97 protein-coding genes, 1 tRNA gene and 1 pseudogene (1 of these 99 only partly in view) are annotated in these 115,343 nt (G+C 62.1%); 79 read left to right on the top strand and 20 right to left on the bottom strand.

Annotated elements, in window-relative coordinates:
- The first annotated feature begins 68 nt into the window (after positions 1-68).
- Together metE and B0G62_RS15780 are read left to right on the top strand one after the other, a co-directional pair.
- A complete protein-coding gene (gene metE, locus B0G62_RS15785; protein ID WP_103705136.1) occupies positions 69-2,372 on the top strand; it encodes a 5-methyltetrahydropteroyltriglutamate--homocysteine S-methyltransferase in 2,304 nt (767 codons plus the stop codon).
- A gap of 99 nt (positions 2,373-2,471) precedes the next feature.
- On the top strand, positions 2,472-3,059 hold the full coding sequence (locus B0G62_RS15780; RefSeq protein ID WP_103705135.1) for a LysE family translocator: 588 nt from the start codon (positions 2,472-2,474) through the stop codon (positions 3,057-3,059).
- 43 nt (positions 3,060-3,102) lie between these two features.
- Here B0G62_RS15780 and B0G62_RS15775 read toward each other — a convergent pair whose 3' ends face one another.
- The gene (locus tag B0G62_RS15775; protein ID WP_103705134.1) at positions 3,103-3,930 is read right to left on the bottom strand and encodes an AraC family transcriptional regulator; all 828 of its coding nucleotides are present in this window, start codon (positions 3,928-3,930) and stop codon (positions 3,103-3,105) included.
- A gap of 141 nt (positions 3,931-4,071) precedes the next feature.
- Here B0G62_RS15775 and B0G62_RS15770 point away from each other — a divergent pair, with 141 nt between their 5' ends.
- The 10 genes from B0G62_RS15770 (at position 4,072) to B0G62_RS15720 (ending at position 13,819) form a co-directional block, all read left to right on the top strand.
- Entirely contained in the window at positions 4,072-4,587 is a 516-nt protein-coding gene (locus B0G62_RS15770; protein ID WP_103705133.1) for a GNAT family N-acetyltransferase, read from the top strand.
- Between the two features lie 169 nt (positions 4,588-4,756).
- The gene (locus B0G62_RS15765; RefSeq protein ID WP_103705132.1) at positions 4,757-7,108 is read left to right on the top strand and encodes an ATP-binding protein; all 2,352 of its coding nucleotides are present in this window, start codon (positions 4,757-4,759) and stop codon (positions 7,106-7,108) included.
- Positions 7,109-7,126: 18 nt separating this feature from the next.
- On the top strand, positions 7,127-7,873 hold the full coding sequence (locus B0G62_RS15760; RefSeq protein WP_103705131.1) for a methyl-accepting chemotaxis protein: 747 nt from the start codon (positions 7,127-7,129) through the stop codon (positions 7,871-7,873).
- A complete protein-coding gene (locus B0G62_RS15755; protein WP_103705130.1) occupies positions 7,870-8,400 on the top strand; it encodes a hypothetical protein in 531 nt (176 codons plus the stop codon). Before B0G62_RS15760 ends, B0G62_RS15755 begins: the two co-directional genes overlap by 4 nt.
- Before the next feature lie 52 nt (positions 8,401-8,452).
- The gene (locus B0G62_RS15750; protein ID WP_103705129.1) at positions 8,453-9,442 is read left to right on the top strand and encodes a chemotaxis protein CheX; all 990 of its coding nucleotides are present in this window, start codon (positions 8,453-8,455) and stop codon (positions 9,440-9,442) included.
- A gap of 51 nt (positions 9,443-9,493) precedes the next feature.
- On the top strand, positions 9,494-9,859 hold the full coding sequence (locus tag B0G62_RS15745) for a response regulator (RefSeq protein ID WP_103705128.1): 366 nt from the start codon (positions 9,494-9,496) through the stop codon (positions 9,857-9,859).
- Between the two features lie 327 nt (positions 9,860-10,186).
- Positions 10,187-10,711: a PAAR domain-containing protein gene (locus B0G62_RS15735; protein ID WP_103705126.1), complete on the top strand. Its 525-nt coding sequence runs from the start codon at positions 10,187-10,189 to the stop codon at positions 10,709-10,711.
- 65 nt (positions 10,712-10,776) lie between these two features.
- On the top strand, positions 10,777-11,451 hold the full coding sequence (locus B0G62_RS15730) for a M35 family metalloendopeptidase (protein WP_103705125.1): 675 nt from the start codon (positions 10,777-10,779) through the stop codon (positions 11,449-11,451).
- Between the two features lie 5 nt (positions 11,452-11,456).
- The gene (locus B0G62_RS15725; protein ID WP_244193263.1) at positions 11,457-11,930 is read left to right on the top strand and encodes a hypothetical protein; all 474 of its coding nucleotides are present in this window, start codon (positions 11,457-11,459) and stop codon (positions 11,928-11,930) included.
- 353 nt (positions 11,931-12,283) lie between these two features.
- Positions 12,284-13,819, top strand: a complete 1,536-nt coding sequence (locus B0G62_RS15720; protein ID WP_103705123.1) for an amino acid permease — start codon at positions 12,284-12,286, stop codon at positions 13,817-13,819.
- Positions 13,820-13,911: 92 nt separating this feature from the next.
- On the opposite strand, the gene B0G62_RS15715 is transcribed toward B0G62_RS15720, so the two are convergent.
- Positions 13,912-16,227 carry an FdhF/YdeP family oxidoreductase gene (locus B0G62_RS15715; protein WP_103705122.1) on the bottom strand — a complete coding sequence of 772 codons (2,316 nt, stop codon included), beginning with the start codon at positions 16,225-16,227 and terminating at the stop codon, positions 13,912-13,914.
- A gap of 190 nt (positions 16,228-16,417) precedes the next feature.
- Here B0G62_RS15715 and B0G62_RS15710 point away from each other — a divergent pair, with 190 nt between their 5' ends.
- From B0G62_RS15710 to B0G62_RS15680, 7 genes are all read left to right on the top strand, one after another.
- Positions 16,418-17,887, top strand: a complete 1,470-nt coding sequence (locus tag B0G62_RS15710) for an aminotransferase-like domain-containing protein (protein ID WP_103705209.1) — start codon at positions 16,418-16,420, stop codon at positions 17,885-17,887.
- 10 nt (positions 17,888-17,897) lie between these two features.
- Complete coding sequence (locus B0G62_RS15705) at positions 17,898-18,197, top strand: winged helix-turn-helix domain-containing protein (RefSeq protein WP_103705121.1); 300 nt, start codon at positions 17,898-17,900, stop codon at positions 18,195-18,197.
- A 68-nt stretch (positions 18,198-18,265) separates the two neighbouring features.
- On the top strand, positions 18,266-19,186 hold the full coding sequence (locus B0G62_RS15700) for a LysR family transcriptional regulator (protein ID WP_103705120.1): 921 nt from the start codon (positions 18,266-18,268) through the stop codon (positions 19,184-19,186).
- A 168-nt stretch (positions 19,187-19,354) separates the two neighbouring features.
- Positions 19,355-19,804 carry a MarR family winged helix-turn-helix transcriptional regulator gene (locus B0G62_RS15695; protein WP_103705208.1) on the top strand — a complete coding sequence of 150 codons (450 nt, stop codon included), beginning with the start codon at positions 19,355-19,357 and terminating at the stop codon, positions 19,802-19,804.
- A gap of 93 nt (positions 19,805-19,897) precedes the next feature.
- The gene (locus B0G62_RS15690) at positions 19,898-21,004 is read left to right on the top strand and encodes an HlyD family secretion protein (RefSeq protein WP_103705119.1); all 1,107 of its coding nucleotides are present in this window, start codon (positions 19,898-19,900) and stop codon (positions 21,002-21,004) included.
- 128 nt (positions 21,005-21,132) lie between these two features.
- Entirely contained in the window at positions 21,133-22,638 is a 1,506-nt protein-coding gene (locus tag B0G62_RS15685; protein ID WP_244193270.1) for a DHA2 family efflux MFS transporter permease subunit, read from the top strand.
- Between the two features lie 16 nt (positions 22,639-22,654).
- Complete coding sequence (locus tag B0G62_RS15680) at positions 22,655-24,130, top strand: efflux transporter outer membrane subunit (protein WP_103705117.1); 1,476 nt, start codon at positions 22,655-22,657, stop codon at positions 24,128-24,130.
- A 29-nt stretch (positions 24,131-24,159) separates the two neighbouring features.
- Here the strand turns inward: B0G62_RS15680 and B0G62_RS15675 are convergent, their stop codons facing one another.
- Positions 24,160-25,113, bottom strand: a complete 954-nt coding sequence (locus B0G62_RS15675) for an AraC family transcriptional regulator (protein WP_244193262.1) — start codon at positions 25,111-25,113, stop codon at positions 24,160-24,162.
- A gap of 112 nt (positions 25,114-25,225) precedes the next feature.
- On the opposite strand from B0G62_RS15675, the gene B0G62_RS15670 reads away from it, so the two are divergent.
- The 10 genes from B0G62_RS15670 (at position 25,226) to B0G62_RS15625 (ending at position 37,112) form a co-directional block, all read left to right on the top strand.
- Positions 25,226-25,762, top strand: a complete 537-nt coding sequence (locus tag B0G62_RS15670) for a carboxymuconolactone decarboxylase family protein (protein ID WP_103705116.1) — start codon at positions 25,226-25,228, stop codon at positions 25,760-25,762.
- 181 nt (positions 25,763-25,943) lie between these two features.
- The gene (locus B0G62_RS15665; RefSeq protein WP_103705206.1) at positions 25,944-27,131 is read left to right on the top strand and encodes a thiolase family protein; all 1,188 of its coding nucleotides are present in this window, start codon (positions 25,944-25,946) and stop codon (positions 27,129-27,131) included.
- Between the two features lie 76 nt (positions 27,132-27,207).
- On the top strand, positions 27,208-27,639 hold the full coding sequence (locus B0G62_RS15660) for a MarR family winged helix-turn-helix transcriptional regulator (RefSeq protein WP_103705205.1): 432 nt from the start codon (positions 27,208-27,210) through the stop codon (positions 27,637-27,639).
- Positions 27,640-27,766: 127 nt separating this feature from the next.
- The gene (locus tag B0G62_RS15655; RefSeq protein ID WP_103705115.1) at positions 27,767-29,125 is read left to right on the top strand and encodes a TAXI family TRAP transporter solute-binding subunit; all 1,359 of its coding nucleotides are present in this window, start codon (positions 27,767-27,769) and stop codon (positions 29,123-29,125) included.
- 286 nt (positions 29,126-29,411) lie between these two features.
- On the top strand, positions 29,412-30,779 hold the full coding sequence (locus tag B0G62_RS15650) for a DUF3300 domain-containing protein (RefSeq protein ID WP_407671174.1): 1,368 nt from the start codon (positions 29,412-29,414) through the stop codon (positions 30,777-30,779).
- Between the two features lie 20 nt (positions 30,780-30,799).
- Positions 30,800-31,762: a DUF2950 domain-containing protein gene (locus tag B0G62_RS15645; RefSeq protein ID WP_103705113.1), complete on the top strand. Its 963-nt coding sequence runs from the start codon at positions 30,800-30,802 to the stop codon at positions 31,760-31,762.
- Between the two features lie 314 nt (positions 31,763-32,076).
- Complete coding sequence (locus tag B0G62_RS15640; protein ID WP_103705112.1) at positions 32,077-32,664, top strand: BPSL1445 family SYLF domain-containing lipoprotein; 588 nt, start codon at positions 32,077-32,079, stop codon at positions 32,662-32,664.
- Positions 32,665-33,118: 454 nt separating this feature from the next.
- Positions 33,119-34,741, top strand: coding sequence for a methyl-accepting chemotaxis protein (locus tag B0G62_RS15635; protein WP_103705111.1), 1,623 nt, complete (start codon positions 33,119-33,121; stop codon positions 34,739-34,741).
- 139 nt (positions 34,742-34,880) lie between these two features.
- Entirely contained in the window at positions 34,881-36,128 is a 1,248-nt protein-coding gene (locus tag B0G62_RS15630) for a D-amino acid dehydrogenase (RefSeq protein WP_103705110.1), read from the top strand.
- A 99-nt stretch (positions 36,129-36,227) separates the two neighbouring features.
- A complete protein-coding gene (locus B0G62_RS15625) occupies positions 36,228-37,112 on the top strand; it encodes a glutamate/aspartate ABC transporter substrate-binding protein (RefSeq protein ID WP_244193269.1) in 885 nt (294 codons plus the stop codon).
- Positions 37,113-37,222: 110 nt separating this feature from the next.
- Here the strand turns inward: B0G62_RS15625 and B0G62_RS15620 are convergent.
- Positions 37,223-37,299, bottom strand: a tRNA-Val gene (locus tag B0G62_RS15620).
- Between the two features lie 73 nt (positions 37,300-37,372).
- Positions 37,373-38,176: a DNA-binding transcriptional regulator gene (locus B0G62_RS15615; RefSeq protein WP_103705108.1), complete on the bottom strand. Its 804-nt coding sequence runs from the start codon at positions 38,174-38,176 to the stop codon at positions 37,373-37,375.
- A 141-nt stretch (positions 38,177-38,317) separates the two neighbouring features.
- Here B0G62_RS15615 and B0G62_RS15610 point away from each other — a divergent pair, with 141 nt between their 5' ends.
- The 8 genes from B0G62_RS15610 to B0G62_RS15575 all read left to right on the top strand — a co-directional run bounded on the left by B0G62_RS15610 (position 38,318) and on the right by B0G62_RS15575 (position 48,171).
- Positions 38,318-40,165, top strand: coding sequence for a bifunctional 3-(3-hydroxy-phenyl)propionate/3-hydroxycinnamic acid hydroxylase (locus B0G62_RS15610; RefSeq protein ID WP_103705107.1), 1,848 nt, complete (start codon positions 38,318-38,320; stop codon positions 40,163-40,165).
- Between the two features lie 26 nt (positions 40,166-40,191).
- Positions 40,192-41,139 (top strand): 3-carboxyethylcatechol 2,3-dioxygenase, encoded by a 948-nt coding sequence (locus B0G62_RS15605; protein WP_103705106.1) that lies wholly within the window; start codon positions 40,192-40,194, stop codon positions 41,137-41,139.
- 33 nt (positions 41,140-41,172) lie between these two features.
- Positions 41,173-41,961, top strand: a complete 789-nt coding sequence (mhpD, locus tag B0G62_RS15600) for a 2-keto-4-pentenoate hydratase (RefSeq protein WP_103705105.1) — start codon at positions 41,173-41,175, stop codon at positions 41,959-41,961.
- Between the two features lie 13 nt (positions 41,962-41,974).
- Positions 41,975-42,925 (top strand): acetaldehyde dehydrogenase (acetylating), encoded by a 951-nt coding sequence (locus tag B0G62_RS15595; RefSeq protein WP_103705104.1) that lies wholly within the window; start codon positions 41,975-41,977, stop codon positions 42,923-42,925.
- Positions 42,926-42,929: 4 nt separating this feature from the next.
- Entirely contained in the window at positions 42,930-43,955 is a 1,026-nt protein-coding gene (gene dmpG / locus B0G62_RS15590) for a 4-hydroxy-2-oxovalerate aldolase (protein WP_103705103.1), read from the top strand.
- Between the two features lie 115 nt (positions 43,956-44,070).
- Complete coding sequence (mhpT, locus tag B0G62_RS15585; protein ID WP_103705102.1) at positions 44,071-45,309, top strand: 3-(3-hydroxy-phenyl)propionate transporter MhpT; 1,239 nt, start codon at positions 44,071-44,073, stop codon at positions 45,307-45,309.
- Positions 45,310-45,391: 82 nt separating this feature from the next.
- Positions 45,392-46,276, top strand: a complete 885-nt coding sequence (locus B0G62_RS15580; protein WP_103705101.1) for an alpha/beta fold hydrolase — start codon at positions 45,392-45,394, stop codon at positions 46,274-46,276.
- Positions 46,277-46,452: 176 nt separating this feature from the next.
- Positions 46,453-48,171: a dihydroxyacetone kinase family protein gene (locus tag B0G62_RS15575; protein WP_103705100.1), complete on the top strand. Its 1,719-nt coding sequence runs from the start codon at positions 46,453-46,455 to the stop codon at positions 48,169-48,171.
- A gap of 351 nt (positions 48,172-48,522) precedes the next feature.
- Here the strand turns inward: B0G62_RS15575 and B0G62_RS15570 are convergent, their stop codons facing one another.
- Positions 48,523-51,198 carry a hypothetical protein gene (locus tag B0G62_RS15570; RefSeq protein ID WP_146055303.1) on the bottom strand — a complete coding sequence of 892 codons (2,676 nt, stop codon included), beginning with the start codon at positions 51,196-51,198 and terminating at the stop codon, positions 48,523-48,525.
- A 448-nt stretch (positions 51,199-51,646) separates the two neighbouring features.
- Positions 51,647-53,047: a GntP family permease gene (locus B0G62_RS15565; protein ID WP_103705098.1), complete on the bottom strand. Its 1,401-nt coding sequence runs from the start codon at positions 53,045-53,047 to the stop codon at positions 51,647-51,649.
- 288 nt (positions 53,048-53,335) lie between these two features.
- Between B0G62_RS15565 and B0G62_RS15560 the strand changes: the two genes are divergently transcribed.
- A complete protein-coding gene (locus B0G62_RS15560; RefSeq protein WP_244193268.1) occupies positions 53,336-53,794 on the top strand; it encodes a BON domain-containing protein in 459 nt (152 codons plus the stop codon).
- Between the two features lie 106 nt (positions 53,795-53,900).
- Complete coding sequence (locus B0G62_RS15555; protein WP_227473235.1) at positions 53,901-54,197, top strand: hypothetical protein; 297 nt, start codon at positions 53,901-53,903, stop codon at positions 54,195-54,197.
- Positions 54,198-54,252: 55 nt separating this feature from the next.
- Here B0G62_RS15555 and B0G62_RS15550 read toward each other — a convergent pair whose 3' ends face one another.
- Entirely contained in the window at positions 54,253-55,455 is a 1,203-nt protein-coding gene (locus tag B0G62_RS15550; RefSeq protein ID WP_167401275.1) for a helix-turn-helix transcriptional regulator, read from the bottom strand.
- Positions 55,456-55,871: 416 nt separating this feature from the next.
- Here B0G62_RS15550 and B0G62_RS15545 point away from each other — a divergent pair, with 416 nt between their 5' ends.
- The 3 genes from B0G62_RS15545 (at position 55,872) to B0G62_RS15535 (ending at position 58,708) form a co-directional block, all read left to right on the top strand.
- A complete protein-coding gene (locus B0G62_RS15545; protein ID WP_103705095.1) occupies positions 55,872-56,099 on the top strand; it encodes a hypothetical protein in 228 nt (75 codons plus the stop codon).
- 139 nt (positions 56,100-56,238) lie between these two features.
- Positions 56,239-56,538, top strand: a complete 300-nt coding sequence (locus tag B0G62_RS15540; protein ID WP_103705094.1) for an H-NS histone family protein — start codon at positions 56,239-56,241, stop codon at positions 56,536-56,538.
- Between the two features lie 568 nt (positions 56,539-57,106).
- Positions 57,107-58,708 (top strand): peptide chain release factor 3, encoded by a 1,602-nt coding sequence (locus B0G62_RS15535; RefSeq protein WP_103705093.1) that lies wholly within the window; start codon positions 57,107-57,109, stop codon positions 58,706-58,708.
- A gap of 57 nt (positions 58,709-58,765) precedes the next feature.
- On the opposite strand, the gene B0G62_RS15530 is transcribed toward B0G62_RS15535, so the two are convergent.
- A complete protein-coding gene (locus B0G62_RS15530; protein WP_103705092.1) occupies positions 58,766-59,956 on the bottom strand; it encodes a GGDEF domain-containing protein in 1,191 nt (396 codons plus the stop codon).
- A 277-nt stretch (positions 59,957-60,233) separates the two neighbouring features.
- Between B0G62_RS15530 and B0G62_RS15525 the strand changes: the two genes are divergently transcribed.
- A complete protein-coding gene (locus B0G62_RS15525) occupies positions 60,234-62,594 on the top strand; it encodes a GNAT family N-acetyltransferase (protein WP_103705091.1) in 2,361 nt (786 codons plus the stop codon).
- A 42-nt stretch (positions 62,595-62,636) separates the two neighbouring features.
- On the opposite strand, the gene B0G62_RS15520 is transcribed toward B0G62_RS15525, so the two are convergent.
- The gene (locus tag B0G62_RS15520; protein ID WP_103705090.1) at positions 62,637-63,182 is read right to left on the bottom strand and encodes a hypothetical protein; all 546 of its coding nucleotides are present in this window, start codon (positions 63,180-63,182) and stop codon (positions 62,637-62,639) included.
- 168 nt (positions 63,183-63,350) lie between these two features.
- On the opposite strand from B0G62_RS15520, the gene B0G62_RS15515 reads away from it, so the two are divergent.
- Entirely contained in the window at positions 63,351-65,408 is a 2,058-nt protein-coding gene (locus B0G62_RS15515; protein ID WP_167401274.1) for an O-linked N-acetylglucosamine transferase, SPINDLY family protein, read from the top strand.
- Between the two features lie 41 nt (positions 65,409-65,449).
- On the opposite strand, the gene B0G62_RS15510 is transcribed toward B0G62_RS15515, so the two are convergent.
- Entirely contained in the window at positions 65,450-66,274 is an 825-nt protein-coding gene (locus B0G62_RS15510; RefSeq protein ID WP_103705088.1) for an IclR family transcriptional regulator, read from the bottom strand.
- A 281-nt stretch (positions 66,275-66,555) separates the two neighbouring features.
- Here B0G62_RS15510 and B0G62_RS15505 point away from each other — a divergent pair, with 281 nt between their 5' ends.
- From B0G62_RS15505 to B0G62_RS15465, 9 genes are all read left to right on the top strand, one after another.
- The gene (locus B0G62_RS15505) at positions 66,556-67,623 is read left to right on the top strand and encodes a sugar ABC transporter substrate-binding protein (protein ID WP_103705087.1); all 1,068 of its coding nucleotides are present in this window, start codon (positions 66,556-66,558) and stop codon (positions 67,621-67,623) included.
- A gap of 53 nt (positions 67,624-67,676) precedes the next feature.
- Positions 67,677-69,206 carry a sugar ABC transporter ATP-binding protein gene (locus B0G62_RS15500; protein WP_103705203.1) on the top strand — a complete coding sequence of 510 codons (1,530 nt, stop codon included), beginning with the start codon at positions 67,677-67,679 and terminating at the stop codon, positions 69,204-69,206.
- Positions 69,196-70,239, top strand: a complete 1,044-nt coding sequence (locus tag B0G62_RS15495; protein WP_103705086.1) for an ABC transporter permease — start codon at positions 69,196-69,198, stop codon at positions 70,237-70,239. The genes B0G62_RS15500 and B0G62_RS15495 overlap by 11 nt, the downstream gene beginning before the upstream one ends.
- 16 nt (positions 70,240-70,255) lie before the next feature.
- Entirely contained in the window at positions 70,256-70,591 is a 336-nt protein-coding gene (locus B0G62_RS15490) for a UxaA family hydrolase (RefSeq protein WP_103705085.1), read from the top strand.
- Positions 70,592-70,624: 33 nt separating this feature from the next.
- Complete coding sequence (locus B0G62_RS15485) at positions 70,625-71,932, top strand: UxaA family hydrolase (RefSeq protein WP_103705084.1); 1,308 nt, start codon at positions 70,625-70,627, stop codon at positions 71,930-71,932.
- 15 nt (positions 71,933-71,947) lie between these two features.
- Positions 71,948-72,991, top strand: a complete 1,044-nt coding sequence (locus B0G62_RS15480) for an aldo/keto reductase (protein ID WP_103705083.1) — start codon at positions 71,948-71,950, stop codon at positions 72,989-72,991.
- Complete coding sequence (locus B0G62_RS15475) at positions 72,988-73,893, top strand: amidohydrolase family protein (RefSeq protein WP_103705082.1); 906 nt, start codon at positions 72,988-72,990, stop codon at positions 73,891-73,893. The genes B0G62_RS15480 and B0G62_RS15475 overlap by 4 nt, the downstream gene beginning before the upstream one ends.
- Before the next feature lie 82 nt (positions 73,894-73,975).
- The gene (locus B0G62_RS15470; RefSeq protein ID WP_103705081.1) at positions 73,976-74,728 is read left to right on the top strand and encodes an SDR family oxidoreductase; all 753 of its coding nucleotides are present in this window, start codon (positions 73,976-73,978) and stop codon (positions 74,726-74,728) included.
- Positions 74,729-74,782: 54 nt separating this feature from the next.
- Positions 74,783-75,631, top strand: a complete 849-nt coding sequence (locus tag B0G62_RS15465) for an ureidoglycolate lyase (protein WP_103705080.1) — start codon at positions 74,783-74,785, stop codon at positions 75,629-75,631.
- A 90-nt stretch (positions 75,632-75,721) separates the two neighbouring features.
- Here the strand turns inward: B0G62_RS15465 and B0G62_RS15460 are convergent, their stop codons facing one another.
- Complete coding sequence (locus B0G62_RS15460; protein ID WP_103705079.1) at positions 75,722-76,162, bottom strand: PaaI family thioesterase; 441 nt, start codon at positions 76,160-76,162, stop codon at positions 75,722-75,724.
- Between the two features lie 771 nt (positions 76,163-76,933).
- On the opposite strand from B0G62_RS15460, the gene B0G62_RS15455 reads away from it, so the two are divergent.
- Together B0G62_RS15455 and B0G62_RS15445 are read left to right on the top strand one after the other, a co-directional pair.
- Entirely contained in the window at positions 76,934-78,370 is a 1,437-nt protein-coding gene (locus B0G62_RS15455; protein ID WP_103705078.1) for a protein kinase domain-containing protein, read from the top strand.
- A 1,981-nt stretch (positions 78,371-80,351) separates the two neighbouring features.
- Positions 80,352-81,536, top strand: a complete 1,185-nt coding sequence (locus B0G62_RS15445; RefSeq protein ID WP_103705076.1) for a porin — start codon at positions 80,352-80,354, stop codon at positions 81,534-81,536.
- A gap of 68 nt (positions 81,537-81,604) precedes the next feature.
- Here the strand turns inward: B0G62_RS15445 and B0G62_RS15440 are convergent, their stop codons facing one another.
- On the bottom strand, positions 81,605-82,648 hold the full coding sequence (locus tag B0G62_RS15440) for a LacI family DNA-binding transcriptional regulator (protein WP_103705075.1): 1,044 nt from the start codon (positions 82,646-82,648) through the stop codon (positions 81,605-81,607).
- Positions 82,649-82,997: 349 nt separating this feature from the next.
- Here B0G62_RS15440 and B0G62_RS15435 point away from each other — a divergent pair, with 349 nt between their 5' ends.
- From B0G62_RS15435 to B0G62_RS15390, 10 genes are all read left to right on the top strand, one after another.
- The gene (locus tag B0G62_RS15435) at positions 82,998-83,912 is read left to right on the top strand and encodes a LysR family transcriptional regulator (RefSeq protein WP_103705074.1); all 915 of its coding nucleotides are present in this window, start codon (positions 82,998-83,000) and stop codon (positions 83,910-83,912) included.
- Positions 83,913-84,056: 144 nt separating this feature from the next.
- Complete coding sequence (locus B0G62_RS15430; protein ID WP_103705073.1) at positions 84,057-84,980, top strand: intradiol ring-cleavage dioxygenase; 924 nt, start codon at positions 84,057-84,059, stop codon at positions 84,978-84,980.
- A 65-nt stretch (positions 84,981-85,045) separates the two neighbouring features.
- Complete coding sequence (locus B0G62_RS15425; RefSeq protein WP_103705202.1) at positions 85,046-85,927, top strand: sugar phosphate isomerase/epimerase family protein; 882 nt, start codon at positions 85,046-85,048, stop codon at positions 85,925-85,927.
- A 38-nt stretch (positions 85,928-85,965) separates the two neighbouring features.
- Positions 85,966-86,958: an inositol 2-dehydrogenase gene (gene iolG / locus B0G62_RS15420; RefSeq protein WP_103705072.1), complete on the top strand. Its 993-nt coding sequence runs from the start codon at positions 85,966-85,968 to the stop codon at positions 86,956-86,958.
- Positions 86,959-86,982: 24 nt separating this feature from the next.
- On the top strand, positions 86,983-88,071 hold the full coding sequence (locus tag B0G62_RS15415; RefSeq protein WP_103705071.1) for a Gfo/Idh/MocA family protein: 1,089 nt from the start codon (positions 86,983-86,985) through the stop codon (positions 88,069-88,071).
- An 88-nt stretch (positions 88,072-88,159) separates the two neighbouring features.
- Positions 88,160-89,230, top strand: a complete 1,071-nt coding sequence (gene chvE / locus B0G62_RS15410) for a multiple monosaccharide ABC transporter substrate-binding protein (RefSeq protein ID WP_103705070.1) — start codon at positions 88,160-88,162, stop codon at positions 89,228-89,230.
- A gap of 88 nt (positions 89,231-89,318) precedes the next feature.
- Positions 89,319-90,848, top strand: coding sequence for a multiple monosaccharide ABC transporter ATP-binding protein (gene mmsA, locus B0G62_RS15405; RefSeq protein WP_103705069.1), 1,530 nt, complete (start codon positions 89,319-89,321; stop codon positions 90,846-90,848).
- Position 90,849: 1 nt separating this feature from the next.
- Positions 90,850-92,058: a multiple monosaccharide ABC transporter permease gene (gene mmsB / locus B0G62_RS15400; RefSeq protein WP_103705068.1), complete on the top strand. Its 1,209-nt coding sequence runs from the start codon at positions 90,850-90,852 to the stop codon at positions 92,056-92,058.
- A gap of 159 nt (positions 92,059-92,217) precedes the next feature.
- Positions 92,218-92,514 (top strand): Dabb family protein, encoded by a 297-nt coding sequence (locus B0G62_RS15395; protein WP_103705067.1) that lies wholly within the window; start codon positions 92,218-92,220, stop codon positions 92,512-92,514.
- Positions 92,515-92,553: 39 nt separating this feature from the next.
- Positions 92,554-93,615, top strand: coding sequence for a maleylacetate reductase (locus B0G62_RS15390; RefSeq protein WP_103705066.1), 1,062 nt, complete (start codon positions 92,554-92,556; stop codon positions 93,613-93,615).
- Between the two features lie 216 nt (positions 93,616-93,831).
- Here the strand turns inward: B0G62_RS15390 and B0G62_RS15385 are convergent, their stop codons facing one another.
- Both B0G62_RS15385 and B0G62_RS15380 read right to left on the bottom strand, forming a co-directional pair.
- Positions 93,832-94,140: a hypothetical protein gene (locus B0G62_RS15385; RefSeq protein WP_103705065.1), complete on the bottom strand. Its 309-nt coding sequence runs from the start codon at positions 94,138-94,140 to the stop codon at positions 93,832-93,834.
- Between the two features lie 222 nt (positions 94,141-94,362).
- Entirely contained in the window at positions 94,363-95,259 is an 897-nt protein-coding gene (locus B0G62_RS15380) for a LysR family transcriptional regulator (protein ID WP_103705064.1), read from the bottom strand.
- A 118-nt stretch (positions 95,260-95,377) separates the two neighbouring features.
- Here B0G62_RS15380 and B0G62_RS15375 point away from each other — a divergent pair, with 118 nt between their 5' ends.
- From B0G62_RS15375 to B0G62_RS15365, 3 genes are all read left to right on the top strand, one after another.
- Positions 95,378-96,121: an SDR family oxidoreductase gene (locus tag B0G62_RS15375; RefSeq protein WP_103705063.1), complete on the top strand. Its 744-nt coding sequence runs from the start codon at positions 95,378-95,380 to the stop codon at positions 96,119-96,121.
- A gap of 130 nt (positions 96,122-96,251) precedes the next feature.
- Complete coding sequence (locus B0G62_RS32585; RefSeq protein WP_322789237.1) at positions 96,252-96,866, top strand: alpha/beta fold hydrolase; 615 nt, start codon at positions 96,252-96,254, stop codon at positions 96,864-96,866.
- Positions 96,867-96,991: 125 nt separating this feature from the next.
- Entirely contained in the window at positions 96,992-97,327 is a 336-nt protein-coding gene (locus tag B0G62_RS15365; RefSeq protein ID WP_103705061.1) for a helix-turn-helix domain-containing protein, read from the top strand.
- Between the two features lie 39 nt (positions 97,328-97,366).
- Here B0G62_RS15365 and B0G62_RS31295 read toward each other — a convergent pair whose 3' ends face one another.
- The 5 genes from B0G62_RS31295 to B0G62_RS15335 form a co-directional block, all read right to left on the bottom strand.
- Positions 97,367-98,455 carry a hypothetical protein gene (locus tag B0G62_RS31295; RefSeq protein WP_146055302.1) on the bottom strand — a complete coding sequence of 363 codons (1,089 nt, stop codon included), beginning with the start codon at positions 98,453-98,455 and terminating at the stop codon, positions 97,367-97,369.
- Positions 98,456-99,109: 654 nt separating this feature from the next.
- A complete protein-coding gene (locus B0G62_RS15350) occupies positions 99,110-100,135 on the bottom strand; it encodes a hypothetical protein (RefSeq protein WP_103705058.1) in 1,026 nt (341 codons plus the stop codon).
- Positions 100,136-100,374: 239 nt separating this feature from the next.
- Positions 100,375-101,715: a helix-turn-helix domain-containing protein gene (locus B0G62_RS15345; RefSeq protein WP_103705057.1), complete on the bottom strand. Its 1,341-nt coding sequence runs from the start codon at positions 101,713-101,715 to the stop codon at positions 100,375-100,377.
- A gap of 113 nt (positions 101,716-101,828) precedes the next feature.
- Entirely contained in the window at positions 101,829-102,656 is an 828-nt protein-coding gene (locus tag B0G62_RS15340; protein WP_244193261.1) for an SIR2 family NAD-dependent protein deacylase, read from the bottom strand.
- A 41-nt stretch (positions 102,657-102,697) separates the two neighbouring features.
- Positions 102,698-103,762 carry a helix-turn-helix transcriptional regulator gene (locus tag B0G62_RS15335; RefSeq protein ID WP_103705056.1) on the bottom strand — a complete coding sequence of 355 codons (1,065 nt, stop codon included), beginning with the start codon at positions 103,760-103,762 and terminating at the stop codon, positions 102,698-102,700.
- A gap of 106 nt (positions 103,763-103,868) precedes the next feature.
- Between B0G62_RS15335 and B0G62_RS15330 the strand changes: the two are divergent.
- The 11 genes and pseudogenes from B0G62_RS15330 to B0G62_RS15290 all read left to right on the top strand — a co-directional run.
- Positions 103,869-104,201 (top strand): annotated as a pseudogene (locus B0G62_RS15330) (5'-nucleotidase); the annotation flags it as partial.
- Positions 104,176-104,601: a hypothetical protein gene (locus B0G62_RS15325; RefSeq protein WP_167401273.1), complete on the top strand. Its 426-nt coding sequence runs from the start codon at positions 104,176-104,178 to the stop codon at positions 104,599-104,601. The pseudogene B0G62_RS15330 and the gene B0G62_RS15325, both read left to right, overlap by 26 nt.
- 45 nt (positions 104,602-104,646) lie before the next feature.
- Positions 104,647-105,054: a hypothetical protein gene (locus B0G62_RS32195; RefSeq protein WP_244193260.1), complete on the top strand. Its 408-nt coding sequence runs from the start codon at positions 104,647-104,649 to the stop codon at positions 105,052-105,054.
- A 27-nt stretch (positions 105,055-105,081) separates the two neighbouring features.
- Positions 105,082-105,288 carry a hypothetical protein gene (locus B0G62_RS31290; protein WP_146055301.1) on the top strand — a complete coding sequence of 69 codons (207 nt, stop codon included), beginning with the start codon at positions 105,082-105,084 and terminating at the stop codon, positions 105,286-105,288.
- Positions 105,289-105,808: 520 nt separating this feature from the next.
- On the top strand, positions 105,809-106,555 hold the full coding sequence (locus tag B0G62_RS15310) for an SIR2 family NAD-dependent protein deacylase (protein ID WP_103705054.1): 747 nt from the start codon (positions 105,809-105,811) through the stop codon (positions 106,553-106,555).
- Positions 106,556-106,595: 40 nt separating this feature from the next.
- Entirely contained in the window at positions 106,596-109,211 is a 2,616-nt protein-coding gene (locus tag B0G62_RS15305; protein WP_103705053.1) for a PD-(D/E)XK nuclease family protein, read from the top strand.
- Entirely contained in the window at positions 109,208-112,384 is a 3,177-nt protein-coding gene (locus tag B0G62_RS15300) for a UvrD-helicase domain-containing protein (RefSeq protein WP_103705052.1), read from the top strand. Before B0G62_RS15305 ends, B0G62_RS15300 begins: the two co-directional genes overlap by 4 nt.
- A gap of 799 nt (positions 112,385-113,183) precedes the next feature.
- Positions 113,184-113,315 (top strand): hypothetical protein, encoded by a 132-nt coding sequence (locus B0G62_RS32495; RefSeq protein WP_279629755.1) that lies wholly within the window; start codon positions 113,184-113,186, stop codon positions 113,313-113,315.
- A gap of 467 nt (positions 113,316-113,782) precedes the next feature.
- Complete coding sequence (locus tag B0G62_RS31285) at positions 113,783-114,217, top strand: alpha/beta hydrolase family protein (RefSeq protein ID WP_146055300.1); 435 nt, start codon at positions 113,783-113,785, stop codon at positions 114,215-114,217.
- A gap of 47 nt (positions 114,218-114,264) precedes the next feature.
- On the top strand, positions 114,265-114,516 hold the full coding sequence (locus B0G62_RS32705; RefSeq protein ID WP_407671172.1) for a GNAT family N-acetyltransferase: 252 nt from the start codon (positions 114,265-114,267) through the stop codon (positions 114,514-114,516).
- A 448-nt stretch (positions 114,517-114,964) separates the two neighbouring features.
- On the top strand, positions 114,965-115,343 hold the 5' portion of the coding sequence (locus B0G62_RS15290; protein WP_103705051.1) for a hypothetical protein. Its footprint extends 17 nt past the window's final position; the window shows 379 of its 396 coding nt (coding positions 1-379); it begins with the start codon at positions 114,965-114,967; its stop codon lies off the right edge, out of view.

Below are 115,343 nucleotides of genomic sequence, written 5' to 3'. Positions count from 1 at the left end.
CGCTTGAAGAATGATAGCGCGACTTCGACAATGGCCCGCTAAACAGGACACTTGCAGACAGATCGATCATGGCACGCACTCATATTTCCGGCTTTCCCCGCATCGGCGCGCAGCGCGAACTGAAGTTCGCACAGGAGGCGTTCTGGCGTGGCGAAATCGACGAAGCCCGCCTGCACGATGTCGGCGCGGGCCTGCGTGCGCGTCACGGATTGATGCAGCGCGAGGCGGGGCTGGACTTCGTCTGCGCGGGCGACTTCGCCTGGTATGACCCGATGCTGAGCATGAGCGCACTGCTGGGCGCGCTGCCGGAGCGCTTTGGTTTCGACGCGCGCACGCTCACGCTCGCGCAGTACTTCGAGCTGGCGCGCGGCAACGCCTCGCAGCCCGCGCTGGAAATGACCAAGTGGTTCGATACGAACTATCACTACATCGTGCCGGAGATCGGCCCGGATACGCGCTTTGACGGCGGCGTCGAATGGTTTTACGAGGAGATCGGCGAGGCGCAGGCGCTCGGTCGTCCCGTCAAGCCGGTGCTGATCGGGCCGATTACGTGGCTGTGGCTCGCCAGGAGCCGCACGCCGGGCTTCGACCGCCTGTTCCTGCTGCCGCGCCTGCTGGTGCGCTACGCGCGCATTCTGGAGACGCTCAAGGCGCGCGGCATCGACTGGGTGCAACTGGACGAGCCGGCGCTGTGCTGCGATCTCGAAGAAGACTGGGCCGCCGCGTTCAGCGCGGCTTATGAAGCGCTGGGCGAGTGCGGCGTGAAACTGCTCGTCGGCACGTACTTCGGTTCGGCGGCGCAGCGCGCGGCGCTCGTGGCCGCGCTGCCGGTGCAGGGCGTTCATATCGATCTGGTGCGCGCGCCGGAACAACTTGACGTGTGGCGCGCGGCGCTGCGCGACGATCAGATGCTTTCCGCGGGCGTGATCGACGGCCGCAACGTCTGGCGTGCCGATCTCGCCGCCATCGCCGACACGCTGCAGGACACGCACGCGCAATTCGGCGAGCGCCTGTGGATTGCGCCGTCGTGCTCGCTCGCGCATGTGCCGGTGTCGCTGGCGGGCGAGCGCAAGCTGAGCGCGCAGATCAAATCGTGGCTTGCGTTCGCCACGGAAAAGCTCGCCGAAGTGAGCGCCGTCGCGCTGGCGCTCGAAGACCGCGCGGCCGCCCAGCCGCAACTCGATGCCGCGAGCGCTGCGCTGGCGGCTCGCGCGACATCGGCGGCGGTGGTCAACACGCTGGTGCAAAAGCGCACGGCCGCAGTCGATGCCGCGATGGCGCAGCGCAAGAGTCCGTTTGCCGTGCGCGAGCGCGTGCAGCGCGACGCGCTGCGCCTGCCGCTCATGCCGACCACGACGATTGGCTCGTTTCCGCAGACCGTTTCGATCCGCGAGGCGCGCGCCGCGTACCGTCGCGGCGATTTGCGCGCGCTCGACTATCTGGAGCGTATGCGCGAGGAAACGGCGCGTTCGGTGCGCCAGCAGGAAGCGCTGGGACTCGATGTGCTCGTGCATGGCGAAGCCGAACGCAACGATATGGTCGAATATTTCGCCGAGCAATTGTGGGGTTTCGCGGTCACGGAAAACGGCTGGGTGCAGAGCTATGGTTCGCGCTGCGTGAAGCCGCCGCTCATCTATGGCGACGTGTACCGGCCGGAGCCGATCACCGTCGAAGCGATCCGCTACGCGCAGTCGCTCACGACGCGCCCGCTCAAGGGCATGCTGACCGGCCCGGTGACGCTGCTGCAATGGTCGTTCGTGCGCGACGACCAGCCGCGCGCGACGACGGCGCTGCAACTCGCGCTTGCGATTCGCGACGAAACGCTCGATCTGGAGAAGGCGGGCATCGGCATCGTGCAGATCGACGAACCGGCGTTCCGTGAAGGCGTGCCGCTGCGCCGCGACGGCAGCGCGGCGTATTTCGAGTGGGCGGTGCGGGCGTTCCGCGTGGCGTCGTCGGGCGTGTCGGACGTCACGCAGATTCACACGCATATGTGTTATTCGGAGTTCAACGCGGTGCTGCCGTCCATCGCGGCGCTGGACGCGGACGTCATCACGATCGAGACCTCGCGTTCGGTGATGGAACTGCTCGACGCGTTCGGCGACTTCGAGTATCCGAACGCGATCGGGCCGGGCGTGTACGACATTCATTCGCCGCGCGTGCCGCAGACCGATGACATGGTGCGCCTGATCGAGCGCGCCTGCGAGACGATTCCCGCCGCGCGGTTGTGGGTGAATCCGGACTGCGGCCTCAAGACGCGCGCATGGGCCGAAACCGAAGCGGCGCTGCGCAATATGGTGAGCGCGGCGCGCGTGCTGCGGGAGCGCTATGCCGCAAACGCGAACGATACGGTGGTGCCTGCCGCGGCTTAAGGTTTTAATACGCTCGGAGTAATTTTCTTCAATACGCGTGCTGTCGCCTTGCGTACGCTCGACGGTGAATCATCGCCGTCGGGCGTATCGAGGAGAATTGTGAGCACGGCACTTTCCATGGCCGCCTTCGCGCTGGCCACATCCATCACCCCAGGTCCCGTCAATATCGTCGCGCTCGGCGCGGGCGCGCGCTATGGCCTGCGCGCGAGCCTGCGCCATGTCACGGGCGCGACCGTCGGCTTCGCGCTGCTGTTGCTGCTGATCGGGCTGGGCCTGCACGAACTGCTCGCGCAATGGCCGATGCTTACGCGCGCGATCGAGTGGGCGGGCGTGGCGTTTCTGCTTTACGTTGCGTGGAAACTCGCGACCGACGATGGCCGTATCGACACGGCCGGCACCGCACGCGGCCCCACGCTGCTCACGGGCGCGGCGATGCAATGGCTCAATCCCAAGGCCTGGCTGGCGTCGGTCGCGGGCATGGGCGTATATGCTGCCTCGGGCGAAAAAGCGCTCGTGTGGCAGTTCGCGGCGATCTACTTCGTGGTCTGTTACGCGTCGATTGCGTGTTGGGCGTGGGCGGGCGCATCGCTGCGCCAGGCGTTGCGCGAGCCGGCGCGGGTGCGCTTCGTGAACCGGGCGATGGCGGCGCTGCTGGCGGCGAGCGCGCTATGGCTATTGTTCGATTAAAGCGGAATTAAATTGGGATTAAGGCGCGATTAAAACTCGGGCTTTAACCGCGATATTGCCCCGGTGTGGCCGCCACGAACTGACGAAACGCGCGCTGCAAATGGGCTTGATCGGCGAAACCGGCTTCGGCGGCCACATCCGCGATGGCGTGGCCGCGACGCAATTGCGCGCGACTGAATTCGATGCGCCGGTTCACCACATAGGCGTGCGGCGTGAGGCCGTATTGCTCGCGAAACGCGCGGATCAGATACGACGGCGAAAGTTCTGCCGCCGCGCAGATCTCTTCGAGCTTGAGCGCGCGCGTGTAGTTGCCTTCGATGAATTCGGCGGCCCGCGCGATGCGGCGGTCCGGCGCGCGTGATGCATCGTGATCGGGCGCGGGATTGAGCGTCTGCTGGAGCCGCGTGAAGTACTGCGTGGCCGCGCTTTCCTTGCGCAACGCGTCCACATGCGGATCGACCAGCAGGTCGTAAAGCGCATTCAGTCCGGCGAACAGATTCGCGTCCCAGGTGAGCGTTTGTGCGAATGGCCGAAAGCCCTCCTGCGCGCCAAAGCCCAGCGACTGTTGCAAACGCGCGAGCCAGTCCACGTCGATATGGAACATGCGATAGGCCCACGCTTCGTCTTCGGCGGGATTGCAGGCGTGCACCACCTGCGCATTGATGACGACGACCGCCCCCGCGTGAACAGGCTCCAGCGTATCGCCATTCAGATAGGTGCTGCGCCCGCCCAGAATCGCGCCGATCGAAAAGGTGCTGTGCGCGTGGCGGCCATAGCGAACCTTGCGGCCATCGGCGATGGCGCGCACTTCGATGAAGGGCAGGGCGTCGTCGCGCCAGAAACTGGGCGTGGCGTCGGTCGATTGGGGCATGGCGTACCTCGAAAGCAATGCCTGATGAAGCGCAATGGAAGCGCAATCGAATCAAAGCGGCATGGAAATTTGATCTTAACGCATCGGGCAGTCGTGATAGTTTCTTCGTTCGATCAACCTTGAATACGACACGATCTGCCTATGAATGCCGCCACGCTAACGATCCGCCCGCTGACCGAAAGCGACGTCGATGCTTTTCGCGCCATGCGCCTGCACGCCGCTGTCGACACGCCGTTCGCCATCGTCCCCACGCGCGAAGAAGAAGCGCGCTGGACCCGCGAAGAAAATATCGCGCGCGTACGCGAAACGGATCAGCAGGCGGTATTTGGCGCGTTCGATGGAGAAACGCTAATCGGCATCACCGGCTGGCGGCGTGAGCAACGCGTGAAGTTTGCGCATAAGTCCCTCATTTGGGGCGTCTTTGTCGATCCGTCTTATCGGCGCACGGGCATCGCGCGGCGCTTGATGGAAAGCGCAATCGGGCGCGCAAAAGCAAGTGGCGTTCAGCAAGTGCAATTGACCGTTGGTGCACGGAATCCGCGCGCGCAAACGTTGTACTTGTCGTTAGGCTTCGTTGTTTATGGTCGCGAGCCGCGTGGCATGCTGATCGACGGCGAATATTTCGATGAAGAACTTATGGTGCTGATGCTCGATTGAGTGGCACACAATGGCAGAAAATGTTCTGTGCGTTAGTGCACTAATTAAGTACATTCATCATTTCGTCATACAGCAGCGTCGATAATCCACTCCGAATAAATTGGCCTTAGTGTCACGAGGCGCGCAAGCGATAGCGCGTCCGGCACCCTGAAGGCCCGGGGATTTCGACATGACCATTCGTCACCGCATCACGCTACTCATCGTTCTGATGTTCGTCGCGCTGTCCGCCATCGGCGGCTACGCGGTCTATCAGACGCGCCGCAGCGCCACCGATGTTCACCAGGTTACGCAGGGCGTCGTGCCCAGCGCGCTGGCGTCGTCCGATCTCGTCTCGCTCGTCAAGGACGTGCAGCTCGCGACGATGACGCTGGTCTACGCGCCCGACGCGACCACCGCGCAACTCGCGCAGGACGATCTCAAGAAGAAGGAAACCGCATTGCGCGCGGCGCTCGACGTGCAGAAACAGGCGGCCGCGAGTCACGCGCAGGACGGCCTCGTTGCGCAGGCGCAGGAAAGCATCACGAATTATTTCAGCGCGATCGACGACACCGCGAAGATGAAGGCGGCCGGCAAGAACGAACTGGCGCAGGCCTATCTGTTCGCCAATGTTGCGCAGTATCGCGACGAACTCGAAGGCATCGTTACGACGATGCGCGTCGAGAAGAACCGCCAGAAAGACGACGCCATCAACGCGCTCAACGGTATGCTCGACACCACGACGAGCGCGATCGCAGGCGTGACGGGCGGCGCCGTGGTGCTGCTCACGGCGATCGGCCTGCTGCTGTACCGCCAGATCACCCGCCCGCTCTCGCGTATGCAGGGAGAAATGAGCGAGATCGCGTCGAACCAGGATTTCACGCGCCGCGTGCCGGTGGGCCGCATGGACGAGATCGGCCATTCGATCGTCGCGTTCAACGGCATGATCGAGAAGATCCAGCATAGCTCCGCGCAACTCAAGCGCAAGACGGCCGACATTCAGGCGATGTTGCAGAATATGCAGCAGGGCATTCTGACTGTCGTTGAAGGCGCAACCATTCACAACGAGTATTCGGCCTATCTGGAAGCGATTTTCGAAACCCGCGAGATCGCGGGCCGCTCGCTGATGGACCTCGTGTTCGCGGACACGGAACTGGATGCCGACACGCTCTCGCAGATCGACGCCGCCGTGCAGGCGTGCCTGGGCGAAGACGACGTGAACTTCGCGTTCAACCAGCATCTGCTGGTGAACGAAGTCACGCGCACCATGCCCGATGGCCGCAAGAAGGTGCTCGACCTGAGCTGGTCGGCCATCACCGACGAAAATGACGTGGTCGTGCGTCTGATGCTCTGCGTGCGCGACGTGACCGAATTGCGCGAGCTTGCGGCGGAAGCGGGCGAGCAAAAGCGCCGCCTGCAGATGATCGGCGAAATCCTTGCGGTTAGCGAAGAGAAGTTCCACCACTTCGTTGAGGGTGCAACGGGTTTCATCCACGAGAACGAACGCATCATTCGCCAGCACGATTGCGCGGACATGGGCGCGATCGACGCGCTGTTCCGCAACATGCACACCATTAAGGGCAACGCGCGCACCTACAGCCTTCAGCATCTCACGGGCGTCGTGCACGAAGTCGAGCAGCGCTACGACGCGCTGCGCCGCGAAGACACGAGCCACGCGTGGGACCAGCAGGCGCTCATCGACGATCTGCATCGCGTGCGCGAAGCCGTCGATCACTACGCGACGCTCAACGAAGTCAGCCTCGGTCGCGGCACGCGCACGAAGGACGAGCGCATCGCCATCGGCCGCGAGCAGATCGACGCGAGCTTGGCGCTGCTGGACGGCGCAAACAACGACGATCTCGGCTCGCTGCGTGCGATGCGCGAGGAGCTACGCAACGTCTTGAGCGGCATTGGCACCGAAACCGTCGAAAGCGCGCTCGCGGGTGTGATCGATTCGCTGCCGTCGCTGGCGCGCGAACTCGACAAGGCGGAGCCGGTCGTGCGTATCGACGACGGCGGCTACCGTCTGCGCGGCGAGGCGGCGGGAACGGTTAGCGATGTCTTCACGCATCTGCTGCGCAACTCGCTCGATCACGGCATCGAAATGCCCGAGCAGCGCCGCGCGCAGGGTAAGAGCGAAGCGGGCCGTATCGACATCAAGCTGTCAATGACCGAAGGTGCGCTGCGTATCGCGCTTGCCGACGATGGCCGAGGCCTTGCGCTCGCGCGCATTCGCGGCATCGCGGCGGAGCGCGGCTGGCTGGGCGAAGGCGAATCGATCAGCGACGACGCGGTGGCGGCGTTCATCTTCCGCGCGGGTTTCTCCACGGCGCATAGCGTGACCGAAGTGTCGGGCCGTGGCGTGGGCATGGACGCGGTGCGCGACTTCCTCGAACGCGAGGGCGGCCGTATCGAACTGCGCTTCACCGATAGCCTGGAAGGCGCCGATTATCGGCACTTCGAAACGATCGTCTATCTGCCGCAGAACTGCGCAGTCGCGGCAGCGCCTGCACGCGCGGCGGTGCAAGAGGAAGCGCTGGCATAGCGCGCAGCGGGGGATGAAGTGGTGTTTCCGTATTTGATCGGCGCGGTGGCGGGTTTCGCGGTGGCGGCGTTGTGCGCCGTCGTGCTGCGGCTGCGCGCGCGCAGCCTGGCATTCGAGGCGTCGCAGACGTTGCAGGATGCACATGACGCAGCGCTTGCGCAGGCCGAGGCGCGTTTGCAGGATGCGCAAAGCAGCGCGGCGCACGAGCACGAGGATCTGCAAATGCAGATCGATTCGCTGCGCGCGGACCTCGCGCAGCGCCGCGTGGTGGCGGACGCGATGGAAGCGTCGCTGGCCGCCGAGCGCGCGCGCAGCACGGACGCATTGCATCGCATCGAGCGCATCGCGGCCGAGGCCACCCGTCTGAAGCAGATGTCCGTGACCTTCGAGCGCTGGCATGAGCAGATGATCTCGCTGATGTCGCAGAACCACGACATGCATCAGAAGAACCAGGAGCTGTCGTCGATCGTGAGCCACGTGCTGATCGTGTCGCTCAACGCGTCGATCGAAGCGGCGCGCGCGGGCGCGGCCGGGCGCGGCTTTTCGATCGTGGCGGGCGAAGTCCGCACGCTGGCGACGCGCTCGCAGGAATTGTCGAAGAGCTATCGCGACAGCCTGCATCGCAACGACCTCATTACGACGGCCACGTTCCAGGATATTCAGGCGGGCGGCAAGATGATCGCGGCTTCGCTTGCGAGCGTCGAATCGCTTTCGCAGCAGTTGCGCGCGGAGCTGGACGATGCGCGCGCCGAGGCGCACGCATGATCGGCACGCACGCGCAGGACAGCTTCGAGCGGATTTTCTTTGGCGCGGCGCGCACGCGCCTCGTCACCGATCCGCAGCACGCCTGTGAGATTACGTCCGCTTCGAACGATGTCGCGCAGGGCGAGCATGTGGTCGTGCTGACGATTTCGTCGATGCAGTTTCGCTTGCTGCTGTTGCTGCATGTAAAGGATGACGAAGCAACTCGCGATTACTACACGGGCGATGGCAGCCGCGCGGTGCTGGACACGTTCATGGAATTCGCCAACCTGTGTTGCGGATCGATGAATCAGCAACTGGTCGAGCATTTTCCCGATCTTGGCATGTCCACGCCGTATTCGCTCGGTAGCCAATGCCTGCCGTATCTGCGCGAGCTGAAGCCGGATAGCGTGAAATCGTATGCGCTCACGCTCGATGGACGAGTTCGGCTGGGCGCGACGCTGTGCATCTGCACGCATGCGCCGCTCGATTTCATCGCGGCGGAACGGGTCGGCGAGCACGAAAGCGCTGGCGAACTCGAACTGTTCTGAACGAATCCAGAAGTAGCAAGTACGTGAAAAGCCCGCGCAGGAAAGCCAACGCATGAACACGAACCAGCCGGTCAGCAAGATTCTGCTGCTGGAAAACGATAGTACCCGCGCAGACGCGCTTGAAGCCTTCGGCGCCGCGCATCAGCTCGTGTGCGTGCCCGTGCGGCGCGACGCGCTGGCAGCGGCGCTGCAGACGCATTACGACCTGGGCGGGGTGCTGCTCGGCGAGGATTTCGGCGGTTCGCGCGAAGCCGCGGCGGCGGTGGCCGTCGCGCTGGAAGTGGAGCGCCCCGAACTGCCGATCGTGCTGCGCCGCGCATCGCGCGAAGCGACGAACGACACGCTGCCCGAAGCGCTGCTTCGCGTGCCGCGCGCAAGCTGGTACGAAGGTGAACCCGAGACGTTGCTCGCGGCGCTCGACGTGCATGTGTTCTCGCAGGAATATCCGGACCCGCTGGTGGATGGCATTACCGACATGACGTTTGGGCGTCTGCGCGGCCTGTTTCCGGATCTCGAAGTGAACTGGGATACGCCGAGCGTCGTGCGCGACCGCATCATCTTCGGCGAAGTGCTTACGCTGATTCCGATCGAAACGGCGTGGTGCCGCGGCTGGCTCCTCATGCAGACCGAGGAGATGCCGCTGATCGAACTGCTGCCGCCGCGCGCGGGCCGCGATGAGGCGAGCGACTTCCGCGACGTCAACGGCGTGCTGGGCGAACTAACGAATCTCGTGTGGGGCGCGTTCCGCAACCGCTATCTGGGCAACGCGAGCAACGCGGACGGCAGCGACGTCGGCCGCGCGCAGGTGCAGGTGCCGCTGCTCATCAATCATCGGCGGCGCTACCTGTCGTTTGGCTCGGACAACCCGCAGCTATGCATCAAATATCGCCTCACGTGTCCCGCGACGGGCCGCGAGGTGGTCATCGACCAACGCTTCGTATTCAGCTTGGGCTGGTCGCGCGAGGGTTTCGACGAGACGGCGGCACAAGCAGCGGCAGCCGCAGAAGTGGAGCAGGCGAGCGGCGAACTCGAACTGTTTTGACGAACCGATTTTGACAGGCGCGCCGGTCATGGCGCGAAGGAAAGAGACAACATGGCAAAGATTCTGGTAGTGGACGATTCGAGCACGGTGCGCGACGAAGTGGCGGGCTTTCTGCGCAAGAACGGTCTGGACGTGGACACGGCGGTGGACGGCAAGGACGGCCTCGCGAAGCTGCGCGCGAACCCGGGCGTGAAGCTCGTGGTGAGCGACGTGAACATGCCGAACATGGACGGCCTCACGATGGTCGAAAAGATTCGCAGCGAGCTGGCGAACACGGCCGTGAACGTCGTCATGCTGACGACGGAAAGCAGCCCGGCGATGAAGGAACGCGGCAAGGCGGCAGGCGTGCGCGGCTGGATCGTCAAGCCGTTCAAGGGCGAGGCGGTGCTGGAGACGTTCCGCAAGCTGGCGGGTTGAGTCTGTTTGGGCGTCCGGGCCGGCTGGCCGGGCGCTGAGGTGGACGGGAAGAAAAGACTGATCCGATGGCTTCGGGTTGGCCTTTTTTATTTCCAGCATCGGCGTGTCTTGGTGGAGCGTCTAGTTGATTTTTCGGAAGAAATAACCATTGCGATTCTGATTTTTAGGATCTTACTGATATTCCTTGGTTTCGATCCGTTGCTAATTTCCGGCTAAGGCGGTTTTCATTTTCCTTGGTTGCCGGTCCAGCGCTGGTCCGGTTTATTGGACAATTGAACGGAGAAAAATAATGCTGGAAAACAAGGGGTATCGCTGCGAGCTTCCGAAATGAGGCGAGCGCTATTGAGAAGTGGAGATAAAACCACAGCGGGCGGGACCGTGATGGAAGGCGCAGAGAATTGCACGGTTGGCGGTAAGTCCGTGGCGTTTATTGGTGCGCGAATCTGGTGCCCGGTGTGCAACTCGGAAGGTTTCGTTGCCTGGGTGGGGCCGCACCGAAAAGCAACCATGAACGGCAAGCAGCAGGCGCTAGACGGCGACGAATGTGTATGCAAATGCAGCCCGCCGCCGATTTGCATCGCTTCGCAGAATTTCGCCTGGCATAGTTTCGAAGCGGGTGAACTCGCCGCCGCTTCTTCGAATGGCAAGGCGCCTGGAAGTGAATTCGCGCGCGGGCTATATGACGAGCAATTCGCGCTTCTGGATCAGGACGGCGAGGCCACGCGCGGCATTCACTATCGCATTCTCGCGGGATCGCAGATTCTGGCGAGCGGAACAACAGATATGCAAGGCCGCACGCAGCGAATCAAGACCAGCGATGCGCAAGGCCTACGGCTCGAAATCAGTCGTTAGCCATGAGGAATCTCGTCCAGCCGACTCTCGGCATTGAAATTTTAAATGTACGTGGAGACTGAAGAATGACAGATCGTTCCGATTGGGTAACGGTTCACGCTGCAGCCGTGACGAATATGAATCCTGATTCTCTAGTTCGAGTGACTATCAACACGGTGCCGATATGTCCGAATATGACGAACCAGGAATTTCGACAAACCATAATGAAAGTACGAGACGCCGCCGTTGTGCTGGTCAAAGAGCGAATCGCGGCGGTTGCAAGATGGGATATTCAGGAGCGGAATCGCGCGACAATTTATTTTGGACGGGCCGATGAGGAAATCAGAAGCACACTTGCGGCCGGCTTGCCGCGGTTGCTCGCCGCGCTTCAGGAGCTTGTGCCCGAAAAGATCGTTCGTTGGGACGACTCGATGAACCGGAACTTGACCTGTTCCGTTGTGCCCGACAACGGTCAGAACCGCGCTGGCGTATGTAAGCCCGATTCCGAAAAGCGGATAATCGCCATTTATAGCGCTTTTTGCTCCGACTCGAACGGCGAGTTGTGGCACGGAGCGAAGGTGAAAACGATCGTTCATGAGTGCACCCACTACGCGGATACATTCAACTCGGACGATATTATGTATGGCAACACCGAGAGCGGCATGTATGCGTTTGCGATTAACAATGCAGACAAGGCAATCCGTAATGCCGATAGTATTGCCGGATATATTGCAACCTTCGATAAAACTGTCGCTAGATGAGAATAATGTTCCGTTCATCGATATCGCTCGCGTTCGCCTTTGCAGCATTGTCGATCTGCACATCGTCAATTGCTTGCACCATCAGCGAGTCAATGGAGACGCGCCTTCCTCTCAATTCCACCTACCTGACGAACGACGACCGGTTAGCGATCGCGAATATTGTCCTCGAAGCGAAAAAGTGGCCCGACGTTGATATTCAGGCCGTAGTTATCGCGGGGGCGTATGTTGGAGAAAGGAACGTCGAGAAGCTGAAAAGCGAGCGGGGCGCAATTGTCAGCGCCTATCTGGTTCAGTTGGGTATCAAGCCGCAACATGTCTTGATCGAGCCCAAGACGCTAACCGATCAGATGGTGAAGAACGAAGACGGTTCGTTAAATCTTCATCAGATCTATGTTGAACTCGTTCCCTTGTGTAAAGGTGGTTGCGAGAGGCTCTGTAACGATCCACGTGTGACACCGAACAGCCGCGCAATCCAATAGGCGGGGCCGTTGAGCACCTTTGACCCTGCTTCGACAGGTCTTTTTGCTCGAGGGGTTCCTTTGCGCTGGCTAAAGTACCCCGATCTGTCCCTCACCGTATCACCCCCCACTACGATAAAATAACGGGTTGCGCCTTCCAGTGCGAGCAATCCATTCGGTCGATCACCAGGTAACACCCGGGCACGCCCGTCGGGCGTCGCGTCAAATTGTGGGGTCGAGTCCCGCTGTCTGCGGCGATATCGCCACCGGTTTTGTCAGCTATCCGTAAAGAATGGTCGGGCATCCGCCTGGCGGAATGGCCACGCCTTGGGCCGTCATACCCAGTCACACTAGTCATAAAGAAACAGAGTTATATGGATTCGGATCCGCATCGCGTTTCAGGGGGCACATCCCGCTCGGGAGACGAGCCGCCCTCCTTGCATCGCAGTCTCAAAGCCCGCCACCTCACCATGATCGCGATCGGCGGCTCGATCGGCACGGGGCTGTTCGTCGCCTCGGGCGCGTCGATCTCGCAGGCCGGTCCTGGCGGCGCGCTCGCCGCCTATCTGGTGATCGGCCTGATGGTCTACTTCCTGATGACGAGTCTCGGCGAGATGGCGGCTTTCATGCCCGTCTCCGGCTCGTTCGCGACCTACGGCGCGAAGTTCGTCGACGAGGGCTTCGGCTTCGCGCTCGGCTGGAACTACTGGTACAACTGGGCCGTGACGATTGCGGTCGAACTGGTGGCCTCGCAACTCGTGATGGGCTACTGGTTCCCGCACGTGCCCGGTGTCTGGTGGAGCGCGGGTTTTCTCGCCATCATGTTCCTGCTCAATGCGTTGTCCGTGCGCGGTTTCGGCGAGGCCGAATACTGGTTCTCGCTGATCAAGGTCGTGACCGTCGTGGCGTTCATCGGCGTGGGTCTGTTCATGATCGTCGGCGTGATGAAGGGCGGCGCGGATCACGTCTGGGGCACGTTCACCTCGGAAGGCGGCCCGTTCGTGGGCGGTCTGCCCGCGTTGCTGGGCGTCACCATGATCGCGGGCTTTTCGTTCCAGGGCACCGAGCTGATCGGCGTCGCCGCCGGCGAATCCGAAAACCCCGGCAAGACGATTCCGCGCGCGGTGCGCCAGGTGTTCTGGCGCATTCTGCTGTTCTATGTGCTGGCGATCATCGTCATCGGCCTGCTGATTCCGCACACCGACCCGAACCTGCTGAAGTCCGATGTCACCGATATCGGCGTAAGTCCGTTTACGCTCGTGTTCCGCCGCGCGGGTCTTGCGCTGTCGGCGGGCGTCATGAACGCCGTGATTCTGACCGCCGTGCTGTCGGCGGGCAATTCGGGCATGTATGCGTCCACGCGCATGCTCTATAACCTCGCCGTCGAGGGCCGCGCGCCCAGGATCTTCGCGAAGCTGTCGTCGAGCGGCGTGCCGCGCAACGCGCTCTACGCGACCACGGCGGTGGGCGCGCTGTGCTTCCTGTCGTCGATGTACGGCGACAAGACCGTGTACATGTGGCTGCTCAACACCTCGGGCATGACCGGTTTCATCGCGTGGCTCGGCATCGCCGTGAGTCATTACCGCTTCCGCAAGGGCTTCGTCGCGCAGGGTCTTTCGTTCGCGCAACTGCCATATCGTTCGAAGTGGTTTCCCATCGGCCCGATCTTCGCGTTCGTGGTCTGCCTCGTCATCATGCTGGGGCAGGACTATCAGGCGTTCACGTCGAACAAGATCGACTGGGCGAGCGTGCTGGCGACGTATATCGGCATTCCGCTGTTCGCGCTGATGTGGCTGGGTTATCGCATCGTCAAGGGTAGCCGCTTCATTCGCTACGACGAGATGGAAATCAGCCCGCTGACGGGTCAGACGGGCGCGCGCGCACTGGCCGAGGCCAAGAGCGAAGCGTAAAGCAGCGCTGCTTCGCGCACGAATAGAAAAAGCCATTCCGGCTCGAAACCGGAATGGCTTTTTTACGTCCTGCGGGAATTCGCGTTGTTACTTCAAGCCGCCAACGCCGCGGCCTTCGAACGCGACAACAGCACAGGAATCGATTTCGAAGTCGGCGTGCCCGCGCCATCGGCGATCGACGAGAGCGGCACCAGCGGATTCGTTTCCGGGTAGTAGGCGCCCAGGCACCCGCGCGGAATGTCGTACTCGACGAGCAGGAAGTCTTCCACATGGCGCTCCACGCCATCGTCCCAGACGCTCGTGATATCCACGTGCTCGCCCGCCGCGAAACCGAGCATCGCGAGATCCTCGCGATTGGCGAACAGCACGCGGCGCTGGCCGTACACGCCGCGATAGCGGTCGTCCAGCCCGTAGATCGTGGTGTTGTACTGATCGTGCGAGCGCGTGGTCATGAGCGTCATCAACTGCTGGCCGTGTTCGGCGCGCGCGCGATGGATCGGCGTGTCGAGTGCGATAGCGTGAATCTTGAACTGCGCTTTGCCGCTAGGCGTCTTCCAGACGCGGTCGCGCGATGCGACGCCCAGGTGAAAGCCGCCGGGCTGCTTGATGCGTTCGTTGTAGTTCTGGAAGCCGTCGAGCACCTGCTCGATGCCGTCGCGGATCTTCGCGTAATCGGCCGCCAGATCGAGCCAGTCGACCTTCGCGCTGCCGAGCGTCGCGTGCGCCATGCGCGCGACGATGGCGATTTCCGACAGCAGGTTCTGCGACGCCGGCCGGTTCATGCCGTACGAGATGTGCACCATGCTCATCGAATCCTCGACGGTCACGCCTTGCGGCACGCCGTTTTGCAGATCGATTTCGGTGCGGCCGAGCGTCGGCAGGATCAGCGCGTCTTCGCCGTGGATCAGATGGCTGCGGTTGAGCTTGGTCGTCACGTGCACGGTCAGCGCGCACGAACGCATCGCGTCGAAGGTGCGCGGCGTGTCGGGCGTGGCGATGGCGAAGTTGCCGCCCAGGCCGATGAACACCTTCACGTGCCCTTCGAGCATCGCGTGAATCGATTCGACCACGTCGTAGCCGTGCTCGCGCGGCGGCTCGAAATCGTAAGCCTTGCCGAGGCGGTCGAGGAAGGCTTGCGTGGGCTTTTCCTCGATGCCGACGGTGCGGTCGCCCTGCACGTTCGAGTGGCCGCGCACCGGGCACAGGCCCGCGCCGCGCCGGCCGATATTGCCGCGCATCATCATGAGGTTCGACAGCAACTGGATCGTCGCCACCGAATTCTTGTGCTGCGTGATGCCCATGCCCCACGTCGAGATCACCGCTTTGCCGTTCACGTAGATATCGGCGAGCTTGAGCACTTCTTCGAGCGGCACGCCCGCTTCGGCGACGATGGTGTCCCACGATTCGGCGCGCAGATCGGCGGCAAAGGCGTCGAAGTCTACCGTGTGTTGCGCGATGAAATCGACGTCGAGAATGCGCTCGGTGCCAAGCGCTACGGCCTCATCGTCGAGTTCGAGCGTGCGCTTGGCCACGCCCTTGATGAGCGCGAAGTCGCCGCCGATGCGCGGGCGGATGAACACCGAGCTGATCTGCACGCCCTTGGGCGAGAGCATGTCGAGCGTGTGCTGCGGGCTCGCGAAGCGCTCAAGGCCGCGTTCCTTGAGCGGGTTGATCGACACGATGGTTGCGCCGCGCTTCGCGCAGTCGCGCAGTTCGCCCAGCATACGCGGGTGATTGGTCGCGGGGTTCTGGCCGAAGATCAGGATGGTATCCGCGTGCTCGAAATCGTCGAGCGTGACCGTGCCCTTGCCGATGCCGACCGTGCCCGGCAGGCCGCGGCTGGTGGCCTCGTGGCACATGTTCGAGCAGTCGGGGAAGTTGTTGGTGCCGTACATGCGCACGAACAACTGATACAGGAACGCGGCTTCGTTGCTGGCGCGGCCCGAGGTGTAGAAGGCGGCGCGGTTCGGATCGTCGAGCGCCTTGAGGTGCTTCGCGATCAGCTTGAATGCGTCGTCCCATTCGATCGGCACGTAGCGGTCGCGTTTTGCGTCGTAGACCATCGGATCGGTGAGACGGCCGTGCTGCTCCAGCTCGTAGTCCGATTGCGCCATCAGGTCGGTGACCGTGTATTGCTCGAAGAACGCCGGCGTCACGCGCTTGCTGGTGGCTTCCGCCGCCACGGCCTTCACGCCGTTTTCGCAGAATTCGAAGGTCGAGGCGTGTTCGCGGTCCGGCCACGCGCAGCCAGGGCAGTCGAAGCCGTCGGGCTGGTTCTGCTTGAGCAGCGTGCGGTAGTTGCCGCCCGAGACCTTTTCCTTGATGAGGTTGATCGCGACCTGTTTCAGGGCGCCCCAACCGGCGGCGGGATGGTGGTACGGCTCGATGCGGGCTTCCGGCTTCTTCATGATGCGCAGGCTTCGTAGGGTGTGGGCGGATTGCCCGATGTGCTGAGACTACTGTTTGCCTGTGTACCTGGTGGGCACAGAAAATCGGAAAAGCAAGGGATACAGTTGCGACGATTTGTCATAGACTCCCGGGATCGTCCTGCCTCTCCAGCCCCAAGCTTTCATGAACGCTCCGTTGTCCGCGCCTGCCGTGCCTCGCTATGAACAGCTAGCCGACGATATCGAGGCCGCCGTGCAGCGCGGCGTGTTCGGCCCTGGCGAGCGCATTCCTTCGGTGCGGCGCGCGAGCGAGCAGCATGGCGTGAGCATCAAGACGGTGCTGCACGCGTATGCGCTGCTGGAGAGCCGGGGGGTGATCGAATCGCGGCCGCAGTCGGGCTTTTTCGTTAAGGCGCGGCCCAGGATGCACGCCGCGCGCGCCACCCAGGCCGCGGCGAAGGCGCGCCGCGCCGGTACGCCGGCTGACGCCAGAGCAGCAGGCAAAGCCGCACCCGCAACCGCCGCCGCGCCCGTGGACGTGAGCCGCCTCGTGCTCTCGACGCTGCGCAGTATCGGCGCACAGGACGCCGTGCCGCTCGGCTCGCCGTATCCCGATCCCGCGCTCTATCCGTGGCGGCGCGTGAACCAGTACGCCAACGCCATCGCGCGGCGTCAAGCGAGCTGGACGCTGATCGACGATCTGCCGCCGGGCAACCCCGAGCTGATCCGCCAGATCGCGCGCCGCTACGCCGAAAACGGCGCGACCATCGATCCCGACGAAATCGTCATCACCGTGGGCGCGACCGAGGCCATCAATCTGAGCCTGCAGGCCGTGGCCAAACCCGGCGACACGGTCGCCGTGGAGTCGCCCACCTACTACGCGATGCTGCACGCCATCGAGCGTCTGGGCATGCGCGCGATCGAGGTGAGCACGCATCCGGACACCGGCATCGACCTCGACGCGCTGGAGCGCGTGCTCACGCGCCAGAAGGTGGCGGCCTGCATGGTGATGCCGAACTTCCAGAATCCGCTGGGCTTTCGTATGCCCGACGAGAACAAGGCGCGGCTCGTGGCGCTGGCGTGCGCGCACGATCTGCCGGTCATCGAGAACGATGTCTATCAGGAGCTGTATTTCGGGCAGACGCGGCCTTCGTCGCTCAAGCAGTTCGACACGCGCGGGCTGGTGCTGCATTGCGCGTCGTTTTCCAAGAGTCTCTCGGCGTCCTATCGCATCGGCTGGGCGCTGCCGGGCCGCTATCGCGCGCAGGTGGAAAAGCTCAAGTTCCTCAATACGCTGACGACGCCTTCGGTGCCGCAAGTCGCGCTGGCCGATTATCTGCGCCACGACGGCTACGACCGCCATCTGCGCCGGTTGCGGCGTTTTTACCGGCAACAGGCGCGGCTCATGCGTGCGATGATCGAGCGATTCTTTCCGGCTGGCACGCGCACGTCCGATCCGCAGGGCGGCTATGTGCTGTGGGTGGAACTGCCGCCGCGCGTCGATTCGATGCGGCTTTATCAGGCCGCCCTCGCGCAGGGCATTACGATTGGGCCGGGCTATATGTTTTCGATGCGCAACGACTTTCACCACTACATTCGCCTGAACTATAGCTATCCGTGGACGGCGCAGACCGAGGCGGCGTTGAAGACGCTCGGCGAGCTGATTGCGAAGATGGCGTGAGGAGACCACGATGCACGACGAAGATAACAGCGACGACGGCAACGACGAAGGCGGCATCGACCCGGTGCTGGTCGCCATCCTCGAGCAGCTCTGGCGCGCACACCGCGAAACGCCCGATCGCGAATGGTCGCTCGCGAAGCTCTCCAAGCAGGCCGGCGTGCCGATGAGCGGGCTGCGCCGCCACCTGACCGCGCTGGTCGACAGCGGCCTCGTGGTGACCACGCTCGCCGAAGACGGCACCGGCCGCGCGAGCCTGTCCGACGACGGCCGCACGTTCTGCGCCGAAGTCTTCGGCCAGGACGCGCCGTGATCCAGCGGGCCCAGGCGCGTTTGCGCGTGTGGCCTTAAGCTACGCCATCGACTCCAATCGCCATTGCCATGGACTATATCGACACCCTGCGGATTTTCCGTTCCGTCGTCGAGGCGCGCAGCTTCACGCGCGCCGCGGACATGCACGGCCTCGCCACGCCCGTCGTCTCGCGCGCGATCGCGCGGCTCGAAAAGCGCCTGGGCAGCCGGCTCTTTCATCGGACCACGCGCGCCGTCTCGCTGACCGAGGCGGCCGAGCGCTTCTACGACGGCTGCTGCCGCGTGCTGGACGACCTGGACGCGCTGGAGGCGGGCGCCACCGAGCAGACCCGCGAGGCCAACGGCGTGCTGCGCATCGTCGCGCACACCACGGCGACGGTGAACCGGCTCGTGCCGCTGATTTCCAGCTTCAAGCGCGCGCATCCGAAGGTGACGCTCGACGTGATGATGACCGAGCGCCCCGTCGATCTGGTCGCGGACGGCTACGATCTCGGTCTCGTGCTGCCGTTCATGCTCAACACCGACACCACGGTGACCAAACTGCTCGAACGCATTCCGCTCGCGCTCGTCACCACGCCCGCGTATCTGGCCGCGACGTCCACGCCAAAGCATCCCTCGGAGCTGGCCTCGCATGTGTTCGTGCCGATGCCGCCGTCGCTGCGCAAGCCCACAATGACCTTTCGCGTCGACGGGCAGGACGTGACCGTGCCGCTCAAGTACGAAATCGCCTCGAACAATCCCGAGTTCAACCGCGAGATGGTTCTGCAGGGTTTTGGCATCGGCATCCTGCCGCAAGGACTGGTGCAGGCGGAACTGGACGATGGCCGCCTCGTCACGCTGCTCGACGACTTTCCCATCAGCGACATGCAGATCGAAATCCGGCTGGCCTACACCTCGCGCACGCTGCTGCCAGCCAAGGTGCGCGCGTTCATCGACCACGCGACGGAGTTTTTCGGCGGCGTGGTGCAGCCTGCGCAGAAAGTCGATTGAAAGTGAGCGGGCGCTCAAATACGGTATTGTTCTCCGCGCGGTTATAGAGTGATGCCGCGCGCGGCAGTTGTGGCGGAACCCACTGCCGTCTAATCTGTGCGTATGCACATCTATGCCGATCCTTTCGCCGATTCTTTCGTCGACCCGTTGGTCGAGACCGTCGCCGATATGTCGGCGCAAGCGCCGTTTCCGGAGCACGACGATTGTTTCGCGGTGCGTCAGGCCGCCCGCCATCTGTCGCAGCTATACGAGCGGCACCTGAGCGCGGCGGGGCTCACGCCCACGCAGTTCAGCATCCTGGGGGCGCTGGGCGCGGCGGCGGTGGCGGGCGGCGAGGCGTCGCTGACGATGGCGCAACTGTCCCGCACGATGGTGATGGAGCGCACGACGCTGGTGCGCGCGCTGCGTCCGCTGTTGCGTGGCGCGCTGGTGGAAGACATGGCGCAGGCGCGCGAATGCCGCCGCCGGCGTCTCGCGCTCACGCAGGCGGGCCGCGAACGGCTGACCGAGGCCAACGTGCATTGGCGCGCCGCGCAGGACGAATTCGAGCGCCGCTTCGGGCCGCGCCGCGCGGCGTGGTTGCGGCGCGAGTTGTTGCGCATCACGCGCGCGGTGTGAATCCAGTAGGTTTATCGGTCTTCGAGTCGGGCCGCCTCAATCGCAGAGCGGCAATTTTTTAATCTACATAGTGCATATACACAGGTGAGCGACATGTCGAGTCCTTCCACTCCTGCCACGGGTGCCGCGCCGCGCGAGCGCGCAGGTCTGCCCTGGATGCGTCTCGCGCTGGGCGCGGTGGCGCTCGTGCTCGCGGCGGCGGCCGGCTACTGGTTCTTCGTGCTGCGCTTCGTGCAGAGCACCGACGACGCCTATGTCGGCGGCAACGTCACCCTGATGGCGCCGCGCGTGAGCGGCTTCGTCTCCGAAATCGACGTACAGGACAACCAGCGCGTGAAGGCAGGTCAACTGCTGATGCGTCTGGATTCGCGCGACTACGACGCGAAGCTCGCGCAGGCCGATGCCGATCTTGCAAGCGCCCGCGCCGCCGTGACGGAACTCGAAGCGCAGCGCACCTTGCAGACGGCGGTCATCAACCAGCATCAGGCCGAAGTGCGCGCATCAAGCGCCGAACTCACGCGCAGCGCCCAGGACCAGACGCGCTACCGTGCGCTCGTGAAGGACGATGCGGTCTCGAACCAACTGGTCGAGCGCGCCGATGCGGACTTCGCCAAGGCGCAGGCATCGGTTGCGCAGAGCGGCGCGTCGGTGGTGGCCGCGCAGCGTCAGCTCGACGTGCTGGCCGCGAAGATCGTCGATGCCCAGGCGCGCGTGGGCACGGCCGAAGCGAGCCGGCGCCTCGCCGCGCTCAACGTCGAATACACGACGATCCGCTCGCCCGTGGACGGCTTTATCGGCAATCGCACGGCGCGCGTGGGCATGCTCGCGAACGTCGGCTCGCCCCTGCTGACGGTGGTGCCCGCGCGCGACCTCTGGGTGGACGCCAACTTCAAGGAAGACCAGTTGAAGAAGATGCGTGTGGGCGAGCGCGCCGACGTCGAACTGGACGCCGCGAGCGGCACGCTGCACGGCACGGTGGAAAGCCTCGCGCCCGCAACCGGCGCAACCTTCAGCGTGCTGCCGCCCGAAAACGCCACGGGCAACTTCACGAAGATCGTGCAGCGCGTGCCGGTGCGCATTCACGTCGATGTGCCGCAAGGTATGGAAGGCGTGCTGCGGCCCGGCTTGTCGGCGACCGTGAAGGTGCATCTGGGCGATCAGGGCGATGGCGGCAAGCCCGTCACCGCGGCCTCGAACTGAACGGCAGGCGAGACGCTATGAACGCCCCGACCTCCGCCGCTGAAATCGCCGCCGCACCACCCACACCGCCCGCACCGCTCGCGCCGCATCTCCAGCCCATCGGCCAGCGCGCCTTTGCCTTCGCGCTGATGTGCATCGGCTTCTTCATGGCCACGCTCGATATCCAGATCGTCGCGTCGTCGCTGCGCGATATCGGCGGCGGGCTGTCCGCGAGCCAGGATGAGCTTTCCTGGGTGCAGACCGCCTATCTGATCGCCGAAATCATGGTGATTCCGATGTCGGGTTGGCTCTCGAAAGTGCTCTCGACGCGCTGGCTGTTCGTGGCGTCGGCGGTGGGTTTCACGATCACGAGCATGTTGTGCGGTCTCGCGTGGGACATCCAGTCGATGATCGTGTTTCGCGCGCTGCAAGGCGCACTGGGCGCGGCGATGATCCCCACGGTGTTCACCACCGCATTCGTGCTGTTTCCCGGCAGGCAGCGCATCGTGGCGTCGACCACGATTGGCGCGCTCGCGTCGCTGGCGCCCACGCTCGGCCCCGTGATCGGCGGCTGGATCACCGATCAATGGTCGTGGCACTGGCTGTTCTATCTGAACCTCGTGCCCGGCATCGCCGTGGCCGCGCTGGTGCCGAAGTACGTGCATATCGACGAACCCGATCTCTCGCTCATCAAGCGCGGTGACTACTTAGGCATCCTGCTGATGTGCGGATTTCTCGGCTGCCTCGAATACGTGCTGGAAGAAGGGCCGCGCAAGAACTGGTTCGGCGACGATGCCATCGTGACCTGCGCGTGGATCGCGGCGATCAGCGGTTTCCTGTTTATCGTGCACGCGCTGAGCGCAAAAGACCCCGTCGTCGATCTGCGCGCGCTCACGGTGCGCAACTTCGGCATCGGCAGCGTGCTCTCGTTCGTGACGGGCATCGGCATCTTCGTCGCGGTGTTCCTCACACCGCTCTTTCTGGCCGAAGTGCGCGGTTTCAGCTCCTTGCAGATCGGGCTGTCGCTGTTGTCGGTGGGCGTGTTCCAGTTGCTCGCGCTCGGCGTCTATGCATATGCCACGCGCTATTTCAGTATGCGCGCGCTGCTGATGTTCGGGCTCGTCTGCTTCGGGCTGGGCTGTTATCTGTATGTGCCGCTCACGCACGACTGGGGCTGGCAGCAATTCCTGCTGCCGCAGGCGCTGCGCGGCATCGGCCAGCAATTCGCGGTGCCGCCTATCGTGACGATGTCGCTGGGTTCGCTGCCGCCTTCGCGCCTCAAGTCGGCCAGCGGACTTTTCAACCTGATGCGTAATCTGGGCGGCGCGATCGGCATTGCCGTGAGCGCGACCATGCTCAACGATCGCCTCAATTTTCACTATCTGCGCCTGAACGAAAGCGTCACGCATGGCGTGCCGCAAGTCGAGGGGCTGCTGGCGGGACGCACGGCTTACTGGCAGTCGGTCGCGGGCAATACGCTCGACGCGGCGCAAACGGGCATCGCCCAATTGCATGCGCTCGTGCTGCGCGAAGCGCTGGTGATGACTTTCTCCGATACGTTCTTCGTGCTTTCGCTGTGCTTCGTCGTTGCGATTGTCTGCGCGCTGTTCTCGCGGCCCATCACGACCGCCGCGCCGCCGCCCGACGCTCATTGAGCCTTAAAGGTCCAACATGCCCACGTCTATTCTTTCATTCGCCAGTCCCGCGCGCCTGGTGATTTCGACGCTCGCCGCCGCCGCGCTTGCGACACTGGCCGCCTGTGCCGTGCAGCCCGCGCAGCATCCCGATCTGCCCGCCGCCGTGCAATCGACGGCGCCTGGCGCCTGGCGCATCGACGCGCCGCAGGACGCCGTCGATGCACGCGCCTGGTGGGCGCAATTCGACGATGCCACGCTCGATACGCTGCTCGCGAGCGTGCTGACCGGCAACCTCGATCTGCAGGCCGCCGCCGAGCGCGTGAAGCAGGCGCAATCGATCACCACGCAAAAACATGCGGTGCTGCTGCCGCAACTGGATTTCACGGCGCAGGGCGCCTATGCGCGTCAGAACACGCCGCCGCCGCTGGGCTATGTGAAGCAGGCGGGCGCGGGCGTGGCGCTCAGTTGGTCGCCCGATGTGTTCGGCGGCGAGCGGCTCGACCTGCTGGCGGCACAGGCGAATCTCGTTGGCCAGCAACATGCGCTGGACGCGGTGCGGCTCGCGCTGGCGGCCGATACGGCGTCGGCCTATGTCGATCTGCGCTGGGCGCAGGCCGAATTGAAGATCCTTCAGGATAACGTATCGATACGTCAGCGCACCTTGCAACTGACGCAGGATCGCCTGAAGTACGGCCTTTCTACGCAACTCGATGTGACGCGCGCGCAGACGCAACTGAGCGAATTGCGGGCGCGCATTCCGCGCGCGCAGGCCAGTATCGATCATCAGTTGAATCTGATCGCGGTTTATACGGGCCGCACGCCCGAATCCGTCTCGCGGCTTGCACTGGCCACGCCTGCACCGATCCCCGTCGCGCCGCAGAGCGTGCCGCAACTGTTGCCGTCGCAGGCGCTGCTGCGACGCCCCGACGTGCAAGCCGCCTACGCAACCGTGCAGCAGCGCGCGGCGGAAGTAGGCGTGGCGCGCGCGGAGCGTTACCCGAAGTTCTCGCTCAATCTCACGGACGGCGTGCTGGCGTCGTCGTATCTGGGCATGCCGACGCTGACCGATAACCTCTTCAGTGCGGCGCTAGGCGCGACCAGTCCGATCTTCAACGCGGGCCGCATTACCGCCGATATCGAGCAAAGCGAGAGCCGCATGCGTGAATCGCAGCTCAATCTGCAACAGACGATGTTGCAGGCGCTGCGCGAAGTGGAGGACAGTCGCACCGATCTCGTGAGCACGGCCACGCAGACGCAGCAGTTGCACGATGCGGTGGCGTCGTCGGCACAGGCGCTCAAGCTCGCGAACCAGCTTTACAAGGGCGGCGCGGCCGATTTTCTCGACGTGCTGAGCGCGCAGCAAACCTGGCTTGCCGATGCCGATCTGCTCAACGATGCGCAGCGCGAGCGCGCGCAGGCGGCGGTGGCGCTTTATCGCTCGCTGGGCGGCGGCTGGAGCGAGAGCGGCGACGTGATTGCCCAGACTGCGGATCACGCGCAAGGCGGCTGATGGTCAGTCATCCGAATCAAACGGCGAAGTTACACGTGCGAGCGCGCGGCCGTGCGCCACTGCGCGGGCGTCATGCCTACGTGGCGCTTGAAGCCGCGCTGGAATGCGGCATCGGATTGATAGCCGACGAATTCGCCGATCTCGGCGACGGGCTGGCTGCCCTGCGCAAGCAGGCGTCCCGCGAGCGTCATGCGGATATCGGTGAGCACGTCGGAAGCCGAACGGCCGATGGCTTCGTCGAAATGGCGCGCGAAGGTCGCGCGCGACATATGGCAAAGCTCGGCGAGTTCGGGCAGCGTCCAGGGCTTGCCGGGGGTGTCGAACATTGCGTCGATGGCCGGTTGCAGGCGCGGACGTTGCGCGAGCGCGAGCAGGCCGCGCGGCGGCGCGTCGGTATGGCTCGCGTAGCGCAGCGTGAGCGCGAAGAGCGCGCCCGACAGATGGTTGACGAGCGATTCGCTGCCGGGTTGCGCTTCGAGCGCCTCGTCGCGCAGCAGGTCGATCAGGCGCACGAGGCGCTCGGGCGCCGCGCCGCCCTCGGGCGCGCTGCGCACCACGAGGCGCGCGGGCAGATTCTCGCGCAGCAGGCGCTGCGGCACGGCGGGCAGCACGAAGCTGCCGCAGAGCACATCGGCGACTTCGCCATCGCCGTGGTTCGTCTCGATCGTGCGGCCGTGCTCCACGCGCGTGTCGACGGCGGCGGGCGGCGCGCCGCTGCCGTCGTGCAACCGGTGCGCGCCGCCGGAGGGGAACAGCACGATATCGCCCGCTTGCAGCGCGGCGGGCGCACCGTGGGCGTCCTCGACGACCGCCGATCCGCTCAGCAGCACGTGGTAGCGCATTTCGCGCGGTTCGGTGTCGGGCTGGTCGATGCGCCACGGCGCGCCGAAATGGCAGCGCACGTCGAGGCGGCCCGCGACGGGCATGAGCGACAAAAGGCGGCTGAGGATATCCATGGTCGGCGGCGTGAGACGAATGAGCATGAAGTCGCGCCATTCTGGCATTAAAAGCGCGAGGCTGTGCGCCTAGACTCCTCTCATGCCATCGACGATGGCGTACCGGATGCAACAAACCCCAGTCAACAAGGAGTCGATCATGTCCCGTCTTACCGCCATCAAGCCCGAAGAAGCCACCGGCGCAGCCGCAGAAGTGTTCGCGAAGATCCGCAAGGCCGTTGGCAAGGTGCCGAACGCTTACGCCACCATCGGCACGCACAGCCCCGAAGCGCTCGGCGCGATGCTGGGCGTCGAGGCCGTGCTGGCCGGCGGCTCGCTCTCGAAGGCCGATATCGAAACGATCAAGCTCGCCGTCAGCGAAGTGGCCGGTTGTGACTATTGCGTGGCCGCGCACACGCTGGCCGGCAAGTTCGCGGGCCTGACGCCGGAAGCGATGAAGCAGGTCCGCGCGGGCGAGGCCACCGGCGACGGGAAGCGCGACGCGCTGGTGCGTTTCGTGCGCACGCTGGTGCTCACGCACGGCACGGTGCCGCAATCCGACGTGAACGCCGTCAAGGAAGCCGGCTATACGGAACGTCAGATCGTGGAAACGGCCTTGGCGATCGCATCGATTACGTTCACGAATCTCGTGAATCGCGTGAACGATACGACGCTGGATTTTCCAGCTGTGGCCTGAGTGAACAAGAGCGGGGCGCAAGTGTGTCGTGCGATGCCGCGCCCTGTCATCGACATAAACCGTGCCACGCGTGACGAATGCCGCCTCGATGAAATCCTTTGAATGTGTGCATATGCATACATAAACTGAAGCAGTGAACGCAGAGCGTCTGCAACCTCATGGAGAAAACACGATGAGCAGCATGAATTCAGCGCGGGAAATCGTCTTGTGTCAGCCGGTGCGCACGGCCATCGGGGCATTCAACGGTGCGCTCAAGGGTGTGCCGGCGACGGAACTGGGTGCGATTGCGGTGCGCGAAACGCTCGCGCGCGCGAAACTCGATCCGGCCCTGCTCGGCTCGGTGGTGCTTGGCAACGTGATTCAGGCCGGCAACAAGATGAACCCCGCGCGTCAGGCGGAACTGGGCGGCGGCGTGCCGGTGCAGGTGCCCGCGCTGACGGTGAATCGCGTATGCGGCTCGGGCGCGCAGGCGATTGCGAGCGCAGCGCAGGAAATCCTGCTGGGTCTCGCCGATGTCGCGCTCGCGGGCGGCATGGAGAACATGGACCGCGCGCCTTATCTGCTCGACGGTGGGCGCTGGGGCTATCGCATGGGCAACGCCGAAGTGCATGACAGCATGTTGCGCGACGGGCTTGTCGATGCATTTTCGGACCAGCATTCGGGTTGGCATACCGAAGACCTCGTGACGAAGGCCGAACTCACGCGCGACGAGCAGGATCGCTGGGCCGCGCGTTCGCAGCAGCGCTTCGCGGCGGCGCAGGCGGCGGGACGTTTCAAGGAAGAAATCGTCGCGGTGGAGATCAAGGGCCGCAAGGGCGTGGAGCGCTTCGACACCGACGAGGCGCCGCGTCCCGATACGACGTTCGACACGCTCGCGAGGCTCAAGCCCGCGTTCCGCCCGGACGGCACCATCACGGCGGGCAACGCGCCGGGGCTGAACAGCGCGGCGGCGGCGATGCTGGTGGCCGAGCGCGGTTTCGCCGAAGCGCATAACCTGGCGCCGATGGTGCGTCTCGTCGCGTGGGGCGTGGCCGCCGTCGAGCCGGGCATGTTCGGCCTCGGTCCGGTGCCGGCTGTGCAGGTCGCGTTGCAGCGTGCGGGCTGGTCGCTCGCCGACGTCGATCGCTTCGAGATCAATGAGGCCTTCGCGGCGGTGCCGCTCGCGGTGATGAAGCAACTCGGCATTCCCGACGATGTGGTCAACGTGGAAGGCGGCGCGATTGCGCACGGCCATCCGATCGGCGCGACGGGCGCGATTCTCACGACGCGTCTTGCATGGTCGATGCAGCGTGACGGCGTGCGCCGCGGCGTGGTGACCTTGTGCATCGGCGGCGGGCAGGGTATCGCGCTGGCGCTCGAGAAAGTATGATGGCCGGGCGCGCGCAGCGGTGCGCGCGCCCAACGCACATGAAGCAAACGAAGCAAAAAACGGAAGGTGAATGACGATGACGAAGCGAGTGACGCGCGAGGAATGCAACTGTTTTGCGCTGCGGCAGGCCGCGCGCTTCGTCACGCAGCTTTACGAGCGCCATCTTTCGCAGGCAGGCGTGACGGCGGCGCAATTCACGATCCTCTCGCGCCTCGCGGGCCGTCCCGACGCCACCGCCGCCGAGCTGTCCGATGACCTCGTGATGGATCGCACCACGCTCGTGCGCGCGCTTAAACCCTTGCAGCGCGATGGACTGGTGCTCACGGCGGCGGCGCAGCACGATACGCGCACCCTCGTTTATCGGCTTTCGGCGAGCGGCTTGCGGCGCTTCGACAAGGCGCATGCGCTCTGGCAGGACGCCCAGGCGGAATTCGAGCAGTACATGAAGCGCGATCGCGCGAAGGCCTTGCGCGCCGAACTCTTCGCGCTTACGCAGGCCGCAGCCTGAGGCTTCGGCATCGCGCGCTTACATCGCTTTCAACGCGACTTCATCCGCACAACCCCCAGCGTCCCGATCCGGCGCGAAAATGGCATGATGCAGTTTCCAGAGTTCGACGCAACGCCGCCGGGTTCTCATGAAACGACATCGACCGCCCTTGCCGCATTTCATGCGCGATCCCTCGCACCCCGCGTGGCGCGACATTGCGTTGTCCGCGCTGCCGGTCGCGCTGTTCTGCATCGCCGTGATCGCGTTGGTCGTCTGGCTCGTCGACCCGGCGCCGCCGCGTGCCATCACCATCAGCGCGGGGCCGCGCGACAGCTCGTTCATGCAGATGGCCGAGGCCTACCGCACGATCCTCGCGCGCAATGGCGTGAAGCTCAAGATCCTCGAATCGGACGGCTCGGTCGAAAATCTCCAGCGCCTGCTCAATCCCAAATCGCATGTTGATCTTGCCTTCGTTCAAGGCGGCATCGCCCAGGGCACCAACACCGATGCGCTGATGTCGCTCGGCAGCGTGGCGTATCTGCCGATCGTCGTGTTCTATCGCGGTAGCGGACTCACGCAGCTATCCGACCTCGACGGCAAACGCATTGCGATTGGCCGCGTGGGCAGCGGCACGCGCGAGCTGTCGCTGCGCCTCCTGCACGCGAACGGCATCGATCCCGGCGGCGATGCCACCTTCCTCCCGCTCGACGGTCTGGAGGCCGCCACCGCGCTGGTTTCGGATCGCGCCGACGCCGCCATGCTCAGCGGCGATTCCACCACGCGCACGCTCATGCTGCGGCTACTCAACATTCCCGGCATCTCGGTGATGAGCTTCGAGGAAGCGTCTGCCTATACACGCATCTTCCCGTACCTCGAAGACGTCGATCTGCCACCGGGCGTGCTCGATCTGCGCCGCCGCGTGCCGCCGCAGACGGTGCATCTCGTGGGGCCGACGGTGGAGATCGTGGCGCGCAATACACTGCATCCGGCGATCTCCGATCTCATCATCGAAGCCGCGAGCGAAGTCAACGGCGTGCCGGGCCTGCTGCAGCGCGCGGGCCAGTTCCCTAGTCCCGATGCGCACGATTTCCGTGTCAGCGAGGACGCCACGCGCTACTACAAATCGGGCAAGAGTTTTCTTTATCGCACGCTGCCGTTCTGGCTCGCGAGCGTCGCGGACCGGCTGCTGGTCCTGCTGCTGCCGCTTGCCGTGCTGGTGTTTCCCGCGTTACGCGCGATCCCCGCGCTCTATCGCTGGCGTGTGCGCTCGCGCATCTATCGCTACTACGGCGCGCTCATCGCCATCGAGCGCGACGCGCTCAAACACACGAACGAGGACGAGCGTGTGGCGCTTATCAGCGAGCTCGACGAGATCGAACGTTCGCTCAATACATTGCGCATGCCGCTCGCCTATGCCGATGCGTTTTATGTGCTGCGCGAGCATGTCGGCTTTGTGCGCATGCATCTGACGCCCGCGCGCCGTCAGCCGGAAAACGCAACACATTGATGTGGAAAGTGTGCGCCTCGAAAGGCGTATGAGCATCGATCAAATGTCTTTTGGATTGTTTCGTACTCCGTTTTTATCAGGTTAATTGCTGCGCTTTTGTAAACGGACAAACTTTAACGAATAGACGGTTGACACCGCGACTCACACCCCTATATTTTGGCCCTGGTATGCGTACGAAGCCGTGCGGCATCCCGGCGTGCCGGCATCAGAAAGCGTTAGCGCCGCAAGTGGGCATGCCGCCATACGGCATCCTGAAAGATCCACCCGCAACGAGGAGGACCGATTCGTGAAATCGTCCGGTGTACGCCAGCATGCTGCCTGGCTCATGTGCGCCGCGCTCGCGGCCGCACCGCTGTTCGTGGGGCCTGCCGGGCCCACTGCGGCGCTTGCGCAGAGCGCGACGCATCTCTCTCACCAGCAACTCGATTCGCTCACGGCGCCCATCGCGCTGTATCCCGACGCGCTGCTCGCGCAGGTGCTCATGGCCGCCACGTTCCCGCAGGACGTGCAGTCGGCTGCGGCATGGTCCAAGGCCAATCCCAGGCTGCAGGGTGACGACGCGGTGAAGGCCGTCGCCTCGCAGCCCTGGGACCCGAGCGTGCAATCGCTCGTTGCGTTTCCGCAGGTGCTGGCCACCATGGCGTCCAAGCCCGACTGGGTCACGCAGATCGGCAATGCGTTCCTTGCACAGCCGAACGACGTGATGGACTCCGTTCAGCGTCTGCGCGCGCAGGCGCAGAAGGCCGGCAATCTCAAGTCGAACCAGCAGCAGAAGATCGTGGTGCAGCCGGCGACGAATACGGCCACCACGCAGACCATCGTGATCGAGCCGGCCAATCCGCAGGTCGTCTACGTGCCCACCTACAACCCCACCGTGGTCTACGGTGCGTGGCCTTATCCCGCTTATCCGCCTGTGTACATGCCGCCGCCTCCGGGCTACGCGATCGCTACGGGCTTCGTGAGCGGACTTGCGTTCGGCGCGGGCGTGGCGGTGGCCAATTCGTTGTGGGGCGGCTTCAGTTGGGGCTCGCATGACGTGAACATCAACGTCAACCGCTACAACAACATCAACGTCAACAACCGCATCAACACGAATGGCACGACCACCAACTGGAATCGCAACACCAACGTGGAGCGGCGCCAGAACTTCAACCAGAACGTGAACAACGCGAACCTGAACGGTCAGCGCAACCAGTACCGCGGCTACGATCAATCTCGTCAGCAGGCCGCACAGGCCTTCCAGAACCGCACCGGGCAGAACATGAGCGGCAATGCGAGCCAGCGGCTGCAGGACATCCAGCACGGCGGCGGCAACCGGCCGGGCGCGGGCGGTCCCGGCGCGAACGGCACGCAGAACGCCAATCGCGGCAACGAATTGAACAATCGCACGCAGAACGGCAACCGGCAAAACGACTTCAACAATCGCGCGCAGAACGGCAATCGCCAGAACGACCTGAGCAACCGCTCGCAGAACGCCAACCGCGATAACGCGCTGCGTGGCGCCGGCGATGGCAGTGGCGCACGCGCCGACATGCAGCGCGGCCAGCAAAGCCGCGAGGCCTTCCAGAACCGGGGCGGCGGCGGCCAGTTTGGCGGCGGCGGCGGCCGGTTGGGTGGTGGGGGTGGCGGCGAACGTCACTTCGGCCGCCGTTGAATCTCTATAGGAGTCTCGCGATGATCCGTACTCACGCACGCCGCCGCCCGTCGCAGGGCGCGCGACCTGCCGGGCTCGCCCGGCTCACCGCGGCGCTGGCGTTCGCGCTATTCGCCGCGCCCGCGTTGCTGGCCGTGCCCGGTGCGGGCGTGGCCTCGGCGCAGGCCGTGTACCCCACGCCCGATGCCGCGGCGCAAGCGTTCACCGACGCACTCGCCAGCAACGACCACGAAGCGATGAAGCACGTGCTCGGCAGCGATTTCCAGCGCTTCATCCCCACGCAGAACATCGGCCAGGAAGACATCGACGATTTCCTCGGCGCGTGGGCCAAGGGCCACCAGATCGTGCCGGACGACAAACCTGTCGCGGGCAAGGCCAGCGCGCATCTGTCCGTGGGCGACAGTGGCTGGACGCTGCCGGTTCCGCTAGTGCAAAGCGGCAGCGGCTGGCGCTTCGACCCACGCGAAGGCGGGATCGAAGTGCTGACGCGGCGCATCGGCCGCAACGAACGCGCGGCCATGCTCTCGTCGCTGGCCTATGTCGACGCGCAGAACGACTACCGCAAGCTCACGCAGCATTACGCGCAGCGCATCGTGAGCACGCCCGGTACGCATGACGGTCTGTACTGGCCGGCTGCGCCCGGCGAGGCAGAAAGCCCGCTGGGTCCGCTCGCCGAAGCCATGCCGCACAACTCGAAGGTGACGCCGCAAGAGGGCTATCACGGCTACCACTTCCGCATCCTCACGGCGCAAGGCTCGCACGCGGATGGCGGCGCGCGCAGCTACCTCGCGAACGGCGAGCTTGCCAACGGCTTCGCGCTCGTGGCCTGGCCGGCCCAATACGGCAAAACGGGGGTGATGAGTTTTATCGTCAATCAGGACGGCAAGCTCTATCAGAAGAATCTTGGGCCGAACGGCGCGAAAGCCGCCGCCGCGCTCAAGAACTTCGATCCCGATCCGTCGTGGCAGGCGACGGCGCCGTGAACGCCCTCTAGCGCTGGGCGTGGCGTGTAGCTAATCCACGCCGCGCTTGCAGCTAATCCACGCCATGCCAACCAGGCGCCTTCGGGCGCCTTTCTTTTTTCTGGCCGTCGTTGCGACACAGTTTGGGACGTTTGAACGCTCTTATCTCATAAATCGGGCACAATCGGCTCGAAGTGGAGGCTGACGGCGCGCAGCCGCCTCCATCTCGCGGCTGGGGAGAAGGCGAAAGCGAGGCCCGTTTTGTGCATGTGGGATAGCGGGCACGCCGATTGCTGTATCCCCTCGCAAACTCTTATTTGTGCGGAGATAACGATATGCAACGACGCAACTTCATGCTTTCGGCAGCCGCCGCGCTCGCCTCCGGCGGTATGGCGCTCGCAGGCTGCACCACTACCCCGGGCAATTCCTCCAACGCTGCGACGGATATGTCGAAGCGACAGTCGATCGACGCCAACGTCGATGACGCCATGACGAAGCTGTATTCGACGGTCAAGGGTTCGCGCGAACTGGTCGCGAAGTCGCGCGGCGTGCTCGTGTTCCCGTCCGTGCTGCAGGCCGGTTTTATCGTTGGCGCGCAGTACGGCGAAGGTTCGCTGCGCGTGGGCGGCGCGACGACGGGCTACTACAGCACCGTGTCCGGCTCGGTCGGCTTGCAGGCCGGCGCGCAGTCGAAGGCCATTATCTTCTGCTTCATGACCCAGGATTCGCTGGAGAAATTCCGCAGCACGGATGGCTGGGCCGCGGGCGCCGACGCCTCGGTTGCGCTCGTGACGATCGGCGCGAACGGCGCCGTCGATACCAACACGGCGACGCACCCCGTCGAAGTCTTCGTGATGACCAATGCGGGCCTGATGGCGGACGTCTCGCTCGCGGGTACGAAGGTCACGCGTTTGAAGATCTAAGGCGCGTGGGGTTCTAGCGTGTGAGCTTGCGCCGCGCGGTTTAGCGCGGCGTAGTGAGCGCAATGAAAAAGGGCAACGCCGGTGCGGCGTTGCCCTTTCTATTTTGGATCGTTAGAGCGCAATTACCTGGCATCCCGTATTCTTCGCCCGCTCCACCTCCAGCCCGAACACGGACCTCAGCCGCGTTCCGGCCACATTCCCCGCGAACCTCAAAGCGCCGGAAAAGCCGCGCAAGTTAAAAAAATGAAAGGGAACCGATAGCACAAAACGCATAACGGCCCGACGGGCTACGCGTGCCGCTCTCATGGATATCCCCTATGCGCCTTCGCCGCGCCGTTGCCGATAGGACGAAACGAAGAGCACGAATGCGCAACGTAAAGAAGTGACGCAAAGAAGCAAATAAGCGACGCCCATTACGGCGATCGCGGACAAATACGCCAGGAGGCCGGACTACATGCTCAGGAACATCACGATTCGCGGAGGGCTCACCCTCGTCATCGGCATCTTCGTTGCCTTTTTGCTGGTCGTGATCGGCGTGGCCTATGGCGCGCTGAAGCTGACCAACGAGAGCCTGCTCGACACGCAGCGCAGCGCGCAGTCGCTCGCCGCGCTCAAGACCAGTTCGGAGCGGCTCCTGCAGGTGCGGCTCGCGCTGGGCGGCTACGAGACGCTCTTTAGCGTCGGCAAGTCCAACGAGGGCATGCTCGAACAGGCGCACAAGATCCTCGCCGATTCGAACAAGGATTTCGCGCGCTACAGCGCCGGTCCGTTCGCCGATAGCGACGAGGCGCGCCTCGCGCAGTCCGTCGCGCAGGCCCGCACGGCGCTCGTCGAGCAGGCGCTCGAACCCGAGTACAAGGCGCTCGTCGATAACGACTTCAACACCTTCCGCACGATCCAGGGCGAGACCGCCGACCGCTATTACGGCACCTACGCGAAGGCCATCGACGCGCTGGAGGACTGGCAGGACGCGCGCGAACAGCGCAACGCCGACACGGCGGCCACGCGCTTTAGTCTATCGCTCGTCGTGTTTGGCGTGATCGGCGCGGTGGGCGTGGCCCTCGGCCTGGTTGCGCGCGGTGCGCTGGCGGCGGCCGTCGTCAAGCCCGTCGATACGGCGATCCGCCATTTCCAGCGCATCGCCGCCGGCGACCTGACCGTGGACGTGCGCGTGCGCTCGACCAACGAGATGGGACAACTGCTGGGCGCGCTCGCCCAGATGCGCGAAGCGCTGATCGGCACGGTCGCGCGCGTGCGCGGCAGCACCCAGGAAATCACGCTGGGCGCCAATCAGATTGCTGCGGGCAATGCCGATCTGTCGAGCCGCACGTCGCAGCAGGCGGCCGCGTTGCAGGAAACGGCGGCGAGCCTCGAACAGCTTTCGGCGGCGGTGCGCCAGAACACGGCGGGCGCGCAGGAGGCGAGCGGCCTCGCGCAGGGGGCGCTCGGCACAGTCTCGCGTGGCGCCGACGTGGTGGCGCGCGTGAACGAGACGATGAACGAAATCTCGTCGTCGTCGCACAAGGTCGAGGAAATCACCGGCATCATCGAGGGCATCGCGTTCCAGACCAATATCCTCGCGCTCAACGCAGCCGTCGAGGCCGCGCGTGCGGGCGAAGAGGGGCGCGGCTTCGCCGTGGTGGCGCAGGAAGTGCGCAGCCTCGCGCAGCGCTCGGGCACGGCGGCCAAGGAGATCAAGGAACTGATCGCCGCTTCGGTGGCGACGGTCGGCACGGGCGCGCGGCTTGTCGAGGAGGCGCGTCACACGATGGGCGAGGCGCGCGACGCCGTCGCGCGCGTGAGCCACATCATGGGCGAGATCACGGCGGCGACGCACGAGCAGAGCGACGGCATCGAGCAGGTCAACCGCGCCGTCGCGCAGATCGACGAGGTCACGCAGCGCAACGCGGCGCTCGTGGAGGAGGCGGCGGCTTCGGCGCAATCGCTGGAGTCGCAGGCCGATGCGTTGCGCGAGGCGGTTTCGGTGTTCCATCTGGGCGATGGCGCGGCCGCGCGTGCGGCGGCCCATGGCGCCTATGAGGCCGTAACGGGCGTGCGCGCGGCGGCGTTCGCGTGAATTCGGCGGCTTTCGCCTTAACCTCAGGTTATATCCCCCGATCGATTCGCAATTGAGTTCCTTTTTTTGCCCGGCGAGACTGAGGTTGTGGTCCGCCGGAGCGGTCTAAAAAGGAACAGAGAAAGCGGGACGAAGGGATATGCGAATTTGCGTGCTGGGCGGCGGAGTGATCGGGGTCACGACCGCCTATTTTCTCGCCCGCGATGGACATCAGGTGACGCTGATCGAGCGCCACGCAGACGTGGCGCAGGAGACCAGCCACGCCAACGGCGGCCAGCTCAGCTACAACTATGTGGCGCCGCTCGCGGACCCTTCGGTGCTGCCGAAGCTGCCGCAATGGCTGTTTTCGCGCGACGCCGCGCTGCGCTTCGTGCCGCGCCTGGACCCGCGACAATGGCACTGGTGCGCGGCCTTTCTGCTCGCCTGCACACGCGCTCGCAGCCGCGCCACCACGGCGGAACTCCTCGGCCTGGGCTTTCTGAGTCAACGCCTCATGCACGAGATCGTTGCGCGCGAAACCATCGAATTCGACTACGTGCGCAACGGCAAGCTCGTGGTGTTCCGCGATCAGGATGGCTTCGAGGGCGCACGCCGCCAGGCCGACTATCAGGCTCAACTGGGCTGCGAGCAGTATGCGCTCGATGGCGCCGCGTGTGTCGCGCTCGAACCTGCGCTTGCCCACATCGGTGGCGAGATCGCGGGCGGCATCCACACGCCGGGCGAGGAAGCCGGCGATTGCGACAGCTTCACGCGCGGCCTCGCGCGCGCGGCGCAACGCGACGGCGTGGATCTGCGCGTCGCCACCGAATTCTATGGACTGCGAACCAAGGGCCGACAAGTCGAAGCGGCCATGACGTCGGCGGGTGCCATCGAGGCCGACGCCTTCGTTGTGTGTCTGGGCATGCAGAGCCAGCCCTTGCTGAATTCGCTCGGCGTGCGCGTGCCGATGTATCCGCTCAAGGGCTACAGCCTCACGCTGTCCGGCGCGAATGCGCAAGGCGCGCCGCGCCTCTCGGTCACGGACGCCCATTACAAGGTGGTCTACGCGCCGCTTGGCGAGCGCTTGCGCATTGCGGGCATGGTCGATCTCACGGGCATGAGCGCACACGCCGATCAGGCGCGCATCGCGCTGCTTACGCGTCAGGCGCGCGAGACGTTTCCCGACGCGGGCGATTACACCGCGGCGCAGACGTGGACCGGCATGCGCCCGGCCACGCCGGACAGCAAGCCGCTGATCGGCGCGACGCATTTTCGCAATCTGTGGATGAACACGGGGCACGGCGCGCTGGGCTTCACGCTCGCCTGCGGCAGCGCGCAACTGCTGGCCGACCTGCTCGCGCAGCGCGCCCTGCTGGTCGATGGCGACGCGTTTGCACCCGCGCGCTGAACGTTTTCACGCTTCACCTGCCGTCCGTCGATTTTTCTCATGACGTTTCTCACTACACGCTGGGAGTAGAGCACGATGAATACAGGTAAAACGATCGCGATGCTGGCTCTGGGCTTCGCCACGATGACCACGATGACGAATGCGGCGCGCGCGGACGAACTCACGGGCACGCTCAAGAAAGTGCACGACAGCGGCGTGATTTCGCTCGGCACGCGTGAATCCTCGATTCCCTTTTCCTATTACGACCAGAACCAGAACGTGATCGGCTATTCGCAGGAGATCGCGCTCAGGATCGTCGAAGCGGTCAAGCAGAAGACCAATACGCCCAACCTCAGGATCAAGACGATTCCGATCACCTCGCAGAACCGCATTCCGCTCGTGCAGAACGGCACCATCGACTTCGAATGCGGCTCGACCACCAATACGTTCGAGCGCCAGAATCAGGCGGCGTTTTCGGACAGCATCTTTCTGTACGGCATCCGCTTCATCACGCGCAAGGACTCGGGCGTGAAGGATTTCCCCGATCTCGCGGGCAAGACCGTGGCGACCACGGCGGGCACTTCGGATGAACGCATGCTGCGCAAGATGAACGAAGAGAAGCACATGAACATGACGATCATCAGCGCAAAGGACCACGCTGAATCGTTCCTCAACGTGACGACGGGGCGTGCGGTGGCTTTCGTCATGGATGAGCCGCTGCTTTACGGCGAGCGCGCGAAGACGAAGAATCCGCAGGACTATGTGGTGACGGGCACGCCGCCGGTTTCGGAAAACTACGCCTGCATGTTGCGGCGTGACGATCCGCAGTTCAAGGCGCTCGTCGATGAAACGGTCGCGAAGATGCAGACCTCGGGCGAGATGGCCAAGCTCTATACCAAGTGGTTCACGCAGCCGATTCCGCCGAGCGGCATGAATCTCGACTATCCGCTTTCGCAGCAGATGAAGGACCTGTTCGCGCATCCGAACGACAAGGCGCTCGATTGATGCTCGCAGTGCGTGTTGTGTAAGACCCAAAAGAAAATGCCGCAGTCCTGTGAAGGAGTGCGGCATTGTCATTGCGCGGCGAACAGAGCCGCGCGGTACTGCATATTCGTTGGTAGGCTCGATTGGATTCGAACCAACGACCCCCACCATGTCAAGGTGGTGCTCTAACCAACTGAGCTACGAGCCTGTTGAGAGCGCGAATTATAGAGAGGCTCTCCCAGCCTTGCAAGCGTTTTTCGCAAAATGTTGAAAAAAGCCGCTTAGCGCCTGGTGCCGTCTTCCGCCGCTTCTAGCGCCGCTTCCATCTCCTGCGCCGCGCGCTGCAATTCGGGCACGAAGCGGCGCGCCGCTTCGGCCGGATTGATCGCCTGCTCCAGATAGATCACGTTGAGGCTTGCGATCACACGCGAGTGCGCGCCGATCGCCACCGCGAGCGCACCGATCTTGCGCTGGTCGGCCCAGTCGCCGTGATTCGAGCCGAAGCCATCGGCCAGCGTTTGCCGCACGAGATTGCGAATGAAGGCCGCGTCCGCTGCGAGCTTCTGCTGCTGCTCACCGCCCGCGCCCGCGCGCAGCATGTCGAGAATGTCTTCGCGCTGCGCCTCGGGGCAATTGGAGAAATAAGCGCGGCCCGCCGCCGTGAGCAACATCGGCAGACGGCGGCCCACCATCGCGCGGTGAAACGATAGCGGACTGAAGCGATGCGTGGTCTCGCGGATGATCATGGCCTCGCCGTCGGGCGTGGTGAGATCGGACGGCCACACGACCCGCTGCATCATCTGGCCCATGACGGGCGGCGCGATCGTAGCGATCAGTTCGTCGTCGGTGAAGCCTTCGCTCAACGTGCGCACATTCAGCGTCAGGCGAAAGCTGTCGTCCGACGCGCTGCGCCGCACGAGATCTTCTTCCACCAGCGTCTCCAGCAAACGCCGCACCGTCGTGCGATGCAGGCCCGTGGCGTCGCTGAGTTGCTGGCTCGTCGCGCGTCCGTTCTCCATTGCGTTGAGCGCCCGCAGCACTTGCAGACCGCGTGCAAGACCTCGCACGTTTGCATACTTTGTCATGGAAAATCTCTTTTAAATCAACTGCGTGCATTCTATGCACATTTCTCTCAAATTGTTGAGCGCGTGTCGTGGCGACTCTAGACTCGCTTCCATGCCTTGCATGAGATCGCCCCGACCAAGGGCGACTGACACGGAGACACCATGAACACCCCTCCCGCAGCAGCGGACGCGGTCCGCTTGCGCCAGCGCGCTACCGATGTCGCCATCATCGGCGCAGGCCCCGTCGGCCTGATGATCGCCAACATCCTCGGTTTGCAGGGCGTGCGCGTCACGCTCATCGAAAAGCTCGAACAGATTATCGACTATCCGCGCGCAATTGGTTTGGATGACGAAGCATTGCGCGTGTTCCAGTCGATCGGTCTTGCCGATGCATTGTTGCCGCACACCACGCCCGACCACTGGATGCGCTTCGTTACGAAGGATGGCCATTGCTTTGCGTCCATCGAGCCGCGCACCGACGAATTCGGCTGGCCGCGCCGCAACGCCTTTATCCAGCCGCTAGCCGATCAAGTGCTCTATGAAGGGCTTGCGCGCTTCGAGCACGTCGAGGTGTTGCTGGGCACGAGCGTGGAGGGATTCACGCAGGACGCGCAGGGCGTGTCGATCGATGTGAGCGGCCCGGATGGCGAGCGCCGCACGATACGCGCGGCTTACATGGTGGGCGCGGACGGCGGCAACAGTTTCGTGCGCCGCGCGCTCAATGTGCCTTTCGAAGGCCGCACCAAGCCGAATCAATGGATCGTGGTGGACGTGCGCAACGATCCGATCGGCTCGCCGCATATCTACATGCACTGCGATCACGAGCGCCCGTATGTATCGGCAGCGCTGCCGCACGGCATTCGGCGCTTTGAATTCATGGTGATGCCCGGCGAGACCGAGGAAGAGCTTTCGAAACCCGAAAACATGGCCGCGCTGATCCGCAAGGTGGTCGCGGACCCGGACAAGGTCGATTACATCCGCAAGCGCGTCTATACGCACAACGCGCGGCTGGCCGAAACGTTTCGCGTCGAGCGCGTGCTGCTGGCGGGCGACGCCGCGCACATCATGCCGGTGTGGCAGGGCCAGGGCTACAACAGCGGTATTCGCGACGCCAACAATCTGGGCTGGAAGCTCGCGATGGTCGCGAAGGGCCTCGCCGATGGCTGCCTGCTCGATACCTATACCGTCGAGCGTCGCGCGCACGCGCGCTCGATGATTCATCTGTCCGAAGTCGCGGGCGATATTTTCGCGCCCAACACGCGGTTTGGCGCGCGCTTTCGCGATGCGTTCGTGAAGTCGATGAACGTGTTCCCCGCAGTGAAGCGCTATTTCGTCGAGATGCGTTTCAAGCCGATGCCGCGTTATGAAGCGGGCGTCGTGCTGCTGCCGCAACCCAAGCCGACGGGCGGCTGGCTCGCGCGCCGGCTCGAACGCGCGGGCGCTTCCGCGCCGGGCCGCCTGTTGGGCCTGATGAGCCAGAAGCGCGATTCGCTGCTCGGGCGCATGGCTTATGGGCGCGATCCGCTGGCGGCGTCGCCGGTGGGCCGCATGTTTATCCAGCCGCGCGTGCGCTTGAGCGATGGCCGCGTCGTGCGTCTTGATGATGCAATCGGCCTGGGCTTTGCGGTGCTGGCGTGGGGCGCGGACCCGACTTTTGGCCTGACGCCCCAGGCGCGTGCGCTGTGGGAGCAGTTGGGCGCGCGCTTTATCGTCGCCAAGCCGGACGTGCAGCTCGATTACGCCGATGACGTGCCCGAAGGCGTGCTCGCGCTCGGCGACGTGCAAGGCCGCTTGAAGGACTGGTTCAGCCGCTTGCCGCAATCGGTCGTGCTGCTGCGCCCGGACCGTTTCGTGGCGGGCGTATGCACGCCGCAGCAGGTTTCCGGCGCGATCGTCGAACTCGCCGGCAAACTCGGCATGACCGATATCGCCGTGCGCGAAATGGCCACGCAAGCGCGTCCCACGCGCGCAAGCGCCGCTGTCACCGTCGCGCACGCAGCATCAGCATAAGCAGGAGCCGTACCTTGAATTCCAGTATGCCGATCCACCTCGAATGTCTTTCGCACACGCCGCTGCACGGCTACTTCGATCCGCAGCCGGACGTAGTGGCCGAAGTCGAGCGTGTGGGCCGCGCCGCGCGCGAACGCGTCGAGGCATTCCAGCCCGATCTGATCGTTGCGTTCGCACCCGATCATTTCAATGGCTTCTTCTATGACGTGATGCCGCCGTTTTGCATCGGCGCGAAGGCGCAGGCGATCGGCGACTTCAAGAGCCTCGCGGGCACGCTGCCGGTGCCGGAAAACCTCGCTCACGCGCTCGCGGAAAGCGTGCTCGCCGCCGATATCGACGTGGCGCTGTCGTATCGCATGCAGGTCGATCACGGCTGCGCGCAGGCGCTCGAAGTGCTGACAGGCGGCCTGGATCGCTATCCGGTGATTCCGGTGTTCATCAACTCAGTGGCGCCGCCGATGGCGACGCTGCGCCGCGCGCGTCTGCTGGGCGATGCCATTGGGCGCTTCATGGCGAGCACGGGCAAGCGTGTGCTCGTGGTGGGTTCGGGCGGGATATCGCACGAACCGCCGGTGCCCGAGTTGATCGGCGCCGCGCCCGAGGTGGCCGAGCGTCTCATCGCGGGCCGCAATCCGTCCGCCGAATCGCGCGATGCGCGCCAGGCGCGCACGGTGGCCGCCGCGCAAGCGTTCACGAAGGGGGACAGTCACCTGCATCCGCTCAATCCCGAATGGGACCAGGCGTTTCTCGAACGGCTGGCGTCGGGCGAATTGACCGCCGTGGATGGCATGACCAATGCCGCGATCACGCGCGACGGCGGTAAATCGGCGCATGAAATTCGTACGTGGGTGGCTGCATTCGGCGCGCTCGCGGCGTATGGACCGTATCGCGCGTCGCTGGATTATTACCGCGCGATTCCCGAGTGGATCGCCGGCTTCGCCACCATGCATGCAACGCCCGCGCACGCGGCCTGAATTGTCCTGTTCGTGTCGTAAGAGGAGAACGTTATGACCGATCCGAAACTCATCGCGGCACTGGCCGCGCGTCTGCGCGATGCCGAGGCCTCGCGCGCCGTGATCGAGCCGGTGCGCGGCCAGATCGCCATCGACGACATTGCCACGGCCTATGCCGTGCAGCAAGCCAACGTCGATCTGCGCGTGCGCAACGGCGAGCGCATCGTGGGCCGCAAGATCGGCTTGACGTCGCTCGCGGTCCAGCAGCAACTGGGCGTCGATCAGCCCGATTTCGGCGCGCTGTTCGCGTCGATGGCCTATGGCGACGGCGAACCGATTCCGCTTTCGCAACTGATCCAGCCGAAAGTGGAAGCCGAAATCGCGCTCGTGCTCGAACGCGATCTCACGCATGAGAAGCACACCTTCGTCGATATCCTGCGCGCGAGTGCGTATGCACTGGCAGCCATCGAAATCGTCGATAGCCGTATTCAGAACTGGGATATCCGCTTCGTCGATACGGTGGCCGACAACGCATCGAGCGCGCGTTTCGTGGTGGGCAGCCGCCCGGTGCCGCTTTCGCAGATCGACTTGGCCGCCTGCGCGATGACGCTTTCGCGTGATAACAACGTGCTTTCGCGCGGCAATGGCGCCGCGTGTCTCGGCAATCCGCTCAACGCGGCCGTGTGGCTCGCTGACCGCATGGTGCAGCTCAGCACGCCGCTGCGCGCCGGCGACGTGGTACTCACGGGCGCGCTCGGACCCATGGCCGCCGTGAAGGCACCCGGCACCTATACCGCGCAGATCGACGGCCTCGGCAGCGTTCGCGCGACTTTTACCGCCTGAAACAGGGACTCAAATGGCTTCCGAAAAACTCAAGGCCGCGATCATCGGCTCCGGCAATATCGGCACGGACCTGATGATCAAGATCATGCGCCACAGCCAGCATCTGGAAATGGCGGCGATGGTGGGCATCGATCCCAACTCCGATGGCCTCGCGCGCGCGGCGCGTCTGGGCGTGGCGACCACGCATGAAGGCGTGGAAGGGCTCACGCGCCTGCCCGTGTTCGATGAGATCGATTTCGTGTTCGACGCTACGTCCGCAGGCGCGCATGTGAAGAACGATGCGTTGCTGCGCAAGCTGAAGCCGTCGATTCGTGTGATCGATCTGACGCCTGCCGCGATTGGGCCGTATTGCGTGCCGGTCGTGAATCTCGACGCGCATATCAACGCGCCCAACGTGAATATGGTCACGTGCGGCGGCCAGGCGACGATTCCTGTTGTCGCGGCGGTGTCGCGCGTGGCGAAGGTGCATTACGCGGAAATCGTCGCGTCGATCAGCAGTAAATCGGCGGGGCCGGGCACGCGCGCCAATATCGACGAATTCACGGAGACCACTTCGAAAGCGATCGAAGCCGTGGGCGGCGCGGCGAAGGGTAAAGCCATCATCGTGCTGAATCCGGCTGAGCCGCCGGTGATGATGCGCGACACGGTTTATACGCTTTCCGCACTGGCCGATCGCGACGCCGTGGAGCGTTCGATCGAAGAGACGGTGGCGAAAGTGAATGCGTATGTGCCGGGCTATCGCCTCAAGCAAAAAGTGCAATTCGATGAAATTCCCGCGAGCGCGCCTTTGCATATTCCGGGACTTGGCCAATTCAGCGGCCTGAAAACGTCGGTGTTTCTCGAAGTGGAGGGCGCCGCCCATTATCTGCCCGCGTATGCAGGCAATCTCGACATCATGACTTCCGCCGCGCTCGCCACCGCCGAGCGCATGGCGCAGACGCTCTTGAGCGTGCAAGGAGCGTAAAGCGATGAGCAAAAAACTCTATATCTCCGACGTCACGCTGCGCGACGGCAGCCACGCGATTCGTCATCAATATTCGATTCAGAACGTGCAGGACATCGCGCGTGCGCTGGATCAAGCGAAAGTCGATTCGATCGAAGTCGCGCACGGCGACGGCCTGCAAGGTTCGAGCTTCAATTACGGCTTTGGCGCGCATACCGATCTTGAATGGATCGAGGCGGTCGCGGACGTCGTGAAGCACGCGAAGATCGCGACGCTGCTGCTGCCCGGCATCGGCACGATTCACGATCTCAAGACCGCTTACGATGCGGGCGCGCGCGTCGTGCGCGTCGCGACGCATTGCACGGAAGCGGATATTTCGAAGCAGCACATCGAATATGCGCGTGAGCTTGGCATGGATACGGTCGGCTTCCTGATGATGAGCCACATGACCACGCCCGAGAATCTGGCGGTCCAGGCGAAGAAGATGGAAGACTACGGCGCGACCTGCATTTATGTGGTCGATTCGGGTGGCGCGTTGACGATGAACGACGTGCGCGACCGGTTTCGCGCCGTCAAACAGGTGCTCAAGTCGGAAACGCAAACCGGCATGCACGCGCACCACAACCTCTCGCTGGGCGTGGCGAATTCGATCGTCGCGGTGGAAGAAGGTTGCGACCGCATCGATGCGTCGCTTGCGGGCATGGGCGCGGGTGCGGGTAATGCGCCGCTCGAAGTGTTCATTGCCGCGGCGGAGCGCCTGGGCTGGAATCACGGCACCGATCTCTACACGCTGATGGACGCCGCTGACGATATCGTGCGCCCCTTGCAGGATCGACCGGTGCGCGTGGATCGCGAAACGCTGGCGCTCGGTTATGCGGGTGTTTATTCGAGCTTCCTGCGCCACTCCGAAGTCGCCGCAAAGAAATACGGCCTTAAAACCGTGGATATTCTGGTCGAACTGGGCAAGCGCCGCATGGTGGGCGGCCAGGAAGACATGATTGTGGACGTCGCGCTCGATCTGAAGCAGCGCATTGAAGCGGGTTCGCAGTAAAAACGCACGCCGCGCGTCGCACGAAGCGATTCGCGGCGTTGCTACGTAGTACGGGCAATACGGACGATTAGCCGCCGGCAAGAGCGGCTGACAACCTACATCGGAGACTTTTTAAATGACGTCACGAAGCAGCGGTGCTGGAGGAAGCAGCAAAGCGACGATTGGACTTTGCCTCGCTATTGCGTTGCTCGAAGGGTTGGACCTGCAATCGGCGGGCGTGGCCGGCCCGCGCATGGCGAAGGAGTTTTCGCTCGCCGTGGCGCAGATGGGTTGGGCGTTCAGCGCGGGCGCCATCGGCCTGTTGCCGGGCGCGGCGCTGGGCGGGCGTCTTGCCGATCGCTTCGGGCGCAAGCGCGTGCTGATGGCGTCGGTCACGCTGTTCGGCCTGTTTTCGCTCGCGACCACGCTGGTCTGGAGCTTCGAAAGCCTGCTGCTCGCGCGTCTGTTGACGGGCCTGGGGCTGGGCGCGGCGATGCCCAATCTCATCGCGCTGTGCTCGGAAGCCGCGGACCCGCGGCAGCGCAGCACGGCGGTGGGCGCCATGTATTGCGGCATGCCGTTCGGCGCGGCCATTGCGGCGTTGATCGGCATACTGGGCGCGAGTCCGACGAGCTGGCGCGATGTGTTTTACGTCGGCGGCCTCGGGCCAATCGTGATGGTGCCGCTGCTCGGCGTGTTTCTGCGCGAGTCGCATCAGTTCGTGGCGGCGCGCGCCGCGCAAGCGTCGCGTGAAAGCGTGCCAGGCGTGAGCGAAGCCCTGTGGCGTCATGGCCGCGCGCGCACCACGCTCGCGCTGTGGATCAGCTACCTCGGCACGCTGATCGTGCTGTATTTCCTGATGAACTGGCTGCCTTCGATGGTGCTCTCGCGCGGCCTCACGCGCGTGCAGTCGAACATCGTGCTGATGATGTTCAACATCGGCGGCGGCATCGGGGCCGTTGCGATCGCAACGATCATGGATCGTCTCGGGCGACGCCGCACGGTGATCGGCATGTACGCGGGCATTGCGCTGGCGCTTGCCGCGCTCGCGAGCGCGGGCGGCGCGGTGTCGATGGCGTGCGGCGGCCTGCTGTGCGGTCTCTTCCTCGTCGGCGGCCAGTCGGCGCTCTACGCGCTCGCGGGTCACGCCTATCCCACCGAAGTGCGCGGCACCGGCGTGGGCGCGGCGGTGGCGGTGGGGCGGCTCGGCTCGATTCTCGGGCCGCTGGTGGCGGGGCAATTGTTCGCGCTGGGACAGAGCCCCTCGATGCTGGTCGCGTCGAGCATTCCGCTGTGCGTGATCGCGGCGCTCGCCGCGTTGACGGTGGTGGGCGGCTTCGCGCGGCGTGGCGCAACCGGCGCACAAGGCGTTTGAGGTTTTTTTGGCGGAGCAGGCAAGCGCCTGCTTCATGAAGGATTAGCGGGCTTATTGGCAGATTGACTGCAAGGACATCATCATGACTGCGACGGCACACACGATCACGGAAGCCTCCACGAGCCAGTTCGCTCGCGTGAAAGACGGCGAACTCGAACTGCAGATTCACTACAACGATACGGGCGCGGGCGCGGCCCATGCAAACGGCGAAACCGTCGTGATGCTGCACGGCTCGGGGCCGGGCGCGAGCGGCTGGGCCAACTTCAACCGCAATGTCGAGCCGCTCGTTGCGGCGGGCTATCGCGTGATCCTGATGGATTGCCCGGGCTGGAGCAAGAGCGATCCGATCGTCTGCACGACGTCGCGTTCCGAATTGAATGGCCGTGTGCTCAAGGGGCTGCTCGATGTGCTCGACATCGAGCGCGTGCATATCCTCGGCAACTCGATGGGCGGGCATAGCGCGGTGGCGTTCGCGCTCGCCAATCCGCAGCGTGTCGGCAAGCTTGTGCTGATGGGCGGCGGCACCGGCGGCCCGAGCAGCTTCGCGCCGATGCCTACCGAAGGCATCAAGCTGCTACAAGGGCTTTACCGCGAGCCCAGCATCGATAACCTCAAGCGCATGATGAACGTGTTCGTTTATGACGCGAGCGCGCTGACCGACGAACTCATGCAGGCGCGGCTCGACAATATGCTTGCGCGTCGCGATCACCTTGAGAACTTCGTGAAGAGCCTCGCGGCGAATCCGAAGCAATTCACCGATTACGGTCCGCGCCTTGGCGAGATCGCCGCACCCGCGCTTGTGATCTGGGGGCGCGACGATCGCTTCGTGCCGATGGATATCGGTCTGCGTCTGCTCGCGGGCATGCAGAACGCGCAATTGCACGTGTTCAACCGTTGCGGCCACTGGGCGCAGTGGGAACATGCGGATGCGTTCAATCGGATGGTGCTGGATTTCCTGCGTCATTGAGGCGGTTTTGAGGTCGTAACGGCGCGCGTGAGTGAGCGGTAGCTGAGCAGCAAGTGAGCGCCACCGCGCGCCGCCAGGGGCGAGCGGCGTACACTGGGCGCAGCCACTGGCGCGCAATGACACCGCATGTGTGCGCTTGATGGCCGGCATGTCCAACCGTATTCATCGGGAACGTCATGAAGAAACTGGTCAATCAACCGTCCGACGTCGTGCGCGAAATGCTCGAAGGCATTGCGCTGCAAGCCCCTCATATCGTCATCCTGGGCGATGAAAACGTGCTCGTGCGCCGCGATATTCCCGAGCCGAAAGCGCGTGCGGTAGCGCTGATCTCGGGCGGCGGCAGTGGCCACGAACCGGCGCACGGCGGCTACGTGGGCGCGGGCATGTTGAGCGCGGCCGTGTGCGGCGAAGTATTCACCTCGCCGCCGACCGACGCCGTGCTTGCGGCGATCCGCGCGACGGCGGGACCCCGGGGCGCGCTCCTGATCGTCAAGAACTACACGGGCGACCGCCTCAACTTCGGTCTTGCCGCTGAACTCGCGCGCGCCGAAGGCATCCCGGTCGAAGTCGTGACCGTGGCCGACGACGTCGCGCTACGCGCTCACGCCGAAAAGCATCAGCGGCGCGGTATCGCGGGGACCGTGCTGATCCACAAGACCGCGGGCGCGGCGGCCGCACGCGGCGCGGCGCTCGACGTGGTGGCGGCGACGGCGCGCGATGCGGCGGCGAACCTGGGCACGATGGGCGTGGCGCTCGACGGCTGCACGCTGCCGGGCGTGGCGCAATCGAGCTTCACGCTCGCCGACGACGAGATCGAACTCGGCCTCGGGATTCACGGTGAAAAAGGCGTGGAGCGCAGCGCGCCTCTGCCCGCCGACGCGCTGACCGAAGCGCTGCTCGTGAATATTCTCGAAGACCTCGCCATCAAACGCGGCGAGCGCGTGGTGCTGCTCGTCAACGGTCTGGGCGCAACGCCGCAGATGGAACTCGATATCGTGCTGCGCGCGGCTTATGCCAGCCTGCGGCGTCGTGAGGTGCGTGTCGAGCGCGCGTGGGTGGGGACGCTGCTATCGGCGCTCAATATGCCGGGTTGTTCGATTTCGCTGATGCGTGTCGACGACAGCAGGCTCGCGCTGCTCGACGCGGCGACCGAAGCCCACGCATGGCCAGGCAAAGGCCGCATCAATCCGACCATCCGTCTGGAGGTGGTGTCTCATGCTGTTCATGAGGATTCCATAGCAAAGCCGTTGGATGCTTCGCGCGCCGCGTGGGCGGCTCGGGCCAAAGCTGCCTTGGATGCGGTTGCGCAGGCGTTGGTGCAGAACGAGGCGCGCTTGACTGAGCTTGATGCGCTGGCGGGCGACGGCGATCTCGGCGCGAGCATGCATCGTGCCGCCGATGCGGCTGCCGCGCTGCCGGTGGACGCGCTTGGCGCTGCGCCGCAAGCGCTGGGCGCATTGGGCGCGAGTTTGCGTCGCGCCATCGCGGGAAGTTCGGGGCCGTTCTACGCCACGGCGCTACTGCGCGCTTCGCGGGTGCTCGCCGATACGCCCGAGCCGACCCCGCAGCAATGGGCGCGCGCATGGCGCGCGGCGATCGAGGCGATCAGCGAACTGGGCGGCGCGAAGGCTGGCGATCGCACGATGCTCGACGCGTTGACACCGGCGGTCGAGGCGTTCGAAGATGCGCTGAAGAAGGGGCAGGCGGTGCAGCAGGCGTGGGGTGCCGCCGTTTTGGCGGCCGAACAGGGCGCGCAGGCCACGGCGCATATGCATCCGCGTGCGGGGCGCGCGAGCTATCTGGGCAAGCGCGCGATTGGGGCGCCCGATGGCGGCGCGGTGGCGGTGGCGTGCTGGTTGGGGGCGCTTACGCCGCATGTGGCGGGAAAGCCGTGAGCGTAGCGGCTTGCTGAAACAACTTAAGTTTGACATTGTCGGGGCGGGATGTTTGGCATTTTTCTTAAGTTTTGGGCCCCGATTCCTAACATAGAGCCAATCCGCGCAACGGGAAGTCTGGCGCATTTCCGATTTCGGGCACTGACTTTGGCGGGAATTTGGAAGTCAGGCGGCGCTCTATAGGGACGTTCCACCCGAAGAGGCGCCTGCGTACCTACCGCTCTCCCCCTGAAGCCCGCATGTGGCTTCGAACGAGCGACCAAGGTGCTGTTGGCATGCACTCAGTCTTCACTTTATCTCGCCAAGTTGCCTGGCGAGGTGGCGTGCTCTGAGCGCAGCAAAACTCGGCGATCATGGGTGTTCATCTTCTGGCGACTGCGACGGGCGGGGATGGTCAGGGCCCAGATCTCCAAGCGCGTCACTGATACGGTGACCAAAGCCCATGTCGCCCTTGTTTAAGACCGTTCCCCAGAGAGCATAACTGATCGCCGAGCGAGGCAATCTCCATGGGCGATCGTAGACTCTAGGCGCAAGCCGCCCTTCGCGAAGCCACTCTAGGCGCTGGCCTGTCCGCTTGATAAGCATGTCGGCGGCGCGCTGGCCGCCAACGCGATACTTGGCTTTGTAGTCACTTGCCGACATCGCGCCGAGGTACGTCAGATAAAATGCCTGAGAGATGGGAACTTCGTTCGCAAGTATGCGTACGAGGTCCGCTACCTCTTCGGTGTTTTCTGGCGCGGGCCAACTGCGCTCATCTGAAAGATGGCAGATATATTCGGTTAACTCCCCACGCGCAAGCTCAAGCGCGATGGGTTCGACGTCGCGCCGCCAGAACTCGGGGATTTTTCCGTTGATATTTCGAAGCTCTTCGACAAGTTCGCCTGCAACCGGAGATAGGCGCCAGTGGATGCTACCAAGGTACCAGCCGTCAATTTTTCCGTTGGAAACTGAGAAAGCGTCGACGCTGCTGTTCGGATCAGCAGCGAGAAGGCCGACTTCAATCAGGTCGAAAATGCCACGTCGGCAGCTATTTGCAGGTGAAAAACTGACATCGGATTTGTCGAACGGCGGCAGCCGGTCGTCTCCTGGTTCTGCTTTCGCACAACGGAATAAAGCGAGCAGCGCGATTGCCCCGCGCAGCGAGACTTCCTCTAACTTGACGGGGGTGCTTCGGAGCGTTGGCTGGTTAGCGAGTTCGGTGCGAACGATTTCTCGCTTTTCCCCTTCGTGGTCACGGCAACGCTCTTTGGCTTGACTGACCTGGTCGAGAAGACGTTGCTTCTTCTCCGCGTCCGTGTCAGGGTACTGAATGGCGAATTTCTCCAGTTCCAAGAGGCGCAGAGCGTCTTCGTGCGATTTGCATAAGATCAAGGAGTTGTAAATCGCCCCAAAATTTTCGGGTTCCTTCTTCAAAGTGCGGGCGTACGCGGTCTTGGCTTGTTCGCTATGTTTTGTCGTGTGAGCCCAAAACCCGAAGCGGAACTGGACGCTGGGCCGGTCGTCGCCCTCGGAAGCTGTCCTCAACAATTGGTAGATCTCTGCGCCTAATTCTTTATCCGCCAACGCTTGTATCAATTCCTCAGTCCGATCGTAAGCCAACTCTGGCGCGGGGAGGTAAGTTTGCAACTGCTTCTCGGCTGCCTTCGCAAAGGAGCGAAGTGCCGTCTTGTTCCGACTGGCAGCAGCCAGTTTAAGCCCGCCGTGGCTGAAATTAAGACCAGCCTCACATACGAGCCATTCGGAAGTCATCCAGTCGCGACCGACCGTTGACCAACTGGGGCGTTGCCGATGCGACACAATCGCGGCATGAAGCGAGAGCAGGGCGCCGTTGAAGTCCGATTCGTAACCGGCGATGCTCCCGAGCGCATGCGAAAGGCTTTCCCACCACGCCGCCGGTTGATCTTCTTCAAGAAGGTCCATCCCATTGGTGACAAACGCTGCGCGAAAGTAGACTGCCTCACGTTCGCCAACGTGATTCGTCAGCAGTTCCTTCCACGGCTGTAGATCCGGGAACGGCCAAGGGTCGCCATAGGTATCCCAATCAGCTCCGAATACAGGATTCGGGTCATCCGAAAGTTGTCCGCTTGCCAAGTCAATCTTTGAGTCACATGCCTCAAGTGCCGACAGGTAGATTGTCGCGAGGTTGGGAACTCGATTTGTCGCTAAGCGGCAAGCCACCGCCAAGGCGACTCGCACAGCCGTCACGCGATCTTCTGCGTGGAGCTTGGTGTCAACGATCAACGCATCGAAGTCGGCAAACGCTTGCGAATGATTGTTGTTTGCCGAGATTTCGCACATCGCAAGCCGGACCGTGAAAAGCAGATGTTGATTCGGCTCTTCACTGCCTAACTCACGTTTTTGAACCTCCTCCAACAGCGAAAGCGCTTCATCGAGTTCATTTGTCGCGTACGCCACTATGGCTTGCTGCCATACATGCCGCGAGATCCGCACCCCGGGTCGGCTCTCTCGAAGAAGTGCGAGCTGTTCGGCCGGTGTGCCGCCATTTCGTTGAATCTCAACGTGCAGGGCTAGGCGCAATTCGTCGCTGTCGGGGTGAAGCGAGAAGAGCCGTTTGATATCACGATATCGTTGGTCTGTATCGTCTGCGTCAGCTGGCCACCAGTCTCGCGTCCTGGCAGTGGCAGTAATCATTGGAACGCTGTCGCCCGCAATCGCATACCGCAGGTGCGGCCAAACGGCCTCTCTCTGCGCCTGCCTCTCCTTATAATCAGACACATGGCGGATCATCTGACACAATAATCCAATGCCATCCGGCTCAAGGTCTTCGATGAGTGCAGTAAGGCGTGTTCTTGCATCATCGGCGCGGCCGAGCATCATTTCGCAGTATGACGCCTTCGTTGCAATACGGGGCACATCCATGTCGAGCCCATAGTAGCCCGACAAAGCATCTTCGTATTGTTGGCTTAGCAGGCAGGCGTCGGCACTACATTCAATGCCGCCTTCGGGATCTGGTTGCGCGTGCTTTTCCAGCAAGCCGGAAAGTGTGACGAGGCGATTTGAGTCCATGAATTTGACGTCTTAGGTTTCCCACAGCTAATGAAAAATCAGGCAAAGAAACGGACAATTCGTCAATGCCCTGAAGCGAAAAGTTAAGCAACGTCCGCTAAACAATGGCGACGTTGTGGCAGCGAGCAAGACGATGTTTCGCCGTGCTTGCTGCCCTTGGCATCGAGATTTCAAACGGCTAGCCACCGTGGCGGGAGAGGGATTCCGCCACGGTGATGAGAGCCGAATGAAGCCATTCACCTGAGGCGTCGTTCGACTCTGTCAACTTGCTCAACGCATTCAAACTCGTTGCGCCGAACGCCCGCAAAAGTTGTAACCGAGGCTGGCCGGAAAATCTGGCGATGTAGCGGGTGTTGTCACATTTCGTGGGCGGATTTGACAACATAGTTTGTCCGACAATGACAAACTTTTGTTGTTCCAGAACGGCTCACGGCCCCACCCACCGACCTCAAACCAACCCGGTCGTATAAAAAACCGCAATCACAAAAAACACCGCCAACGTCTTGATCACCGTGACAGCAAAAATGTCGCGGTAAGACTCGCGGTGCGTCAGTCCGGTCACAGCCAGCAGCGTAATCACCGCGCCGTTATGCGGCAGCGTATCCATGCCGCCGCTGGCCATGGCCACCACGCGATGCAGCACGTCGAGCGGAATATGCGCGGCTTGCGCGCCCTTGATGAACGTATCGGACATTGCAGCCAGCGCGATACTCATGCCGCCCGATGCCGATCCCGTAATCCCGGCAAGCGCGCTCACCGAAACCGCGGCATTCACCAGCGGATTCGGAATTGCCTTGAGCGCGTTGCTCACCACGATAAAACCGGGCAGCGCCGCGATCACGCCGCCGAAGCCATATTCCGAAGCCGTATTGAGCGATGCCAGCAGCGCGCCCGCGACAGCGGTCTTCGTGCCTGTGGCGAAGCGCTCCTTCACACGCGAGAACGCAGTGATCACCACGAACACGATGCCGAGCAGCAACGCGCCCTCGACCGACCAGATCGCCACGACCTGTTTGACCGTGGTGGTCACGGGCGTGTGGATGCCGGGCAGCACGTCGGGCGTGACGGTGTAGGTGTCGCCGTACCACTGCGGAATCCAGCGCGTGAGGAAGAAGTTCGCCACGCCCACCAGCACGAGCGGCGTGATGGCCAGCAGCGGATTGGGCAGATGATCGGTCTTGACGTGCTCGGGTTCGTTCACGAGCGAGGTGCCGTAGCCTTCGCCCTTCGCCATCGCGCTGCGGCGGCGCCATTCGAGGTAGGTGAGGCCCACGACGATGATGAAGAGCGAGCCGATCACGCCGAGCACGGGCGCGGCCCAGGCGGTGGTCTTGAAGAAGGTCGTCGGGATGATGTTCTGGATTTGCGGCGTGCCGGGCAGCGAATCCATCGTGAACGAGAACGCGCCGAGCGCGATCGCGCCGGGCATCAGGCGCTTGGGGATGTCGCTCTGGCGATAGAGTTCGGCGGCGAACGGATAGACCGCGAACACCACCACGAACAGCGAAACGCCGCCGTAAGTCAGCAACGCACACACGGCCACGATCACGGCATTGGCCCGCGAGCTGCCGATATAGCGGATCGCGGCGGCGACGATCGCTTCAGAGAAGCCCGATAGTTCGATGACCTTGCCAAACACGGCGCCGAGCAGGAACACGGGGAAGTAGAGCTTGACGAAGCCCACCATCTTTTCCATGAAAATGCCGGAAAAAACGGGCGCGACGGCGGCGGGATCGGTGAGCAGGACGGCGGCGAGCGCCGCCACGGGAGCGAACAGAATCACGCTGTAGCCGCGATAGGCGGCAAGCATGAGAAACGCTAGAGCGGCTAGAACGATGATGAACGACATGGAGTCTCCTGCTTGGGGCGTGTTGCACTTCGTCGATGCACTTATGAATTGCGCCTTCTTTTTGTACTGCGTGGCCCACGTTCGACCTATGGTGCGCCGCAGCGATTGTACCGAAAGGTTCAGGAATGCTCGCTATTGCGGCGCGCGCGGTGCGGTCCTATCTTGACGGGATCGGCATTCGGGGAGGCTGCCATGCGCAAACACAGGGCGGTGCGGGGCCGAATGGCGCGGACGTGTCGTGCCGTGACGCTCGGCGTGGCGATTTTTGTGACGTTTTCCGCCGTGGCGATGGCGCAGTCGACGACCGTCGACCCGAACGAAATCCGCAACTGGTACAACGACCCGTTTTTCGCGCTGTCGAGCGCGCCGGGCGCGTGTGCGCAACCGCTCGGCCCGCGCATGACGAAGGCCGAAGCCGACGATGACGCTCACTACCGCGTCGAGCGCGGCACGACCTGCTGGCTCGCGCACCAGTGCTCGAAGCCGAATTCCTATCTCTACGATGCCGACATCGCCCAGGCGATCCGCACGCAGTTCAAGGACGATGCGAGTCTCGCCGGTACGAGTCTGTGGATCACGGTGCAACGGCGCTTTGTTTATGCGGAGGGGTGTGCTGGCGCGCAATTCGACCGCGCGGCGCTGGAGCGGCGGCTGAGCGCTATCGCCGATGTCGAGCAGGTGTTCGTGCGCGTGAGCGTCGACCCGCACGCGCCGCCGCCTTACAAAACGCTGCCGCCGTCGCGCTGAAGACATCGGCTGCAGAGGGCGCCAATGCTGGCCGCATGGCGCTCAGGCGTCACGCGGCGTGGCACAATCGCAACGTCGAAAAACTAGAACGCCCCCGGGGTACTCCATGACTCGTTTTGCTTCGCTGCCGTCTACCGTGTCTTCCTGGTCTTCTCTTCGCAGGCTGCCGTTCGCGGCGGGTGCCTGCGCATTGCTCGCGGCGCTGTCCGCTTGCAGCAGCGGTCCGCCGCTGTTCCTCTCCGATGGCCGTCCCACGATCCAGGTGCAGTGCCCGGCGGCCGGCGACCGCGATTCGTGCGTGCAGCAGGCGCGTGTGCGCTGCGCGGAGGCGGGTTATGACACCGTCGACACGACGACGACCGGCGATACCTTCACGCTCGTGTTCGCCTGCAAGGGGAAATAAGGCCGAATCTGGCCGAAAATCGATCGCCGCGATGGCCCGCTGCTTCGGTGGAGCGTCAATGACTGTCCGTGCCGGGCTGACCGCGCGCCGGCAGGTTCATCAGCAGGCGCAGCAGGTCGGGCTGCCGTCGCGTGGCGGTTTTCAGATAGATCGACTGTAGTTGCTTGCGCACCGTGTCGTACTGAACGCTCACGCGCGCGGCAATTTCCTTGGGCGTGAAGCCGTCCACCAGCAGATGCACGATCCGGCATTCGGCGGGCGTGAGGTCGAAGGCCGTCGCCAGCACCCGCTCGTCGACCGCCGGGGCCGAACGTGGATGGTAGAAGGTTAGCGCCGCCATGGCGCGCAGATCGGCCGTCGAGGCGTCGCCCGGCGTCACCACGTTGTAGAACGCGTAGAGCACTTCCGCAGCGGCGGGCAACGATGCCCCGGATTCGTCGCCCGCGCTCTCCTGGCGCCTCGCGCCATCCGCCGCGCTCACGATGCGCAGCGCCCGCAGACGCGCCGCCGCGGCCCGCGCGCCGTTCACGCGATTTCTCAGGCGCGCCTCGCTGATCGCCACATCCTCCAGAAAACGCGCCTGATGCGGCGCCGCGAGGGCGATGCGCTTGCCGCGCACGCGCACGAGCGAGGTCGCGCGCAGCAGGCGCTGCGCGGGCTCGTTGCTGTGCAGGATTTCGCCGATCGCGCTCACCAGCATCGCGGGCGGGCGTGCCTGCCCGGCGAGCGCATCGGCGTCGGGCAGCAGGCGGCGCAGGCTCAGTCGCATCGCGCGGATGAGGTGGGGCGTCAGACGTTCGAGCAGTGCGCGCAAGGGCTCGGGAAGCGGGCCGTCGGTTTCCTTGCGGCGGCACGCGATCATGGCCGTGAGCGTGCCGCTATCGAGTAGCTTGCAGAGCGAGACGAAGCGGCTGCCGCCCGCGAGCACATAGGGTTCGAACACCGCCTGGCCCTGGCTGTGCCCCGTGTCGCTGCAGCAATAGAGCCATTTGCCGGGCGCACAGGCGCGCAGCCATTCGAGGCGGGCGTCGTCGCGATACAGGGCGGGAATGAATTCGAGCGGTTCGGTTTCCATCAGGGTGAAACCGTCGGTCCATGAAAACAGTTCGCGCTGGCGGTCGAACGCACTTAGCTGGATCGAGGCGGCGCCGAGCGCCTCGCGCAATTGGGCGCAAAAATCCTTCCAGGCCGCGGGTCGTTCGAGCGTGGCGTAAATGCCGTGCAACAGGCAGTCGTATTCCGATTCGTTCGTTTTCACGCCGGCCCCGTTATTCAACTCACCGCGAAGCATCGGCCGCATCAAAAATGCGTGGCGCATATTCCTTGCACAACTGTGGAATATACAGCGATGTTAGCGGCCGTTAATCTTCGATTTGTCTGATGACTGATTATCGTCAGGTTGGACGAGCAGCCGCTTGCTTTCCGTGCGGTAGACAACGGATCGTCCGTCACGCTGGTTCTAGTCTCGATTGAGGCGAGTGAGGAAAATCGCCTCGTCAGAGAGCTTGCAGAGAAAAAAAGGCGGTGAAATTACGCCAATGAACCGGGCGCCGGTCTGCAAGCCGGCGGAATAGATCAATGCGCGAATTAATCGTTTTTCATCATGCGGCATTGAATGCGCCGACGCCATTTGAATGGCGTCTTTCAGAAGCTGGATGAATCCGGGGGACAGGAATGAATCATCATCAACTCGAAAAGGATATTGAGCATCTCGAGCAGGTCGTTGCAAGACTGTCAGGCGCCGACCGCATTCCCCTTTCTTACTGGCGTGGCCGCGTCGCCGCGGTTTCGGGCGCCGATCTCGTGCCCTCGCAACTGCAGCGCGTCAAGCGCCTCGCGGAAGCGCTATGCGCCCTGGAGCGGCGCGTGAAGGGATGTCCTGCTCGCGAAACCACCCGGTAGCGAACCCGTTACGCTGGATTTCGCGTGTAAAAAATCGCAATAATTTGACCGGAATGAGCGAAAAAGACGCGCAATTTGCCACTATCGCGCGCGAGAAGAGCCACAATAGCGACCTGTGCCCTTCTGGAGATCTCTACTCATGCCGAGCTACAAGCAACTGACCGCACAACTCGAAAAGCTGCACAAGGAAGTTGCGGCGGCACGCGAAAGGGAAGTCGCGCAGGCGATCGCCGACATCAAGGAAAAGATCGCGGAATACGAAATCACGGCGGAAGAGCTTGGCTTCACGAGTGCGGCCGCAGTGTCCGCGCGCAAGAAGACGCCGCTGCCGGCGCGCTTTGTGAATCCCAAGACCGGCGAAACCTGGAGCGGCCGTGGCCGCGCTCCGGCGTGGCTCGCGGGCGTGAAGAATCGCGACCGATTTCTCATCAAGGAATGAGAGCGTCGCGCAGCTTCCCGTAAGTCCTCACCTTTAAGCGGCGCGCGACGGTTCCGGTGCGCCGCCGCCAGCCTGATACCGCGCTATCGCCGCGCCAGGCTGTTTCACGCGGTAGCGGCCATTCCTCTCGCAGGCCGAGCGCAAGTCCATGACGCAAAACGTTTTCTTGTGAGCGTTGCCGTCCTGCGCGATCCCGGCGTGACCCACGCGGTGGAAAATTCAGGCAGCATACGGCTGTTGCAGCTTCCAGCATCCGGCCCTGCAGTGCCTGCCTCCCGTAAAAGCTCACCATAAGCGCTCCATCGGCGCGCGCCGCTTCTCGCGCCTGCGTAGCGAACTCTTAGTCGTGGGCGGTAATGCCGTGTATCATTCGTCCCCGGCGCCTTCCTGCCGCGGACGTCGGTCGCGTTTTTCAGATCGATCGTGCTATTCGCCTCGAAGGCCGCGACGCGCAGGCCGCCCGCCTGCCGCGCCGCAGCCGGTCTGCCGCCGCCGATGCGCCGGCCACATCCGCAACCCCCGCCGCGCGGCCGGTTGCCCGAATTTATCCGTGATACCCGCTCCATCCATGTCAGTTGCCGAACTCAGACGCCGCCGCACGTTCGCGGTCATTTCTCACCCGGACGCGGGTAAGACCACGCTCACCGAAAAGCTGCTGCTGTTCTCGGGCGCGATCCAGATCGCCGGTACCGTGAAGGGCAAGAAGAGCGGCCGCTTCGCGACCTCCGACTGGATGGAGATCGAAAAGCAGCGCGGCATTTCGGTCGCCAGCTCGGTCATGCAGTTCGAGTATGGCGACGCCGTCATCAATCTGCTCGACACCCCGGGCCACGAGGACTTCTCGGAAGACACCTATCGGGTGCTGACGGCCGTGGACGCGGCCGTGATGGTGATCGACGGCGCGAACGGCGTGGAAGCGCAGACGCTCAAGCTGCTCGAAGTCTGCCGCAGCCGCAAGACGCCCATTCTTACGTTCATCAACAAGCTCGACCGCGAAGTGCGCGAGCCGCTCGATCTGCTCGACGAAATCGAGCAGCATCTGGGCGTGGCGGCGGTGCCGTTCACCTGGCCGATCGGCATGGGCAAGGAATTCCAGGGCGTCTACGACATCCAGCGCGATCAGGTGCGCGTGTTCCGCGCGGGTCAGCACTCGCTCGACGGCGAGGTCGAAACGCTGCAGAACATCAGCGACGCCGATGGCGAAGCGCGCTTCGGCTATCACTGGAAGCGCACCAAGGAAGAGGTCGAGCTGATCACGGGCGCGACGCCCACCTTCGATCGCGACGCCTTCCTCGCGGGCGAGCAGTCGCCGGTGCTGTTTGGATCGGCAATCAACAACTTCGGCGTGAAGGAAATTCTGGACGCGCTGGTCGATCTCGCGCCGCCGCCGTCGCCGCGCATGGCCGTGCAGCGCGCCGTCTCGCCCGACGAAGCCAGATTCACGGGTGTCGTGTTCAAGGTGCAGGCCAACATGGACCTCGCGCACCGCGACCGCGTGGCGTTCATCCGCGTGTGCTCGGGCCATTTCGAGCGCGGCATGCAACTGAAGGTCACGCGCAACAACAAGACCTTCCGCGCCAATAACGTGGTGAGCTTCCTGTCGCAGCGCCGCGAAACCGTCGCCGAGGCCTATCCTGGCGACATCATCGGTATTCCTAACCATGGCACGCTGAGTCTGGGCGACACGCTCACCGAAGGCGAAGACCTGCAATTCACGGGTCTGCCGTTCTTCGCGCCGGAAATCTTCCAGACCGTCGAAGTGGTCGATCCGATGCGCGCGAAGCAACTGGGCGAAGCGCTCAAGCAACTCGGCGAGGAAGGCGCGATCCAGGTGTTCCGCCCGATCCACGGCGGCGCGACGATTCTGGGCGCGGTCGGCCAGCTTCAGTTCGAAGTGGTGTCGCACCGTCTGTCGGCCGAATACAAGGTGGCCGTGCGCCTGATGCCCGCGCGCTATCGCCTCTCGCGCTGGGTGACCTGCGACGATCCGGTCGAGCTGCGCCGCTTCACCGATTCGTACGAGGCCCGCATGGCCTACGACGCGTCGAATGCGCCCACCTATCTGGCTTCGCACGTCTCCGAAATCGACGTCGCGCAGAAGGCCTGGCCGAAGATCGTCTTCAACGAACTGCGCGAGCATTCGGGCGCGCCGTTCCGCAAGTCGATTTAAGCGCGGGTATTCGCTGGATGTAAAAAGGGCCGCGGGTTTGATTCCCGCGGCCCTTTTTTATGCGTGCGTGGTTTGCGCGCCGTTGCCGGCGCGCTCCAGCCGGTTGCCGCCCAGCGACTTCGCGCTGTAGAGCGCCTTGTCGGCGGCGGCGAGCAGATCGGTGAGCGTCGTGGCGTCGCCGTCCTTGCACGCGAGGCCAATGCTGAGCGTCGTGCGCATGCCGATGCCGATACCGTCGATGCCGAGCGCCGCCGTCTGCTCGAAACGCCGTACGATCAGCTCACCCACCGCCTGGGCGGGCGCGCTTTCCAGCCCCGGCAGCAAGGCGGCGAATTCCTCGCCGCCGATGCGCGCGAGCAGCGCGCGTGGCCCGAGCGGCCCAAGCGCGCCGCGCGCGATCGCCGAAAACGATTTCAGGACTTCGTCGCCCGTCTTATGGCCGTAGCGGTCGTTGATCGCCTTGAAGTGGTCGAGGTCGAACGCCAGCAGCGAGATCGGCTCATGTTTGCCCGCGCGGCCGAGAATGCGCACGCCTTCTTCGAAGAACCAGCGGCGGTTGCCCAGACGCGTCAGATAGTCCGTTTGGGACTCCTGCAAAAGCTGACTGTGGGTTTCCTCGCGCACGAGCCGCAGCAGGGTCATCGGCAGGACGACGGAATACAGCACGCCTTCGTACAGGGTGATCTTGCTGACCATCGGCAGGATGGAGTCGCCGTAGCGCGCCGCCAGCCACGGCAGCACGGCCGCGCGAAACGCGTAGAGCGCCGCGTGCGCGCCCGTCACCAGCACCGCGATATTGCGCGCGTGGCCCCATTGACGGCCCTCGCCGCGCAGTAGCTCGCGCGCGGCCATCGCAGCCGTCAGTGAAATGGGGATCGCGGTGAGATACATCCACATGATCTCTAGCCAGCGCGCGCCCGAAATGATCCAGGCAAGCGCCTGCACGAGCAGGATGAGCGCGGAAGCAAGACGATAGCGCCGCCCGTTCATGGCCGCGAGGCCATGGGCGATCAGCAGATAGCCGCACAGCATGACCATATTGCTGAGCGCGGAGCCCCATGCGCCGGGCAACTCCCGACGCCAGATCACCGCCGCGCAGCCGACGGCGAGCGTGGCGTAACCGGCTGCGAGTATTTTCAGTTCCTTGCTGCGCGCCGGGTGCGTGCGATGTTCCCAGAGGGTCATCGCGGAGCTGGCGAGAAGGGTTCCGATCGCGAGGAAATATAGGGTGAGAAGATCGACGTGCATCGCGGGCGTATAAGCGCTACGCCGTTATATCGCGGCGGCCGGGGCATTTTACGATGAAATATTGAAATCATAATGATCGTGTCGGAAGGCCGCGAATTTGCAACAGAGGCACTGCGGCACGTCCTTGACCGCGACGCCATGCCGCCGTCGCGCGAGGCCCGGCTGGCGGCGATATCCACGCATTCGCGGGCCGATTCGCCTATCCTCATCGTCACGACGGGCGGCGGTCATCGGCGACCATAGCGCGCCCGCGCATTCAAAAAAGCGAGGAGGGGCAGTGACCGTACGCAATCTCGACGCGATATTCCAGCCGAAGTCCGTGGCCGTGATCGGCGCTTCGCAACGCGAGGGCAGCATCGGCCAGATGGTCTGGCAGCGCCTGATCGAAGGCGGATTTGCCGGGCCGCTATGGGCCGTTAATCCGCGTCATGCTGGCGAGGCCGCCGGTTTCGACGGCCATCCCGTGGTGGCCGATGCGGGCGATCTGCCCGAGGCGCCCAGCGTCGCGCTGATCTGCACGCGCCCGTCGAGCTGGCCCGCGCTCGTGCACCGGCTGGGCGGCATGGGCACGCGCGCGGCCATCATCGTGGGCGAGGTGCGCAGCGAGGAAGACCGCGCCGATCTGCGTCACGCCCTGGCGGCGGCGCGCCCGCATCTGTTGCGCATACTCGGTCCGGGTAGCCTCGGCGCGCTCACGCCCGCGCTCAACGCGCAACTGGGCGCGGCCGCGACGGTGGCGCGCAAGGGCGGCGTGGCGTGGGTCTCGCAGTCGAACGCGCTCACCAATGCCGTGCTGCGCTGGGCCGATGCGCGCGGTCTCGGCTTCTCGCATGCGGTTGCGCTGGGCGACGAGGCCGATATCGACGTGGGCGATGTGCTCGACTATCTCGCGAGCGATCCGTCGACGCGCGCGATCCTGCTCGAAGTCGACAGCATCCGCGCGGCGCGCAAGTTCATGTCGGCGGCGCGCGCGGCGGCGCGCAACAAGCCCGTGCTCGCGCTGCGCAGCGGGCGCAACGAGCCGGGCGACGCGCTGTACACGGCGGCGTTCCGGCGCGCGGGCCTCGTACGCGTCGATACCCTTGACGATCTGCTCGACGAAATCGAAACCCTGGGCGTGGGCCGTGTGGCCGCAAGCGACACCGCCACGCTCATCACGAGCGACCACGGCGTGGCGACGCTCGCGCGCGACGCCTTCACCAAGGCCGGCGACACGCTCGCGCAATGGAGCGACGAAACCCGCGCGGCCGTGGAGGCGGCGCTGCCGCACGCGCAGGCGGGCAATCCGCTCGTGCTGGGCGATATGGCGAAGCCGGAGCATTTCGGCCTGGCGTTGCAGACGCTGGCCTCGCAGCGTTCGAGCGGCACGGCGTTCGTCGTGCATGCGCCTACCCACAGCGCGCCGGTGAACGCGGTGGCGCGCACCCTGATCGAGCATCAGCGCTTTGCGTATCGCGGGATGCTCGCGTGCTTTTTCGGCGGCGTGGACGACGCCACGCGCGACGCGCTGCACGCGCACGGCATCCCCGTGCATACGACGCCGCGTCGTCTCGCGCGGGCGTTCGCGCGCCTGGTCGATTACCGGCTGGGGCGCCAGTTGCTGATGCAGACACCCGAAAGCCTGCCCGCGCAAGGCACGGCGGCGATCGAGGCCGCCCAGGGCATCGCGCACGCGGCGCTGGCGGCGGGGCGCGACATGCTGGAAGGCGACGAGGCGGCACGCCTCTTTGCCGCGTTCGGGCTGGAGACGGTGGAGGAACCCGCGCCACCGGACACCATCGTGGATGTGGGCGTGGAATTTCGCGACGACGACAACTTCGGCCCGGTATTTCGCTTCGCCGCGCCGTCGCCGGATGGTTTTTCGCCGCCGCTGCGCGTGTACAGCCTGCCGCCGCTCAATCCGGTGCTCTCGCGCGACATCATCGAGCAGTCGCCTTACGCGCGGCGCGTGGCGCCCGAGCCGGCGCTGCGCGCGCTCACGGAGCTGTCCCAGACGGTGTGCGAGGTGCGCGAGATCGTTGGCTTGCAACTGACGCTGCGCGTGCGGCCGGGGGGCGTCGTGCTGGCCGCGCCGCGCATCCGCCTCGCCGAAAAGCGCAGCCGCTTCGCGATCATGCCGTACCCGCGCCGCCTGGAGGAAACCATCGACTGGCATGGCGAACGCCTGACGATCCGGCCGATCCGGCCCGAGGACGAAGACATGCACCGCGCCTTCGTCGAATCGATGACGCCCGATGACCTGCGTTTGCGGTTTTTCTCGGCGGTGCGCAGCTTCGATCACTCGCAGCTCGCGCGCATGACGCAGATCGACTATGACCGGGAGATGGCGCTCATCGCGAGCGTGGCGGGCGAGGACGGCAAGCCGCGCACGCTCGGTGTCGCGCGCGCGGTGTCCGACCCGGACAACGAGACCGCCGAATTCGCCGTGGCGATCCTGTCCACGCTGAAGGGGCGTGGCCTTGGCCGCTTGCTGATGGATCGCATCATCGCCTACGCGCGCTCGCGCGGCACGCACTGGCTGATTGGCGAGGCGCTGCGCGAGAATGCGCCGATGATCGGTCTCGCGCGGGCGATGGGCTTCACGGTGACGCCGACGGATGATCCGGGCGTGGTGGGGTTCAGGATGCCGCTCGACTGAGCGGCGATCCGAGGGGTTTCAAGTGCAGTTTCAGGCGAGGCTTCAAGCGGCGATCTTCGCCAGTGCCTCGTCGATCTGCGCGCGCGTGACCGACAACTCTTCCAGCCAGGCCTCGGCGTACTGCGCGCCGGTTTCCTTCTCCAGGCGCGCGATGGTCGCGGCGCAGCGCGCGGCGTCCTTCGGCGTGGCGATGAAGGCCTTCACCGACTGGCCGCCCTGGAACGCCTCGAACAGCGGCGCGCGGATCTCTTCCGGCAGTGCGCGCGTGGTCCACTGGTGCGTCTTGCCGTTGAACGTCAGCGACGGCGGCAGCACGCGCTCCTTGCGCGTGGCCGGGATCAGGCCGAAATTGCGTGCGGCTTCGGCGATCTGCTCGGCCGAAAACAGCTCGTCCGGCGTGATCTCGAATTGCGCGATGGCGGATTCGACGGTCTTCATCGCGTCCGCGCGGTCGTCGCGCTTCTTCTGCGCGCGCGCGACGATGTCGCGCAGCTCGTCGGCTTCCTCGGCCGAAATCGTGAAGCTCGCCTGTTTCTGCTGAAGCTCGGAAAAGCGCTGGAATTCGTGATCGGTGAGAAGTTTCGCCATGAGGTAATTGTGCGGGTAGTCGAGCGGGGTAGTCGTGCACATCCGGCCTGTGCCACACGCCGGACGGAATTTGAGAGGGCCGCCATTTTAACCGGTTTGCGCGGCGCGCTTCCAGTTGCGCGCCGTGCTCGCGTGGGACCGATGCCGCGCCAAACCAGGAACGTTCTGATGTTCGCGCCCCAAGCGGCTTCCTATTATCGCGACATGAAAATCTCCAGCCCGACCCTTTCCAGCCGTTGCGCCGATCTGCTCAGGCGCGGCATCGATCGGCTGAACGCCCAGCAATACGCCATCGCCGAAGCGCTCTTTCGCGAGATCCTCGCGCAGGATGCCCGGCACGTCGGCGCCTGGCATCAGCTCGGCGTGACGCTCGCTCGCCAGCAGCAGTTCGCGCAGGGCGAAGCGGCGCTGCGCCATGCGCTGTCCCTGCACGAGAACGGCGAACTGCAGCGCGATCTCGCGTGGACGCTGCTCTGGCAAGGCCGTGATACGGAAGCCGTCGCCGCGTACTATTCGGCCATCAATCTGGGCGTGCGCGAGGCGCGCGTCTTCAACAACCTCGGCAATCTCCTCAAAAAGCACAACGACACCGCGCATGCCGAGGCGGCCTATCGCGCGGCCATCGAAACCGACCCCGCCTATGCGCTCGCGCACGGCAATCTGGCGATGCTGCAACAGGACGCGGGCCACTTCGAGGCCGCCGAGGCGAGCCTGAGAAAGGCGCTGGAACTCGACCCGAAAGCGATGCATCTGTGGCAGTGCTACGGCGGCCTGCTCGAACGCCTGAACCGCCTTGACGAGGCCGACGAGGCGTATTGCCGGGGCGAGCGCTGGGAATCGGTGCAATTCGTGCGGCGGCGCGTCGCGCACTGGACGGACCTCGATCTCATCGATCAGGCGGCGCTGCAGATGGTGGCCTCGGGCGCGGCGGAAAACCTCACGCCGTGGGGGCTGCTCGGCATTCCGGCGCTCACGCCGGGGCTGCATCGCGAAGCGGGGCGGCGTTTTGCACACACGCGCTGGCGCGGCGAACTGGCGGCGCAGCCGCTCGTGGCGCGCGGCGCGGGGCTGGCGGAAGCCCTGGCGGCCTGCGATGCGGGCGCGCGCTTGCGCATCGGCTATCTTTCCGCCGATTTTCACGAGCACGCCACGCTGCGTCTGCTGGCGGGCGTGCTGGAACTGCACGACGCCGCGCGCTTCGACATTCATCTGTATTCCTATGGAATTCATGCGCCCGACGCATTCTGGCGGACGCGGCTCGCCGCGATGCCCGTTACCTTCCACGCCATCGGCGGTCTCACCGATGCGCAGGCCGCCGCGCAGATCGTGCGCGACGGCATCCACCTGCTCGTCGATCTGAAGGGGTACACGACGGACATGCGCCTGGGCATCACGGCGCTGCGGCCCGCGCCGGTGATCGTGAGCTGGCTGGGCTATCCCGGCTCGCTGGGCGCGCCGCGCCTCGCGGACTACATCATCGGCGATGCGGTGGTGACGCCGGCCGCCGCCGCATCGCATTACAGCGAAACGCTCGCGCTGATGCCGCATTGCTATCAGCCGAACGATCATCGTCGCGAGCGCGATCCGCAACGCCCCTCGCGCGCCGCGGCGGGCCTGCCCGAGCGCGGCTTCGTGTTCTGCAGCTTCAATCAGACCTTCAAGCTCAACGCGCGGATGGCGTCGATCTGGGCGCGTCTGTTGAGTGCCACGCCAGCGAGCGTGCTCTGGCTGCTCGACCCCGGCAACGAACGCGCGCGTGCCCGTCTCCATGCGTTTTTCGAGACGCAGGGTGTGGCGCGCGAACGCGTGATCTTCGCGCCGCGCCTGGCGCAAGAGGCGCATCTCGCGCGGCTGCAACTGGCGGATCTCGCGCTGGATACCTTGCCGACCGGCTCGCACACCACGGGCAGCGACGCGCTGTGGGCGGGCGTGCCGATGGTGTCGGCTGTCGGTGCGTTGTTCGCGGGGCGCGTGGGCGCGAGCCTGCTGCATGCGGTGGGGCTGGACGAACTGGTCGCGCACGATCTCGACGGGTATTTTCAGATCGCGCTCGCACTGGCGAGTGATCCGGCCTGGCACGCGCAGATTCGCAAGCGTCTCGCCCAGGCGAGAAGCGAGGCGCCGTTGTTCGATACGAGGCGCTTCACATGCGACCTGGAGCGGCTTTTTATGGCGATCGTGAGGCGCGAGGCGGAGGGCGGGCAGGGGCCGGTGGCGGTGCAATAACGTGGAATAACGTGCAATAACGCGCCGGGACCGGTGATCGGCTACGCCTCTGCCTCGCGAAACATCGACAGCGCCTGCACGGTTTGCCCAAGCATGTGCGTTGCCTCGTCGAGCGACGGCGCGACGTAATCGTCGATGCGCTTGAGAAACGGGCAGGTCAGCGCCGCGATCGCCTGCCCGGACGGGCCGAGCACCGGGAACGTCAAGTCGGTCACGCCGAAGATCTGCTGACTGTCCTTGCGCGAAAATCCCGTCGCCTGGATGTGCTCGCAGGCGCTCTCCAGCGCGGCATGGTCGATGGTGACTTCCCCCTTCACTTTCGTGTGTTCCGCAAGCATCTGCGCGCGCTGCTCGCGGCTCTGATACGCGAGGATCGTGCGGCCCGAACTCGTATCCACGAGACCCACACGCGAACCGAGCCGCACGGCGATGCCCCACGTACCCGGCCCGTCCACCTGGGCGATCACGAGCAGATTGCCGCGGTCGTAGACGGCCAGATGGCAGGATTGCTCGGCGTCGTTGGCGAAGCGCTGCATGAGCGGCAGCGCCTCGGCGATCAGGCGCTCCATCGGCGGATGGCGGTGCGCGAGCGCGAAGAGCTTCAGGCTCAGCGCGTAACGGTCGCCGGCTTCCGAACGCATCACGTACTGGCGCGCCACGAGCCGCTCCAGCATCCGGTAGATCTCGCTCGCGTTGCGCCCGAGCGCCTTGGTGATCTCGGCGCGCGTGAGGCCGCCGCGCTGCTCGGCGAGCAGTTCCAGGATGTCCAGCCCCTTGTCGAGCGCGGGCGCGCGGTAGCGGTCCGCATCGTCTTTTTCGTCCTTCTCGTCCCTGGCGTCGGGTGCCGGCGCTTTCTTCGTTTTCATTCTGTTCTTCCAGGTGAGCGCGCCGCGCATTGTGCCCCTCGCCGCAAAGACCCCGACGGCCCCAGGGAAATCACTCACGGTTGCTGCAGCGCACATTCCTTGACCTTGTGTCGTGCGTATATGAATAATAGGTTCACTGGTGAACATACGCCAGTGTCGTCTTAGAGGGAAAGAGCAGTTGCAGCGTCGCAGGCGCGCTTTGCTTGATTACGCGGGCGCGGCGCACACGGATGGTTCCACAACGAAAGAACCGACGAAATCAACGTCGACAGGAGACAGTCATGGCGTTTGCATCCGGGCACCAAGAAGCCCGCCGCTCCATTCCCTCGCGCCAGGCGCGCGTATTCGCGAAGACGCTGTGCGCCGTCGCGGCCTGCGTCGCGACGCTCGCCGCACCCGCTGCGTCCCGCGCGGCCGACCTGGGCAAGGTCGGCCTCGGCCTGCCGCTGCTGACCTCGCCGTTCTGGCAGTCGTACAACAACTACCTGAGCGTCTACGCGAAACAGATGGGCATCGACATCCTCGCGCCCGTGAACTCGAACAACGACCCCGCGCAGCAGATCACGGACATGAACAACATGATCAATCTGGGCGCGAAGGGCATCGTGGTGGGGCCGATCGATTCGGCCGCCATCAGCCGCGCGCTGGATAACGCGGCGCAGAAGAACGTCAAGGTGGTGGCCGTCGACGTCGCGCCCACGCAGGGAACCGTGGCGATGGTGGTGCGCGCCGACAATCACGCATACGGCGAGAAGGCCTGCCAGTACATCGGCGAGCACGTGAAGTCGGGCAAGGTCGTGCAGATCATGGGCGATCTGGCGTCCGTGAACGGGCGCGACCGCTCGGAGGCGTTTCGCGCCTGCCTGAAGCGCTACCCGAATCTTTCGCTGCTGGAGATTCCGGCGGGCTGGAAGGGCGATGTGGCCGCGAGCGCGCTGGACAGTCTGCTCACCGCGAATCCCGATCTGAAGGCGATCTACATGCAGGCGGGCGGCGTCTATCTCTCGCCCACGCTGCAGACGCTGCGCCGCAAGCAACTGCTGTTTCCCGCGGGCGACGCGAAGCATATCGTGATCGTTTCGAATGACGGCATTCCGCAGGAATACGACGCCATCCGCAAGGGCGAGATCGACGCCACGATTTCGCAGCCCGCCGATCTCTACGCCAAATACGGCCTCTATTACGTCAAGGCTGCATTGGAGGGCAAAACCTTCAAGCCGGGCAAGACCGATCACGACAGCAACATCGTCCAGTTGCAGCCCGGCGTGCTCGAAGACCAGTTGCCGGCGCCGCTCGTGACGAAGCAGAACGTCGACGACAAGAACCTGTGGGGTAACACGGTCAAATGAGCGATCAGATGCACGATCGAAGCATGGATCGGGCCGGTGCCACGCCGCTCGCGATGTCGCGCGAGCGAGCGGCGATGGCGCTGCCGCCCGTGGTGGAAGCGAGCGGCGTGACGCGGCGCTTCGGCTCCACGGCGGCGCTCTCGAACGTGAGCCTGCGCGTGATGCCGGGCGAATCGCACGCGCTCGTGGGGCGCAACGGCGCGGGCAAATCGACGCTCGTGTCGATCCTCACCGGCCTGCGCAAGCCCGACGAAGGCACGGTGCGCTTCAACGGCGAAGCCGCGCCCTCGATTGCCGACCGCGATGCGTGGCGCGAGCGCGTGGCCTGCGTCTATCAGCACTCGACGATCATCCGCGATCTCACGGTCGCCGAAAATCTCTTCATCAATCGGCAGCCCACAAAGCACGGTGTAATCGACTGGACGACCATGCGCCGCGATGCGCGCGCGCTGCTCGATCACTGGCGCATCGACGTGCGCGAGGATACGCGCGCCGGCGATCTCACGGTGGAAGCGCGCCAGCTCGTGGAAATCGCGCGGGCGCTGTCGTACGGCGCGCGTTTCATCATTCTCGACGAACCCACGGCGCAACTCGATGGCGAAGAGATCAAGCGGCTCTTTCGCCGTATCGACGAATTGCAGCGCGAGGGCGTGACCTTTCTGTTCATCTCGCACCATTTGCAGGAGGTGTACGAGATTTGCCAGGCGGTGACGGTGCTGCGCGACGCGCGCCACATCGTCAGCGCGAGCGTGGCCGAACTGCCGCGCGAACGCCTGATCGAGGCGATGACGGGCGAGCGCGGCGGCCTCAACGTCGCCGATGCCGCGGCGCGCCCGGCCTTGCCTGCCGACGCGCGCATCGCGCTGGAGGTGCGCGGTATCGATGGGGCGGATTACAGCGGGGTTTCGTTCCAGGTGCGGCGCGGCGAAGTGGTGGGCCTCACGGGCGCGACCAGCAGCGGGCGCACGAGCGTGGGCGAGGCCGTCGCGGGCCTCGCGGCGCAGGCGGCGGGCGAGATCCGCGTGAACGGTGCGGCGCTCAAGCCCGGCGACGTGCCCGACGCGCTCGCGCATGGCGTCGGCTGCGTGCCGAAGGACCGTCATCACGAAGGGCTCGTGCTGACGCAATCGATCGCCGAAAACGCCTCGATGACGATCGCGGGCCTGCTGGGGCGTCTGGGTTTCGCGCCGCCCGCAAAGAAGCGGCTGGTGGGCCGACGCATGATCGAAACGCTCGGCATCGTCGCGCAGGGGCCGGACCATGTGGTGTCGGGGCTGTCGGGCGGCAATCAGCAGAAGGTGGTGATGGCGCGCGCGCTCGCGAGCCAGCCCGAGGTGCTGGTGCTGATCGATCCCACGGCGGGCGTGGACGTGAAATCGAAGGAAGCGCTGCTCTCGGTCGTGGACCGCGTGCGCGACGAAGGCAAGGCCGTGCTCGTGGTGTCGAGCGAACTCGACGATCTGCGCACCTGCGACCGCGTGCTCGTGATGTTTCGCGGCAACGTGGTGGCGGAATTCGCGGCGGGCTGGCAGGACCACGAACTGATTGCATCGGTTGAAGGAGTCGATCTACATGAAGCCTAGTGTTCCAACGTCCGCCTTCGCGGCCACGCCAGCGGATGCGGCCCAACTGGGCAGCCGCCGCGCGAAGCCGCGCATCGAATTCGCGCGCCTGCGCGATCTCGCCCTGTTGCCCGCGCTCGTGCTGCTGATCGCGATCGGCGGTTTCGTGAGCCCGAGCTTCCTCACGAAGGCGAACCTGATCAGCGTGCTGGGCGCTTCGGCGGCGCTCGCGCTCGTCGTGCTGGCCGAATCGCTGATCGTGCTGACCGGCAAGTTCGATCTCTCGCTCGAATCGACGGTGGGCATCGCGCCCGCCGTGGGGGCGATGCTGGTGATGCCGGCGGCGTCGGCGGGCTTCGGCACGCAATGGCCCGCATTTGCCGGACTCCTGATGATTGTCGTCGTGGGCGCGCTGATCGGCTTCGTCAACGGCTTTCTGGTCGTGCGGCTGCGCCTGAACGCCTTCATCGTCACGCTGGCCATGCTGATCGTGCTGCGCGGGATGCTGGTCGGCGCCACCAAGGGCGGCACGCTGTTCGACATGCCGCCGTCGTTCTTCGCGCTGGCCACGACGATCGTGCTGGGCTTGCCGCTTTCGGTGTGGCTGGCGGCGGCGGCGTTTGCGTTCGCGGCCTTCATGCTGCGCTATCACCGCATCGGCCGCGCGCTCTATGCGATTGGCGGCAATCCCGACGCCGCGCGCGCGGCGGGGATTCGCGTCGAGCGCATCACGTGGGGCGTGTTCGTGCTCGGCAGCATTCTGGCGGCGCTGGGCGGCCTGATCGTGACGGGCTACGTGGGCGCGATCAACGCGAACCAGGGCAACGGCATGATCTTCACGGTGTTCGCGGCGGCGGTGATCGGCGGCATTTCGCTGGACGGCGGCAAGGGCACGATGTTCGGCGCGCTGCTGGGCGTGCTGCTGCTGGGCGTGGTGCAGAACCTGCTGACGCTCGCCCAGGTGCCGTCGTTCTGGGTGCAGGCGATTTACGGCGCGATCATCCTCGGCTCGCTGATGGTGGCGCGCCTGGCGGGCGGCGAAGCCCAGAACTGAAGCGCGGAGGCCAGCCTTGAACGATCGCGTCAGCAACACCGGCACCGATGCGCGCCTCATCCTGCTCGCGCCCGACGATAACTGCCTGATCGCGGCGGCGCGTCTTCCCGCGGGCGAGACGCTCGACATCGAGGGCGAACGCGTGACGCTCGCAAAGACCATCGATCTGGGCCACAAGATTGCACGGCGCGCGCTCGCAAGGGACGAGAAGGTGCTGCGTTACGGCGCGCGCATCGGCCATGTGACGATGGACGTCGCGCGCGGCGAGCATCTGCACACGCACAACCTCGAAAGCGATTATTTGCCGACCTATACGCACGATGCGGGCCACGAGTTCATCTCGCACGGCTAGCGCATACGCAGGAACGACCGCAGGAATGACCCCATGAGCGAAACGCATTTCAACCCGTCCGAAGCGTCCACGCCGATGCTCGAAGGCTGGCCGCGCGGCGATGGCCGCAAGGGCATCCGCAACGTGGTGGCGGTGGCCTACCTGGTCGAGTGCGCGCATCACGTGGCGCGCGAAATTGTCGCGCAGTTCCGCGAACCCTTCGATGCGTTCGACGATCCCGCTGCGCCACGCGAAGCGAGCGTGCATCTGATCGGCTTTCCGGGCTGCTACCCGAATAGTTACGCGGAAAAGATGATGACGCGCCTTACCACGCATCCGAACGTGGGCGCGGTGCTGTTCGTATCGCTTGGCTGCGAGAGCATGAACAAGCACTATCTGGTGGAGCAGGTGCGCGCGAGCGGCCGGCCCGTGGAGGTGCTGACGATCCAGGAAAAGGGCGGCACGCGCAGCACGATCCAGCACGGCATGGACTGGGTGCGCGAGGCGCGCGCGCAGCTCGCGCTGCAGAAGAAAGTGCCGATGCGGCTGGACGAACTGGTGGTCGGCACCATCTGCGGCGGCTCGGACGGCACCAGCGGCATCACGGCGAATCCCGCCGTGGGGCGCGCGTTCGACCGGTTCATCGAGGCGGGCGCGGCATGTCTGTTCGAGGAGACGGGCGAACTGGTGGGCTGCGAATACCACATGAAAAGCCGTGCGGCGCGCCCCGAACTGGGCGAGGAAATCGTCGCGTGCGTGGCGAAAGCCGCGCGCTACTATTCGATCCTGGGCCATGGCTCGTTCGCGGTGGGCAATGCCGATGGCGGTCTCACCACGCAGGAAGAAAAGTCGCTGGGCGCGTATGCGAAGAGCGGCGCGTCGCCGATTGTCGGCATCGTCAAGCCGGGCGACGTGCCGCCAACCGGCGGTCTTTATCTGCTCGATGTGGTGCCCGACGGCGAACCCCGTTTCGGATTCCCCAATATTAGCGATAACGCCGAAATCGCCGAACTGATCGCGTGCGGCGCGCATGTGATTCTCTTTACGACGGGGCGTGGTTCGGTGGTGGGTTCGGCGCTCTCGCCCGTTATCAAGGTGTGTGCGAACCCGCTGACTTATCGCAATCTCGCGGGCGACATGGATGTGGACGCGGGACGCATTCTCGAAGGCCGCGCGACGCTCGAAGAGGTGGGCCGCGAGGTGTTCGACGTCACGCTGGAGGTTGCGCGCGGCGCGCGCTCGAAGTCCGAAGCGCTCGGGCATCAGGAATTCATCCTCACGTACAAGAGCTTCGAGCCGGTCGGCCCCGCCTGTCTGCCAGCCAGCGCGCGCGTGCAGATTCCCGTTGTTGCCTCGCATTGAGTGGAGACTTCCCGCATGGCGAGCAAGGTGGCAGAACGACGCGCGATTGGGCGCACATCGCTGCAGGTGAGCGCATTGAGTTTCGGCACGGCGCCGCTGGGCGGCCTCTATCGCGATCTCAGCGACGAGGAAGCGCAAGCGAGTGTCGATGCCGCCTGGGCCGCCGGCGTGCGCTATTTCGACACCGCGCCGCACTACGGCCACACCAAGGCCGAGCATCGGCTGGGCGCGGCGTTGCGGCGCTATCCGCGTGATGAATACGTGCTGTCGACCAAGGTGGGCCGCCGCTTCGTGCCGCGCACGCATGCTTACGACGGCAGCGAAGGCTGGCAGAACCCGCTGCCGTTCGAGGCGATCTACGACTACACGCGCGACGGCATTCTGCGCTCGTATGAGGACAGCCAGCAGCGCCTGGGACTGGTCGATATCGACATGCTGCTGGTGCACGACATCGGCACGCTGACGCACGGCGAGCGCAACGCGCACTACTGGCGGCAACTGACCGAAGGCGGCGGTTTTCGCGCGCTCGACGAGTTGCGCGCGGCGGGCGCGGTGAAGGCGATCGGCTTTGGCGTGAACGAGCGTGAAGCGATACTCGATGCGATGCGCGAGTTCGATATCGATTGCGCGCTGCTCGCGGGCCGCTACACGCTGCTCGAACAGGCGCCGCTCGACGATCTGCTGCCCGCCTGCGTCGAACGCGGTGTGAGCATTCTGCTGGGCGGCGCGTTCAATTCGGGCATTCTCGCGCGCGGGCTGGCGGGCGAGCGCAAGTTCAATTACGGCGAAGCGCCGCCGCAAGTCGTGGCGCGCGTGGCGCAGCTCGACGCATTGTGCAAGCGCTTCAACGTGCCGCTTGCGGCGGCGGCGCTGCAATTTCCCTACGCGCATCCGGCGGTGGCGACGGTGCTCACCGGCGCGCGCAGTGCGACGGAGTTGCGCGAAAACGCCGATTCGTTCGACACGCCTTTGCCGCGCGAATTCTGGCTGGCGTTGCGCGATGAAGGGCTTATCGACGCGCGTGCGCCGCTGCCAGGCATTGGAAGCGCCGCGCGATGATCGACGCGCATCAGCATTACTGGGACCCCGCGCGCGGCGATTACGGCTGGCTCACGCCTGAACTCACCGCACTTTATCGACGCTTCGCGCCCGCCGATCTCGCGCCGCTGCGCGCCTCGTGCGGCGTGGCGCGCACGGTGCTCGTGCAGGCCGCGCCGACGCTCGAAGAAACACGCTATCTGCTCGACCTCGCGCGGCAGGACGATTCGATCGCGGGCGTGGTGGGCTGGGTGCCGCTGGATGACCCGCGTGCGCCGGAAATCATCGCCGAACTCGCGCGCGAACCGAAGCTGCGCGCCGTGCGTCCGATGCTGCAGGACCTGGCCGACGACGACTGGATCGCGAAGGCCGATATCGCACGCGGCGTAGAGGCGCTGATCGCGCATGACCTCGCTTTCGACGCGCTGATTTTTACGCGTCACGCCCCCGCGCTCGAAACCTTTATGACGCGCTATCCGGCGCTGCGCGTGGTGATCGATCACGGCGCAAAGCCGCCGATTCGAGCGGGCGCACCGGGTTTTGAAACGTGGGCGCGCGCCATCACGCGGATTGCGCGCTTCGGGCAGGCGCACTGCAAGGTCTCGGGGCTTGCGACCGAAGCCGGGCCCGGCTGGGACGACGGCACGTTGCGTCCGTATATCGCGCATCTGCTGGCGAGCTTTGGCGCGCATCGTCTGATGTGGGGCAGCGACTGGCCCGTGCTCAATCTCAACGGCGATTACGGGCGCTGGCACGCGAGCGCGCAACGCCTGTTCGCGCACCTGAACGCGCAGGAGCGTGCGGCGATCCTTGGCGGCAACGCGGCGGCGTTTTATCGGCTGCAGTTGCGTAATCGTCCAGCCGTATCCAGCCGGTTAGACAACCCCGCCGAAACGCCCGCGCCGCAACGCGGCTCGCCATAATGGCCGTTCGCTGGCCTGTATCGAATCATCACCGGATCATCACCGAAAACGGCATCAATCACCGTATCTACGGGAGTCGCAGATGGAACAAAGGGGACAAAGACTGGCCGGCAAGACGGCCTTGATTACCGCGGCGGGTCAGGGGATCGGCTACGCTGCCGCCGAACTGTTCGCACGCCAGGGCGCGCGCGTGATCGCGACCGACGTTCGCATCGACGCGCTCGCGAAGCTGCCCGTCGAAGCGCGCACGCTCGACGTGCGCGACAGCGCGTCCATCGCGGCGTTCGCGCAGGAACTGGGCGCCATCGACGTGCTGTTCAACTGCGCGGGCTTCGTGCACGCGGGCTCGATTCTGGAGGCGACCGAGGCCGACTGGGACTTCGCCTTCGATCTCAACGCCAAGGCCATGTACCGCACCATCCGCGCTTTCCTGCCCGCGATGCTGGAGGCGGGCGGCGGCTCGATCATCAATATGTCGTCGGCGGCGTCGAGCGTGAAGGGCGTGCCCAACCGCTTCGTCTACGGCGCGTCCAAGGCGGCTGTGATAGGGTTGACCAAGGCCGTGGCCGCCGATTTCATCACGCGCGGCATCCGCTGCAACGCGATCTGTCCGGGCACCGTGGCGTCGCCCTCGCTGGAGGAGCGCATCGTCGCGCAGGCGGCCGCGCAGGGCACGAGCGTGGAAGCCGCACGCGCCGCCTTCGTCGCGCGTCAGCCGATGGGGCGCGTAGGCAAAACCGAGGAAATCGCCGCGCTGGCGCTTTATCTCGCGTCGGACGAATCGGCATTTACGACCGGCCAGACGCATGTGATCGACGGCGGCTGGTCCAACTGATCCGCTGCCTCCAGGAAACACTGTAGAGAAAGACTGTTGAGAGGAAAGTAGACGATGAAATTGCTTCGTTACGGCCCGAAGGGCCACGAAAAGCCGGGCCTGGTCGATGCCGAAGGCCGTATCCGCGCGCTCTCGGGCAATGTCGCCGATATCGCGGGCGATGTGCTCTCCGACGCGGGCCTCGCGCAACTGCGCACGATCGACCCGGAAACGCTGCCGCTCGTCGAAGGCGATCCGCGCATCGGCGCCTGCGTGGGCCATATCGGCAAGATGGTGTGCATTGGCCTGAACTATGCCGATCACGCCGCCGAATCCAACATGCCGATTCCCGCCGAGCCGGTTGTCTTCAACAAATGGACGAGCGCCATCGTCGGCCCGAACGACGACATCGAAATCCCGCGTGGCTCGACCAAGACCGACTGGGAAGTGGAACTGGGCGTGGTGATCGGCAAGCACACGAAGAACGTGAGCGAAGCCGAGGCGCTCGATCACGTGGCGGGCTACTGCATCATCAATGACGTGTCCGAGCGCGCCTGGCAGATCGAGCGCGGCGGCCAGTGGGACAAGGGCAAGGGCTTCGACACCTTTGGCCCGACCGGCCCGTGGCTCGTCACGCGCGACGAGGTGCCCGATCCGCAGAATCTGTCGCTGTGGCTCGAAGTGGACGGCCATCGCTACCAGAACGGCAACACCCGCACGATGATCTTCACGGTCGCGAAGCTGGTGTCGTACGTTTCGCAGTGCATGAGCCTGCAGCCGGGCGACGTGATTTCCACCGGCACGCCGCCGGGCGTGGGCATGGGCGTGAAGCCGAATCCCGTGTACCTGAAGGCCGGGCAGACCGTGCGCCTGGGCATCGAAGGCCTGGGCGTGCAGACGCAGAAGACGCGCCAGGCGGAATAAGCCGCTGTTTCAGGCCCACGAACAAACGCCCGCGGACCGTGAATCCGCGGGCGTTTTCCATTTAACGTGCAAAGCCAACGTGAAAAGCGCTCACACGGGCGAATGCACGGTCTCGCCGTTCGCGTCGCCCATTCTGCTGACGGTTCCCTGCGCAAGCGCGACCAGCCGCTCGCCGCCGTCTTCCATCACGAACACGCTGCACTGGCAGGTCGCCTGCTGACGCCCCGCGTGGACGACGCGCGCCCGCGCCATCAGCGTGCCCGAGAGCGCCGGCCGCAGATAGTTGATCTTGTATTCGCCCGTGACGACGCGCGGCCCGAGCGCCAGCGCGCCCGCGAAAGTCAGCGCATTGTCGGCGAGATAGGAGATGACGCCGCCGTGCACGAAGCCGTGCTGCTGCTTGAGGTCATCGCGTACCAGCAGGCGCAGTGTCAGCTCGTCGGGGCCGACGTGCATCAACTCGGTGCCCAGCAGCATGCTGAACGGCTGCGCCATCAGCGCGCCGCGCGCGCGGTCCACCAGATCGGTCATGGAAGGATTCCCTGGGTTTCGAAGCAGAACTGCGCCCGCATGGTTCCCTAACCACTCTAGGAAGCGACTTGCGGCGGCGCAAGCTGAATCGACGCAAGTGTGCCAAATTACATTAGTTGCGTATACCGAGAGGGCTTAGTTACGTATACGCACGAAATGCCTTTCAGCAAGCGATTGATTACACACCGTATACGGAACTAACCGACCCAGCGCCATTTCACCATCTTGATGGCCAATTCTTTGGAAATCGCACATGATTTTCGCGTTTTTGCCTCTATGGAACGTGGAACGGCCGGGCTGAGCGTCGGCGTGGGAGCGCCGTGAAGCTTGAGCCCGACTTCTCAGAGCGGCAGTAGCCGTCACCTTGGGCGGTGGGCAGTAGCATGTTTGAACCCTTTTTATATTTGGCGTCATCCGAGGAAAGGTGACATGCGAGTTTGCGGGCGACTCGGCTAGGCCTTTGTGTCATCAAGGACATACGCGAACCGCCGACTGTGGCACCTCACGAATCATGTAAGGCTCGCCATATGAGTAAAAGGGAGCAAACAAAAGCGTGATGCATAGAGTGCGCCTAGATTATTCATTTCGCATAATTTCGATTCTAGGTCTGCTGCTTCTTGCGATTTGCGCTGAATCTATAGGCTTGCCACTGCGAAAACCAAAAGCCACTGGCGCCCATTTACGGATGTGCAGCCTAGGTTAGAATTTAGACAAGACCGAGCACCCAACGGTGCCGCAAGCGGCATAAAAAGCAAACCTGAGAGGGGCATCATGCCCGCACTAGAACAAGCAGTCATTGATGACTTGCAACAGCGACTTATTGCCTTTCTTGAGACGAAGGGCGGATACGGTGCGCTGAAGTATCTCGATGCTGGTGGGTCCGCTGCTGTTTTCAGCGCTGAAATGGGCGGCGAGACACGAGCCATCAAGGTATTCGACCCAAAATTCTTGAATGGACCCTCTGGCCCGGCAGAGCGAAGGCGCTTAGATGTCCAAAGGCGCTTGATTGGCCATGAATGCCCTCAACTCGTGCAGATGTATGACATTGCCGAGAGCCACGGAACTGCTTTCACGGAAATGGAGTTCATTGCGTGGCCGCAACTGGGCAAGTGTCTAGCAGACGTCCCGGATGAGCACGTTCATTCGCTCATCTCTCAACTTGTCGCGGCGGTGAGATATCTGGAAACACGCGATATCGTTCACCGGGACATCAAGCCTGAAAACATACATGTATCGCCTGACTTCAAGCAGTTGAAACTGCTTGACCTTGGCGTTGCTCGAGCCTTCGAAGTCGCTGATGGGGAGGAGGCAACGCTGACGGATACCGGGCACACGAGACCTTTCGTTGCCACAGCGCAGTACAGTTCACCGGAATACCTCTTTCGCCTCGACGGTCCCACTGCGCGCCTGTGGAGGGGACTCAACTTCTACCAAGTCGGGGCAGTTCTTCACGATTTGATTATGAAGCGCCCGCTTTTCGACGAAGAAGTCAAGATGGGCAATCGGTGGCTGGTTGCACGAGCAGTGCTATCTAAAACCCCTTCGTTTGCCGACAGCAATGTAGGACGACTCGCGGCACTCAAAGCGTTAGCTTACCGCTGTCTGACGAAGGACATCGATACGCGGCTGGATATCGTTGACTGGAACGACTTCGCGCGAGATGCTCATGATGACCCACTGTCTCGCCTTAAAGGGCGATTGCTTAAGTCGGTTCCGAATGCCGCTAAGTTTGCCAAGCAAGCGCTTGACGCAAAGCTGCAATTCGAGCGTAGCGATTTCGAAAAGCGCTTCACTGAACTGCTTCGAGCGGATTTGATTGGCGTGTGCGATGGCAAGGTCGCACTAACTCTTCTACCTCCGCAGCCCGGTGCGGACATCGTCTATCGATTTGAATTGGCCGTTTCTGATAGCACGTGCATCGTATGTTTTGTCCGCATTGACTGGCTGACTGCGCTCCAGGACAGAACCGCGAATGTTCAATATGGTGCTTTCCTAATCGCGTCAGCGAAAGGCGTGGATGCATCTATGACTGCGCAGATATGCGCGTGCGCTGTAACGATAAAGGCTGCCTTCGGAAAACCACTGAACGAAGCAGAGCCAATTGCTGGATTTCCGGACGCCATTTCCCCTTTCGAGTGGATTCCGGAGTTGGTCGGCGATGACGTACTGTCAGCTCTCTTGGCGGACGCGGCAATGGGGCGACGCTGAAAGAGAAAGCCGCGTTTGCGAAGGTCTTCGCAGATGCGCTCGAACTCAGCAACGGTAATGGGTTGTTCCATGTTTGTTTTTGTCATTGACTGCGGAGCGTAGCGTGACGCTCCAAGGCGCACTGCCTGTCTTGCGAGTTCTGTATCTGCGCTTGAGCAGCAGTGTCTTCTGAAATGCGGCGGCGTTATGCCTACACAAGCTTAGCGTCGCCGTTTATATCTCGGTCACTCCGAGCGATATCTGGAATCTGCGGATGCCGTAGGCGAGGCGATTTGCGCTTTGCGACAGACGTACGCAGAGTTCTTCACATCGTCTTAAGCGTAACGCTGGACCTCCGTCGGACCGACGCTCGTTGCGTGTACCTCTGGCTGCGCGGTCACACTCAAAGATACGTTTGGAGGCTTCAGGACCGCAGTCGTAGACCCAGAGGGTTTGGGCAACGTGCCCGAAGCGAATAATTTCTTTGCTACCTCGTCGGTGCCCTACAAGCCTCTGCAGGGAAAGCGTATCGGCGATGAGGTCATGCTGACCGATGGGTTGGGGGCAACACACAACTACGTCGTAACTGGTCTCACGTCGTCGTTTCGCTGGCTAGCACAGTTGGCACAGCAGCTTCTCAATGCGTCTGTTGGCAATAGCGGAAGGATACGGACGTCGACCTCGCTCACGCTGCGTTGGAGATAAGTCTTACCGGAATGGTGGCCACGTGGTTCGAGCCCAAGCGCGCGCACCCAGCGATAGCAAAGCAGATAGAGGACGACCAAGCGGATTGGCGGCAAATTCTTTCGGTAAAAATCCGGGAGGCGCGTCGTCTCGCAACAGAGCACACCGTGGACGAGCTCGTTGCTCGACAGCTCAACATCGCTCCGGTGCATGGCTGTTTGCGCCCAACGTTCAGGGCGCTTCGATAGTGCGACCTACCCCGAAAGCTCAACGACCGGACGAATCGCGCTCAGAAGCATGGTGGCGTGCTTGGTTTGTCGCGACCTCTTCGGCGCCGAAGAAGTCATTGTTGCAACGACCTTGCTGTTTTGCCGCTCGACCTTGTGCGGAGAGCATTTTGGACGCGGTCATGATGTGTGGCCCGCGTCCGTCGACGCTCTTTAAAAGCGGTGTCTGATACTGTCGGACAGACTCGCGAGCCTTCCAATGGTGCAGGAGGTGCAGACGCTATTAGTCTGTCGACAGAGCCCGGCGGACGGGGCCTCCCTGTTTCGCTGTCGGCATAGGCTGGATACTTGCATAGCGCGAAATCTCTTCCCTAGTCAGCAGGAATGCACAGGCGCTCATGACCGAGCGCGCTATGTGCCATTTCGCGGAGAAGAGCAATCCTCGAGACTAAATGCCGTAGCAGTCGCGGTTGTCTTCGCGCGTGAGCTATTTTCATTGATACGTTTGGTGCGTGGCCGCGCTTCGCTCTTACGCGCTGTCATCGGGAAGAGTCAGCTCAGCATTCGAGTGTGCAGGATATCAAAGGACACTGCGGAACATTGTCGCAGGCCGAACGCCCGGCCATCGCGGGTGGCAGCTCCGGTAATCGGCTTCTTCACTAGTGAACCTTGCAATCGGACTGCGCTATAGGCAGCGGAGATTTTCCCGCGAAACGGGAAATAGATTCCTCGTTCCGCTCTATGTTGACTCGTCGGCTGAATATACACTCGAGCCAGAACTAGGCAATTTACATAAGCACGAACGGAGACACACAATGCACCAGTGCGGCCGTCCTCGGTCACCGCATCCAATCCCCCCCTTCGTGTCGCTGCGAAAACTAAGTCAAAACTGAAGAGTTGAGAGATGGCCAGTAAAGGCGTTCGTCTCTGAAGTCGAATTATTAGTATGACTTATTTTATCGAAGTATTATGTAACAGGTATGTAGATTTTGAAGGCGTACCTGATTTGTGCTTACATTCGCGGAAACGGGGCTGATTTCGAGTCTGCTCCAAAACAAATAATGAATTATGAAATACAGGAGCGGAGATAGATGAAGCAGGTTTTGTGTGTAATTGTGGCGGCTACCGCAGCAGTCTCAGCGAGCGCCCAAAGCAGCGTGACGCTGTACGGTATCGTTGACAACGGAATTCAATACGAGACGGGTGGTCCGAAGGGGCATGTGTTCGGCGCCCAAAGTGGAGGCTGGGCGCAGTCGCGCTTCGGTTTGAAGGGCGCCGAGGACATCGGCGGCGGTACCAAAGCTATTTTCCAGCTCGAGTCGCGCCTGAACACGCAGAATGGCAGCGTCGCAAATGGTAGCTTCTTCGAAGGACAGGCGACGGTCGGCGTCCAAAACGATACCTGGGGACAGCTTAAGCTGGGTAACATGGGGTCGGCGGAAATCAGTCAGTACTCTGGCGACGTTGACCCGCAACAAACTAAGAAATATGCCATCGGAACGCTCGTCCGCGGGCGAATCTTCTCCCAAGCCGGCAATGGCGTCGAGTACCTGTCACCGAAGATTGGTGGATTCATCGTTCAAGGTCAGTACGACCTGACCAACTCGACAAAGTGGAATGCGGGGAGTCCGGGGAGTGCACCGGGCCAACTTGGCACATCGTCTGGACTTGGAAGCGCCCAAGGGCGCTCGGATGGTATCAAACTGTCCTATCAGACGGGTGGCCTATTTTGGCAAGCCACATACGATGAAGTTCGAGATGCAGATGGTCAATTTAGCAACGTCTATTTGGCCTCGCGCTCGATTCTCACTGGCGCAACCTACGCGTTCGGCCCGGTCGTAGGCTACATTGGCTATCAACATCTGAGTGCGCCGAACGCTTCGAACGCTGGCTACTTCGGCAGTGCAACGCCGACGGCGCTTCCTGCGGGCACATCGCTGCCAACCGCCGTCAATCATGAGTGGATTGGGGCAATCTGGCAGAGCACGCCGGCTCTGGCCATTACTGGCGCCGTCTATCACGCAAACGCAAACCGTGGCAATGGCAACGCAACGCTGTTCACCCTCGGTGTGAACTACTCGCTGTCCAAGCGAACGCTGCTTTACACCGAACTCGGCTACGTGCGTAATAGTGCGACGTCAAATATCGGTCTTGATAGCGGCCTCTACGGGGCGAATACGAATTTCGACCCCTCGAGTGCAAGCGCATCGACATCGAATCCAAACTACGGCAAAAGCCAGTTCGGGATGATTGCCGGCGTTGCGACGCAGTTCTAACGTAACGGCTCGGGGACGGAGCTCTCGTCTATTAACGTCAATTCTTGGTGCTGCGCTGCTTTCGCGGGTCATGCGCGAAAGCGCGCGGCAACATATTCGGGCACGTTCTCGGGGGTAATGACAACGACAGAAGAGCAGTGTGAGACCGTCGATGCGGGCAGCATTTTATGGAAGGCCATGACGTGCTGACAGGCTGCTCGCATGTCCTGCCTCAAGTCGTGATAGAGGATGGCGTGTATTTTTCCGTCTCGAAGAAGACCGATATTGTCCCGGTCGAGGTCATGCCCGATGTAGCACAGCGGCTTTTGACCGATGCCGTCCAAGGCACTCAAGATAGCTCGATTTCCGCCGCCCATGGAGTAAACCGCGACGACGTCCTTCTCAGACGCCAAGGCCTGAGTGACGAGCTTTTCTGTTGGCGCATCAAGACCGTGACCGCCGCTGGCGTCAATCACCGAGAGGTGCGGGTGCCTTGTTCTCAAGGCACGTCGGAAGCTGATTTCACGCTCTTCCTCGCCCCGGAAGCGCTCGTCGCTCATCGTAATCAGAATTTTTCCAGGTTGGTCTCGAAGCCATTGCATGAGCAGATACGCTGCGGTTGCACCCGCAACGCGATTATCGAGACCTGTATACGCGATACGGCCGGATAGAGGAATGTCAGTAAAAGTGGTAACGACCGGAATGTCTGCGCGCTTCAGTTCGCCAATCGCATCTGCAATCTCGGGAACATCCCGGGCTTTCAGGAATACGCCGTGGCTTCCACGATTCGCTATTGCGCGAAGCGCAGCGACGACTTCCTCTGTCCGCATGGTCTCTTGCATGAGATATCGCGGTCGGAATATTGCGGGTTGGAGGCCAGGTATTTCTGCCTCCAATGCGTCTTTGATTTCATCTGCAAACCGGTTCGGCGCTTCGACCACTACATCGACATTGAGCTTTCTCCCGACGACCGAGGAGAGTTGCTCCTGCCTCTCGAGTTCCTTGATAGCCTGTTCGACGCGGCGCCGGGTTTGTTCTCGCACGGTTCCGCGATTGTTGACGACGCGGTCGACGGTGGCGACGCCAACCCCTGCTTGCAGGGCAATTTCCTTGATGAGGAAGCGGTGTGCCACAGACCTGTCTCCGGATTGATAGTGAGTAGATAGGTAAATGATAGCTCTACTTTTCACTTCGAGGGAACGACAGATGGGTCGCGATATTGACGCTGGGGCTGACATTGGCGGTGCCGCGCACGGCAATTCGTCGGTTGATGCAAACCCGCGCAGCAATTGTGACGGGCAGCAAAGTACATCGGGATATCCCTGGTGTTGATAGATTACTGATGTGATTTCGTGGCGATGCTGATGTGTGCGCTAGCGTATTCTCTGACTTCGTGAGGGGCAGGACGCACCCGTCCAGCGGTTGCATTTCGCGCGCGAGACACAGCGCGCAACACGCGAATGACTTGGATGGTATGAGGCGATGGACCAGTTTAAGGAAGTGCAGCTGTTTGTTGAGGTAGCTGAGACCGGCAGCATCAGCCGAGCGGCGGAAGCCGCAGACCTTTCCATCTCTGCGGCGAGTCGTTATCTCATCTCGCTTGAAAGCAGGCTCGGCGTGCAACTTGTCCGCCGGACAACCCGGAATCTTTCCCTCACAGAAGCAGGGGCTGAATTTCATCGACGCTGCAAGTCTATCCTCGCGGACCTCGGCGAAGCTGAGCTAGTGGTGAAGGATGCGACAGCACGTCCAAGCGGGCTGCTGAGGGTAACTGCATCCCTTTCGTTTTGCATGTTGCATATAGCGCCCATGCTGCCGGAGTTCAACGCGCGCTATCCGGATATCACCGTCGATGTCGTTGCTGCGAATCGCTACTACGACATCATTGAGAATGGAATTGATGTTGCTGTCCGCACCAAGGTTCTTGAAGCGGATAGCAACATCACGGTACGTCGCCTCGCCTCGACGAGGCGAGTGCTGGCTGCCGCACCAAGCTATATTGCTTCCAACGGCTTTCCTCGCTTTCCAGCGGAACTCGGCAAGCACAAGTTGCTTAACTATGGGCTCGCTGACAACCCCCGTGACCTCGCATTTCATCGAGACGGCGAATTTGTTGCGGTCAAGGTGAGGCCTTTGCTTGAGTCGAACGATGGCCAGATTTTGCGCGTTGCTGCGCTCGACGGTATGGGCATTCTGGTTCAGCCAAAATACATCATCTACGACGATATAAAAGCGGGTCGGCTGATACCTGTACTCGATGACTGGGACCTGCCGCGCCTTACGATGAATATCGCGTTCCAGACACGCTCACATATGCCTGTAAAAGTTCGCCTCTTCATCGATGCGCTCATTGAGCGCTTCCGGAGCAACGACTTTGAGAGACTGTGGACTGAGTAACGTCAGCAGAGCAGCATATTGCCGCGCCACTCAGTGACTTTCCCGCAGAGCGCGAAATAGATTCCCTTTCCGGCTCTGTTTTATCTGCAAGAGCGAATATAGACTTCCTTCAAAGCTGCACAAAAACATTGAAGGAGGCGCTCTATGCAACAAGCAACATCCTCTACTTCGCAATCAACTTCCGCTTACTTCGAAGAGGAGCGTTCAGCTGACGTCGTGAATGCTCGCATGGGTGACGCAGTTAGCCCGCGTCTCAAGCAGGTGATGTCAGTGCTCGTGAAACACCTCCACGCAGCAGTGAAGGAAATTGAGCCGACGCACGATGAATGGTTCGCCGCAATTCGGTTTCTGACCGAGACGGGCCAGATGTGCAACGAGTGGCGGCAGGAATACATTCTTCTATCGGACATCCTCGGTGTGTCGATGCTGGTCGACGCAATCAATCACCGTCGGCCTAACGGTGCAACTCCGAATACTATCCTCGGCCCGTTCTATGTCGCGGATGCGCCGCAATACGATAACGGCGCAAATATCTGCCTCGACGGCAAAGGGGAACCGCTTGTTGTTTGCGGTCGCGTGACGGACATCGCCGGTAAGCCGATTCCCAATGCGAAGCTCGAAGTTTGGCAGACCAATGACGATGGGTTCTATGACGTTCAGCAGAAGGGAATCCAGCCCGACTCGAATCTGCGCGGTGTATTCACGTCGGATGGAGAAGGCTACTATTCGTTCAAGTCGGTAAAGCCGCGACACTATCCCATCCCTGCGGACGGTCCTGTCGGGAAGCTCCTCGGTGCTATGGGCCGTCATCCGAACCGAGCCGCACATTTGCATTTCATCGTTACTGCGCCGGGCTATGACGCAGTCATCACGCACATCTTTACCCCTGATTGTCCATATCTCCCCGAGGACGCGGTGTTTGGTGTCAAGCGCGAGCTGATTGCCGATTTCAAACAAGTCAATGACATGGACGCCGCACAAACGGTCGGGCTCGAGGCTCCGTTCTGGTCGGTCACATGGGATTTCACTCTCGCACCGTCGTCGAAGCCTCCGCGAGCCACTCTGTAATCAAGCGGCGCTTTAACGCCGCCATGGTTGTCGATACCGAATACTCCGAACTATTGGACCGTGAAATGAGCACGAAAAGCAAAGAACTGCTGGCCGCTTACTGGACACTCGCTGGCGACGTTTATCCGGGTGCCCCGACCGAAATCAGCCCCTTTACGCTGCGCGAACGCGCGGAAGCTGCATCGCGAGCAGGCTGGAAGGGCGTCGGTCTGATTCTTGACGACCTGGAATACAACGTGCAGCAGTACGGGCTGTCCGGCGTAAAGCAGATTCTCGCTGACACGGGAATGAAGTACTTCGAGCTGGAAATTCTCATGGACTGGTATCTCGATGGCGAATCGCGCGCCAAGTCGGACCACTTCCGTCGCCGTGTCATTGAGCTCGGTGCAGAACTCGGCATGCGCAATCTGAAGATTGGGGCCAGCCCATTCGACGAGAGTCCGGCCAATTTTGCGCGCATGACGGACGAGTTTGGGAAGCTCTGTGAAGACGTAGCGAAGGTTGGCGCGACCGTCGCAATCGAGTTCATGCCGTTTTCGGTCATCCGGAACATTGGCGACGCCCTGAAGATTGCCGAAGGTGCGAACCAGCCGAATGGCGGATTGATGGTTGACCATTGGCATGTCGCCCGCTTCGGGAGCCCCTACAGCGAGGTCGCCAGTATTCCGGCGCGCTTTATCAAGGGCGTGGAACTTGACGATGTAGCAACTGAGGTCAAGGGCACGCTGCTGGACGACTCGACCTTCAATCGTCAACTGTGCGGCGAGGGTGTCGCGGACTGCCGTGCCTTCGTTGATGCCCTCGAGCAGGCTGGTTGTGACCTGCCGTACTACGGGGTTGAACTGATTTCAGAGCCGTTCCGCAAGCTCCCGCTTGATGAGATGGCGAAGCGCGCGTACGACACGACCATCGCGCAGTTTTCTACGACGGCTGGCGCTACCGCGTAAGAACGCGTCGCTCGAACTAAACACCCCTGGAGACACACATGATTCGAATCGCTGTACTCGGCGCTGGCCGTATTGGCCGTATCCATGCAGGCAATGCGGCCGCAATTCCGAACGCCAAGCTTGTCGTTGTTGCTGACCCGGTTGCGTCCGCTGCCAATGCACTCGCTGAGCGACTCGGCTGCGAGGCTTCAACTGACTGCATGGCGGTCCTGCAGCGCAGCGATATCGACGCGGTTGTTATCGGCACGCCGACGGACACGCACATCACGTTCATGCTGGAAGCTGTCGCGCGTGGTAAAGCGGTGCTTTGCGAAAAGCCCATCGACCTCGATATGGACAAGTCGCTGGCAGCCGCACGTGAAGTCGAGCGCCAACGCGGTCGAGTGATGCTGGCCTTCAATCGCCGCTTCGACCCGACCTCGCAGGCATTCCGCAAGGCAATCGATGCAGGCGATGTCGGTGAAGTACGTCAGGTCATCATCTCAAGCCGAGACCCGGGTATGCCGCCGCGTGACTACGTGGAGCACTCAGGCGGCATCTTCCGTGACATGGTGATTCACGACCTCGATATGGCTCGCTGGCTGCTCGGCGAGGAGCCTGTTGAGGTGATGGCGACGGCAAGTCGCCTGGTTGATACGTCACTGGCTGAGCTCGGTGACTTCGACACGGTCATGGTCCAGCTGCGTACCGCATCCGGCAAGCAGTGCCACATCAATTGCTGCCGTGAGGCCGTCTATGGCTACGACCAGCGTATGGAGGTCTCTGGCTCGAAGGGGATGCTGCTGCAGGAAAATCTGCGGCCCTCGACCATTCGCCGCTGGAGCAAGGACGCGACCGATGTGCGTGAGCCGCTGCTCAACTTCTTCCTTGAGCGTTATGTCGAGGCCTATAAGGGTGAACTGCAGGCGTTTGTCGATGCGCTGACCGACAACGCACCGCTGCCGACGTCGGTCGATGATGGCCTCAAGGCTCTGCGCCTTGCTGAGTGCGCACTCGAATCCGCGACGACCGGCAAGGCAGTCAAGGTATAACCATCAAGCGAAAGGAGACAAGCCATGGCACGAAAGATTGGCTCTCAGGAAACGATTGGCGTCGCATGCCTGGGGATTACGCACCCGCACACCTCGGGACGGGTCAAGGCGATTCAGCGACGCACGGACGCGAAAATGCTCGGAGCGTGGGACACGAGTCCGCTTCTGACGCCCTTTGTCGATGCGCTGGGTCTCGAAGTTCGAAGCAAGGAAGACATTCTGGCGGACGAGAACGTACATGTGGTCCTCGTGCACTCGAAGAGCGACAAGATGGCTGACTTGACCATCGAAGCGCTTGAAGCGGGGAAGGCAGTATTGTGCGAGAAGCCTGCCGGCCGTAGTTCGGAAGACGCAAAGCGCATTGTCCAGGCAGTCGAGCGTACTGGCGGCATTGTGCAGGTTGGTTACTGCTGGCGCTTTGCTCCGTCGGTAGACGCGATGCAGGCGGCCCTGAAGAGTGGTCGCCTGGGCCAGGTTGTGCAGGTCCGTGCGCATGGTGGTTGCTCACATGACGAGGCGGGTACTGCACATATGACGCAGCCTGGTGACATCGGCGGCGCAGTGTTCGTTATCGGTTGTCACCTGGTAGACCGCATCCTTCATCATTTCGGAACGCCGCGGTCGGTAAACGCGCGCATCACGAAGTTCCCGAATTTCCACGGCGACGAATCGCGTGAAGACGCCGCCGGCGCGGTGCTGAACTACGAAGACAAAATAGTGACCATCGACTTCATGTCGTGGGACGTGCTGCCGTGGACGGAGAGCTGGGACATCACGGCCTACGGTACCGAGGGCATCATGTCGTCGCGTTCGCTGCCTGCTAGCTACAAGATTTACGACGCTGGCAAGGGTGCCTACCCCGAAGGCTGGACCGAGTGGCAAGAAACAAGCTTCCCTGAAATCTGGGCAACGAAAAAAACGGAGTACTCGCCGGATATCGCCGAAATCGGCAACCCGGTGTATTTCGACCGCGAATCGAATGCCTTCTTCGACGCTGTCCGCAGCGGCATGCAGTCGGTCGTTCCGGCGACCCAGGCGTACAACATCAGCCGGGTCATCGAGGCGATGTTTGCGTCCTCGAAGCAGGCCGGCGCGGAAGTCTTTATCGAATAACCATGGATGGACCCCGTGCTTTGCGGGGTCCGAAATTCTTGTCGTCAGTCTTTACAAATAAATATGTAGTCCTTATCAGGAGACGAAAATGAACGTCATCAAGCGTGTTGTTTTTGCTGTCAGCCTTACCGTGGGGATGTCTGCGCTGTCGATTGCGGCGCACGCCGAAGACAAGGGCGTCATTGGCATCTCGCTGCCCGACAAGACCGAATCGCGTTGGCTCACCGACGGAAAGAGCATGGTCGATGCGTTGAAGGCAAAGGGCTACACCGCAGACTTGCAGTACGCGAACTACGACGTTCCGACGCAAGTGAACCAGGTGGAAAACATGCTCGCGAAGGGCGTCAAGGCGTTGGTCATCGCGCCTATTGACGGGAAGACCTTCTCCGATGCTCTGGCCTACGCCCAGAAGAAGCACATCAAGGTCATTTCGTACGACCGGCTCATTAGCCAGACGAAGGACGTGGACTACTACGCAACGTTCGACAACTACGGGGTCGGCGTGCTCCAGGCGCAAAGCATCGTACAAGAGTGGCAGAAGAAGGGAAGCAAGACTCCGTACAACATCGAAGTCTTTGGTGGTTCTTCGGATGACAACAACGCGCACATGATTTACGCAGGCGGCATGTCGGTTCTGAAGCCCTACCTCGACAGCGGCAAGTTCGTGATTCGTAGCAAGCAGGTCGCATTCGAAAAAGTTGCGACACGTAACTGGGATGGCGCGACAGCCCAGTCCCGCATGGACAACCTTTTGAGCGCGTTCTATGGCAAGGACCGTCTGGATGCGGTCTGGACGCCGAACGACGCCATCGCTATTGGCGTGATTTCGTCGCTGAAGGGCGTCGGTTATGGGTCCGCGCAGTCGCCTATGCCCGTCGTGACCGGACAGGACGCTGATATTCAAAACGTTAAAGCGATTGTCCGCGGCGACCAGACAACGACTGTGTTCAAGGATACGCGCAAGCTCGCGAGCGTGACGGCCGACATGGTGGACGATGCGCTCACGGGTAAGACGGTTCCGGTCAACGATACGAAGAGCTACAACAATGGCGCGAAGGTTGTCCCCACGTACCTGGTGAAGCCGGTCCTCGTTGACAAGGACGCTGTCCAGCCGTTGCTTGTCAACAGCGGTTATTACACGGCGGCGCAAATCAAGTAACGGCGCGTGGTCCAGAGCGCCGCGAAAGGTGTGACCCAAAACGGCGCTCTGCAACAAGGCATTAAGTGCTAGACACGAGGAAACGGAGATGGACACGATTCTGGAGATGAACGGCATCCAGAAGGAGTTCGGGCAGGTGAAGGCCCTGAATAACGTCAATCTGAGAGTCAGAAAAGGCGAGATTCATGCCATCTGCGGCGAGAACGGCGCCGGTAAGTCGACGCTGATGAAAATCCTGAGCGGTGTCTACGCACATGGCTCGTATGGTGGCTCCGTGGTCTACGACGGTGAGGAGCGCGCGTTCGCTGATATCACTGACAGCGAAGAGGTCGGCATCATCATCATCCACCAGGAGCTCGCGCTGGTCCCGATGCTTTCCATCACGGAGAACATCTTCCTTGGTAACGAGCAATCGCGGCGGGGTGTTATCGACTGGCAAGGTTCGCGCGCACGCGCAAAGGAACTGCTGAAGAAGGTGGGCCTGAGCGACTCTCCGGATGCGCCGGTCGGCACGCTTGGCATTGGCAAACAGCAACTGGTAGAAATCGCGAAGGCTTTGTCGAAAGAAGTTCGTTTGCTCATTCTCGACGAGCCGACGGCAAGCCTGAACGAAAAAGACAGTGACACGTTGCTCACACTCTTGCTCGACCTGAAAGAGCGCGGAGTGACGTCAATCATCATTTCGCACAAGCTCAACGAGATATCCCGCGTGGCTGACAGCATCACGGTTATCCGTGATGGTTCGACGGTTGACGAACTGGATTGCCACGCGGAATCCATTAGCGAAGACCGCATCATCAAGGCCATGGTTGGCCGCGAAATGTCTGACCGTTATCCACAGCGGACGCCGAACATCGGCGAGGTGATTTTTGAGGTCAAGGATTGGCGAGTCCAGCATCCTACCCAGCGTGAGCGCGCAGTCATCAAGGGCGTCAATATGAACGCTCGTGCCGGTGAAATTGTAGGTATCGCCGGGTTGATGGGCTCAGGGAGAACTGAGCTTGCCATGAGCGTTTTTGGTGGCGCATACGGCCAGGACATCAGCGGCACAGTGCTCATTCATGGCAAGCCGGTAGATGTCTCTTCCGTGAGAAAGGCAATCAACGCGGGTCTTGCCTATGTCACGGAAGACCGCAAGGGAAATGGCCTGCTCCTCGACGACGACATCCAGACAAACATCTCGCTGGCCAATCTGGCCGGCGTGTCGAAATATGGTGTGGTGAACGAGCATGAAGAAGTCAACGTCGCAGCAGACTTCCTCAAGAAGCTTCGCATTCGAGCGCACGGCGTGTCTCACGTCGTGGGCAATCTGTCTGGCGGCAACCAGCAAAAGGTAGTCCTGAGCAAGTGGCTGTTTTCGGAGCCTGACGTCCTCATCCTTGACGAGCCCACCCGCGGTATCGATGTGGGCGCGAAGTACGAAATCTACAGCATCATCAATCAAGCGGTTGCGGCGGGTAAGTGCGTCGTCATGATTTCTTCGGAGATGCCTGAGCTTCTGGGCATGTGCGACCGCGTCTATGTCATGAACGAAGGCCGATTTGTCGGTGAGTTCACGTCGGAAGAAGTCTCGCAGGAAAAAATCATGCGGGCAATTATGAGAAATGGAGGCATCTGAAATGCGTAAAGCTCTCTCACCGACGGCTCCTCAGGAGGCCGAGGTCAAGAAAAGCGAAATCATTGACGTGATTAAGCGCGGCGCCAGCGAATATGGTTTGCTATTCTCGCTCATCGTCATCATGATTTTCTTCCAGGTTGCGACAGGCGGCGTGCTGATGCAGCCGCTGAACCTTACCAACCTTGTCTTGCAGAACAGCTACATCGTCATCATGGCCCTTGGGATGCTGATGGTGATTGTCGCTGGGCATATTGACCTTTCAGTGGGCTCGACCGCCGGCCTCGTCGGTGCGCTTGCTGCGGTCTTGATGGTGCAGTTCAACGTCAACTACGTGCTGGCCACCATCATCTGTATTGTGGCGGGCGCCCTTATCGGTGCGATACAAGGCTATTGGATTGCATTTTGGCGGATGCCGTCGTTCATCGTGACGCTGGCTGGTATGTTGGTGTTCCGTGGTTTGACGAACCTGGTTCTTCAGGGGCAATCGATTGGTCCTTTCCCCGACAGCTTTGCGGCGGTGAGCTCGGGCTTCATCCCTGATGTGTTCCGCGGCCAGGACCTGCATATTACGTCCATCGTGCTTGGTGTGTTGGTCGGTGCTGCATTCTTCGCCATTGAGCTACGCCATCGTGCCGCCGCCACTAAATATGGAATGGAGAAGGGGTCGTTTTCGATGTTCGTCGCGAAGAACGTCGTTCTCACTGGCCTCATCGTCTACTTCTGCTACCTCCTTGCGTCTTATCGTGGGTTGCCAACGGTGCTCGTCATCATGGGCGTCCTGATTGGCCTGTACACGTTTGTGATGAATCGAACGACGATTGGGCGCCGGGTCTATGCAGTGGGGGGCAACGCAAAGGCTGCGCGACTCTCTGGCGTCAGCGTACCCGCGGTGAGCTTCCTCACTTTTGTGAACATGGGGGTACTTGCAGCGCTGGCCGGAATTATCTTCGCCGCGCGTCTGAACAGTGGTACCCCGAAAGCGGGGACTGGCTTCGAACTGGATGTCATCGCAGCGTGCTTTATCGGCGGTGCCTCTGCATCCGGTGGCGTTGGGAAGGTTGTTGGGGCGGTCGTTGGCGCTTTCATCATGGGCGTCATGAACAACGGCATGTCCATCATGGGTATCGGTGTCGACTATCAACAGGTTATTAAGGGCATCGTGCTGCTTGCTGCAGTGTTCGTGGATGTCTACAACAAGAACAAAGCCTGATTACAGCGTCACGTGTTGGAACTCTGAGAGAGCATTACTTCTGGGTTGCAAATTTCGCGCGGAAGAATTGGCGATAGGCGGCATTCTGAGCCTCGGCTCTGAGTCTCTGGAAGCGATATCGGCGCTAGCCTGACGCCGCAATCAAATGACGGAAACGACATGATTAAGCACATCGTTATGTGGGACGTTCGCGGCGAGACGCCGGAACAGAAGAAGGATACGGCACAGTTTGTCAAAACCGCTTTCGAGAGTCTCACCGGAAAGATTCCAGGGCTCTCGAAACTCGAAGTCGGCATGGATGTGAGCAACGTCGACTACGCGTGTGATGTTGTGCTGTACACCGAGTTCGAGACTGTCGCTGACCTGGAGGCCTATGCTTCGCATCCAGAGCATCTGCGCGTTAAGCAGGTTCTTGGAGACTGCCGGATTGCGCGGCATCAGGTCGATTACGTCTGATGCTCGCACCTGTCTGACACATAGCGGAACAATCAGCTCATGTATGACTTCACTTATACGACCCACTCCTCGCGCGTAGTTTTCGGCCAGGGCAGTATGAAACTGGTCCAGCAAGAGGTCGAAACGTTGGGCGCTCGCCGTGCACTTGTTCTTTGCACGCCAGAGCAGCGCACTCAGGCAGAGGTGGTCCATTCGCTGCTTGGACCGTCCAGTGCCGGCGTGTTTGATGGCGCACAGATGCACGTCCCTATCGAGAATGCTCGAAAGGCGCGAGAGTACGCGAAGGAAGTCGGAGCGGACTGCGCGGTTGCTATAGGCGGAGGCTCGACGATTGGGCTCGGCAAGGCCATCGCGCTTGAGTCGTCGCTTCCAATCATCGCAATCCCTACGACGTATGCTGGCTCGGAGATGACGCCGATTTACGGCATTACCGAGGACGGCTTGAAGCGTACGGGGCGCGACCAGCGGGTGCTCCCCAAGACGGTGCTCTACGACCCTGAACTATCGGTTGGTCTCCCGGCGCAGCTATCCTTTGTCAGCGGTTTGAACGCGATTGCTCATGCGGCGGAAGGCTTGTATGCAAAAGACGGCAATCCGGTCATGGCATTGATGGCCGAAGAGGGCATTCATTCGCTCGCGAAGGGTCTTCGTGGCATCAAGAAGAATAATCGGAGCATGGACGCGCGCAGCGAGTGTCTCTACGGTGCGTGGCTCTGCGGGATGGTTCTCGGCAATGTTGGGATGGCCCTCCATCACAAGCTCTGCCATACGCTCGGTGGAACGTTCAACTTACCGCACGCTGAAACGCACGCAATTGTTCTTCCGCATTCTCTTGCCTACAACGCGCCAGAAGCCGCGGACGCGATGGAGCGTATTGCAAGGGCGGTCGGCGCTGAGGACGCCGCAGACGGACTCTATGCGTTGAATCTTGAGCTAGGTGTTCCGACTGGCTTGAAGGAGATTGGACTGGGTGAGGATGACTTGGACCATGCCTGCGACGTGGCTATGTCTAACCCTTATTGGAACCCGCGTCCTATCGAAGCTGGGCCGATTCGTGAGTTGCTCCAACGCGCATGGGAGGGCAGCCGTCCACAGGCCTGAAACCGTTGTAAATTTTATGACCTGTAGACTGTCAGGACGAGGCATCTTCGAAGATTCAGATGCCTCGTCTGATACAAAAAAGACTCCCATCTACATATGACTTGAATGTCAAGGTAGCTATTTAAGAGAATAGAGTCTTAAAGACATATCTAGGTAGCAGGTTTATATTTTGATGGCTAAGGTGCAAGGCCGCCCTAAGCGATTCAACACCTAGCTCTACCGGTTTCCCCTGAGCATGAACGGCTCAAGAAGCGACTTGATATCTACCTGCCGACCTTGAAGGATGAGCAGTCGGGCATGCAATACTGTATTCTCTAACACGAGCTTCGCCGTACTTAGAAGGTACATGGCATGCAAATCCGAGGCCCCCATGTCACGTTCAATTACATGATGCCTTTCGACGAGTGAGTTCATCACCAGGTGTCTGAGCTCGTTCTCCCCGAACGGCAAATCGGCGTAATCGATTGGGTCCTCAGTTTCTACCTCTCGTAACATCTCAACCAGTGTTTCGGTGCTCACGTTCATGTGCGGCTCCTTAACGTCGGCTAAACGGCTCAGGACTCGCTGTCAGGCTAGCGACTTCTATTCTGAAAGTCTAGCCATTGTGGTGCTATAAGCATGAGGCGTTGCTAGAGCGAAAGGCACCGAGGCGATACTTACCTCAGCTTCTCAGTTGTCGCGCGCTTCGTCTGGCGCGAGCGGGCAGTCCGTACTCTGAAAGCCGTTTGCCCGCAATCGAAGTGCGCATCACGCATATTTCGCGATTGCCGCTACGAGCGAATCAAACACCAGTCTGACCCGCGCCGGAACGGGGCCGCGCTGCGGGCGATAGACATAGATTTCCCATGGTTCGGGAGTGAATCGCTCCAGAACTGGCACCAAGCTGCCGTCCGCGATGTACTGGTCGGCGAGATAAGCCGGAATCTGTCCAAAGCCCATTCCGGCCAGAATGGCTTGGCACTCGGCTTCGCCGTCGTTGCTGGCGAAGCGCGGCGATGCAGGAAGCAACTGGTCTCCGTCGGCAAAGTACCAGGGCCAGGCTTTGCCAGAGCTGATATCGCGCAAAGCAGTCGTCGGGAGGTCATTCAACTGTTCGATGTTGACCGGCTTGCCATGACGTGCAATCAGGTCTGGCGTGCCGACGATGCGGAATTCGGGCGCCGCGACGCGGCGCGCGACGAAACGGTTGTCATGGACTGGTCCGTAACGCACCCCGATATCGATGCGGTCGTCCACGACCGCGGCGCGAGCGTCGCTCAGGTGCAAATCGAACCGCAAGAGTGGATGCGTGTTGCTCAGGTTTTCCAGCACAGGCATCAACCATCTGCGTCCCAGCACGACTGGTGCCGTCAAGCGAACAATACCTTCAAGTTCTTGCGCTTGCCGTTGCGGAGCCTGGAGGAACAACTCGTCCAACTCGCGAACGCTGGTCTTCGCGCGGTTCGCCAGCGCTTCGCCGTACGTGGTGACTTGTATGCCGCGCGTGCTGCGGTGGAAGAGGACTTCGCCGTGCAGCCGCTCAAGGTCCTGCACAGCCCGCGTGACGGCTTGCGGCGAGATGCCAAGCTGCGCCGCCGCTGCTTTGAAGCTTTCTGACTCTGCCGCAGCCACGAAGATGCGCAACATCTCCAGCCGATTCTGCATGGTTTTGATTCCAGAAAGTGGAATTCAGTAATCTTAGCATTTCCATTTACTGGAGTAGTCGGCGTTCATAGACTCCTCTTCATGTTGGATTTGTTCATCTCACTTGACGAGGAAAATCATGAGCAACAATACCGAAGGAAAGGTTGTCGTTATCACCGGTGCAAGCAGCGGTCTGGGTGCCGCGACGGCGCGTTTGCTGGCCGCGCGCGGTGCCTCGGTTGTCCTCGGCGCACGCCGGGTCGAAATGATGAACGCCCTCGCGGACGAAATTCGTGCTGCGGGCGGCAAGGTCGAAGTGGTCGCGACCGATGTGACTAAAGTCGAACAGGTGCAGAACCTCATCGACACCGCAGTGAAGGTCTTCGGTCGCCTGGACGTTCTGGTCAACAATGCTGGCCTGATGGCCATCGCGCCGATGAGCGAACGCAAAGTCGATGAATGGGACCGCATGATTGACATCAACGTGAAGGGCGTCCTGTACGGCATCGCCGCCGCGCTGCCGGTCTTCCAGCAACAAGCAAGCGGGCACTTCATCAACATTGCCTCCGTGGCGGCCATCAAGGTATTCAGTCCTGGTGGCACGGTGTACAGCGGAACAAAGTACGCGGTACGCGCAATTTCGGAGGGTTTGCGCCATGAAGTTGGTGGGTCGATTCGCACGACGACCATTGAGCCGGGTGCCGTCGACTCAGAACTGAAACTGGGCAGCAGCCATGAGGAAAGCAGCCAGTTCGTCAAAGAGTTCTACAAGCTGGCGATTCCGGCGGATTCCGTGGCACGGGCCATTGCGTACGCCATCGATGAGCCGGCAAACGTGGATATCAACGAAATTGTTCTGCGCCCGACCGCGCAGGATTTTTGAGTCTCGAACGTCGTTTGGAACTATGTCGTCTCGACGTAGACCACACACAGTCCGAAGCAGGGCAGTCGGTGGTCGTCGTCGACGCTGATACGTTCGATTCGACAACGAGAGTCGGGGGTGACTTCTTGTCATGCTGGTGGGCTCTGGTCTGGATAGGCTCCTCCAGAGCCCACAAAGCATCGACATTCGGCCCGTCGGCGGTAGGGCTATCTCATGCCAGCATCGAGACGGACATTGTGGAACTGCGGTAAGGTGGGTCGGGAGCCCGCTTTGCCAGCTTGTAGACGTGGAGCGGAGAGCGCCTCCGCTTTCGTATGCATCTGTCTATCTACAAGCCTCGGTAATGCGCATAGTTCCTCTAGCCACTGGTGATTCGAAATTCCCCACTTTGGTTTGCTTGCCAGGCGCGATGTGCAGTCCATTCGTCTACAAGCAGTGTGCTGTGACCTCAGGGCTGAAAGCAGAAGCATTGGCTTGGCTGGAGGACGACGGTCCATTCGACTTGAACTCCATCGCAAATCGCATCGTAGATGCAATCTCTGACGATGAAGCCGTAATTCTCGTCGGTCACTCACTCGGAACACCGTTAGCGGTCTTGGCTGCGCTCAAAGCTTTCGCGCGGGGCAAACGAACCGTGAAAGGCCTCGTGTTGTCCAACAGTGGCGCGAACACGAAAGGACACGGGGATGCCGAGGCTATCGTGCGCAGGATACGGGAAGATTCCGTACCCCGGCCGGTCGAGTGAAACTAGTCGCCTGCAAGTCGAGCGGTTATTGCGTATGGCTTGCGTCGTGCGATTCGGCTTTCGCAGGCAACGTAGTCTACGAATTACGTAGAGAAACGGCAAGTAAATTCTACGATAGTCGTAGGATGGCCACGAAGGAACCAACCACTGTTTTTGGACGCCGCTTGCGTGATGCAAGGCGGCTGGTTGGTATTCCGCAGGACCGTTTGGGCGTTCAAATTGGGCTGGACGAAGGCACGGCCAGTGCAAGAATGAGCCGCTACGAAACGGGAACGCATGAGCCTGCGTTCGACATTGCAGTCAAGCTCGCCAAGGCACTGCACTTACCCACAGCGTATTTTTATTGCGACGATGACGAGCTTGCCAATGTGATACTTGTCTGGGGGCATCTGTCGAGGTCCGAGCGCAAGCGCGTCAGACCGCTGATTGAGGCAGAGTTTTCCATCAAGGCTTCCGGTTAAGCGTCCAGTGGAGTTGACCCTGCAATCCCGGACACAGCTTCACGCTAAGGTTGCTGAGTCCATGTCTTCGATAATGTCCGCAACCTGCTCCCAATCAACCGCGAGCAAAGGTATTGTGGTCTCTCCCCGCCGAATATATTCCGCAAGCAACAGGTCTCCATGGCCAGCGAAAAACCGGAAAGGTGAAAATTCCAGTACGCACGGGAGCTTGCTGTCGGCAAGGCTGTCCACCGGCCAGAATTCAGCCGGATAGTCGCGCCGGATAAGTAGGGGGCTGTCCTGCGGAAATCGTTCATCGGCCCATCGTCTCCAGGCTTCCTGCAGGGCGGTCGCTGGTAAAGTGACCAGAGCGGCACGGACCGACTTCAAACATTCAGGGTCCGGTATTCTGAACCCCGGTCGCTCATGAAAAGCCGTTTCAAAGCGAAGGCACCACACTGCCGCGTCGGTCGCGCTGTGTGGTAGCTGTCCGAGCGTTGAGCGCAGGTTGCAGAAATGATGTTGGAACTCTGGATACAGACTCAGCCATCTATTGGCACGGTCATGGGTGAGCGGTTCAATGTCCCGCTTTTGACAATACGATACATGCGAACAGGCTTGGCACCTTGGCCCGTATGCGAAGCAAACCGCCGCACGATAGATGCTGAAACTTCTTGTGTCAAAGCGCGACCAGGCGAAGCTCGCTCTGAAGACTGCCGCTACATATTCGAATGTCTGCCCCGTCTTGGCAGCAATGTCTCGATAGAACAGTACTGCTTGTTGGCATGCGGACCTGGAGGGATTCTTGAGTTGAGAATTCTTATCGACCACGATACCCATCCGCTTCAGGATGACCAAATCGGCGAGTCCGACGGGATGGGATATACCAAGACTCTGAATAAGTGAATCTGGATAAAGCCCCGGGAATGCTTCAAGCAGCGCGCTGCGTAATGAAGATTGCTCCCAGCCGGCCCCTGGCTCTATGAATCGCTCGAAGAATGCATGCAGGCATCCAAACTCGGGGTCGCCCACGATATTCAACGCATCCCGAGCAAGTCGGCTGCAAAGCATTGCATTGTATTTATAGCGTCGAGGCATGCCCACAATCCGGAATATAAGTTTCCAATCCCGGCGTTGATATTCCGCCACGTGATGCATATCCTGAAGAAACGGACGAAGCCCCTCCTTGCGACGTTCGCTAATGGCACGACGCCAACTGTCGCCAGCAGGTGGAGCGAAGGGCTGTCGCAACAGAGCAGGGTCGAGACTGAATGCAGCATCGCATATCGCGTCGAAGTATCGCTGGTTTGACTTATCGGCAAGACGTCGTAGGAGTCCTGTCAGATGATGTGCTTGCGGGACCCTTGTGACGTTCGCTTCTGCGTTGGCCAGCAACACTTTCGCATGGGGAAGTGGAAACGAGACGGACATGGTTGGCTTGGCTGCTCCCGGATGTGAGTGTCGAGGCCCATGTCCCGTGCGTCTTCCGTCATGCTATGTAGCGCGATGGGTTCCAATGGCTGCTCCAGGCTTCGTACAGAAGTAAGGAGTACAAATTGGTCAGGGTGGGCGATGAGCAAGTGGCGCTATGTGCGATTTGGAACTCGGCGAGGAGCAACGAGTGGCTCAGACAGTCGTTATCCGCCCGGATGAGCAAGTCGTCATCCCCGCCCCGTGAGGAGTGACGTCGGTCTACGACGTCACGTGCCGAATTCCTCGTGACCTCCCGCAGACGGACTCACGCGGATTGAGCAACCGTTACCCACCAGGCAGGAGGACTCTCTGTTCAGAAGCGGTGCCGGTTCACACCATGGAGACTGTTTCACAATCGGCATCGTCCGGCTTGCCTTCTCCGGAGTCGTTGACATAGCGGTCGACAATGGAGCGATAACTTGCACGCATGAGCACGATGTCGACTTCCCGGATAGACTTGTGTTGGCTTTGCGGCAGTGGCGTGATGAGCGGTGCGAACCTGCGACAAACGTCGACGACTTCGAAGAGCGTGTCGGGATGACTGAGGTACTTCTCCGGATTGGAGAGTGCCGCCGCCGAATCGTTGAGGCAACCAAGAAGCGCGACCGAGCGCACCAGATGTACGTCCGGTTTCACGACCCAAAATCCTAGGTCCATGAGGCCGTGCAGCACCGTCGTAACGCCCCAGCCGAGACCGAACTGGGTAGCAAGTTTCTCGACCGCAGCACGAACCTTGGCGATGGGTTGGTACGGCGCGAGTTCGTTTACTAGCCACTCAAGAACGTTGCTGGCGTTTGGATAGTTGGGTTCGCCACCGCTTTCCCGTGCCAGCCACCGCGCGAGTTGCTGCATCATGTACAGGCGGAAAGTGGCAGTCTTCGGCATCTGAAACATGCGGCCATCGGTAAGGGGGACGCTGAAGCCGCGCTTTTGAGCGTAGAAGCTTTGCGCAAGACTTCCTGACACGGAAAAGCGGCTGTCGGCGCGCGCATTGCCCGCGCCGAGGTCGACGATATTCCAGCCGCTGGATGCAAGTTCGCGCCAGTCCGGAAAGAGGCCGAGCGCCCACGCTGCTTCTGCCGGGCGTCCCGCTTCAACGCTCATGTTCGTGAAGAGCGGCTTGTCACCCATGCGAGTCCAGAAATCGTCGGCACTCAGCTGGCCGGTGGTATCAGTGACCGCGCCGCTGATTGTGGCGACAGTGCCGGTCCGCTCGCAACGCACTTCGAGCTCCTCGACGTCTTCGGGAAATTCGGCAAAGATTGCATTACGCATTTGCTCATAGAGCTCCACCGTGAGGCGGCGGTGTTGCGGTTGGTTGAGTTCGGAACCGGTGGGGAAATGGTTCTCTGGCATCAAATTCTTCTCCGACGATTTGCGCCGTTCAGAGCGCACGTATGTATATGAGATTCCGTTTTAGAAGCAAACGGTTCTTTTACCGCTGAATACTTGTTTGTGGCGGGCACGCGGTTTAGCGAGCGACGCACGGGCTTCTTGGCGTGGTCCGGCGCTCGCTGCCAGGGTTGGGGAAGCGTTCGAGCTAATTTTGCTCAGCCCCGACTTCATTAGTCATTCCACGTCGCTCAAGTCGTGGTTTATGACGCATTGGGTCCGTCAAGCCGCGCACTATTGATGCCGGGTGGGAACAAAACGGCGTTTAGCTTTTGCCAGATTTCCTTGCTCGGAAGCGTCGCATTGCTATGTGTGGCGTTCTCATAGCGGGAGGGCATCACGGTATGGATGCCCACTAACCGCGCAAGTGCGCTGTAGGTTAGGCCCGCAGCAAGTCGAGCTTCTTGCAGCGCCGACCGGAAGTCAGGCGCAGTGACGTCGGGCAATCGTGTCTGTGCACTTGCGGCAGGCGACGAGCGACCACCTTGAGAGGTCTCAGTGTGGAGCTGAGATTTCTCCTGCGGTACGCCTGACCGGACAGCTGTTATCCGGCTTTCGCTGGTACTTCTCCTTCTCCTGTGGAGCGCGTCGGCTCCTCTATCGCTATGCGAATCACGAACCCGATGGAAATCATACCCAAGCATGAAAAGCGCCGCCTCAAGCCTGCGAAGTCCATCGGGCCCTGCGCACCATTCCGCACCAGCTTTGTCACGCGCGGCAGAGAGAATCCAGTTGGCCCAGACATTCACCCGGGCCCACGACCTGGAACCGTAACGTCCGCCATACAGCTTGCCAAACTGCTGTCCGCCAGTTGATGGGTCCCGCAGCGTGCCGCCGCCATCACCGTTGGCCCACAGGAACTGGAGCTTCTCTGGAACGCCTGCAAAGCGCGGCAGGGAGGCCAGGTATCGTTGCACGAGGAACCCTAGGGCAGCTCCGACGCGACCATCGTAAATAATGTGATTGGGAAGTGCCAGCGCGTAGTATTTCGTCCAGCCGGCGTTCATTCGTGGCGAGAGGGTGTGGCCGCTCTCTCCTCCGCCGAAAGCCTCAATATCCGGATTGTCTCCGGCCAGTGCTTCTCGACCCATACGCAGGACATGAGGGAGGGCTTGTTCCTGTTGCTTTGCCCAACGCATATTTGCGGCGTACGCGCGACGTCTTTCTCCAAAGCCCCACTTCATCACTTCGTGACATGCCGCTTCCGCGAGCTCGTACGCACGGAAGCTATTCTCGCCCTCAATGGCTTCCTTGATTTTCGCGCTGACTGCGCTGAGCGCAATCATATTGCCCTCAAAGTCCTTTCGGTTCCACCAATACATGTCAAAAAGGTTTTCAAGACTTTCGGCATGCACCACGTAGACCGGACCGCCACCGTTCCGGTAGTCTTGGTAACCACCCGGAAACTTGTCTTCAAAGCCATCATAAAGTTGGTTTCTTGAAAACCCGATGGAAAGCCTGAGGGCCTTGCCCCGGATGACGCCAGTCAGGAAGGCGACGAAATCCTGAATGTCTTTATCTTCGAGGTAGTCAGTACGGTTCACGACGGTTCAACTCTTGGTAGAAGATAGGTCGGGCTAGCGATAGGGTTTTGACCTTTGTACGAGGGCTCGCTATCGTTAACGGAAAAATCGACGGTTTTTTGAGGGAGAGATGCTCATGACCGTCGATGGAGTTCAATGTCGATTTGTTGTAGAGCGTCTCGCGCACCACACGCCATTCCTACCCCGACTGCAAACGGTATCGCTGACTCTCGCGGATTGATGCGGATGACACGAGGGCCATGCCGTTCACTGAATCGCCTCACGGTCGGTATCGCCCGGCCAGCGCCCACCTCGACTACTACCGGGCGCTGGACGCGTTCGAACCAGGATGCGAGCTGCCTTTCCTGCTGCTCCACGTGCTTTTCCACCCATCGCCAGTCCCCGAACATCAGAATGTTCGGCCGCGCAAGAGCATTGCAATGCGGACACCTCGGCATCTCGTTTTCGAGCAGACAGGTCGTCTCGTTGCCGATGGGCACGAAATCGTCAGCCGGCCAGGTCTCATCGGTACAAGCCTCGACGCATTGAAGCCGGTGGATGGTTCCATGGCATTCCACAATGCGTTCTGCATCAAATCCAGCCTTCTGGAACTGACCGTCGACGTTGCTGGTGAAGACGAAAGCGCCGTGTTTCATTGCCGACGCCCACCTGAGCAGAATGTCGAAGCCCGCATGAGGCATGGTTGCGCGATAGAGCGCGAGCCGGTGCCCATAAAACCCCCAGCTCAAGCGCGGATTGCTCGAAAAGCCCGCAGGGTTGGCGATGTCCTCGAACGAAAACCCATAGTGGCGCAGGGCCGGGTATGCACGCCAGAATCCTTCCTTTCCCCGGAAGTCAGGTAGCCCGGAATCCACCCCCATGCCGGCGCCCGCGGTGATGAGCAGGCCGTCCGCATCGCGAATCCACTCGACTGCCTGTCTGACTGCAATTTCGTTTTCCACCTACTACCCCGATTACGCTGTGTAATTTGTCGATGAGCCTTTCAACCGGCGGTGCCGTAACGCTTCGCCAGTACAGCCGCCTCGCGTGCGAATTCGTCCCGAAGTGCGGACGGAGCCAGAATCTCTACTGCAGCACCGAGCGAGCGGAGCCACCATCGCAGCTTGACGCTCGGAACCACCGTCCCGGTCACCTTTATCCGGCCGTCGGGCAGCGGCGTGTGCCGCTGGTCCTCCGACATGCGCCGCTCCTCAAGTCGCTTCGCCTCGGGCGGCTCTAGCGCGAGCTCCAGTACGACAGGCGGCTCCGGTAGAAAGTCGAACACCTGCTCCTTTTCAATCGTCGCCTTCAGGTTGAAATCCCGTGGGTACGCAAACGCTGTTCCGGAATCGACCGCAGAAATACAACGGTCCAGTCGATACATAATTCGAAGCCAGTTTGGCTTCCCTTCCTCGGGGCGCGGCGGGTAGTCCGGACTCTGGGCGACCACGTACATGAGCCCGGCTGATTCGACAAGTGCGAGCGGCCAGAGCCGTTTCGGCTTGATGTCTTCATCCCTTATCTCCTTGTAGGCCGGCCGATACCGGACAAGGAGTTCGCGCTCGAAGAACGTCGCAGTCACAACCGTCTGGAAGACTTCAGGGTCGATGGGCGGCCGACCCAGCAGATAGGTCGGCTCCACTGAACCAATCTTGTGTACCCACGCTCGATAGAGCCGGCTGTCTTCCCCGTCTTGCGAAAGCCGGGTATCGGCGGCCTTGAACAGTGGCTCGATGTCCATGGTGACCGCTGCGGGCAGCTTGTCCGCCACAAAGCGCCGGAGCGCGTGGAATGCTACCGCCTCCGAGGCACTCATCAGGCCGGCCATCTGGTTGGCACCCTGCAACCACGATTTGCGCTGCCATAGAAGCAGCTGCCCGTCCATCGTGCACAACACAAGCTTTTCCCGCTCAAGCCGGGCAAGGCGGCGTCGGACCTGCCGCGAATAGTCGACCTGGTGGCCCCGGTCGGTCAGTAGCTGGATAACCCGTGATGTGGGCATCCACGAGTCCGATTCCCTGTCCGTAGGCAGGATTCGAAGAATCGCTTCATCAAGGCTGGAAGTCATCAGTCTGGGCGTCGTTCAATGGTGCGTGAGTCAGCTTTCGGTCCAGTCGTGATTCTACGAGACGACTGGGACACTTTTTGTCCCTGGTGTGCGTCATGCGCATTCGCCGTTGCCTGCCGGCCCTCTGAAGCCATTCCTTGCCGCCGTGTGCGCACTTCGAGGCCAGCGCCGGTCGGCGGTACAGGTGCGCGTGGCGCTGGTCACAGCCCGCAGTGCGCCGGCGCATGAGCGGGCGATTCGCACGCTGATGGCGTGGAGCGTCGCGGTCGACGAGGCCATGTTTCTCGGCGGCAAGGACAAGACGGCCTTTCTCGCGGAATTCAGGCCCGACATCTTCTTCGACGACCACGTGCGCAACTGCGAAACAGCCTCGCAACTCGTAGCGACCGGGCACGTGCCGTATGGCATCAACAATGAATGCCGGCCAGTTCTCCATTGAGCGAGTCCCTGCGATGAACCGGGAATTCGAAAGTGCTCTGATGGCAAGCTATCCCGCAATCTACCGCTCCTTGGAGCCGCGCTTTTCCGGCGGCTGCCTGTTCGAGTGTGACGATGGCTGGTATCGCATCATCGACGCGTTGTCGCGCAAGCTCGAGGTGGAATCGTGGAGGTCGCATTTGGTCGCGATTGAGGTGCGGGAGACGCTGGGCAGTCTGCGTTTTCGTCTGCGCGGCGAAGTAACAGATGCGGTGGATAACTGGCTTACCGAAGCTGCGAGGTTGAGCCAGCGCACCTGCGAGCGGTGTGGTCAGCCCGCTACGCTGCGCGGGCATGAGGATGGCCGGGTTAGGACGCTCTGCCCAACCTGTGCCACGGCGATGGGATACGTCGTCGAATGACGTCGCCGTGACAAAATTTTCTGCAAACGACACGGATGAAATGCCATGCCGCAACTCATCGAACATATTGATGCAGTCGCCCGAAAACTTCAGCGGGATGTACTCTATCTCGAATTCATGAAAGCGCAACGTCCTCGCCGCGCGGACTACCGGGCTCTGGATAGCCGCTCGCGCATCGTGCAATGGCTCGATAGCGAAGGCATCCGGTGGCGCGAGTGCGGGCAGGTTGCCTCCGAGACAGTCGTGCGTTCGTATGCCGGAGAGATTTTCATCGATGTGCCGTTCGACGAAACCGACGACCAGTACCGCAAGGTTCAGGCGTTTCTCGAACATCCGGACGGCACGATGCGCTTCGACGACGTCCGGTTCTACGTCGTCACGCTGCAGGTTGCCATGACGAACGCCCATCACGATGAGCCCGGATTCTGGGACCGCTGGGCTGGCAACTTCTAATCAGCAAAACTACATAGCGGAGGTGCTGTGAGCACAATCCATATTCGTGACGGTTCGTCGAGAATTGTTGGTCGCATCCAAACCGGCAGCCAGGGGAAACAGTTCGCCTACGTGGGCGGCAGAATGGTTGGAATCTACAACCCGCAACTGGACAAGACATTCGATTCCAGACTACATGTGTTCGGAAACGGCAATCAGTTGATGGCTCTGGTCCGTTGCGGCGATAACGATTAAGGCTCGTTGAGCCTGGAAGCTCTTGTGCGCTAAAGTCCGAGTCAGACCACCGTACTGCCATGCGACTACCTACCCGAGAAAGCTGGGCGCGAGAACGCCCCGACACCCTGGCATTCTGCCTGGGGTACCTGCCCAGAACACCGCCGAGGTTCTACAAATACACCTGGCAGATATGGACACCAGACTGCGAACTTAAGGGCCGCGAGTTCCTGCGTTATGCACCGCGCATGTCAACCGCTGAATTTATTGCTCGCTACGTGGAGATGTCGAACGCCGGGCTGCCAGGATGGATATATCGCCACGGCCGCCCGCGAGAAGGTCCCGGGACGCCTTTCGATAGAAACCACCCGAAATGGACAGCTGTGGAATTCGCTCCGTCATGGGATGACGACCCGGACCCAATCTGGAACGGACACAAGTGAAATCTGGGCGTGGACGTCGAGATTCGGCAACGGGCGCCGGCGCTTGGCTTCGCTATGTTTGAAAAAGAATCGATGTATTCCCCGTCGGAGGATGAACGGTGTCATCTGCGCAGCATTCCACTGGTCCGCGCCTGTATGTGTTTTCGGGAGCAGGGCTGTCCGCCGAAAGCGGCGTTCCGACGTTCCGTACCGGCGGCGGTATCTGGAGTCAGGAGAGCATCGACGAGGTTTGCAACTTCCTGACCTGGCGCCGTAACCGGGAGGCGGTTTTCCGCTTTTACAACCAGAGAATCGCCGAGAAGCGAGATGCGCGACCGAACGATGCACATCGGGTTCTCGCTGGCTGGCAGGGGCTGTGGGGAACTGAGCGGGTCCGACTTATCACACAGAACATCGACGATTTGCTCGAGCAGGCAGGTGCGCGGTATGTCACCCACCTTCACGGGGACATGCATTCAATGCTTTGTACTTCGTGCGACCTCCGCTTCCCTAAAGGCAGTGACGAGTATCGCCTCGACACGGCTTGCCCGCGATGCGGGGCGGTTGAAACGGTCAAGCCAGGCGTGGTGTTTTTCCACGAAGCGGCACCGGAATACATGAAGTTGCATCTCATGCAACATGAAATGACTGACGACGATTTGTTCATTGCGATAGGAACCGCGTTTCAGGTCGTTTCGCCAGAAGCGATGCTGCCACGCGAGCGATGGCGCCGGCACGAGCGGAGCTATTTGGTGGACCCGGAACCGCGTCGAGCGGAGTTCTTCGGATGCGTGGAATCAGAATCCGCAACCGTTGGCCTGCGCAACCTCGAACGTCGCATCCATGCGTTGATGACAGCGCGATAACGCGCGTTGGCTTTAAGGCCTGTTTTACTCGAGACCACTCATGCACATCACTCTTGGACTGAAACTCGACGGCCGACTGGGTCCCTCCCGTCCGGACATCCTAGGCCAGCCTGTCGTCGGCCCCATGGGCTTGCTCGGGCTTCTCGAAACCTGGCTGGGGCTAAGCCGTCCAGAGGTGAGCACGGCGCAGCGCGTTACAAGCTACCTTGGGCATCTGCGAACACAAGCGGCACCGAGCCGGTTCTACAGTCGGTCGCTCCAGGCGGATAGCGTCGGCACGAGCGCCAAGCTTCTTTCCTGGCGCGACGAATGGCGCCTCGGAGGCTGGGATGGCGCCGCACCAGCAGGCAGTCCGCAAATGTTAGTGGACATGGCGGAGGTCGAGCAGATTGCCAATGGCAACATCCCACCCGGGCAAGCTGAGCGCCTCGCCGCGGTACTCGCGGCGCTCGAAACTGGGCGGACGCCAATCGAATCGATGCGGCTCGTCGACCCGCTGGACAGCTTCTCGCGTGCCTGGCGCGAGGTGCTTGCCCGCCTGCCTGGCGTCACGGCGTGGGAACCCGAGCCTCAAGGTGAGGGACTACTTAGCGAACTTCAGAAGAGCGCACTCGGCGCAGTTGCGGGGCACCTTCGTCCACTGGCGAACCCGGTTGCCGACGGCAGTGTCGTGCTGGTTCAGGCGTCGACCCACGAGGCTGCTGAGCATTGGCTCAGTGCATATTGCCGCCAAATGCCAACAGACCGGCTTCTCGTGTGCGAGTCGGACGGTGACTCGGTCGACGCAACGATGATGGCGACGGGTGGTGTCAGCAGCGGTTTTCGCCATGTCAGCAGCCTGCGTCCTGCCTTGCAGGCTCTGGGCCTGGCACTTGAAATGTGCTGGGACCCGATTGATGTCGGACGCCTCGTCGAGTTTCTTTCTCATCCCATTGGCCCTTTCCTGCGGAGGGCACGCGTCCGTCTCGCGAAGGCTGTCGCGGAGCAACCGGGTATCGGAGGCGATGCCTGGGAATCAGCGAAGCAGGAAATCCACGGCACCGAAAACGGCGAAGCCATACTTGATGACATCGCTTTCTGGCTCGAGGGCGAGCGCTGGAATCGCGATACCGGCGCACCCGTCGATGCGCTTCTGACGCGGGTCGAGAAGCTGGTCGATGCCCTGCGCAAAAGGCTCGTGGACGATGGCCCGTTGAACGCGACGCTCGGTGCGGCGATAGAGCAGTGCTCGGCAGTTCGGGACGGTTTGCTTGAATTGAAAAGCCAGGGCGCGCCCGCCATCGCACCGCGCATGATTGAACAGCTTCTTGAGCACGCAACGCCAATGAGTTCCGGAAACCCTTTTGCGCCGGCGCAGGTAGGCTGCCTTCGGGCCGAGTCGGACGCTGCGGCCTGCATTGATTCTGCCGACGAGGTCATCTGGTGGATGCCATCGACGCCGCAGTTGCCGCTACCGCTTGAATGGACGAAGTCGGAACTCGCTACACTCCGGGACCTCGGCGTGGAGGTGCGCGACCCGCAGAACGAACTGGAGCTATTGTCCCAGCAGTGGCTGCGCCCACTGCTGGTCGCGAGGCGCCGGTTCATCATGGTTTTGCCGCCGCCTGGCGCGGAGGAGCATCCTGTTCGCCAACTGCTGCTGAAACTTTGGCCAGACCTGAAGGAGCAGCTCGTCAACCTTGACGCGCAGGTTTCGAACGGGTTTGTTGGGACGCTCGCGGAGAACGTCACGCGCACGGCGTTGCCTCCAGCGCCTCAGTCGCTCGAACTCGGTGAGCCGATTACAGTACCGACGACGGACCAGTCATACACGTCCATGTCGGAGCTATTCAATGCACCCGCACTCTACGCGTTCAAGCGCATTGCACGCATGCGTCCGGCCTCGATACTTGAGGCACGGGACGGCAATAATCTCCTGGGTACGCTCGCGCATCGTGTTTTCGAGAAGCTGTTTCAGCAGGCGGACAGTCTGAACTGGACCGACGAGCACGCAGTCGCATGGTTCCGAGACAACGTTGATTTCCTCCTTCGGACTGAGGGTGCCATCTTGCTGATGCACGGTGCCGGGGTCAGTCTGCAACGATTCAGGAGCGTATGCGAGCACGCAATCCGTTCGATGATGCGCCATCTGCGCGCCGCGAAGGCTATCCGTGTCCATACCGAGTTGCCTGTCGCGGGTGAGCTTGGCGACGTGTCGCTTATCGGGAAAATCGACCTCCTGGTCGAACTGGCTGGTGGCCAAGCTGTAGCACTCGATATGAAATGGCGCGGCGACAAGCGTTACGCGGACGCACTGCACGACGGACAGCATCTCCAACTGGCTATCTATTCGTCGCTGTACCAGCAGCAAGCAGGCGTCGCGCCGGCGGCGCTGGGTTATTTCATTCTGGAGACTGGCGCGATGTACGTCAGTGCCCCCGACGTCATCCCGACTGCACAGGTTCGGACGCCACCTCCGGCTGCAACCGCAGGTCTCATCGAGCAGGCCAGGGCAAGTTGGTCCTGGCGCGCCAATCAATGGGCTGAAGGCCACATCGATGTCGTTCCCGTTGGTGGCGGGGAAGATTTCAACGGACCCGAGGGCACACTTCCGGTGAATGGGCCAAATGCGTGGGATAAGGACTATATGGTACTGCTCGGGGGCTGGGAGCAATGAACAACATCGAATTCATCAGCGCAGGCGCGGGCAGTGGCAAAACTTACAAGCTCACGGAAACGCTCGCCGAGGCACTCGAGTCGGGCGAAGCAAGGCCGTACGCCGTGCTCGCGACGACATTCACGGTCAAAGCCGCAACGGAGTTGCGCGAGCGAGCGCGCGCGTGGCTCTTGAACAAAGGCGCAATCGGGCTCGCTACTGCTATCGGCCAGGCAAAGCTCGGCACAGTTAATAGCGTATGCGGCCAGTTGTTGAAGCGCTTCTGCTTCGAGATAGGTCTATCCCCAGACCAGACCGTCTTGAGTGAAGGTCAGGCCAAGCGCCTGCTGGCGACGTCACTTGCGGAGACGCTCGACGAAGCCGGGCGAGAAAAGCTGGTAACGCTCACCACCAGGTTTGGCATCGACCATGCGGAATGGTCGGCACAGATTGAGGATGTGGTGAACGCCGCTCGGAATAACGACATTTCGGCGGACGAGTTGCGAAAAATGGGCCATCGGAATGCCGACCTGATGTTGGCGAACTGGCCCACTCCCTCGGTAGGCACCGACCCGACGGGAGAACTCGTTGTTGCCTTGACGAAGGCACTGACGGACGTATCGTTGCATATTGCAACGGCTGAGGCCGCGGGCGGGAATGTCGCGCAGAACCTCCGGAATGGTCACAAGGAACTGGAGCGCCTCGAGCGGTGCTTTGGGGAGGGGCGCTGGAGCTGGCCAGACTGGATTGCGGCTTGCACGCTGAACGCTGGTGCCGTAGTGCGCGCGGCTATCACCCCTGTTTCGGAAGCCGCACAGGCGCACGAATCGCATCCTGGATTCCATGCTGATGTGCGCTCCTATCTTGAGCTGGTGTTCGAACTGACGGCCATGACGCTCGACACCTATGCCGAAGCCAAGCGTGCGATGGGTGCAGTTGACTTTGGTGACCAGGAAGTTCTGTTGCTTGAGGTCATCCGCAAGAATGAGGATGTCCGCCAGGCGTTGGCCGATGAGCTCGACCTTGTGATGGTCGACGAATTCCAGGACACCAGCCCGCTGCAGCTCGCGCTTTTCGTGGAGCTAGCCAAACTGGCCAAGCGCTCGGTCTGGGTTGGAGACCCGAAGCAGGCCATTTACGGATTCCGGGGCGCCGATGCCCGGCTCATTGCAGGCATTCTTGCGGCAGTTGAGGGTTGGGGCGGGAAGCTGGGTACACCACTTACTACCTCCCGACGCTCAACGCCGTCGCTGGTCTCCCTCACAAATGCAGTATTTGGCTCCGCGTTCCTTCCGGAACTGCAGCCGGAACAGGTGCATCTGCAACCATCGAGGGATGACATTGCAGGGCAACCGGCGTTATTCCACTGGAACTTCGAAAGCAAAAACAACGAGTCCGACTACCTTGCGTTGGGGCAGGCGGTCAGCGAACTGCTTCAATCGGAGTTGAAGGTCATCGACCGGCACACCCAACAGGAACGTCCTGTTCGACCGGGTGATATAGCGGTCCTTTGCCGCAAGAACGACCAGGTTGAACTTGCGGTAACTTCACTGACGCAATGGGGAGTACCGTCCGCGAGCCCGAGAGCCGGACTTCTTGGTACGCCCGAAGCTATTTTTGTTCTTGCGTGCCTTCGACGCTTGCTCGACCCAAGGGACACGGTCGCGTCCGCGCTTATTTTGTCCCTCGCTGATGGCATTCCTGCGCAGGAGTGGCTGGCGGACCGGCTCGAGTACCTCTCCCGGGAAGATGCAAGCCCTTCGCGGTGGAAAGCTGAGGGGGACGACGCGCATCCGCTACTTGCCCGTCTGGAGAAGTTGCGACCAAGCCTCGCTGCGCTTACCCCGCGGGAGGCGCTGCGACTCGCCAAAGCCGAGTCACACGTTGCCCGTGTTGCAAGCCAATGGTCGAGTTCTCCCCATCAAGCGAGGACTCGAATCGCCAACGTGGAAGCCTTGATGGACCTCGGCGCCGCTTATGAGGACGAGTGCATCGCCGCCAGACGTCCGTCAACCGTTAGCGGGCTGCTGCTTTGGCTTGGCACACTTGCTGACGACCAGGCCGACGACCGTGCCGCGACCGCCGACGCTGCCGTCAGCGTGATGACACACCATGGAGCAAAGGGGCTTGAGTGGCCGGTCGTCATTCTGACGTCCCTCGGAACGGCAGCGAGAAGTGCGCTGTGGGGCGTTCGTGCGCGTACCGACGGCGAGTTCAATCCCGAGCGCCCACTTGAAAATCGCTTCGTGCACTTCTGGCCGAGGTCATGGGGCAAGCGGACTCAGCCGCAGTCAGCCACCAATGCTGAGCAAAGCGCTATCGGCCAGAGGATGGCGGCGGATGCTCTCGCCGAGAACAAGCGGCTGCTCTATGTCAGCATGACACGTGCACGCGACGCAAACGTCGTTGTGACTTGCCAGCGGAGTCGAAGCATCAATAGAGACTGGGTGGATGAACTCGAGGCAGGCGACCTTCTGTTCGGTGATACAGGTCCAGTCGTGCTGCCAGACGGGCGAACTGTTCTCCGAAAAGCTGGAGTCTGGAAAGTCACCGAAATGGGCGCGCCACCAGCGCCGCACGAATCGACATGTAGCTGGTACGTGGCGGCGCCCGTTAGCGATGCTCCGCCTCTCTGGTATCGACCGAGCGATGCCGAAGGCGGTCTATACCAAGTCGTGACATCAGAGCCGGTCGGCGTACGCATCGCAATCACTGCCAGCGTCGAAATGAACGTACTCGGAAACGCGATGCACCTCTGTATCGCACGCGCTGGTGTAACAGGAAGTGTGCAAGACGCTGATGTCGAGCGAATCCTCAGCGCCTGGGGAATGGCACACGCGGTTGACAAGACCGCAGTCATCGCCCAGCTGCAAACGTTCTTCGAGTGGCTGCAACAGCGCTGGCCGGGGAGCACGATTCGCGTGGAGGTGCCTGTCGAGGCCAATCGCCCTGACGGAGCGCGACTGAGAGGCCGTATCGATATGCTGCTGGATACGCCAGACGGATGGGTTCTCCTGGACCACAAGTCGAACCCTGGTGGCACCAGACATGATGACGCACTCGCTCGGGAGCACGGCCCACAGCTATCGGCCTATGCTCAGGCCATTGAACAATGTACGGGTACGCCGGTCAAGGAGCACTGGCTCTACTTGCCGATTTCTGGTCGTGCCTTGCAGCTTTCATCTACCACGTAGCGCTATATGTCGATGTTGGGGCGGAGACCGTCAATATGATGCGCGTTGGCCGATAACAAGAAGCTGGGATTGAAATACGGGGTTTTGATGACAACGCTCTACGACATTCTCAAAGAGGTAGCGCCGAAAAGAGCGCTGTTTACCTCCTACACTTATTCGTCGGTCTGGTTTGAGGCCGGGCCCTACTCGTGACACCCGAGGTCCGTACAGTTCTCGACAACATTCGGCGGCTGCCCGGCCGCCTCGTCGCAGGCTGCAGAGCAGAGGCCTTCCTCCTCAATCCCTTCGCGACGCTGGGCGAAGACGCCAATGCTGTAATTGATGAGCAGCAGTTCGAGCGCGTATCGAAGCGAGTATCTTCTTTGACCACTTCACAGCGCTCATCCAGCGGGATGCGCTGGGGTTTCCGAAAAAATCGCGCTTATCATCGAGACAACGGGGCCGACCGAGATATCTTCCGAAGAACGGCCCTTTTCAGACGATGCCGAACTGGAGGACTTTATCCGGGGTGCCGAGCGGGCGCTTGCTACGGACAAGCAGCTCTACGGCTGGCAGGGGTACGACTTCGAACTGCTGGGTGTAGCCCCGCGCAACTGGACTTGCTCAAGGCATCGCTCGTAGAGCGGCAGCAGCCCCGTATCCTCGTGCGGTATGGATGTCTACGACCTGGGCGTATACCCACTCAATAAGCGCGGGCTCCTACTTGGCCGCGTTTGTTCTGGCATGTGGTGCGACCGTTATTGCCATGGCGATGCGCAATCGACTTGGCAGATAACAAGAGCGTTCGGAGACAAAACCTATGTCGCTCATCGCAATGGCGAAGCTAGCATTCATTACAGCCGCAGTAGCGGTTTTCACACATCCGGCCATCGCTCAGTCCATCGATGTGAGCAAGCCGCTGACCATCGCAAAGCAGGGGAGTTTTTTGTAGGCGGCCGCGATATCGTGTCGGATACGCTATCGACCCTACCGCAGGCCGAGCCGAAGGGAACAGTTACGGTCGAGCAGATGTACGTCCAGTACCAAGTGCCCGTGCATGCAAACAGCGCATCCGTTGTCTTCATCCACGGATGCTGTCTGACAGGCGCCGAATGGGAAACAACGCCCGATGGACGGACAGGTTGGGCAGAATACTTCGTTCGAAAGGGATTCCCAGCCTACGTTATTGACTAGGCCGCCCGTGGACGGTCGGCAGCAAATGCCGCGTCGATAGGTGCCGTCAAATCTGGAAAAGCCGAAATCGATGCACTTCCTGCGGGTTTCCAGGTCGGTCGTGAATTTGCGTGGCAACTCTTCAGGTTTGGACCGCGGTATCCCGAATCGTATGCAGGGCTGCAATTTCCTCTGGAGGCGCAAGACGATTTCTGGAAGCAGATGGTTCCAGATTGGGCTTACTCAATGTCAACGCCGAACCCGACCGTTCCGGCGCTTGGGTTCCTCGCGAGAAAACTGAAGAAGATGGTGCTTGTTAGTCACTCTCAATCAGGTATATACCCTTTCCAGGTAGTTTCGGCAAACCCGGGCGGCGTAGCAGCCATTGTTGCCGTTGAGCCAACCGCGTGTCCCGGAGAAAATGGCGACCCTAAGCCTTATGTCGGGATTTCGATTTTGCTGTTGTACGGTGACTTCATTGCTAAATCACCAACATGGTCGGCGCATTACGCGGCTTGCAAAGCTTTCGCTGCGTCCGTAAACGCAGCGGGCGGACACGTGGAAATCGTCGAAACGCCTCGACTTGGGATGTATGGGAATTCGCACATGCTGATGCAGGACCGGAATAATTTGCAAATTGCCGACGTAGTGACAAGCTGGATTACGCACAGTTTGCGCTAGTTATTCGCCCAGCCACGCCGGATGATGCGGCAGCGGTCGCCGAGTTGGTGGCGGCGCTATTGACCGAGTTGGGTGGGGCACCAGGTGACCTTGTCCGGGACGACCGGGTAGGCGGCTTCCTCGCGGTTGATGACGGATGCCCAGTCGGTGTCATCATGCTCAGCGAAGGCTACGCGATGTTCGAGCGCAGACCGTTTGGTCAAATCACTGAACTGTACGTGCGCCCCGCACAGCGCTCGCATGGGGTTGCAAAGCAATTGCTGGAACATGCGATTGCTGTTGGACGCGAGCGCGGGTAGCGTCGAATCGACGTTGGCGCTCCAGCGCTGCCTAAGTGGACGCACACGGTCGCGTTCTATCGTGCGAACGGCTTCATCGAGGTCGGACCGCGGCTTAAGCTTATCCTCTAACCTGTGCACATCCCTCAGCGCTCGTAGTCCGTTGGCCGCACGATGACAACTGAGCGCGTCTCTTCGTCTGGTTTGTGAAATCGCTGCATGAGCGGATGCTCGTCTGAGTTGATTCGGTTCGAGGCCGATGCTTTCTGCCATCTTCCTCCTCACGAAGTCGTCGGTTTGCGACACGCGTTCGAGTACCCGTGTATTTAATATGGGTATTCAAAAAACTTTGTGTAAAAAAATACACACTCATAATAGCTGCTGACTGCCGGCGGTTGTGCCAGGCAGTGAGGCCCTCAAGGGTCACGGTGTTAAACGTGCGCAGCGGCATAAGCCGCGAGGAGAACAAATGTCTTTTTTTGATGATATTGGCGACGCATTGCTGTCGGTCGCACATACGGTTGTCGACGCCGCCGAATCCGCGGTCGACTACGTCGTGGAAAATCCCGGCAAGACGGCCGCTGTCGTCATTGGCGCGGTTGCAACGGGTGGCGTCGCACTCGCCGCCGCACCCGCTATCGGCGCGGCTGTGAGCGCCGCGGGTATCGGCGCGGCGGGCGGCACGCTGTCCGGCGCCGCAGCGAGTTCCGCAGGGCTTGCGGCACTCGGCGGTGGCAGCATTGCGAGCGGCGGATTGGGCATGGCTGGCGGCACGGCAGTCGTGACCGCAGCCGGCGCAGCGACTGGCGGCGCAGCGACCGCAGCAGCATCGGTCGCAGTAGACAAGG

Source organism: Paraburkholderia eburnea (assembly GCF_002917095.1).
Lineage (GTDB): Bacteria > Pseudomonadota > Gammaproteobacteria > Burkholderiales > Burkholderiaceae > Paraburkholderia > Paraburkholderia eburnea.
This window is presented reverse-complemented; position numbering and strand designations above follow the sequence as displayed.

What these genes read in the sequence shown, in the direction of transcription:
- B0G62_RS15705 (WP_103705121.1), top strand. Translation starts at nt 17,898, where the DNA reads ATGCACGACGAAGATAACAGCGACGACGGCAACGACGAAGGCGGCATC.
- metE (WP_103705136.1), top strand. Translation starts at nt 69, where the DNA reads ATGGCACGCACTCATATTTCCGGCTTTCCCCGCATCGGCGCGCAGCGC.
- B0G62_RS15565 (WP_103705098.1), bottom strand. Translation starts at nt 53,047, where the DNA reads ATGTCGTTCATCATCGTTCTAGCCGCTCTAGCGTTTCTCATGCTTGCC.
- B0G62_RS15735 (WP_103705126.1), top strand. Translation starts at nt 10,187, where the DNA reads ATGAGGCGAGCGCTATTGAGAAGTGGAGATAAAACCACAGCGGGCGGG.
- B0G62_RS15695 (WP_103705208.1), top strand. Translation starts at nt 19,355, where the DNA reads ATGTCGGCGCAAGCGCCGTTTCCGGAGCACGACGATTGTTTCGCGGTG.
- B0G62_RS15670 (WP_103705116.1), top strand. Translation starts at nt 25,226, where the DNA reads ATGTCCCGTCTTACCGCCATCAAGCCCGAAGAAGCCACCGGCGCAGCC.
- B0G62_RS15700 (WP_103705120.1), top strand. Translation starts at nt 18,266, where the DNA reads ATGGACTATATCGACACCCTGCGGATTTTCCGTTCCGTCGTCGAGGCG.
- mmsA (WP_103705069.1), top strand. Translation starts at nt 89,319, where the DNA reads ATGGACACGATTCTGGAGATGAACGGCATCCAGAAGGAGTTCGGGCAG.
- B0G62_RS15615 (WP_103705108.1), bottom strand. Translation starts at nt 38,176, where the DNA reads ATGACAAAGTATGCAAACGTGCGAGGTCTTGCACGCGGTCTGCAAGTG.
- B0G62_RS15365 (WP_103705061.1), top strand. Translation starts at nt 96,992, where the DNA reads ATGGCCACGAAGGAACCAACCACTGTTTTTGGACGCCGCTTGCGTGAT.
- B0G62_RS15500 (WP_103705203.1), top strand. Translation starts at nt 67,677, where the DNA reads ATGTCGCGCGAGCGAGCGGCGATGGCGCTGCCGCCCGTGGTGGAAGCG.
- B0G62_RS15660 (WP_103705205.1), top strand. Translation starts at nt 27,208, where the DNA reads ATGACGAAGCGAGTGACGCGCGAGGAATGCAACTGTTTTGCGCTGCGG.
- dmpG (WP_103705103.1), top strand. Translation starts at nt 42,930, where the DNA reads ATGAGCAAAAAACTCTATATCTCCGACGTCACGCTGCGCGACGGCAGC.
- B0G62_RS15755 (WP_103705130.1), top strand. Translation starts at nt 7,870, where the DNA reads ATGATCGGCACGCACGCGCAGGACAGCTTCGAGCGGATTTTCTTTGGC.
- B0G62_RS15305 (WP_103705053.1), top strand. Translation starts at nt 106,596, where the DNA reads ATGCACATCACTCTTGGACTGAAACTCGACGGCCGACTGGGTCCCTCC.
- B0G62_RS15595 (WP_103705104.1), top strand. Translation starts at nt 41,975, where the DNA reads ATGGCTTCCGAAAAACTCAAGGCCGCGATCATCGGCTCCGGCAATATC.
- B0G62_RS15390 (WP_103705066.1), top strand. Translation starts at nt 92,554, where the DNA reads ATGTATGACTTCACTTATACGACCCACTCCTCGCGCGTAGTTTTCGGC.
- B0G62_RS15485 (WP_103705084.1), top strand. Translation starts at nt 70,625, where the DNA reads ATGAGCGAAACGCATTTCAACCCGTCCGAAGCGTCCACGCCGATGCTC.
- B0G62_RS15625 (WP_244193269.1), top strand. Translation starts at nt 36,228, where the DNA reads ATGCTGGCTCTGGGCTTCGCCACGATGACCACGATGACGAATGCGGCG.
- mhpT (WP_103705102.1), top strand. Translation starts at nt 44,071, where the DNA reads ATGACGTCACGAAGCAGCGGTGCTGGAGGAAGCAGCAAAGCGACGATT.
- B0G62_RS32585 (WP_322789237.1), top strand. Translation starts at nt 96,252, where the DNA reads ATGCTGGTGGGCTCTGGTCTGGATAGGCTCCTCCAGAGCCCACAAAGC.
- B0G62_RS15560 (WP_244193268.1), top strand. Translation starts at nt 53,336, where the DNA reads ATGGCGCAGTCGACGACCGTCGACCCGAACGAAATCCGCAACTGGTAC.
- B0G62_RS15715 (WP_103705122.1), bottom strand. Translation starts at nt 16,227, where the DNA reads ATGAAGAAGCCGGAAGCCCGCATCGAGCCGTACCACCATCCCGCCGCC.
- B0G62_RS15325 (WP_167401273.1), top strand. Translation starts at nt 104,176, where the DNA reads ATGAATGCCGGCCAGTTCTCCATTGAGCGAGTCCCTGCGATGAACCGG.
- B0G62_RS15460 (WP_103705079.1), bottom strand. Translation starts at nt 76,162, where the DNA reads ATGACCGATCTGGTGGACCGCGCGCGCGGCGCGCTGATGGCGCAGCCG.
- B0G62_RS15475 (WP_103705082.1), top strand. Translation starts at nt 72,988, where the DNA reads ATGATCGACGCGCATCAGCATTACTGGGACCCCGCGCGCGGCGATTAC.
- B0G62_RS15520 (WP_103705090.1), bottom strand. Translation starts at nt 63,182, where the DNA reads ATGGCGAAACTTCTCACCGATCACGAATTCCAGCGCTTTTCCGAGCTT.
- B0G62_RS32495 (WP_279629755.1), top strand. Translation starts at nt 113,184, where the DNA reads ATGTCGCTCATCGCAATGGCGAAGCTAGCATTCATTACAGCCGCAGTA.
- B0G62_RS32195 (WP_244193260.1), top strand. Translation starts at nt 104,647, where the DNA reads ATGCCGCAACTCATCGAACATATTGATGCAGTCGCCCGAAAACTTCAG.
- B0G62_RS15495 (WP_103705086.1), top strand. Translation starts at nt 69,196, where the DNA reads ATGAAGCCTAGTGTTCCAACGTCCGCCTTCGCGGCCACGCCAGCGGAT.
- B0G62_RS15690 (WP_103705119.1), top strand. Translation starts at nt 19,898, where the DNA reads ATGTCGAGTCCTTCCACTCCTGCCACGGGTGCCGCGCCGCGCGAGCGC.
- B0G62_RS15645 (WP_103705113.1), top strand. Translation starts at nt 30,800, where the DNA reads ATGATCCGTACTCACGCACGCCGCCGCCCGTCGCAGGGCGCGCGACCT.
- B0G62_RS15350 (WP_103705058.1), bottom strand. Translation starts at nt 100,135, where the DNA reads ATGCCAGAGAACCATTTCCCCACCGGTTCCGAACTCAACCAACCGCAA.
- B0G62_RS15540 (WP_103705094.1), top strand. Translation starts at nt 56,239, where the DNA reads ATGCCGAGCTACAAGCAACTGACCGCACAACTCGAAAAGCTGCACAAG.
- B0G62_RS31285 (WP_146055300.1), top strand. Translation starts at nt 113,783, where the DNA reads ATGTCAACGCCGAACCCGACCGTTCCGGCGCTTGGGTTCCTCGCGAGA.
- B0G62_RS15545 (WP_103705095.1), top strand. Translation starts at nt 55,872, where the DNA reads ATGAATCATCATCAACTCGAAAAGGATATTGAGCATCTCGAGCAGGTC.
- B0G62_RS15665 (WP_103705206.1), top strand. Translation starts at nt 25,944, where the DNA reads ATGAATTCAGCGCGGGAAATCGTCTTGTGTCAGCCGGTGCGCACGGCC.
- B0G62_RS15685 (WP_244193270.1), top strand. Translation starts at nt 21,133, where the DNA reads ATGTGCATCGGCTTCTTCATGGCCACGCTCGATATCCAGATCGTCGCG.
- B0G62_RS15730 (WP_103705125.1), top strand. Translation starts at nt 10,777, where the DNA reads ATGACAGATCGTTCCGATTGGGTAACGGTTCACGCTGCAGCCGTGACG.
- B0G62_RS15580 (WP_103705101.1), top strand. Translation starts at nt 45,392, where the DNA reads ATGACTGCGACGGCACACACGATCACGGAAGCCTCCACGAGCCAGTTC.
- B0G62_RS15435 (WP_103705074.1), top strand. Translation starts at nt 82,998, where the DNA reads ATGGACCAGTTTAAGGAAGTGCAGCTGTTTGTTGAGGTAGCTGAGACC.
- mhpD (WP_103705105.1), top strand. Translation starts at nt 41,173, where the DNA reads ATGACCGATCCGAAACTCATCGCGGCACTGGCCGCGCGTCTGCGCGAT.
- B0G62_RS15530 (WP_103705092.1), bottom strand. Translation starts at nt 59,956, where the DNA reads ATGCACGTCGATCTTCTCACCCTATATTTCCTCGCGATCGGAACCCTT.
- B0G62_RS15430 (WP_103705073.1), top strand. Translation starts at nt 84,057, where the DNA reads ATGCAACAAGCAACATCCTCTACTTCGCAATCAACTTCCGCTTACTTC.
- B0G62_RS15725 (WP_244193263.1), top strand. Translation starts at nt 11,457, where the DNA reads ATGTTCCGTTCATCGATATCGCTCGCGTTCGCCTTTGCAGCATTGTCG.
- B0G62_RS15775 (WP_103705134.1), bottom strand. Translation starts at nt 3,930, where the DNA reads ATGCCCCAATCGACCGACGCCACGCCCAGTTTCTGGCGCGACGACGCC.
- B0G62_RS15770 (WP_103705133.1), top strand. Translation starts at nt 4,072, where the DNA reads ATGAATGCCGCCACGCTAACGATCCGCCCGCTGACCGAAAGCGACGTC.
- B0G62_RS15380 (WP_103705064.1), bottom strand. Translation starts at nt 95,259, where the DNA reads ATGCAGAATCGGCTGGAGATGTTGCGCATCTTCGTGGCTGCGGCAGAG.
- chvE (WP_103705070.1), top strand. Translation starts at nt 88,160, where the DNA reads ATGAACGTCATCAAGCGTGTTGTTTTTGCTGTCAGCCTTACCGTGGGG.
- B0G62_RS15300 (WP_103705052.1), top strand. Translation starts at nt 109,208, where the DNA reads ATGAACAACATCGAATTCATCAGCGCAGGCGCGGGCAGTGGCAAAACT.
- B0G62_RS15445 (WP_103705076.1), top strand. Translation starts at nt 80,352, where the DNA reads ATGAAGCAGGTTTTGTGTGTAATTGTGGCGGCTACCGCAGCAGTCTCA.
- B0G62_RS15680 (WP_103705117.1), top strand. Translation starts at nt 22,655, where the DNA reads ATGCCCACGTCTATTCTTTCATTCGCCAGTCCCGCGCGCCTGGTGATT.
- B0G62_RS15335 (WP_103705056.1), bottom strand. Translation starts at nt 103,762, where the DNA reads ATGACTTCCAGCCTTGATGAAGCGATTCTTCGAATCCTGCCTACGGAC.
- B0G62_RS15635 (WP_103705111.1), top strand. Translation starts at nt 33,119, where the DNA reads ATGCTCAGGAACATCACGATTCGCGGAGGGCTCACCCTCGTCATCGGC.
- B0G62_RS15570 (WP_146055303.1), bottom strand. Translation starts at nt 51,198, where the DNA reads ATGGACTCAAATCGCCTCGTCACACTTTCCGGCTTGCTGGAAAAGCAC.
- B0G62_RS15605 (WP_103705106.1), top strand. Translation starts at nt 40,192, where the DNA reads ATGCCGATCCACCTCGAATGTCTTTCGCACACGCCGCTGCACGGCTAC.
- B0G62_RS15555 (WP_227473235.1), top strand. Translation starts at nt 53,901, where the DNA reads ATGACTCGTTTTGCTTCGCTGCCGTCTACCGTGTCTTCCTGGTCTTCT.
- B0G62_RS15395 (WP_103705067.1), top strand. Translation starts at nt 92,218, where the DNA reads ATGATTAAGCACATCGTTATGTGGGACGTTCGCGGCGAGACGCCGGAA.
- B0G62_RS15630 (WP_103705110.1), top strand. Translation starts at nt 34,881, where the DNA reads ATGCGAATTTGCGTGCTGGGCGGCGGAGTGATCGGGGTCACGACCGCC.
- B0G62_RS15750 (WP_103705129.1), top strand. Translation starts at nt 8,453, where the DNA reads ATGAACACGAACCAGCCGGTCAGCAAGATTCTGCTGCTGGAAAACGAT.
- B0G62_RS15425 (WP_103705202.1), top strand. Translation starts at nt 85,046, where the DNA reads ATGAGCACGAAAAGCAAAGAACTGCTGGCCGCTTACTGGACACTCGCT.
- B0G62_RS15465 (WP_103705080.1), top strand. Translation starts at nt 74,783, where the DNA reads ATGAAATTGCTTCGTTACGGCCCGAAGGGCCACGAAAAGCCGGGCCTG.
- B0G62_RS15745 (WP_103705128.1), top strand. Translation starts at nt 9,494, where the DNA reads ATGGCAAAGATTCTGGTAGTGGACGATTCGAGCACGGTGCGCGACGAA.
- B0G62_RS15610 (WP_103705107.1), top strand. Translation starts at nt 38,318, where the DNA reads ATGAACACCCCTCCCGCAGCAGCGGACGCGGTCCGCTTGCGCCAGCGC.
- B0G62_RS15515 (WP_167401274.1), top strand. Translation starts at nt 63,351, where the DNA reads ATGTTCGCGCCCCAAGCGGCTTCCTATTATCGCGACATGAAAATCTCC.
- B0G62_RS15765 (WP_103705132.1), top strand. Translation starts at nt 4,757, where the DNA reads ATGACCATTCGTCACCGCATCACGCTACTCATCGTTCTGATGTTCGTC.
- B0G62_RS15375 (WP_103705063.1), top strand. Translation starts at nt 95,378, where the DNA reads ATGAGCAACAATACCGAAGGAAAGGTTGTCGTTATCACCGGTGCAAGC.
- B0G62_RS15655 (WP_103705115.1), top strand. Translation starts at nt 27,767, where the DNA reads ATGAAACGACATCGACCGCCCTTGCCGCATTTCATGCGCGATCCCTCG.
- B0G62_RS15455 (WP_103705078.1), top strand. Translation starts at nt 76,934, where the DNA reads ATGCCCGCACTAGAACAAGCAGTCATTGATGACTTGCAACAGCGACTT.
- B0G62_RS15480 (WP_103705083.1), top strand. Translation starts at nt 71,948, where the DNA reads ATGGCGAGCAAGGTGGCAGAACGACGCGCGATTGGGCGCACATCGCTG.
- B0G62_RS15510 (WP_103705088.1), bottom strand. Translation starts at nt 66,274, where the DNA reads ATGAAAACGAAGAAAGCGCCGGCACCCGACGCCAGGGACGAGAAGGAC.
- B0G62_RS15640 (WP_103705112.1), top strand. Translation starts at nt 32,077, where the DNA reads ATGCAACGACGCAACTTCATGCTTTCGGCAGCCGCCGCGCTCGCCTCC.
- B0G62_RS15675 (WP_244193262.1), bottom strand. Translation starts at nt 25,113, where the DNA reads ATGCTCATTCGTCTCACGCCGCCGACCATGGATATCCTCAGCCGCCTT.
- B0G62_RS15385 (WP_103705065.1), bottom strand. Translation starts at nt 94,140, where the DNA reads ATGAACGTGAGCACCGAAACACTGGTTGAGATGTTACGAGAGGTAGAA.
- B0G62_RS15470 (WP_103705081.1), top strand. Translation starts at nt 73,976, where the DNA reads ATGGAACAAAGGGGACAAAGACTGGCCGGCAAGACGGCCTTGATTACC.
- mmsB (WP_103705068.1), top strand. Translation starts at nt 90,850, where the DNA reads ATGCGTAAAGCTCTCTCACCGACGGCTCCTCAGGAGGCCGAGGTCAAG.
- B0G62_RS15720 (WP_103705123.1), top strand. Translation starts at nt 12,284, where the DNA reads ATGGATTCGGATCCGCATCGCGTTTCAGGGGGCACATCCCGCTCGGGA.
- B0G62_RS15575 (WP_103705100.1), top strand. Translation starts at nt 46,453, where the DNA reads ATGAAGAAACTGGTCAATCAACCGTCCGACGTCGTGCGCGAAATGCTC.
- iolG (WP_103705072.1), top strand. Translation starts at nt 85,966, where the DNA reads ATGATTCGAATCGCTGTACTCGGCGCTGGCCGTATTGGCCGTATCCAT.
- B0G62_RS15535 (WP_103705093.1), top strand. Translation starts at nt 57,107, where the DNA reads ATGTCAGTTGCCGAACTCAGACGCCGCCGCACGTTCGCGGTCATTTCT.
- B0G62_RS15415 (WP_103705071.1), top strand. Translation starts at nt 86,983, where the DNA reads ATGGCACGAAAGATTGGCTCTCAGGAAACGATTGGCGTCGCATGCCTG.
- B0G62_RS15505 (WP_103705087.1), top strand. Translation starts at nt 66,556, where the DNA reads ATGGCGTTTGCATCCGGGCACCAAGAAGCCCGCCGCTCCATTCCCTCG.